Annotated in this window: 72 protein-coding genes, 3 tRNA genes and 1 pseudogene (1 of these 76 cut by a window edge); 29 read left to right on the forward strand and 47 right to left on the reverse strand. The window is 43.9% G+C overall.

The window, feature by feature from the left end:
• From gcvPA to HPS56_RS09740, 6 genes are all read left to right on the forward strand, one after another.
• Positions 1-899 carry the 3' portion of an aminomethyl-transferring glycine dehydrogenase subunit GcvPA gene (gene gcvPA / locus HPS56_RS09715; RefSeq protein WP_172275972.1) on the forward strand. 415 nt of this gene lie to the left of the window's left edge, so the window shows 899 of its 1,314 coding nt (coding positions 416-1,314); its start codon lies off the left edge, out of view; the stop codon is at positions 897-899.
• A gap of 38 nt (positions 900-937) precedes the next feature.
• Positions 938-2,398 carry an aminomethyl-transferring glycine dehydrogenase subunit GcvPB gene (gene gcvPB, locus HPS56_RS09720; protein ID WP_172275974.1) on the forward strand — a complete coding sequence of 487 codons (1,461 nt, stop codon included), beginning with the start codon at positions 938-940 and terminating at the stop codon, positions 2,396-2,398.
• Positions 2,399-2,409: 11 nt separating this feature from the next.
• The gene (gene lpdA / locus HPS56_RS09725; RefSeq protein ID WP_172275976.1) at positions 2,410-3,798 is read left to right on the forward strand and encodes a dihydrolipoyl dehydrogenase; all 1,389 of its coding nucleotides are present in this window, start codon (positions 2,410-2,412) and stop codon (positions 3,796-3,798) included.
• Between the two features lie 212 nt (positions 3,799-4,010).
• Positions 4,011-5,327, forward strand: coding sequence for a hypothetical protein (locus tag HPS56_RS09730; protein ID WP_172275978.1), 1,317 nt, complete (start codon positions 4,011-4,013; stop codon positions 5,325-5,327).
• Between the two features lie 3 nt (positions 5,328-5,330).
• Complete coding sequence (locus HPS56_RS09735) at positions 5,331-7,472, forward strand: TonB-dependent receptor plug domain-containing protein (protein ID WP_172275980.1); 2,142 nt, start codon at positions 5,331-5,333, stop codon at positions 7,470-7,472.
• A gap of 20 nt (positions 7,473-7,492) precedes the next feature.
• Entirely contained in the window at positions 7,493-8,425 is a 933-nt protein-coding gene (locus HPS56_RS09740; RefSeq protein WP_172275982.1) for a DUF4249 family protein, read from the forward strand.
• A gap of 514 nt (positions 8,426-8,939) precedes the next feature.
• Here the strand turns inward: HPS56_RS09740 and HPS56_RS09745 are convergent.
• A complete protein-coding gene (locus tag HPS56_RS09745; protein WP_172275984.1) occupies positions 8,940-9,839 on the reverse strand; it encodes a diaminopimelate dehydrogenase in 900 nt (299 codons plus the stop codon).
• A 381-nt stretch (positions 9,840-10,220) separates the two neighbouring features.
• Here HPS56_RS09745 and ruvA point away from each other — a divergent pair, with 381 nt between their 5' ends.
• Together ruvA and sov are read left to right on the forward strand one after the other, a co-directional pair.
• Entirely contained in the window at positions 10,221-10,823 is a 603-nt protein-coding gene (gene ruvA, locus HPS56_RS09750; RefSeq protein WP_172275986.1) for a Holliday junction branch migration protein RuvA, read from the forward strand.
• A gap of 101 nt (positions 10,824-10,924) precedes the next feature.
• Positions 10,925-18,472, forward strand: a complete 7,548-nt coding sequence (gene sov, locus HPS56_RS09755; RefSeq protein ID WP_501981709.1) for a T9SS outer membrane translocon Sov/SprA — start codon at positions 10,925-10,927, stop codon at positions 18,470-18,472.
• Between the two features lie 131 nt (positions 18,473-18,603).
• Here the strand turns inward: sov and HPS56_RS09760 are convergent, their stop codons facing one another.
• Genes HPS56_RS09760 through rfbA form a run of 3 tightly spaced genes read right to left on the reverse strand, consistent with a single transcriptional unit; the run spans position 18,604 to position 22,520 of the window.
• Positions 18,604-19,053, reverse strand: coding sequence for a BT0820 family HAD-type phosphatase (locus HPS56_RS09760; protein WP_172275990.1), 450 nt, complete (start codon positions 19,051-19,053; stop codon positions 18,604-18,606).
• A complete protein-coding gene (locus HPS56_RS09765) occupies positions 19,050-21,596 on the reverse strand; it encodes a GumC family protein (RefSeq protein WP_172275992.1) in 2,547 nt (848 codons plus the stop codon). Before HPS56_RS09765 ends, HPS56_RS09760 begins: the two co-directional genes overlap by 4 nt.
• 57 nt (positions 21,597-21,653) lie before the next feature.
• Positions 21,654-22,520 carry a glucose-1-phosphate thymidylyltransferase RfbA gene (gene rfbA, locus HPS56_RS09770; RefSeq protein ID WP_172275993.1) on the reverse strand — a complete coding sequence of 289 codons (867 nt, stop codon included), beginning with the start codon at positions 22,518-22,520 and terminating at the stop codon, positions 21,654-21,656.
• 174 nt (positions 22,521-22,694) lie between these two features.
• On the opposite strand from rfbA, the gene HPS56_RS09775 reads away from it, so the two are divergent.
• The 4 genes from HPS56_RS09775 to rny all read left to right on the forward strand — a co-directional run bounded on the left by HPS56_RS09775 (position 22,695) and on the right by rny (position 25,599).
• The gene (locus HPS56_RS09775) at positions 22,695-23,333 is read left to right on the forward strand and encodes a DUF8491 family protein (RefSeq protein WP_172275995.1); all 639 of its coding nucleotides are present in this window, start codon (positions 22,695-22,697) and stop codon (positions 23,331-23,333) included.
• An 85-nt stretch (positions 23,334-23,418) separates the two neighbouring features.
• Positions 23,419-23,715 carry a coiled-coil domain-containing protein gene (locus tag HPS56_RS09780; protein ID WP_172275997.1) on the forward strand — a complete coding sequence of 99 codons (297 nt, stop codon included), beginning with the start codon at positions 23,419-23,421 and terminating at the stop codon, positions 23,713-23,715.
• A 10-nt stretch (positions 23,716-23,725) separates the two neighbouring features.
• Complete coding sequence (locus HPS56_RS09785; protein ID WP_172275999.1) at positions 23,726-24,031, forward strand: cell division protein ZapA; 306 nt, start codon at positions 23,726-23,728, stop codon at positions 24,029-24,031.
• A gap of 32 nt (positions 24,032-24,063) precedes the next feature.
• Positions 24,064-25,599, forward strand: a complete 1,536-nt coding sequence (rny, locus tag HPS56_RS09790) for a ribonuclease Y (RefSeq protein WP_172276001.1) — start codon at positions 24,064-24,066, stop codon at positions 25,597-25,599.
• Positions 25,600-25,795: 196 nt separating this feature from the next.
• On the opposite strand, the gene HPS56_RS09795 is transcribed toward rny, so the two are convergent.
• The 9 genes and pseudogenes from HPS56_RS09795 to HPS56_RS09835 all read right to left on the reverse strand — a co-directional run bounded on the left by HPS56_RS09795 (position 25,796) and on the right by HPS56_RS09835 (position 39,037).
• Complete coding sequence (locus HPS56_RS09795; protein WP_172276003.1) at positions 25,796-26,173, reverse strand: winged helix-turn-helix transcriptional regulator; 378 nt, start codon at positions 26,171-26,173, stop codon at positions 25,796-25,798.
• Between the two features lie 69 nt (positions 26,174-26,242).
• Positions 26,243-26,638: a cupin domain-containing protein gene (locus HPS56_RS09800; RefSeq protein WP_172276005.1), complete on the reverse strand. Its 396-nt coding sequence runs from the start codon at positions 26,636-26,638 to the stop codon at positions 26,243-26,245.
• A 254-nt stretch (positions 26,639-26,892) separates the two neighbouring features.
• A complete protein-coding gene (gene glmM, locus HPS56_RS09805) occupies positions 26,893-28,278 on the reverse strand; it encodes a phosphoglucosamine mutase (RefSeq protein WP_172276007.1) in 1,386 nt (461 codons plus the stop codon).
• 1 nt (position 28,279) lies between these two features.
• Positions 28,280-28,900: a BamK family beta-barrel-assembly machinery protein gene (gene bamK / locus HPS56_RS09810; RefSeq protein ID WP_172276009.1), complete on the reverse strand. Its 621-nt coding sequence runs from the start codon at positions 28,898-28,900 to the stop codon at positions 28,280-28,282.
• A 123-nt stretch (positions 28,901-29,023) separates the two neighbouring features.
• Positions 29,024-30,049, reverse strand: a complete 1,026-nt coding sequence (locus HPS56_RS09815; RefSeq protein WP_369800301.1) for a DHH family phosphoesterase — start codon at positions 30,047-30,049, stop codon at positions 29,024-29,026.
• Positions 30,050-30,152: 103 nt separating this feature from the next.
• On the reverse strand, positions 30,153-31,064 hold the full coding sequence (locus HPS56_RS09820; RefSeq protein WP_172276013.1) for a glycosyltransferase family protein: 912 nt from the start codon (positions 31,062-31,064) through the stop codon (positions 30,153-30,155).
• Between the two features lie 130 nt (positions 31,065-31,194).
• On the reverse strand, positions 31,195-33,513 hold the full coding sequence (tamL, locus tag HPS56_RS09825) for a translocation and assembly module lipoprotein TamL (RefSeq protein WP_172276015.1): 2,319 nt from the start codon (positions 33,511-33,513) through the stop codon (positions 31,195-31,197).
• Positions 33,491-38,137, reverse strand: a complete 4,647-nt coding sequence (locus HPS56_RS09830) for a translocation/assembly module TamB domain-containing protein (protein ID WP_172276017.1) — start codon at positions 38,135-38,137, stop codon at positions 33,491-33,493. The genes tamL and HPS56_RS09830 overlap by 23 nt, the downstream gene beginning before the upstream one ends.
• A gap of 96 nt (positions 38,138-38,233) precedes the next feature.
• Positions 38,234-39,037: pseudogene (locus tag HPS56_RS09835) on the reverse strand (DnaJ domain-containing protein).
• A 183-nt stretch (positions 39,038-39,220) separates the two neighbouring features.
• Here HPS56_RS09835 and HPS56_RS09840 point away from each other — a divergent pair.
• From HPS56_RS09840 to HPS56_RS09875, 8 genes are all read left to right on the forward strand, one after another.
• Positions 39,221-39,463 carry a hypothetical protein gene (locus tag HPS56_RS09840; RefSeq protein WP_172276019.1) on the forward strand — a complete coding sequence of 81 codons (243 nt, stop codon included), beginning with the start codon at positions 39,221-39,223 and terminating at the stop codon, positions 39,461-39,463.
• A gap of 404 nt (positions 39,464-39,867) precedes the next feature.
• The gene (ffh, locus tag HPS56_RS09845; protein WP_172276021.1) at positions 39,868-41,208 is read left to right on the forward strand and encodes a signal recognition particle protein; all 1,341 of its coding nucleotides are present in this window, start codon (positions 39,868-39,870) and stop codon (positions 41,206-41,208) included.
• Positions 41,209-41,231: 23 nt separating this feature from the next.
• Entirely contained in the window at positions 41,232-42,110 is an 879-nt protein-coding gene (folD, locus tag HPS56_RS09850; RefSeq protein ID WP_172276023.1) for a bifunctional methylenetetrahydrofolate dehydrogenase/methenyltetrahydrofolate cyclohydrolase FolD, read from the forward strand.
• A gap of 9 nt (positions 42,111-42,119) precedes the next feature.
• Positions 42,120-42,299: a tetratricopeptide repeat protein gene (locus tag HPS56_RS09855; RefSeq protein WP_172276025.1), complete on the forward strand. Its 180-nt coding sequence runs from the start codon at positions 42,120-42,122 to the stop codon at positions 42,297-42,299.
• A gap of 12 nt (positions 42,300-42,311) precedes the next feature.
• Complete coding sequence (locus HPS56_RS09860; protein ID WP_172276027.1) at positions 42,312-42,542, forward strand: 4Fe-4S dicluster domain-containing protein; 231 nt, start codon at positions 42,312-42,314, stop codon at positions 42,540-42,542.
• A gap of 5 nt (positions 42,543-42,547) precedes the next feature.
• Positions 42,548-43,630 (forward strand): 3-methyl-2-oxobutanoate dehydrogenase subunit VorB, encoded by a 1,083-nt coding sequence (locus HPS56_RS09865; RefSeq protein ID WP_172276029.1) that lies wholly within the window; start codon positions 42,548-42,550, stop codon positions 43,628-43,630.
• Positions 43,631-43,632: 2 nt separating this feature from the next.
• Entirely contained in the window at positions 43,633-44,412 is a 780-nt protein-coding gene (locus HPS56_RS09870; RefSeq protein WP_172276031.1) for a thiamine pyrophosphate-dependent enzyme, read from the forward strand.
• Positions 44,413-44,433: 21 nt separating this feature from the next.
• Positions 44,434-44,979, forward strand: a complete 546-nt coding sequence (locus HPS56_RS09875; RefSeq protein WP_172276033.1) for a 2-oxoacid:ferredoxin oxidoreductase subunit gamma family protein — start codon at positions 44,434-44,436, stop codon at positions 44,977-44,979.
• 154 nt (positions 44,980-45,133) lie between these two features.
• Here the strand turns inward: HPS56_RS09875 and nrdG are convergent, their stop codons facing one another.
• The 3 genes from nrdG to HPS56_RS09890 form a co-directional block, all read right to left on the reverse strand.
• Entirely contained in the window at positions 45,134-45,607 is a 474-nt protein-coding gene (gene nrdG / locus HPS56_RS09880) for an anaerobic ribonucleoside-triphosphate reductase activating protein (RefSeq protein ID WP_172276035.1), read from the reverse strand.
• Between the two features lie 86 nt (positions 45,608-45,693).
• Positions 45,694-47,805: an anaerobic ribonucleoside-triphosphate reductase gene (gene nrdD / locus HPS56_RS09885; RefSeq protein WP_172276037.1), complete on the reverse strand. Its 2,112-nt coding sequence runs from the start codon at positions 47,803-47,805 to the stop codon at positions 45,694-45,696.
• Between the two features lie 263 nt (positions 47,806-48,068).
• The gene (locus HPS56_RS09890; protein ID WP_172276039.1) at positions 48,069-49,028 is read right to left on the reverse strand and encodes a LuxR C-terminal-related transcriptional regulator; all 960 of its coding nucleotides are present in this window, start codon (positions 49,026-49,028) and stop codon (positions 48,069-48,071) included.
• Positions 49,029-49,351: 323 nt separating this feature from the next.
• Between HPS56_RS09890 and HPS56_RS09895 the strand changes: the two genes are divergently transcribed.
• Complete coding sequence (locus HPS56_RS09895) at positions 49,352-50,551, forward strand: hypothetical protein (protein ID WP_172276041.1); 1,200 nt, start codon at positions 49,352-49,354, stop codon at positions 50,549-50,551.
• Between the two features lie 123 nt (positions 50,552-50,674).
• Positions 50,675-51,553 (forward strand): tetratricopeptide repeat protein, encoded by an 879-nt coding sequence (locus HPS56_RS09900; protein ID WP_172276043.1) that lies wholly within the window; start codon positions 50,675-50,677, stop codon positions 51,551-51,553.
• 50 nt (positions 51,554-51,603) lie between these two features.
• Here HPS56_RS09900 and HPS56_RS09905 read toward each other — a convergent pair whose 3' ends face one another.
• The 3 genes from HPS56_RS09905 to HPS56_RS09915 form a co-directional block, all read right to left on the reverse strand.
• Complete coding sequence (locus HPS56_RS09905; RefSeq protein ID WP_172276045.1) at positions 51,604-52,284, reverse strand: RluA family pseudouridine synthase; 681 nt, start codon at positions 52,282-52,284, stop codon at positions 51,604-51,606.
• A gap of 96 nt (positions 52,285-52,380) precedes the next feature.
• Positions 52,381-53,127, reverse strand: a complete 747-nt coding sequence (gene fabG, locus HPS56_RS09910) for a 3-oxoacyl-[acyl-carrier-protein] reductase (protein ID WP_172276047.1) — start codon at positions 53,125-53,127, stop codon at positions 52,381-52,383.
• 83 nt (positions 53,128-53,210) lie between these two features.
• A complete protein-coding gene (locus HPS56_RS09915) occupies positions 53,211-53,804 on the reverse strand; it encodes a TetR/AcrR family transcriptional regulator (RefSeq protein WP_172276049.1) in 594 nt (197 codons plus the stop codon).
• 523 nt (positions 53,805-54,327) lie between these two features.
• On the opposite strand from HPS56_RS09915, the gene HPS56_RS09920 reads away from it, so the two are divergent.
• Together HPS56_RS09920 and HPS56_RS09925 are read left to right on the forward strand one after the other, a co-directional pair.
• Positions 54,328-54,400, forward strand: a tRNA-Met gene (locus HPS56_RS09920).
• Positions 54,401-54,845: 445 nt separating this feature from the next.
• Positions 54,846-55,757: a YitT family protein gene (locus tag HPS56_RS09925; RefSeq protein WP_172276051.1), complete on the forward strand. Its 912-nt coding sequence runs from the start codon at positions 54,846-54,848 to the stop codon at positions 55,755-55,757.
• Between the two features lie 83 nt (positions 55,758-55,840).
• Here the strand turns inward: HPS56_RS09925 and HPS56_RS09930 are convergent, their stop codons facing one another.
• From HPS56_RS09930 to HPS56_RS09995, 14 genes are all read right to left on the reverse strand, one after another.
• On the reverse strand, positions 55,841-57,793 hold the full coding sequence (locus HPS56_RS09930; protein ID WP_172276053.1) for an NAD(+) synthase: 1,953 nt from the start codon (positions 57,791-57,793) through the stop codon (positions 55,841-55,843).
• A gap of 6 nt (positions 57,794-57,799) precedes the next feature.
• The gene (locus HPS56_RS09935) at positions 57,800-58,882 is read right to left on the reverse strand and encodes a DUF2027 domain-containing protein (RefSeq protein ID WP_172276055.1); all 1,083 of its coding nucleotides are present in this window, start codon (positions 58,880-58,882) and stop codon (positions 57,800-57,802) included.
• A 128-nt stretch (positions 58,883-59,010) separates the two neighbouring features.
• Complete coding sequence (locus HPS56_RS09940) at positions 59,011-60,228, reverse strand: S-adenosylmethionine:tRNA ribosyltransferase-isomerase (protein WP_172276057.1); 1,218 nt, start codon at positions 60,226-60,228, stop codon at positions 59,011-59,013.
• A gap of 35 nt (positions 60,229-60,263) precedes the next feature.
• A complete protein-coding gene (locus tag HPS56_RS09945; RefSeq protein ID WP_216655788.1) occupies positions 60,264-60,965 on the reverse strand; it encodes a phosphatase PAP2 family protein in 702 nt (233 codons plus the stop codon).
• 34 nt (positions 60,966-60,999) lie between these two features.
• On the reverse strand, positions 61,000-63,585 hold the full coding sequence (locus tag HPS56_RS09950) for a BatD family protein (RefSeq protein ID WP_172276059.1): 2,586 nt from the start codon (positions 63,583-63,585) through the stop codon (positions 61,000-61,002).
• An 8-nt stretch (positions 63,586-63,593) separates the two neighbouring features.
• Complete coding sequence (locus HPS56_RS09955; RefSeq protein ID WP_172276061.1) at positions 63,594-65,282, reverse strand: vWA domain-containing protein; 1,689 nt, start codon at positions 65,280-65,282, stop codon at positions 63,594-63,596.
• 16 nt (positions 65,283-65,298) lie between these two features.
• Complete coding sequence (locus HPS56_RS09960; RefSeq protein WP_172276063.1) at positions 65,299-66,297, reverse strand: vWA domain-containing protein; 999 nt, start codon at positions 66,295-66,297, stop codon at positions 65,299-65,301.
• An 82-nt stretch (positions 66,298-66,379) separates the two neighbouring features.
• Positions 66,380-67,429 carry a BatD family protein gene (locus tag HPS56_RS09965; protein WP_172276121.1) on the reverse strand — a complete coding sequence of 350 codons (1,050 nt, stop codon included), beginning with the start codon at positions 67,427-67,429 and terminating at the stop codon, positions 66,380-66,382.
• Between the two features lie 60 nt (positions 67,430-67,489).
• On the reverse strand, positions 67,490-68,359 hold the full coding sequence (locus HPS56_RS09970) for a DUF58 domain-containing protein (RefSeq protein ID WP_172276065.1): 870 nt from the start codon (positions 68,357-68,359) through the stop codon (positions 67,490-67,492).
• 7 nt (positions 68,360-68,366) lie between these two features.
• Entirely contained in the window at positions 68,367-69,362 is a 996-nt protein-coding gene (locus tag HPS56_RS09975; RefSeq protein ID WP_172276067.1) for an AAA family ATPase, read from the reverse strand.
• Between the two features lie 554 nt (positions 69,363-69,916).
• On the reverse strand, positions 69,917-70,546 hold the full coding sequence (locus HPS56_RS09980) for a porin family protein (RefSeq protein ID WP_172276069.1): 630 nt from the start codon (positions 70,544-70,546) through the stop codon (positions 69,917-69,919).
• A gap of 218 nt (positions 70,547-70,764) precedes the next feature.
• Positions 70,765-71,517 (reverse strand): exodeoxyribonuclease III, encoded by a 753-nt coding sequence (locus tag HPS56_RS09985; RefSeq protein ID WP_172276071.1) that lies wholly within the window; start codon positions 71,515-71,517, stop codon positions 70,765-70,767.
• Between the two features lie 98 nt (positions 71,518-71,615).
• Positions 71,616-72,092: a 6,7-dimethyl-8-ribityllumazine synthase gene (gene ribH / locus HPS56_RS09990; protein ID WP_172276073.1), complete on the reverse strand. Its 477-nt coding sequence runs from the start codon at positions 72,090-72,092 to the stop codon at positions 71,616-71,618.
• Positions 72,092-72,769 (reverse strand): tetratricopeptide repeat protein, encoded by a 678-nt coding sequence (locus HPS56_RS09995; RefSeq protein ID WP_172276075.1) that lies wholly within the window; start codon positions 72,767-72,769, stop codon positions 72,092-72,094. The genes ribH and HPS56_RS09995 overlap by 1 nt, the downstream gene beginning before the upstream one ends.
• A gap of 151 nt (positions 72,770-72,920) precedes the next feature.
• Here HPS56_RS09995 and recF point away from each other — a divergent pair, with 151 nt between their 5' ends.
• Together recF and HPS56_RS10005 are read left to right on the forward strand one after the other, a co-directional pair.
• Complete coding sequence (recF, locus tag HPS56_RS10000; protein WP_172276077.1) at positions 72,921-74,018, forward strand: DNA replication/repair protein RecF; 1,098 nt, start codon at positions 72,921-72,923, stop codon at positions 74,016-74,018.
• Between the two features lie 26 nt (positions 74,019-74,044).
• Complete coding sequence (locus HPS56_RS10005) at positions 74,045-74,335, forward strand: DciA family protein (protein WP_172276079.1); 291 nt, start codon at positions 74,045-74,047, stop codon at positions 74,333-74,335.
• Positions 74,336-74,408: 73 nt separating this feature from the next.
• Here HPS56_RS10005 and HPS56_RS10010 read toward each other — a convergent pair whose 3' ends face one another.
• The 10 genes from HPS56_RS10010 to HPS56_RS10055 all read right to left on the reverse strand — a co-directional run bounded on the left by HPS56_RS10010 (position 74,409) and on the right by HPS56_RS10055 (position 83,836).
• Positions 74,409-74,951: a 5-formyltetrahydrofolate cyclo-ligase gene (locus HPS56_RS10010; protein ID WP_172276081.1), complete on the reverse strand. Its 543-nt coding sequence runs from the start codon at positions 74,949-74,951 to the stop codon at positions 74,409-74,411.
• 17 nt (positions 74,952-74,968) lie between these two features.
• On the reverse strand, positions 74,969-76,618 hold the full coding sequence (locus HPS56_RS10015) for a S41 family peptidase (protein WP_172276083.1): 1,650 nt from the start codon (positions 76,616-76,618) through the stop codon (positions 74,969-74,971).
• On the reverse strand, positions 76,605-77,048 hold the full coding sequence (locus HPS56_RS10020) for a deoxycytidylate deaminase (RefSeq protein WP_172276085.1): 444 nt from the start codon (positions 77,046-77,048) through the stop codon (positions 76,605-76,607). The genes HPS56_RS10015 and HPS56_RS10020 overlap by 14 nt, the downstream gene beginning before the upstream one ends.
• A gap of 10 nt (positions 77,049-77,058) precedes the next feature.
• Complete coding sequence (locus HPS56_RS10025) at positions 77,059-79,140, reverse strand: M3 family metallopeptidase (protein ID WP_172276087.1); 2,082 nt, start codon at positions 79,138-79,140, stop codon at positions 77,059-77,061.
• A gap of 252 nt (positions 79,141-79,392) precedes the next feature.
• Positions 79,393-80,061, reverse strand: coding sequence for a Crp/Fnr family transcriptional regulator (locus HPS56_RS10030; RefSeq protein ID WP_172276089.1), 669 nt, complete (start codon positions 80,059-80,061; stop codon positions 79,393-79,395).
• Positions 80,062-80,079: 18 nt separating this feature from the next.
• Positions 80,080-81,120 (reverse strand): FAD:protein FMN transferase, encoded by a 1,041-nt coding sequence (locus HPS56_RS10035; RefSeq protein ID WP_172276091.1) that lies wholly within the window; start codon positions 81,118-81,120, stop codon positions 80,080-80,082.
• A gap of 12 nt (positions 81,121-81,132) precedes the next feature.
• Positions 81,133-81,822: a DUF6048 family protein gene (locus HPS56_RS10040; protein WP_253952440.1), complete on the reverse strand. Its 690-nt coding sequence runs from the start codon at positions 81,820-81,822 to the stop codon at positions 81,133-81,135.
• On the reverse strand, positions 81,773-82,258 hold the full coding sequence (locus tag HPS56_RS10045) for a DUF6452 family protein (protein ID WP_172276095.1): 486 nt from the start codon (positions 82,256-82,258) through the stop codon (positions 81,773-81,775). Before HPS56_RS10045 ends, HPS56_RS10040 begins: the two co-directional genes overlap by 50 nt.
• The gene (locus tag HPS56_RS10050; protein WP_172276097.1) at positions 82,259-83,209 is read right to left on the reverse strand and encodes a glycosyltransferase family 2 protein; all 951 of its coding nucleotides are present in this window, start codon (positions 83,207-83,209) and stop codon (positions 82,259-82,261) included. It abuts the gene before it with no gap.
• A gap of 90 nt (positions 83,210-83,299) precedes the next feature.
• On the reverse strand, positions 83,300-83,836 hold the full coding sequence (locus HPS56_RS10055; RefSeq protein ID WP_172276099.1) for a DUF4199 domain-containing protein: 537 nt from the start codon (positions 83,834-83,836) through the stop codon (positions 83,300-83,302).
• 285 nt (positions 83,837-84,121) lie between these two features.
• Between HPS56_RS10055 and HPS56_RS10065 the strand changes: the two genes are divergently transcribed.
• Positions 84,122-84,195: transfer RNA gene (locus HPS56_RS10065), tRNA-Thr, on the forward strand.
• Between the two features lie 120 nt (positions 84,196-84,315).
• On the opposite strand, the gene HPS56_RS10070 is transcribed toward HPS56_RS10065, so the two are convergent.
• Both HPS56_RS10070 and HPS56_RS10075 read right to left on the reverse strand, forming a co-directional pair.
• The gene (locus HPS56_RS10070; RefSeq protein ID WP_172276101.1) at positions 84,316-86,571 is read right to left on the reverse strand and encodes a hypothetical protein; all 2,256 of its coding nucleotides are present in this window, start codon (positions 86,569-86,571) and stop codon (positions 84,316-84,318) included.
• 412 nt (positions 86,572-86,983) lie between these two features.
• A complete protein-coding gene (locus HPS56_RS10075; RefSeq protein ID WP_172276103.1) occupies positions 86,984-89,539 on the reverse strand; it encodes an endonuclease MutS2 in 2,556 nt (851 codons plus the stop codon).
• A 176-nt stretch (positions 89,540-89,715) separates the two neighbouring features.
• Between HPS56_RS10075 and HPS56_RS10080 the strand changes: the two genes are divergently transcribed.
• Positions 89,716-89,800: transfer RNA gene (locus HPS56_RS10080), tRNA-Ser, on the forward strand.
• 78 nt (positions 89,801-89,878) lie between these two features.
• Entirely contained in the window at positions 89,879-90,613 is a 735-nt protein-coding gene (locus tag HPS56_RS10085; protein WP_172276105.1) for a peptidylprolyl isomerase, read from the forward strand.
• A gap of 65 nt (positions 90,614-90,678) precedes the next feature.
• On the opposite strand, the gene HPS56_RS10090 is transcribed toward HPS56_RS10085, so the two are convergent.
• Complete coding sequence (locus tag HPS56_RS10090; protein ID WP_349665786.1) at positions 90,679-91,068, reverse strand: rhodanese-like domain-containing protein; 390 nt, start codon at positions 91,066-91,068, stop codon at positions 90,679-90,681.
• A 60-nt stretch (positions 91,069-91,128) separates the two neighbouring features.
• Complete coding sequence (locus HPS56_RS10095) at positions 91,129-91,518, reverse strand: desulfoferrodoxin (RefSeq protein ID WP_172276107.1); 390 nt, start codon at positions 91,516-91,518, stop codon at positions 91,129-91,131.
• Between the last annotated feature and the right edge of the window lie 368 nt (positions 91,519-91,886).

The following is a 91,886-nucleotide window of genomic DNA, read 5'->3' on the forward strand; positions in this document are numbered from 1 at the left end:
CAGCCGAGGCATGTATCATGGCCGTGGCGTCAGGCAAAAAGGCGGGCAAGGTGCTTGTGTCGGAAACTGTAGACCCTAAGACGGTAAGGGTGATAAAAACATATTCAAAGTTCCACGGTATAGATATAGAGATGATTGCTGCTGTGGATGGTGCTACAGACAAGGCCGATTTTGAGCGCAAGGCTGCTCAGGGAGGTGTTGCCGGAGTCGTAGTGCAACAGCCGAACTATTATGGCGTGGTGGAGGATTATTCCGGATATGCCGATACGGCTCATGCCAACAAAGCCCTTCTTATAATGAACAGTGTGGCAGCCGATCTCGCGGTGTTGAAGACACCGGGTGAATGGGGGGCCGACATTGCCGTAGGTGACGGTCAGAGCCTTGGCATACCGATGTCGTTCGGAGGTCCTTATATAGGATATATGTGCTGTCGCGAGAAACTCATAAGAAAGATGCCCGGGCGTATTGTCGGAATGACAAAGGACAGTCGTGGGCAGCGTGCGTTTGTGCTGACGTTGCAGGCACGTGAACAGCATATCAGAAGACAGAAAGCCACGTCAAACATTTGCTCAAATGAAAGCCTTATGGCCTTGTTCGTTACGGTATACATGTCGCTGATGGGTAAGGCCGGTTTACGTGAGGCGGCAGAACTTTCTTATGCCGGAGCACACTATATGGCGGAACGTCTTGTGGCTACAGGCCGGTTTGTCATGGCTTACGACCGTCCGTTCTTCAATGAGTTCTGTGTGCGTTACGACGGTGATGTGGATGCCTTGCAGAAGAAGTTTATTGACAATGGGTTCTTCGGTGGTATAAAGGTGGACGGCAATACGATAATGTTTGCTGTCACGGAAAAACGCACCAAAGAAGAGATAGACAGTCTGATAGCTCTTGTATGAGGCAGACGAATCATTTATCATAAAATCTTTTTCATAATATGAACAGTAAATTATATGGCAATTTGATATTTGAGCTGTCTCATGAGGGACGTCGCGGTTATTCGCTGCCAAAGAATGAATTCGGACGCTATGATATTCCGGATGAATTGAGACGTAGGGAAGATGCCGCTTTGCCGGAGTGTGACGAGATGACGGTGGTTCGTCATTACACCAATCATAGCGGAAACAATTTCGGAGTGAATAACGGATTTTATCCGCTTGGCAGCTGCACCATGAAATACAATCCTTTAATAAATGAGGAAATAGCGGCTATGCCTGAGTTTGCTTGCCTGCATCCGCTTCAGCCTGCATCCACATGTCGTGGTGCGATTAAGGCTTATGACGGGTTGCAGAAGGCTCTTTCGGAAATCTCCGGTTTGGAGAGATTTACGCTAAACCCGTTTGCCGGTGCGCATGGTGAGCTTACCGGACTTATGATAATACGAAGCTATCACATAAGCCGTGGCGATACGAAGCGTACGAAAGTTATCGTGCCGGATTCGGCCCATGGCACCAATCCTGCTTCTGCGGCTGTATGCGGACTTGATGTGGTGGAGGTGAAGAGCACTGCCGACGGAATCGTTGACGTTGAAGACTTGAAAGGACTGCTTGACGACACGGTGGCGGCAATGATGATGACCAATCCGAATACTTTGGGACTGTTTGAGCAGAATATACCGGAGATAGCCGGGATGGTGCATGAATGCGGTGCGTTGATGTATTATGACGGTGCGAACCTGAATCCTATGCTTGGCGCATGCCGTCCCGGCGACATGGGATTTGATGTGATGCACATAAATCTTCATAAGACATTTTCCACGCCTCATGGTGGAGGCGGACCCGGTGACGGCCCGGTGGGAGTCAGAAAAGGACTGGAACAGTTCCTGCCTTCCGACAATTTCGTATGTGACGCAACATCTTCCGACAAACATACTGTTGACAGTGACATCTTTGTTGGCGCATATCATGGAAACTTTGCGGTAATACTGCGCGCATACGCTTATATTCTTACCCTTGGACGTGAGAATATAAAGAGAGTCGGCCCGCTGGCTGTTCTTAATGCCAATTACATAAAAGAATCTTTGAAGGATGTGTATGAGCTTCCTATAGACGCTCCCTGTATGCATGAATTTGTGTTTGACGGTTTAAGAGACAAGTCAACAGGCGTCACCACAATGGATGTGGCAAAGCGTCTGCTTGATTACGGATATCATGCGCCGACAATATATTTCCCTCTTTTGTTCCACGAATCACTTATGATAGAACCTGCCGAGAATGAGAGCAAGGAGACTATCGATGGTTTTATTGCCGTTATGCGAAAGATAGCGGAGGAGTCGGTGGCGTGTCCGGAAGAAGTTAAGTCTGCTCCACACGGCACTCCTATAGGGCGTGTTGACGATGTACTTGCCGCAAAGCATCCTGTAGTCACGTATAAGGTGCTTAAATCCGAAAAAGCCTGAACTGTCAGCCTATGGAAACAGATCTTATAATTATAGGCAGCGGACCGGGAGGATACCGTGCGGCGGCTTATGCCGCAACGCATGGACTGAGCGTTGTCATAGCGGAAAAAGGTGAGCTTGGCGGCACATGTCTTAATGAAGGCTGCATTCCAACCAAGACATACGCACGCAACGCGGAGATAATGGAGACCATGCGCTCCGCCGGTATCTATGGTCTTGAAGAACTCAGCTATAGTTTTGATTTCACAAAGGTTGTCGACCGTAAAGATACGGTTTTGAATCAGCTTCGCAGTGGAATCGAGATGCTTCTGACAAATCCCTGTATAACTCTGGTCAGAGGAAATGCCGGGTTTACAGGATGTTATGAGAATAATGGCAGGATGCTTTATTCTGTGACTGTTGACGGCCATGAATATTCGTCATCAAATGTTATTATTGCTACAGGCTCGAGTCCCAAGAGCCTTCGTTTGGATACATGTTCCGAAAGTATGGTTTGTGATTCGAGTTGGCTGCTTCAGACCCGTGAGCTTCCACATCGCCTTTGCATCGTGGGAGCAGGTGTGATAGGGATGGAGTTTGCTTCGGTGTTCAACGGTTTCGGATGTGAGGTTACGGTAGTGGAGTACCTCAGGGAGTGTCTCCCCGCATTAGACAGTGATGTGGCCAAACGTTTGCGTAAGGTGTTGGAGAAGCGTGGTGTCACGTTCTATATGCAATCTGCCGTGAAGTCGGTATCAGATGGAAAGGTCGTTTTTGAACGTAAGGGCAAGGAGACGGCTGTTGAGACAGACAAGGTGTTGCTTGCCGTAGGACGTTGTCCGAACGTTTCCGGATTGAATCTTGAAACTGTTGGTGTTGATTACGATGCTAAAGGCATACATGTGAATGGGGATAGCTTTATGACCAACCGTCCGGGAATCTATGCTATTGGAGATGTTAACGGCAGGCAGATGCTTGCCCATGCAGCCACTATGCAGGGTATAAGAGCCGTTAACAATATACTTTCTGTGTCATGTGGAAGCGAAGATGAAAGATGCGGCATGCCGGACGATATATGTTTTGATATCATGCCGGCTGCGATATTCACCAATCCAGAGGCCGCATGTGTAGGGCCGTCAGAAGATGTGTTAAAAGAAAATCGTAAGGATTTCAAAGTACTGAAGGCGAACTATCGTGCCAACGGCAAGGCTTTGGCCATGAATGAGACGGAGGGAATGATAAAGCTTTTTACTGACGCGGAAGGCTTTATAATCGGATGTCACGCCTTTGGCGCGCATGCCTCAGATATGGTTCAGGAGGTAAGCGCTCTTATTTGTCGCAGGACAAAAGTTACGCAGTTAAAGGATATTATCCATATCCATCCTACTTTAGGAGAGATGATACAGGAAATGGCAATGTGACATTATTCAAGATTTTTATTAAAAACCATTGTTGATATTTGGTTTGTATAAATAAAAGTTTTACCTTTGTGGCCAGATGGTTTGTCAGACAGAACTATCTGGCCACATTTGTGTGTATATGGAAGGAAAATGATACATGCTAACAAGTGGATAAAGGATTGTCTTTTTAGTTTGTAACAAATATTCAATCTATCAATAATAAATAATCAAGTATGAAGAAAATGAGTTATTTGGCTATGTTGTTCATGGCTATGTGTTTGTCTGTATCGTCAGTGTCGTGTGGTGATGACGATGAAGTTCCGGGAAAGGAAAATACGGGCGGTTCCGGCAATGAGAATGAAGGAGAGAATAATAATCCTTCTTTGAGTGTAAGGGAGCAGAAAATGAAGTTGGAGTCTGTGGGACGTGAGCTTGCCGGGAAAATCAACGCTTCAGACTTTAGAGAGATATCCGATGTACTCAAGAGCGTGAAAGATACCAGGACGGGAGCGATAAGCAATTGGTTTGATGCATGTGAGAATGCGTGTCTGGAGCCAGGTAGCGATGATGTCCTGAAGAATCTTTATACGGCTTCCAATTTCACAGGAGAGTTTGTTTTGAAGAATAATACATGGGTACAGACCAATACTACTAAGGTAGGTCATCTTCGATTCTCTTTTAATGATAATAGCGGAAAATCGTGCGTTCTTACCCTGAAGGCAAGTACAAAAGGAACGGCGGTGCATCATGATTCGTTTGACGATAAGGAATATTATTGGGATTATACACCGGAGAATGGATATATTGATTGGGAAGAAACAACAGGTATAAATACTTTTGTCATTCCGGAGAAAGTCACTCTCGAACTCTCGCGCGCCGGAAGAAAACTCATGTCCGCTGAAATAAATACCAAGGTAAATACAAACGGAGAATTCGACTATACCCGTGACGCTGCTGAAATAAATGCCACAATGACTGTGAGTGATTACAACATAACAATAAGCAAGGCGGCTTTCAATGTCGGTGATTTGGCAATATTAAATGCAAGATTCATGAAAGGTTCAGAGACAATTATGACGCTTGGCGGTTCCGGTAAGGGAAGTCTTAATGAGAATGAGGACCTTAATGACTTTGGTGCGGTGAATATGAATTTCGATTTGCTCGGCAAAGTGCGTATAGGAGCGGTGATATATGATGCCGACAGATTCACGAAAGCATTGGAGAACGCGGAGGACTACAATGGGAACGAGTCTCGCTATAAAGGATATATTGCCATGGCCAATGAACAGTTGGCGGCGAATATATATTTTGACGGCAATAAAAACAGCAGTGCGGCAATAGTCCTCAATCCATATAAGGATTATGAGTATGATTATAGCGGTCATCGTTATGACTATTGGCGTTATGAGACATGTGTGAAGTTCTCTGACGGTACAATGTATTCTTATGACCAGTATTTCGATGAAGAAACATTCTCTGATGTCATAGATATGTTTGTTTCCATAGGCGATGACTTCGTTAGATTGTTTGACGATACAATCCTTTATTAGAACTTGAAAGACATCAGTATAAAGGAGTCACGTTTGGCAGCATGTGTCGCTGCATTAATGATAGGCGTGCCGTCCCTTGCGGGCGGCACGTTTAATAATGCCATATTGCATACTGATTCATCGGTTGTCGTGTCTGATACATTGCGCGGTCATGTTCTGAAAGATGTTGATGTTTTAGGAAAACGCGTGGGCTCACATCTTACGTCTGTTCAGGGTGTGGATATTATAGACATGGAATTGCTTGATAATATGCCACGCATATTAGGCAATGCCGATCCTATACATTATGCACAGTTGCTTCCCGGTGTACAGACAAATTCGGAATATGATGCAGGCATACATATCCATGGATGTGACAATTCACATAACCATGTTTCCATAGACGGTGTTCCGTTATACGGTGTGGCGCATCTTCTTGGTTTCTTCTCTATTTTCAACGGCAGTCATTTCTCAGGAATGAGTATAATGAAGTCACCGGTTACGGCATCATCGCCGAATCGTCTTGGAGGCGTTGTGAGCATGTCTCCAGGAAATGAAACCGGACATATTGTTGATGCCGGTGCGGATGAAGGCACCGGTGTGTTGCATGGTGACCTTTCTGTGGGTCCGATGTCTTCTCAGGGCACCTTGCATATTCCTGCCGGCAGCCGTTCCTGCATCACCTTGTCGGCACGTGAGTCTTATCTGAATATTCTTTATTCCGGGATACTGAAAATGGATGAGGATAGGCTTAAGTATGCTTTCGGAGATTATAATATCAGTCTTAATACAGAAATCAATAAGCATAACACTTTAAGCGTAGAAGCATATTGGGGGCATGATAACGCAGAGGTTCTTTCCGACGGAACAGCGATGGACACGCATTTGAAATGGAATAACTATATGGTGTCGGTCAGGCTTGATAATGTTTTTAAAAACGCTACGGCCAGCCATAGGGTGTATTTCACCGGATATGATAATGATTTCTTTCTCAGTCATGCCGACTTTAATGTAGGTCTTGAGTCATGGATAAACGATATAGGCTACAGGTCAGACTTTTTCTTCAAGGGGATTAGTGCCGGTATGGAATTCATTTCTCATAATATGCAACCCCAGAATCCTTCGGTATCCGGTACGGTAGGTAATGAGATTCTTTCAACATCCCGTCAGCATTCGTTTGAATCCGTCTTGTATGCCTCATACTTGCTTGATTTAGGAAACAGTGTTTCCGCAGAGGCCGGAGTCCGTCTGACTGCTTACAGAAAATCCAATGACAGCGGCTCTGGGGATAGCGGAGGAAAAACTTTTTGGAGTGCGGATCCCGGCCTGTCTGTAAAATGGCGCAGAAACGACAACTCTTCTTATTCGTTGAATGCAGGAGTGCGTCATCAGTATCTTTTCCAGACGGGTTTCTCAAGCATAGGCCTTCCCACGGAATACTGGTTCTCGTCAGACGGCAACTATCGTCCTCAATATTCATTTAACATCTCGTTCTCATCGGATAATTATCTGTCGGGTAGGTCATACCGTTTGTCTGCGGAACTTTATTATAAGCGTCTTTTTCATCAGATAGAGAATACCGGCAACGTGTTTGACCTTATATATTCGACATATTCTCCTGACATGTCGATAATCCGTGGTAATGGCTACAACTATGGCGTGAATGTTCTTTTGGAGAAACGCAAGGGGACGCTTACGGGATGGATGAGTTATTCCTTTGGGCGTGCATGGCGCCGCTATCCGGGTACGGTATATAAAGACCGTTATCCGGCAAGCCATGAGAGAATACACGAGATGAATGTTGTAGGTACATATAAGATTGGTCGCAGATGGAGCATGGGAGGCATGTTTGTGCTTGCATCGGGCACGCCATATACCAAGGTGGAGCATTTTTATCTGTTGGCAGGTAACATCCTTGCCGACTATGGGCCGCATAACGGCAACCGCCTGCGGCCTTACATGCGTCTTGACCTTTCCGTGAACTACGGCTTTCCTTCACGTTCAGGCAGGAAGAGCGGTATAAACCTGTCGCTCTATAATGTCACCATGCACAAGAACGACCTGTTTTACAGGTTAAAGGTGACCAAAGGCAATACCGTTGTTTATAGCCCGTTGCGTTTTGTCATGCCAATACTGCCTTCCGTGAATTATTACTATAGATTCTAATTCGTCTTTTTTTACCCGTTATGGCTGAATATGCGTTGAATGTCTCAAGAAGTATCAAATATTTTGTATCCAAACTGCCGGTATGTGTCTTGCCGCTTGTTTTAATGCTTCTACAGGTAATTGTATCGTGTGACGATACTAATGAAGGTACATCGGAAACCTCGGAACTTGTCATCGAGGGATGGATTGATGCCGGTGATTTTCCTGTTGTGAAGGTTTCGCGTTCAATACGTCTTGCCGGTGACGGCATTCATTTGTCAGATCTTGAAGAATATGTCGACCGTTGGGCGCGTGTGACTGTGAGCGATGGAGAGCGCGAGTGCGTTCTTGTGGGGCGTTATGATAAAAAGATGTTTCCGCCGTTTGTTTATACTACAAGTGAGATGCGCGGCAAACCGGGACACAAATACCGCATAACAGTTGAAGCGTTTGGTGACATGAAGGCAGAAGCAGTTACGGATATTCCCATGGATATTCCGTCGGTTGACTCTTTTTCAGTGGAGCCCGTGGCAGGCAACGATACCCTTTGCCGCTTGTATGCGTATACACGATATAGAGATAAGTGCCGCTTTTTTGTACGTGTGAGGGGGAAGGATACGGATATGTTTCCGTCATACATGTGTCTTTACGACAGTGTGATGATAGGGGCTGATGGCAAGGTGCCTGTGAACAAAGGCAGCACAAATGTTGAAAAAGACCGTAAGTCGCTGTTTTGTTATGGAGATACTGTAGAGATTAAGATTGCGTCGCTTGACAATCAGTCGTATCGTTTTTGGCGTGATTTTGAGGATATGCTGTCGTTGTCGCGTAACCCTTTGTTTCCAATATCCAAGAATCTCCATTCGAATGTCGACGGGGCTTTAGGCTATTGGTTCGGATACGGTGCACGTTATTATAAAGTTGTGCTTGTGCGCGGAAAGCCTCTATGCAGGCGTCTCGCAACACATCGGTGACGCTGCCTATGCCCCTATGTTCAATCAGGCCATTGTCAATGTTCGGTCGGGGCGTTTGCAAACCTCTGTCAGGCCATTCTCAAACCTGTCGGCTTAAGTCGTCCGGTCTGTCGGCTTAAGTCGACAGACCGGACGACTGGAGTCGATAGATTCGTCGACTTAAGCCGACAATGTTGCAAACAGCCTGTTTGGGCATCGCAAACCGGCAGCAGAAACATTGCAATCCGAACACAATAAAGTTTGTTTTCATATTGCTGAGGCATCGCCTGTCCTATGTAAAGATATTGCAAGCAGGATGCAATGGATAAATGCTTCCCTTTTTGAAACATGCCAAAGTCATGCCCCTGATCGCGGATGAGAATATAATGACCGGTTTGGGATAAAAAGACAGTCAGGCCGTCTCCACTTGGAAAACGGCCTGACTGTCTTTTTTGAATCCGGTTTTCAATACAAACCGGGTATACCGCATACTTCTTTCTATGTGTATGATAATGAAATGTTTCCTCTGATTAGATTATACCAGATGGGCGATAAGCTCTTCGCGGTTTCCTGGCAACATGTCAATGACAGGGATTTCAATCATTGTATAGCATCCGGGCTGCATGCGCATCGAGGCACGTGCTACGTTCACGAGTACCTGTCCGGTAAGAGCGGGATTGTTGATGCTCATATTGAATTCAAGCCGCTGGTTATGGGTCTTTCCGCTTGCACCCTTGCGCACAAGATTCACTCCATGGCCCATGTCACGTACCTCATCTACCGAAGGAACTGCAAACACATGGGTTTCATCGTTGGAAAAATACGGGTCGGCTTTTATTGCCTTGGTTACCTCTTCAAGACTTGCACCGTCCTCAAGTTCAACATACACCATTCGGCGGTGTATTCCCTCGCCCTGCGGTATTGTCATCGACAGGGCGTTCTTCACACCGTCCTTTGAACGTACGCACACGCTGTGACCCATAGACATTCCGGGGCCGAAGTTTGTGTAGCTCAGTCCTTTTGGCGCAAGACTCTGCATCAGTGTCCTTACAATAGAGTCTGACCCCGGATCCCATCCCGCAGCGATCACGGATACTGCGTTATGTTCCTTGCATACAGGCATCATGTTTGCACGGTATCCGCATATCTGTGTGTGTATGTCAAAACTGTCTACTGTATTGATGCCCAGCGGTATAATCTGTCTTGCATATTCCTCACAACTGCGTGAAGGTGTGGCAAGGATGGCCACATCCACGTCTTTCAGTTCGCGTATGTCTTTTACAACCTCATATCCGGCAAGTTCTGCCGGTTTGTTTTCCGTTCCGTTGCGGCGTACGATGCCTGCCACTTCAAAGTCGTCTGCTGCTTCAAGAGCCTCAAGTGAATAGCGTCCGATGTTGCCGTAACCCACTACGGCTGCTCTGATTTTCTTCATGGTTCTGTTTTCTTTGTTTTATTTTACTTTTGTATTGTTATGGGGCTTGCCCGCTGCAAAATTACTTTCTTTATGTGAGAAAATTATCAAATCCGTATTAAAAAACGTTTCATTGCTGTATATTTTAATTCTTGTGTGTCTTATTGCTATATATCATTACTATGGCTTCATGTCTGGTTTCTTCCTGTCTCGGCTGCTGGTCTTTCCTTGTCAGGATTGGCTTGATGCGTGTCCCTTAGGCGTTGCCTGTCCCGTATATTCCGTTTTTTATTTTCCGGTTTGTTTCCTTTGTCTTTGTTTAATATAATTCCCCACAACACAATAAAACGTTTGCAAGAAGCGTTATAAGATATGTATATATACAATAAGGATTCATAAATAATGATAGAATATATAAAGGGAGTTCTGGATGAACTCACTCCGGCAATGGCTGTTGTCGAGGCCGGCGGGGTTGGATACGGTCTTAACATATCGCTTAATACCTATTCGGCCATCCAGGGAAAGACAGATGTGAAGCTGTATGTTTATGAGGCTATTCGCGAGGATGCCTATATGCTTTACGGATTTTCCACAAAGAAAGAGCGTGAGCTTTTCCTGCTTCTTATTTCTGTATCCGGAGTGGGAACAAACACGGCGCGTATGGTGCTTTCCTCAATGAGCCCCGGAGAATTGTGCAACTGTATCTCAACCGGCAACGAGCGTATGATAAAGACCATAAAGGGAATAGGTCTTAAAACAGCCCAAAGGATAATAGTGGATTTAAGGGATAAGATAGTGTCCCTTGGCATAACCGCAGAGATTCCTGCCGGCGGGACTGTACAGTCTCCTGTGAACAATGATGTGAAAGACGAGGCTGTAAGCGCGCTTACCATGCTCGGATTTTCACCGGCTCCGTCGCAGAAGGTTGTCATATCCATATTGAAAGACAATCCCGATATGCCGGTCGAGCAGGTTATAAAAATGGCGTTGAAACAGATAAAATAGTTGATGTGGCAGTATATGAAAGGATTTGCTGCGGCATTTTTGCGAGATAATAAATGAACAAGACATTATATATAATAATCTCTCTGCTTTGCCTGTGTGCCATGACTGTCATATCCCAGGATGATAAGACAGCCGGCAGGAAACCCGTTCCCAAGGCCCAGCCGAAGCTTATAGTGGAGGATGACACAATACCGGATTCTCTTCTGCACCCTCGGTGGAAGATAAAGAAAACCGCACCGGTGGTCGTATCAGACCTTGATTCGATGCCTGCGGACCTTAAGATGCCTGACAATATAAAGCAAGAGGTTGAATATGACGATTCTCTTGATGTTTACCGTGTCGGTTCCAAAATAGGGGATTCTTATCTCAATGTTCCGGTACTGATGTCGCCGGACGAATACCGTAAGTGGAGCGAGAGACGTTCGTTAAGGGATTTTTTCAGAAAGAAGAACGCGGAGAATGTGGCAAATAAGGGAAAGGAGAAATTTTCTTTCTCTGACATGAAGTTCGACCTTGGTCCCGCGGAGAAAATCTTTGGTCCGGGAGGAGTGAGGATAAAGACCCAGGGTACGGCGGAATTGAAGGTGGGGGCAACGTTAAAAAACATAGACAACCCTTCGTTGCCTGTACGTAACCGTAAGACAAAGGCATTTGATTTTGATGAGAAAATAAACTTCACTCTCAACGGAAAGGTTGGAGATAAGGTGAATATGAATCTCAACTACAATACAGATGCGACGCTTGATTTTGATAAGGATAATATCAAACTCAGATATGAGGGTAAGGAAGATGAGATAATAAAGCTTGTTGAGGCTGGAAATGTGAGTTTTCCGTCAAATTCGTCTCTTATAAAAGGAGCAAGTTCATTGTTTGGCGTGCGCACGGACATGCAGTTTGGAAAGTTAAAACTGCAAACCGTAATATCACAGAAAAACTCCACCACAAAGAGTGTGTCTTCGAAAGGAGGCACACAGTTGACGCCTTTTGAGATAAATGCGACAAACTATGAGGAAAACCGTCACTTCTTTCTCGGACATTATTTCAGGGAGAGGTATGACCGTGCAATGTCGACATTGCCGAATCTTACTACAGGAATAAAGATTACCCGTATAGAAGTGTGGGTTACGAATAAGACGGGAACCACAAGTAATACACGAAATATCGTAGCCCTTACAGACCTTGGTGAAGGCAAGAACACCAAGAACCCTATATGGGGAGGGGCTGGAGATGTGTCGCCGAGGAACAGTGCCAATACTGAATACTATTCAATGACACATGAATATGCCGCCGCGCGTGACATAGATCAGACGAATACCGTTCTTGACGGAATATCAGGAATGTCGGGAGGCGTCGATTATGAAAAGGTGCAGAGTGCGCGTCTTCTTACTTCGTCTGAATATACGCTGAATACCGCATTGGGATATATCTCATTGAAGTCGACATTGCAGACAGACCAGGTGTTGGCCGTGGCTTATGAGTATACGCTCAACGGGACGACATATCAGGTGGGTGAATTTGCCACGGACAATACAAATACAGGTGAGGCGTTGTTTGTAAAGTCGCTTAAGAACACAAGCAATACACCACAGATGGGTAACTGGAGACTGATGATGAAGAATGTATATTATCTTGCGTCTACGGTTGAGAAAACGAAATTCCGTCTTGATGTGAAGTATCAGAGTGACACCACAGGAGTATATCTGTCATATATACCCGAGCCACAGGTCAAGGGAACCATAATAATAAAACTGTTGGGTGCGGACCGCCTTGACAACAACAACAAGCCTCATCCAAACGGATATTTCGATTATGTCGACGGATATACGGTGAGTGGCGGGCGTGTGTTCTTCCCCGCAGCCGAGCCGTTTGGATCATATCTTCGTAACCAGCTTATAAGGTCGGGCGTTCCGGCAGACAAGGCAGACATGTATGCTTTCACCGAACTGTATGACACCACACGTACTGCCGCAAAACAAATAGCGGAAAAAGACAAGTTCGTGCTTCAGGGGCAGTTTAAGGGCTCTTCAGCAAATGAAATCTTGTTGGATGCTTATAACATTCCTCAGGGTTCTGTCGTGGTGACGGCAGGAGGAGTGGTGCTTACCGAAGGTTCGGACTATAGTGTGGATTATTCCAGTGGCAAGGTGACCATTCTCAATCAGAGCATAATAGATGCGGGAACATCCGTGAATGTCAGTCTTGAGAGCAATACCGACTATGCCATGCAGCGCAAGACAATGTTTGGTCTTAACTGGGAATACGACTTCTCGAAAGACTTTATGATTGGCGGTACGTTCCAGCGTCTGTATGAGAAATCTCTCACTTCGAAGGTTACAATGGGTTCGGAGCCTCTGAACAACATTCTTTGGGGACTGAACATGAACTGGAAGAAGGAAAGCCAGTGGCTTACGAACGTACTTGACAAGATACCGTTCCTGCATCTTACACAGCCGTCGCAAATCTCGTTTACGGGAGAATTCGCACACCTCATCGCAGGACAGGCCGGAGGCACGCAGGACGGGGCGTCATATATAGATGACTTTGAGAATACCAAGAGCGGAATAGACGTGTCGGAACCCAAGTCATGGGTGTTGTCAAGTGTTCCGTCGATGTTTCCTGAGTCATCGGACAAGACAACTCTGTCGAGCGGTTTCAACCGTGCGCTTATGGCATGGTATACGATAGATCCTCTGTTTACGTATCAGAACAGTTCACTCACCCCGTCGCATATAAAGAGCGACCTCGAGCAGCTGTCGAATCACTATGTGCGTCAGGTGTATGTCAGCGAACTGTATCCCAACCGCGACCAAAGTACATATAACGGGGCGACTTCCACATTGCCGATACTTAATCTTGCATATTATCCTACGGAGCGCGGACCTTACAATTTTTCCACGTCTATATCTCCGGACGGCTCACTGGATAATCCGGGCGGCAAGTGGGGAGGTATGATGCGGAAGCTTGACACAAATGATTTCGAGGCGGCAAATATCGAATATATAGAGTTCTGGCTTCTGGATCCGTTTATTTATTCACGTCGCAACGGAGATGCGTCCTCATACGGCGGTGACCTGTATATAAATCTTGGAGAGGTGAGCGAGGATATTCTCCGTGACGGGAAGAAATTCTATGAGAGTGGGATGCCTGTAGACGGAACAAGCAGCTTTACTACCACACAGTGGGGAAAGATACCTGTGCAGGCTACACAGACTTACGCCTTTGCCACGACTCCCGGTTCGCGTGCGTTGCAGGATGTGGGATATAACGGACTTAATGACGAAGAGGAACGGAATTTTGACGCTTATTCTGAGTTCAACGGTTTTGTGAACACCATAACAAACGACAGTATACGTGCTGCATGGCAGGCCGATCCGGCTAACGACAATTACAGATATTTCCGCGGTTCAGACCTTGATGCACGCCGGGTGCCGATTCTTGAACGTTACAAGCGTATAAACAATCCTCAGGGAAACTCACCGGACAATGATAATAACAATGAGAGTTATGACACGTCGTATAAGACCACACCGGATGTGGAGGATATCAATCAGGATTACACACTCAATGAGTATGAGCGGTATTATCAGTATCGGGTGAGCATACGTCCGGAAGACCTTAACGAAAATAATATTGGCAACGGCTATCTTGCCGACATGCGTGAGACGTCGGTACGTCTTCGCAACGGAAATATGGAAAACGTCAACTGGTACAAAATCCGTATTCCTGTGAATTCGGCGGACAAGGAGCGTATAGGTTCCATCAATGATTTCACTTCCATACGTTTCATGCGTATGTTTCTGACAGGTTTTCAGAAACCGATAGTGTTGCGTTTCGGAAGTCTCGATCTCGTGCGCGGAGAGTGGCGTGTATATGAGCAGAATCTGAGTAATACTGCTTCCAGTAACAGCGGAACCGTGGAAGTGAGCAATGTGAATATTGAGGAGCATAACGACAAGCAGCCGGTGAACTATATTCTGCCTCCGGGGATAAGTCGTGTCACAGACCCGTCGCAGCCGCAGCTTGTGCAGAGCAACGAACAGGCAATGAGTATGGTTGTCAAGAATCTGTCGCGCAATGAGGCGAAGGCTGTGTATAAAAACACAAATCTTGACCTTCGCCAGTATAAGCGCATGCAGATGTTCGTGCATGCCAATGCCTTTAAGCAGAATACGACAAATCTGCAGAACGACCAGCTTGCGGTGTTCATACGTCTTGGAAGCGATTACAAGAGCAATTATTATGAGTATGAGATACCGTTGAAACTTACCGGAGAGGGGCGTTATGACCGTAATTCCGCAACAGACAGGCAGAAGGTATGGCCGCAGGACAACATGCTTGACATCGACCTTACAAAGTTTACGGCAATAAAGAAGGCGAGAAACATGGCGAAGGCGGCAGGAGGAGCTTCGTTCAACCGTGAATATTCCGACTATGATTCAGACAGTCCGAATAACAGGATAACCGTGATGGGAAACCCAACGCTTGGAGAAGTCAAGACAATGGTCATAGGAGTACGCAATAACTCTTCTTCAGCAAAGTCAGGTGAGGTATGGGTGAATGAGCTTCGTCTGCTTGATTTCAACAATAAGGGCGGATGGGCCGCTTCCGGTACTCTCAATATGCAGCTGTCGGACCTTGGAACGTTTAACATGACCGGCAAGATGATGACGGAAGGTTTCGGTGGCCTGGAAGAGGGAGTGGCACAGCGTTCTACCGATGACTACAAGACTTACAGCATAACCACAAACCTTGAGCTTGGAAAGTTCTTTCCTGAAAAGGCAAAGGTGTCGGTGCCGTTGTATTATTCAGTGACTAAGGAGGAGACAAGTCCAAGATATAATCCTCTCGATACGGACATGGAACTTTCCGATGCCCTTGAAAGTGCCGGAAGCGGAAGGGAGCGAGATTCTATTGAGGCTATTGCCGTGTTGAAGAGCACAAGCACAAACTTCTCTCTGTCAAATGTGCGTGTGGGAATAAAGACAAAGCGCCATCCGATGCCGTATGATCCTGCAAACTTTTCATTCAGCTACAGTCATTCACATCGCTATACTTCAGGTGAGACGACTGTCTATGAGAAGGAGGATCAGTGGCGTGGGGCGTTCAATTACAGTTATACTCCGGTGTATAAGACATACGAACCGTTTAAGAAATTGAAAGGAAAGAGTAAATGGCTGAACTTTCCTAAGGCAATAGGCATAAACTATCTGCCGCAGAATATATCCTTCAATAGCGAGATGACGCGTAACTATTATGAATTGCAGGAGCGCGACATGGAGAATACCGGAGGTTCAAAACTGCCTTTGACATTCAGCGAGCAATTTCTTTGGAACCGTGACTTCTCAATACGATGGGACTTCACAAAGAATCTGCATGTTAATTTCCAGTCTGCCACTCATGCACAGATTGAGGAGCCTTATACTCCGGTAAACAAGGAACTTTATCCGGAACAGTATTCTGCATGGAAAGATTCTGTAAAGACAAGCATAAAGAATCTTGGAACTCCGCTTGACTATCAGCAGAGTTTTAATGCGTCATACCAGTTCCCGTTGAATAAATTGCCGGTGTTCGACTGGATAAATGCCGATGCGTCATATACGGCTACTTATTCGTGGGTTCGCGGAACAGAGCTTGACGACGGAACGTCTCTTGGTAATACAATAACAAATAACCGTAACCTGAATATCAATTCAACGTTTAATATGGAGACGTTGTATAATCATGTTCCTTTCCTGAAAAAGGCGAATGAACTGTTTAATAAAAACAAAAACAGGGCGCTAAGCAATGCAAGGAAGTCAAACAGGAATGTTGCCTTGAAGAAGCCGGAAAACAAGAAGGACAGTGATGACAAGGACGGAAACAAAGCAAATGCCGATGACAAGAAGGAACAGAAGATTCTTCCCAAAAACAAGAATACATATCAGCGTGAGCTGGCTTTGAGGCCGGATACGACGGTAACGGTCACGCATAACAAGAAATCCCGGAGGATAACCGTTACGGCAAAGACGGCGGAGGGCAAGCCTTATAAGGTGAAATACAAGGTGCTTGACGACAACCGTATATTGGTGAAGAACCGCGATTCGGTAAAGATAAAGCTTAGTGTGACTCCGAAAGAACCGCTTGAGAAACTGTGGTGGTATGAGCCGTCGTTGCGTGCGGTGCGTTTCCTCATGATGGTGCGTAATGTGAGCGTGTCTTACCGCAGCCAGTACTCTATGTCGTTGCCAGGTTTTATTCCTAATGTGGGTGACGCTTTCGGACAGCGTACGGGGAGTGTGATGGCGCCGGGACTCGATTTCGCGTTCGGACTTACCGGTGACGGTTACATACAGAAGGCCTACGACAACGGGTGGCTGCTTTGCAATGACAGTGTTGCGACACCGGCTTCAACGTCTGCAAGCGAGGATTTGCAGATACGCATGACACTGGAACCGATACGCGACCTTAAGATAGACCTTAACGCCAGCCGTACGGTAAACAAGGCACGCAGTATACAGTTTATGTATGAGGGAATGCCTGCAACACAAAGCGGTTCGTTCACGATGACAACGATAAGCCTGAAAAGCGCGTTGGAGGGAATGGGCAGTGCGGACAACGGTTATGCTTCGAAATCATTCGGTAATTTCTGTAAGTCCATCGATGGATTCCATCGGAAAGTGCAGGCCCGTTATGAAGGCTCGAGGTATCCGGCCGGAATCCGCGACGGAAATAATATAGATTTGTCAGGCTCTGCATATAATCCGGAACTCGGTCAGGTGAACAAATACAGTGCCGATGTGCTTGTGCCGGCTTTCCTTTCTGCATACACCTCAGGTGCCGGTTCATCGCTTGACATATTCCCTGCATTGAAGCGTCTGCTTCCGAACTGGACAATACGTTATGCAGGCCTTAGCAAGCTTCCGTGGTTGCGTGATCATTTCCGCAGTGTGAATCTGAATCACTCTTATAAGAGTGTGTTTGCTGTCGGCAGCTATTCGTCTTACAGCACATTCCATGAGTATATGAACGGTCTCGGATTCATTACTGACGCCACATCCGGCAATCCGATACCGAACAGCATGTATAACGTAAGTACGGTAAGTATAAACGAGGCTTTTTCTCCGTTGCTTGGCATAGACGTGACTCTGCAGAACAGCCTTACATGTAAGGTAGAATATCGTACGACCCGCGTACTCAGCCTTAGCATGACAAGTATACAGATTAATGAGGCTATAAGTAAGGATTGGGTTGTCGGAATGGGATATAAGATCAGTAACTTCAATCTTTTCGGGTCCGGCACGTCACGAAAGATAAAGAAGACACAGAGTGGAAAAGGGGCGGGACGGAATAAACAGGCGGATAAGAATGCAACAACGACAACGACCAACAGCGGACGTTCAGGAGTGAACCACGACCTCAACATGCGTCTTGATATTTCATTCCGCAAACAGGCAGCTATCACGCGAGACATTGCTTCGATGACAAGTTCTGCAAGCAGTGGCAACTCGGCTTTCAAGATGTCGTTCATGGCCGACTATACTCTGTCGCGTCTGCTCACGCTTAGCGCCTATTATGACCGTCAGACCAATACACCGTTGCTGTCAAGCAGCAGTTATCCTACAACTACGCAGGATTTCGGATTCAGTCTGAAATTCTCACTGACGAGGTAACCGGATCTCTCTGCTGAGCCTGCAAACAGAATAGGCTGGAATTACTGGGATGTGAATTAAAAAAGGGGTGCACTTCACATTTGAGTACACCCCTTTTCCTTTTTTTAATTACCGGAAGCTGTTGTTATGATTTAAAACTGCCACCATCTTTTCTTTTTTTCCTTTTCTTTTGAATGTCTGTGCGTTGACATGTGCATTCTTCCCGACTCAACCTCATTAAAAAGGTCGTCCCATGTCTTTCTTTGGGTTATCATTTGGTATATTGTACCCCAGTCAGGAAGACCGCCGATGTTTCTGTCATCGATAAACATATCTGCTTTCAGCTTTCTGCTGAAGTGCTGGTTCTTTTCCCTGTCTTCCTCTGGATAGTCGCGGTTTGTAGCCCAAAACTCGACACCTCTTTTTCTGCACCACTCAATGGCTTCGTCAAGCAGTTCTCCTTCCCTTACAGTCCAAAGGATAAGCTGGTGTTTGTCTTTTATGAGCATTTTCAGGGTATCCGTGGCGAAAGGACGCTCCTCACCGATCTTCGGATACCTGTGCTCAACTATTGTCCCGTCAAAATCTACAGCTATAATCATTTCTTTATAGAGTTATCGTTTGGTTGTCCATAGTGGCTGTTCGCATAATTACCATAAGTTCCGTATGTGCCATATCCTCCATATCCGTAAGCCCCATATCTCTTGTATGAACTGTATCCGTATCTGCTGTAGCGTCCGTATTTTCCATACTTGCCGTATCCATAGTAATAGCCATACTTTTTCTTGGACATGTCTACACCGTTTATCACGATGCAGGCGTTGGTAAGTTTGTTGTCTGCCGCCAGGGAGTTTATCATTCCGAATGCAGCTTTTGGAGTGTAATCGGCACGGCATATTACTACAGCAATGTCTGCATGTTTGTTTATTTGGAGTGTATCGGTTACCAATCCGATGGGAGCTGTGTCTATGATTATATAGTCATAGCGGTTTTTCAGTTCTTCCAATACGACAGATAGATTTTCTCTTGCAAGTAATTCTGTAGGATTCGGAGGTATCGGACCGGCCATCATAAGGTCTAAGTTGTTATTGACTTTAGATTGTGTGATCTGACTTGTTATATCATCCTTTGTTATATTGTTTTTCTTCAGCAGGTTTGTAATACCTGCGGTCTTGTCTGATATATTGAAAAGGCGTCCTAACGCAGGTTTACGGATATCGAGACCCATCAATATCACCTTTTTGCCAAGGAGGGCGAAACTTACAGCAAGATTGGATGCATTGAATGTCTTGCCTTCACCCGATGTTGATGATGTGAACATTATTACTTTCTCATCTTCTTTAAGCATGAACTGAATGTTGGTACGCATTCCACGGTATATTTCATCTACCATGTCATTCTTGTTTTCATGCACTACAATTCCTGCATCGGATTTTACATTTTCGCTTGTTATGGCTACGTCTGCAATAATCGGGAGGTTGGTAAGTCTTGCTACATCCATGTGGCCTTCTATCTTATATCTGAACATCTGCAGCAGATATATTATAACCAAAGGCAACAAGAATCCGATAGCTAAAGCCATCATCGTAATCATTGAATTCTTAGGACTTACCTTTCCCTCGAAAATGGGATCGTCTATGAGTTTTCCCTTATCCGCCGTTGCTGCGAGCGATATAGAATTCTCCTCACGTTTCTGAAGTAACATAAGATAAAGGCCTGACTTCACTTCCTGTTGACGTCCGATTTGTGTCAGTATACGTTCCTGCTCAGGTGTATGTGATATCTTTGTCTGATATGAGGCATATTGATCTTCTATGCCCTGTCTTGTTATGTCAGCGCTTCTGCGTGCCTGTGCCAATGCAGTGCGTATACTGCTTTGCAACGCATCGAGTGTTGATGTAACCTCCATTACCCGTGGAGCTATTTCTGACGCTGAACGTAGCAGACGGTTGCGGGCCAGTACATTCTGGTTGTATTGTGTTATAAGTTGAATTGACGCTCCGTCGGCTAACCCTACGTTAGAGGGTATGATCTGATATTTGTTTGCAGGATTGTCGACATATTGTCTCAGATAGTCAAGAAGCTGTATTTGGGTTTTTGCATCAGATAGTTTTGTGGAGAATTGACTGGTCTGACTCAATGCCTCGCTTGCATCGAGTTTGAGTTGAATCAGATTGTTGCGCTTTTTATATTGTTCAAGCTCACCTTCTGTGCTTCCAAGTTCCGCATTGATTTTCTCAAGTCGTTCATTAATGAATTCCTCTGTTTTATATGCCACCTCGTTTTTGTCGGCATTTGCCTGGCGGTTGTAGCATATAGCCATCTGTTTAAGGAAATCCTCGGCGCGTTCCTTGCTTTTGTTTCTTACGGTTATCCGTGCAATTGACGTCGTTTTTGAAGTAGGTTCAACAGACATTGCTCCAACGTATTGTGCAGCAACATTGTTTGGAGGCAATATTGTGACATATATTTCTTTTCTGTCAGACATGTGTGAGAAGTAATGTCCGTTGGCAGTGAATGTCAGCACACCTCCTGCCGTGCGCTTGGAGGCAGGGAATGAGGTTATCTTTGTCTGAAACGGTTTTTCGTTTCCTTCATTGTCGTATGCTTTTCCTGTCACTTCAAATGAATTCCCTTTTTTGGTTATTTTCATTGTGATGGGTCTGAATGACTTGTCCATATCATTCAGGCTTTGCGGGTCGAGGTCCACATTTATAGGTTGTGTCTTATATATAAGATTATCCTTGATTTTTCCTTCAATCTTATATTCTGTGTAGAGTTTAAGGTCTTTTACAGCCTCTTTGACAAGAATGCGGCTTTGCAGAATCTCAATCTCGTTATCTACGCCATTGCTGTTTGATATAAAACCGAAATCCTGCATGTTGCTCAGCATCTGTCTGTTACCGTTCTGCATATTGTTGCTGTCGTCTTTGATAAGCATTTTTGCAGATACTTGAAAAATAGGGCTTTTATACCGCAGATAAATCAGTGAGCCGCAGAGGAAAATGAAAACAGAAAGTATGAACCATTGCCAATTCAGAATGAAGATGGCAATAATCGTTCTGAAATCAAATAGGCTTTCTTCCTCAACACCTGATGTTGATTCAAGATTCTCAAGATTTTCGATGTTTTTTCTTTCTTCCATATTCTTGTGGTAATTTATTTCATTTTTATTGGTCATTAACAAATGTTTGCCTTTTATTTAAAGGCTTAGAAGATATTTTCCATAATCGTTTTTTATCATTGGTTCGGCAAGCTTGGAAAGCTTGTCCTTGTTTATCCAGCCTTTTTTGTATGCAATTTCCTCAAGACATGCAACTTTTTTACCTTGTCTTTTTTCAATTACTTCGATAAACGTGCTTGCTTCGCTCAAACTGTCGTGTGTGCCTGTGTCAAGCCATGCAAAGCCTCTTTGTAACGTTTGTACATTCAGCTTTCCTTTTGAAAGGAATTCTTTGTTTACGCTTGTTATTTCCAATTCGCCACGCTTACTCGGCTTTATTTCTTTGGCTATCTTCACCACTTCATTGGGATAGAAATACAATCCGACTACAGCATAGTTGGATTTTGGATTCTCCGGCTTTTCCTCAATGCTCAGACATTTGCCGTTAGAATCAAATTCTGCGACTCCATATCGTTCGGGATCGTTCACATAATATCCGAATACTGTCGCTTCTTTTTGTTTCTCCACAATGTCGACACTGTTTTGTAAAATTCCTGTGAATCCGCTACCATAGAAAATGTTGTCTCCCAGTATGAGACACACACTGTCGTCTCCAATGAATTCTTCACCGATAATAAAAGCCTGTGCAAGCCCGTCGGGCGACGGTTGTTCTTCATATTTGAAATTTACTCCAAAATCCTCTCCTGTTCCAAGTAAACGCTTAAATCCGGGAAGGTCGTAAGGGGTGCTTATAATGAGTATATCCCTGATACCGGCCAACATGAGTACGGATATCGGATAATATATCATAGGCTTGTCAAATATTGGTATCAGTTGTTTACTGATACCTTTGGTGATAGGGTACAAACGTGTGCCGCTGCCACCTGCTAAAACTATACCTTTCATTCAATATCTCTTATTGGATGTTTTTTATTTTTGCGGCAAAGGTACAAAATATTTCTTTCATTTAATGTGATTTTACATTTAAAATAATTATTTTGTGAAGAAAAAAATGTAACTTTGCACACGAAAGTAATTCTTAAACAGTAAAAAATAATAACTTAGAACGAAAGATATCGGATGAATATATTTTCAAAACTATTTGGTTCTTCCAGGAATGAAGAGCAGAAGACCGGTGGAATGGAAGATTTTATGACACTGATCAGAGTCTATTTTCAAGCTGCTATCGCTGCCGACCTTGGAATAACCAATCTTGCAGTACTTCCGGATTTGAGAGTGTTTAAGGCAACGTTGCATATCCCTACAGTGAACAACAAACTTGGAGTTGGTGAGAAAAGCCGTTGCCGAAAAATGCTTAAAGACATCTATGGTTTGGATGACTCTTTCTGTAAGGAGATAGATCACAGTATTCGTCGTAATTGTAGTAAAATACAGGATGTGCAGACTTATCTGATTCAATTTCAGGGCTTCAGTCAGGATTTGATGATGTTGGTGGGAAACCTGATGAAGTTTAAGTTACGTTTGCCTTCATTTATGAAAAAGGTTCTTTACACAATGACAGAGAAGACAGTGAATGATATATATACAAAGAATGATTATACGGATCCCGGAGTGATGAAGACTGTTGTTGCCATACGTCAGTATAGCAAGCGGTTGGGATTCAGTCAGGCATGGGTTACAATGTTTGTATATAAAGTCTTAATGCTTGCAAAGAAAGAGCCTAAGCCTAAAGATGAAAATTTTGACAAGGTGAAATAAACAGTAGCGTTTGTCTGCGGATATTCTGCTTTCTATATTGGATACGGAATGCAGATGTTATGGCAACAGTGATAAAAGAGTGACAATGGCTTCGGATGATCAGTCTTTAGTGGTTTTTCAGACTCGTGTGCGTCAGATGATTCTTCAGTTTCAGCAGTTGAAAAAGGAGAACGAGGAATTGTATTCCATGGTGGACAAGAGTGAACAGACTATAAAAGAACTGCGTGAGGAACTTAAGAAAAAGAATTCGGAATATGATTCTTTGAAAATGGCGAGGATGATAGGCATTTCTGATGGTGACATAGAGACGACAAAGAACAGGTTGTCGAAGCTTATACGGGATGTCAATAAATGTATTGCCGTTTTAACGGATCAGAAATAGACGGAAGGCCATGGCAGAACAGAAAAAGGACACATTACATATAAGACTGCACGTGTATGATGAGGAAATCGATGTTACAATCAACAGAGAAGACGAGGAATACTATCGGGCAGCCGCATCTTTCATAACCGATCGTTATAACACGTACGCCCAGATGTTTAAAGGCAGAAAAAGCGATCATACCATAGCTCTTATGGCTATGGTGGATATAGCGTTAAGGTATAAGAAAGAACAAGCAAAGAATGACACGGCTCCTTATTCTGATATTCTTCAACAACTGACTGCCGAGATAGAACAGACGCTCAGTGAGAAATGAGAGTATTAGTTATATTACATTTATAAAAATTTATGGGAATAATAATAATTTCAGTCGTAATAGCCCTTATTTTAGGCGGTATAGGCGGCTTTCTCGTATTCAGATATGTTTTGACGGGAAAATACAAAGAGATGCTTGCTTCTGTCGAGAAGGAAGCAGAAGTGATGAAAGAGAAGAAACTTCTTGAAGTAAAGGAGAAATTTCTGAATAAGAAGAGTGAACTTGAAAAGGAAGTACAGGTAAGAAACCAGCATATACAGCAGAGTGAGAACAAATTGCGCCAGCGTGAGATTTCTCTCAACCAGCGTCAGGAGGATCTCGGGCGCAGAAAGAATGAACTGGACAATCAGCAGGTACGCATAGAGAACGAGAAGAAACTTCTTCAGTTGCGTAACGAGGAATTGGAAAAGATGCAGTTGCAGGAACGTGCCAAGCTTGAGGAATTGTCGGGTCTCAGTGCGGAAGAAGCAAAGCAACGTCTTGTAGAATCAATGAAAGATGAGGCGAAGACAGATGCCCAAAGCTATATTAACGAGATAATGGATGAGGCGAAGCTTAATGCCAATACGCAGGCCCGTAAGATCGTTATTCAGACAATTCAGCGTGTTGCTACAGAAACTGCCATTGAGAACAGTGTCAGTGTGTTTCATATAGACAATGATGAGGTAAAGGGAAGGATTATCGGACGTGAGGGTAGGAACATACGTGCTCTTGAGGCTGCGACAGGTGTTGAGATTGTGGTAGATGACACGCCTGAGGCAATTGTGATAAGTGCATTTGACCCGGTGCGCCGTGAGGTTTGCCGTTTGGCCCTTCATCAGTTGGTTTCCGATGGGCGTATTCATCCTGCACGTATAGAGGAAGTTGTGCAGAAAGTTAAGAAACAGCTGGACAATGAGATAATTGAAACTGGTAAGCGTACGGCTATTGACCTTGGTATTCATGGTCTTCATCCCGAACTTATACGTATAGTGGGAAAAATGAAATACCGGAGTTCTTATGGGCAGAATCTTCTTCAACATGCACGTGAAACAGCCAACCTCTGTGCGGTAATGGCATCTGAGCTCGGATTAAATCCTAAGAAAGCAAAGCGTGCCGGTCTTTTGCATGATATAGGTAAGGTGCCTGATGAAGAAAGTGAATTGCCCCATGCTTTGAACGGTGCGAAGATAGCAGAGAAGTTTAAGGAAAAACCGGATATATGCAATGCTATTGCCGCTCATCACGATGAGTGTGAGATGAATACTCTTCTTGCTCCTATTGTGCAGGTTTGTGATGCCATCAGTGGTGCGCGTCCTGGTGCACGCCGTGAGATTGTTGAGGCGTATATAAAGCGTCTGAATGATCTTGAGGCTATTGCAATGAGTTATCCTGGAGTAACCAAGACCTATGCAATTCAGGCGGGACGCGAGTTACGCGTGATTGTTGGAGCAGACAAGATGGACGATGCGGAAACAGAAGCATTGTCAGGTGAGATTGCAAATAAGATTCAGAATGAGATGACTTATCCGGGACAGGTTAAAATCACTGTTATCCGGGAAACGCGAAGCGTTGCCTATGCAAAATAGGCGTGATATGTGATGAAAACATAGTGTTTTTAGAATAAAAATACAGCCGCAAACGTTTAAAAGCTTGCGGCTGTATTTTTTATACGTAAATGTCAGATTAAGTATTGACTGATTATATGGATAATAGACAGGAATTCTTGCAAGTAGTAGTTCTTTTGCCGCAATATCTCTTTATTGTGTGAGTCCAATATTCGGATTATAATGGTGCGGCTGCTCGTTCCTTAATGATTGTTGAGAAGTTTTCCATAGCCCATTGTATCATTGGTTGACATGCCTCCATAAATGAAAGGGCGCGCGGTGTGAGGCTGTATTCTGTCCTTGGCGGTATTTCCGGATATACCTTGCGGTTTATAAATCCATTGGCTTCGAGATTTCTGAGAGTTGTTGTCAATACCTTCTGTGATATGTCGGGAATGGCCTTGCGCAAGGCGGAAAAGCGCATAGGAGAAGGATGTTGCTGCAGCTCGTTCATTATGAGCAATGACCATTTGTCTCCAACCATCGCCAATATATTGCGTATCGGACAGTTGGGGAACATTGTGTTTTTAATCGCAGTATGCTTATTGTCTTCCATTTATGATAAAGACGGAAAAAACTTATTTATATTATTTTTCCCGTCTTATTATTTGCAATGATGATGCTTTTATTCCTCAATGACGCAATCTGTTGCTGTATATTGCTCCAGTGAACCGTTTTTACCTTGAATACATATATATATTAACGATTCCTCACTTGTACATTTTATGCATCGGCTTACTTCCGGATTTATTTTCACTATGCTTCCTGATGTTATTTCAATTTCTTCATTGTTGAGCATGAACATCCCCGTACCGCTTATTATTATATACAGTTCTTCATTTTGTTTGTGGTGATGGAAAAATGGTATAGACTCACCTTGTGATAAAGAGCCGAATGACACTTCCACGGATGTCGTATCAACAACTTCTTTAACGAATGCCTTCCCTTGGAAAGATGTCAGGTTTTCAACGTTAGCCACACAATATCCTATTCCTGACTTTTGTAGTTTAACTTTGTTCATAATTGTTTTTTTATTGTTTTGCGGACCAAAGTTACTGTTTTTATGTCTTTCTTACAAGAGGGTACTTTGTGGAAAGTAAGTTTCTTTCAGGTAACTATTGTTGGTTATCAGGCATATAGGAAATGACGGATTTTGAAACTTTAACGCTGGATATGAACGCTTATCATTAATCGTGACAAGCATTTATAAATAAAACAAGTGGATTATGAAGTCTGATTAAGATTTCATAATCCACATGTTACTTATAATTTATTCTATTCTATAGTGTCATAAACAACTTGCATGACTTGTTTGCCCAATTCCTCAGCTTCTTCCATTGTATGTGCTTCACTGTATACCCGTATGATGGGTTCGGTGTTTGACCTCCGGAGGTGTACCCACTTGTCTGCGAAGTCTATCTTTATTCCGTCGATATCGTTTACCTTTTCGGATATGTATATCTCCTTTACTTTGTTTAGTATGGCATCAATGTCGGTAGACGGTGTCAGGTCTATACGGTTTTTGGCAATATAATAGTCCGGATAGGAAGCTCTCAATTCGCTTGCCTTGCAGCCCTTGTGTGCAATGGAAGACAGGAACAGGCCGATACCTACGAGGGCGTCACGTCCATAATGGCTTTCAGGATAGATGACCCCTCCGTTTCCTTCTCCGCCGATCACCGCTCCGGTCTCCTTCATTTTTGTCGTTACGTTCACTTCTCCCACTGCTGCTGCAGAATATGTCCCGCCATATTTTTCTGTAACATCTTTCAAGGCACGTGTTGAGCTGAGATTGCTGACAGTGTTTCCCGGAGTGTGTTCCAAGACATAGTCTGCGACACTGACAAGTGTGTACTCCTCACCGAACATCTTTCCATTCTCACAGATGAATGCGAGGCGGTCTACATCCGGATCGACAACAATTCCCAAGTCGTATTTGCCGCTTTTCATTTCACTCATTATTTCATCGAGATTCTTTTCAAGCGGTTCGGGATTATGCGCGAAGTCACCTGTCGGCTCTTTGTTGAGAAACTTGTATTCCACTCCCAATCTGTCAAGCAGTTTGGGAAGAATAATTCCGCCTACGCTGTTTATGGAGTCGACGCATACTTTTAATTTGCTGTTTCTTATGGCTTCCTCGTCTACAAGATTGAGTTTCAATACAGAGTCGATATGTTTTTCATCGAATGAAGAGTCTTCAATATAATGTCCGATAGAATCTACGTCTGCATATTCGAAATTCTCTTTTTCTGCAATTTCCAGTATCGCATTTCCTTCTGCTGCTGTAAGAAACTCACCTTTACTGTTTAGCAGTTTCAATGCGTTCCACTGGCGCGGGTTATGGCTTGCCGTTATGATAATTCCTCCGTCAGCCTTTGACATTGTCACTGCCAGTTCTGTTGTGGGTGTTGTTGCCATTCCTATGTCTATCACATCATATCCCATCCCCATTAAGGTACCGCATACAATGTTCCTAACCATATCCCCGGATATGCGGGCATCTCTTCCCACGATAATCTTTCCGCTTCCGTTTTGTGTGTTCTTTCTTATAAAATCAGCGTATGCTGTCGTGAACTTTACAATGTCAAGAGGATTCAGCGTATCTCCTGTCGCGCCTCCTATTGTTCCCCGTATTCCGGAGATAGACTTTATGAGTGTCATTTTATCTTTCTCTTTGATATGTGATTTCGTAATAGCATGGAATGACATTCGACACGGATGTGTTCTGTCCCTGTGTGTGTGGAACGATAAGTCTTACCTTTGCAAGATTATCCGTGCGTCGTCCTATTTTCAGATATGTGAAAGGTACAAGCCATCCTGACGGAACAGATGAGCCGTATGTGTTGTACATGACACCGCTTGTGAACACAGCAGTATATGTACCGCTTTTTCTTTGTACAAGCATTTTATCATAAGTACGGGGTGTGTTGTCGTTGCGCGACATGTAATATTCGTTAAGAATGTTGTATTCCGTATATCTGCAGATTATGTTTATCTGTTTGTCTTCCTCTAATTCAGAGCCGTTGCCTTTGTTTTCAATCTGCATGTATACTCCGCTGTTGTTCAGGTATACGAATTCATTTTTCTCGATACTGGTAGAGTCTCCCTGAGCATGGAATACAGCTTCGCTGATTTCTCTTATCCCTTGTTTGGCAATGAAACTCTTTATGGCGGAACGCTCCTTTTTCTTTTTGTCACCGTATGTTTCATAGTCGTCACATGCCGTGAAAGTCATGAGTGCGGCTATGGCAAATATGATTTCTTTCAGAGGGATTCTTTTCATTATAATTCTTTTTATGTATTATGATTATCTGTTATTTATGGCAAAATTACAAAAATCCCTTTAAAAATCCTTCATATTACAGTACTTTAACTTGATTTCATTAAGTTCTTGCGTCATCTTTCATTAGCTGCAGAATTTTTCTATGGCCTTTTTTGTAATCCTGACGGCTTCGTCTATTGAGCAATTCAGACGTCCTCCGGATGCGTTGAGGTGTCCGCCTCCATTGAAAAATTCTTTGGCTACAAGATTACATGGGAAGTCGTCGACAGATCTCAGGCTTACCCATACGATATTATCTTTTTCGGTGTCCTCTCTGAGTGAGATTGACAGTTTTGTGCCTTTTATTTGAAGAGGCATGTTTACAAGTCCTTCCGCATCTCCTTTTATGTAATTGAATTTTCTGAGGTCATCGCGTGTGAGTGTGAAGAACGTTGCATGGTGTCTGGCGTCTACGACGAGTTTTTCATGAAGCACATATCCGATGAGCCGTATCCTTTGTTCACTGTAGTTATTGTATACGTTGCGGTAAATCTTGTCTTTGTCGATATTTTTCGTCAATAATCGGCTTATTATGAAAAAAATCTCAGGGCGTGTGCTGTTGTATGTGAATGTGCCGGTGTCTGTCATCATTCCGCAATATATCGGTGCGGCAAAGTGTGAGCCCATTTTATCGAAGTCACCGAGCTCATTCACTACTCTGAATACGATTTCACATGTTGAGCTTATTTCCGGTTCCGATATCATTATGTCGCATTTCAGCTGTGGGTTCAGATGGTGGTCAAACATTACCTTCTTTGCCTTTGATTCCTGTATTAGGTTGCCGAGTCCGTCTGTGCGTGACACATCGTTGAGGTCAAGGCAGAACATGAGGTCTGCCTTTGTCATGATATTCTCTGCGGTCTCTCTGTGCTTGTCGAAGCGGATTATTTTTTCTGTATTCGGCATCCACATCAGGAAATCCGGAAACTGGTCGGGTACGATTATAGACGGTGACTTGCCTATTGTCCTGAGATATTCGGCCCATCCGAGACATGAGCCAATGGCGTCTCCATCGGGATTTATATGACAGAATATAACGATATTCTCGGCTTTATCTATAAAAGAACGCAGCTTTTCAAGATCGGTTGTTGACAATAAGTTATTCATAATATAATGCAGGTGAAGTTTATATGTTATAAAATTGTTTATGGAATAACAAGCGAAAGCCCAATTAGCCGGACTAATTGGGCTTTTGCAATATTTATGTCCTGTTTTAGAAGAGTTTGTCCGGATATACCCCGGAGTCGACAAGCGACTGTATCTTGTCTACAACAGACTGGCGGTCTGCCGCGTATGTCACACCGAACCATTTGCTCGTTGTATCGAGTACTTTTACGGTGGCGGTCTCTTCGTTTATTAGTTTGTTTACCATCAGCGGTATAAAGAATTCCGCTTTTGGGTTTTTCATGTTTTTCTCATCAGACAAGAATTCTTTGAAGTAATTCACGCTATGCTCAAAGTAATCGGGAGTGAATCCCCACATATTCATTGATACAGGAGTGTTGTCTTCCACCTCAATCCATTTTCCGTCTTCATCTTTATAGCATATCGGCCCGTCCACACGCATGATTTCAGTACGTTCCACCACGGTGGTGAGGTTTTCGTCTTTATCCTTAGAGCATATACCGCGTGCCACACTTCCATTTTCCGAGAGAGTATTGCCTACGCGGAATCCCACCATTGCATATTTGTTTGTGCATCCTTCCGGAAGTTCAGAAAGGAATTTGCCTATAACCATGAATGCGTCGCGATTATAGAAGTCATCACAGTTTATGACACAGAAAGGTTCTTTAATGCAGTCTTTTGCCATCATGACAGCATGGTTTGTTCCCCATGGCTTTACTCTTTCTTCCGGACAATGGAAACCTTCCGGCAGGGCGTCAAGGCTTTGAAAGCAAAGTTCCACAGGAACATGTCCCTCATATTTGCTTAGGACTTTATCGCGGAAATCCTGTTCGAAGTCTTTTCTTATAACGAATACTATTTTACCGAATCCGGCCTTTATGGCATCATAGATAGAATAATCCATGATTGTTTCTCCATTAGGGCCAAGTCCGTCTAACTGTTTTAATCCACCGTAGCGGCTTCCCATACCGGCTGCAAGGAGTAATAAAGTTGGTTTCATTTTTGATTGATTAATTGTTTTTTTATTATTGTTAGCTGTTGCAAAAGTACGAATAAATTTTTAAATCCCACCAAAATGTGAAACTTTTTTTAAAGCATATACAGACTCTAACCGATTAATATTTATTGTTTTAGAACGGATAGCCTATTGCGAAGTGGAATCCGAGCCCGTCCTTGAACTTGGGTATGTTGTAGTATCCTCCCTTGCCTGTCTCGTATGGGACATGCAGGGCTATTCCCAAGTCAAGTCTCAGAACAAAGAAATCAAGGTCGTATCTCAATCCCGCACCCGTTCCGAGTGCAAGCTGTTTGAAGAAACTTTCTATTCTGAATTCCGAGTCCGGCCTGTTCTCGTCTTTTTTCATCAGCCAGATATTTCCAGTGTCGATGAAAGCGGCTCCGTATAGGCTTCCGATAATGTTGAATCTGTATTCAAGGTTCATTTCAAGCTTTATGTCGCCTGTCTGGTCAAGGTATGCATAAGTCGTCGACGGCGCAACGTATTTTCCCGGACCGATGCTTCGTATTGTGAAAGCCCTTATACTATTGGCTCCGCCTACATAGAACTGTTCCGTGTATGGTGCGCGCTCAGAGTTTCCGTATGCCCATATAATGCCGCCGGCCACGCGTCCGACAAGCTGCGATTTCAATCCTGTGCGCCATGTCTTCCTTAATGAGGTGTTAAGTTTCAGGAACTGTGCGAACGGGTTGCCGAATAAGTTTTTTTCTTTTGTATTGAACCCCTTGTTTGCTGCGACGTATGCCATGGACAGCACGTTTCCGGCCTCTGTCACTGTCGTTTCCCATACGATAGGGTTTTTATATGTAGCAGGACTTGTGTATGTATATGTGTATTTTATTTTTGGTATGAACTGATTCCTCATAGACATGTATATTGCAGGGTTCCTGTCGGCGATGGAGTCGAAAGTTGCGGTCGTGTTCTGTAGGTAGTTGTAGTCCAGCAGGAACGGACTTAACTCATGTCTGGAGTTTGCCGATGTCTGGAACTTGTATGTTACGGCTCCCGTGACAGTGAGCATCTTGAAGTATTTTGCCCTGTTCAGCACATTTCCGGAAAGTGAGAACAGTGTCGACGGCGGAACATGGAATCTTCTGCGGCCGAACCATCCGAACGGTGCTTCTATGCGTGGATACTCAAGAGACACGTCAGCACCGTATTCGTATGAGTTTATTTTAGAACTGTTGCCGTTCACTTTCTTTCCCGTCTGCCATTCATACGATCCCTTCAGGTTCAGGGTAAGTTTCTCACCGCCCCTGAAGGCATTTCTTTTTGTAAGTCCGAGCACAAGTCCCGGGCCGGTGCGGTCGTTTGTCTTGATTGAATAATTGGCTTCTATCGAGGCGTCCAGCGGTTTGTCGAATATACATGTAAGGCTCATGTCAAGTGTGTCGCATGTTGCGGATGTGTCACGTGGAGTGAATGCGAAATCAGACATGGTGAACAGTCCCATGCTGTTGAGAATGTTTGCTGATTCCACATAGTTGTTTTGACTGAACATCTGTCCGCGCTTTAGTTTGAGGTCCCGCAACAGGGCTTTTATGCGTATTGGAGGTTTTTTTCCTGAATACAACAGTTTGAAGCGTGGGTGCACAAACGAGTCTGTAGGCTGTTCTGTTACAGAGCGTCGCAATTCCAGTTTCATGTTTCCGAGATACCATTTGCGCCCGGCTTCTTCCGGAAGATTGCCAATAGGTTGCATACGTACCTCTACTTTTCCTGGAATGGATACTGAATCTGCAAGAAATGTGGAATACCCGGCCTTGTAGAAATAATACCCGTTGTTTCTGAGCAGATTGCTTATCCTGGTGCGTTCCGCGTCAAGTTGCGATACGGCAAACGGCTCTCCGCTTTTAATCCTTGCGTTATCTGCCGTGCTAATGATGATACTGTCCGTACCTTCGGGAAAACTGACATATTTCAATGTGTCTATTGTATAGAGATGGTTGAGTGTTATGTTATAGCTGAGTTTTTCCTTCTTCGGGTTTTTCTGTGGAATTATGCTATATCCTACGTTTGCATTGAAATATCCGTTATTCCTCAGGATATTCGTAGCGACTTTTGCTCTCATCTCCGGATTTACATAGCTCATCAGTATCGGCTCGCTTCCGAAACTGTTTTTTATCCAGTTGCCGAATTTCGAGGTTGAGTTTGCATATTTATTGTATATCCATAATTTCACGGGAAACGGTGTCTTGTAATAAGAACTTCCCAGAAACGCTCCGTTCGGTGCACATGCCAGTGCGGCTTCAATTTCTTCCTTTACAGCCGGAAGAGCCTCTCCTTCTCCGTTGGGTTCGTATTTTATCTCTTTAAGTCCCGTATACAGGGTCTCGTTTTCCGGCAGGTTGCTTGTTGATGAACAGGCACACAAAAATGAAACTGCCGTCAGTGCTATGGATATGATATTATTGTTTCTTGTTTTTTTCATCGCTTATTATGTCTTTATGTTCTGCCGCGTCCTCATCCTCGTCTTTCTGTCCGGAGTTTTGTCTCATTCTGAACAGTTCGCTTAATTTGTTTATTTTCTTTCTCCATACAAAACCGCCTCCGTATTCCGACACACCGTCTTCCAGAAGGTCGGTAATGTCCTTGTTGTAGAATAGTCTTACATATTTCTGTGCAGTCTGGTCAAGCCTGTATTCCAATGACACATTGTCAATGAAGGCCTCATCCTGTTGCGTTGTACTGTTTGAATTGTTTCCGGAAACTTTTCCGCCTATTATGAAATTCACACGGTTGTTCCAGAATCTTTTTGCGAATTTGAACGAATAGTCGGTATGGGTGTTTCCTGCAGCATCTGAGTTCTGGTCAAGTCCCACACTTATGTCTACGGTTTTCATCGCACTGTTTGTAAGGTTTTTTATCTCGCTTTGCAGAAACGAGTTAAGTGCGTTGTTCATGGAAAATCCGGTGGTGTTGCCGTCTGATAGATACATGCCTGTGGTGAGCATTGTGATTGCCAGCTTGTTTTTCTGTTCAGGACTCATTGCCGCCAGTTCGTTCTTTATTGTCATGTCATCCGGAGCGTCAAGTGTGAATTCAAGTCCCATGTCGTTAAGGGTCTTTGTTACTTTCACTCCACATTTGAACAGTACGCTTCTGCTGTTTCCTGTTTCTGACGCCACCATTGATTTCGTTTCTTCCGTAGCCTCTATGTTGAGTCGCGGATTCATCATGTCTCCCGTAAACTCGATGTGGCTGCCTTTCTGTATCGTGAAGGTTTTCAGCGGAATTATTGGCAGGGCATATTTCATTTCACCGTCGTTCAGGGTGTATCTTCCGAAGAGTTGCAGGTCATCTGTGGTATTGTATGTCATGCGGAGCTCTCCGCCGCCTTCCACATCCACATAGTTTGACTGGCTGGCGTTGAGTGCGCAGCGTATTCTCGCTCCGGATTCAATGTTCAGGAGCAGGAGCATGTCAAGACCGCTGATTGGCGGGCGGTTTACGCTGTTTATCTGTGTCGTGTCGTTGAAGTTTGTGAATGTGACAAGCTCCTTAAGCTGGTCGTCTGTATTCAACGGTGAGTCTTTGAGTATGTATGTCATGTCGGTTTTTCCGAGCACGTCAAGTTGCCCTTTCATTTCAAGATTATCAGTGGTGCCGTTGACGTTGCCGTAGAAATTGACAAAAGCCTTGCCGTAGGCAATCGACTTGCTTGTCTGTTTCGCGTCTATAATCTGATAGTTTGTGGCCCTCATCTTCATGTTTATACGCATTTTCTCCGGATTTGAGAAATCCACGGAGCCTGAGATGTTCAGCGGGTTGTTATTGTATGAGTATAGAGTGAAATTCTCGAGCAGGAGGTTGCTCCCGATTATTCTTACCGGGTCGTTGTCGGCCCTTAATCTTACCCCATAAGGCACACTTACGATATATGAAGAGTCGAGATACACCTCCCCGTCGACCTGAGGCTTACTGAGTGTTCCTTTTATTTCCACTTCGCCGTCTGCATATCCGTTGAATCCGAACAGCCTGTCCGGTATGAATCCGTTTACGATATCCAGCGGCAGTCTGGTCATCTTGAACATGGCTTCCAGATAACCTTCGCCCTCGGTCTGGTAGGAGCCGTTCAGTATGCCGATGTCATGTCCGTTCTGGTTTATGCGTGCTTCCACGTAGTGGGCCAGGTCTTCACGTTGCATGTATATGAATTCCGTGCTGAGATTTCCTATGGGGCATTTCTCGTATGTCATGTTGCTTACAGACATGTCGGATGCCACCGAGACTTTCTCATTCTCGTTTAGCAACAGGTGGTAGTCGCCGTTCAGCATACCGGTTATGCGCGGAGCGTATGGAAGTACGGAAGTTATTTTTTCGAGATCAAAATTGTTCAGGCTGACCGTGAGGTCCTGAAGTGTCTCTCTGTTTTCGTCATTCGAGTATATTTTCACACCTGTACCGTCGTCTGCGATGAGGTCTACGTTGGCATATACTCTCTTGTTGCGGCCAAGGAATACATAGTTCTCTTTATTGAGATTGAATTCTTTGTATCCTATGACAGGCCTGTATGGTGTCAGATGTATGTAGATGCCGCTGTCGCGCATCTCTGCCGTTGTTCCGAGCTGTACTCCCATCCTGTTGTTCTTGTCATAGTACTTGACGTTAGCCTCTATGCCATTGTCGTAGATATGTCCGTTCATGAGGGTTGTGAAAACAAACTGGGGATTATTCTTGTTGTTTGTGACCTGGGCATTGAACCTCACAAGCGACGAATCCTGTCTTATATGGAATTTTATTGTATCGATTCTTGTGCTGTCGGCCGTAAGTGAATATACGTGTCCGTTGCCGTTCAATCCCTTGACGGGCGATGATGTTATGTCAAGCAGCAGGTCTTTGAAATCCACTCCCTTCATTCTCAGAAAGTTGGCGAACGGATTATCGTTTCCGCTTGTTATATAAAGGCTCAGGTCTGGATAAAGTTCCTTTATTCTCGGGTGGTCTATTATCTTGTTTTTCATCTGGCCGAGAATCTCGTCCGTTATCAGTCCTCCTTTTTCAATTAGGCTTTTATATCCTCCTTTTGCTTTCATGTCCAGCTTCAGGTTGCCGCTTGACATCATTGCCCAGGTGGTATCCCTGTTTGTCATGACGTCTATTGTTATGTCTGTAGGGCGGTATGTCTTTTTCTGTGTCTTTACCGTGAGGTCGTTTACGTATCCGTTTATTTTAAACGCTTCCTTTAGGTCGGATGCAATGTCGATATGTGCGCATACTCCGGCTTTTAACGGAACATCGGTTATTCTTAGCCTGTGAAAGTCTGCCTCCCGAAGGTCGGACACTATTGTGCCTGCCAGATATTTCCTGCTTACAAGAGCGTCGATGCCGATGGTGCCGTTAAACAGTCTGTTGCTTCCGTTCACGGTTACGTGCCCTCTTCCGTTGTTAAGGATGGCTTCCGCATTCATGCCGTTGATGTCCAGTTGTCCGTAGTCGAGGTGTGTCAGGTTTATTCTTGCATCCATGCTGCTTTTGTCAGACATGAGGTCGAATCCTTTCCCTTTGGCCTCCATTTTAGCGGTGATACATCCCAATGAGTCGTCGTACATGAAATGGGCTATGTCAATGCCGTCTATTTCCATTGTGGCGTCATACGTCTCTGCCTTGGTGTTTACCTTTGCCTTGCCGTTTATGACTCCGCCGGATTCCTTTATGCTGAATGCCGCTGAATATGCCTTTCCGTCAGCTTTCAGCTTCGCCTTCATGCTGATGTTGCGTGGTATGCTGATATTGTTCATGGCCGTACCGGCCAATGGCTTTATGAAGTTAAGGTTTCCTGTCTGTGCCTTTATGTCTGCCGTAGCCCTCAGCCTGTCCATGTCGGCAGGGTCTGATGCCCGTCCGTTTGCCGTAATATGGAATGCTGTGGGAAGATTTATGTCAAGTCCGGTAAACTCTACGTCTTTCATGTTTCCGTTCACAGACCCTATGATGTTTATCGGTTTGTTCGGATATCCTTTTACGAATGCGGCAGGCTGCTTTCCTGCAAATCTCATGACATCCTGTTTCCCGATGGAAGCCATAAGCCTTAGATATGTCTTTCCGTCTTTTTCCTTGTCGAAGGTGTTGAACTCCATATCAAGGTGGGCTTCGACATTTGAGTCGGGTGTGCGCAGTATCATGGGCGACAGCTGTATTCTTGTGGAGTCAAGGATGACAGGCGAGGTAAGCCCGGTTATCTCCAGCCCGCTTTTTTCCTTCATCGCGCATCGCCTTATATTCAGCCGTGTCAGAGGAGAGTGGTAGAGGATGGAGTCTATTCCGATGTTTATGCCGCTAAGGGCTATATGATTGTAGTCGGGCCCTTCGGAATGCGGCTCGTATTTGTTGTCGTAGTTGAAAGAACCTCCGTTCCAGCTTAGTGTCCTTACTTCATACCGTTCATTTCCAAGGTCTATATTCGTACCTCCGATACCGGCCTGCTCAATTCTTGTTGATATTATAAGGGTATCGCCCGGCATGTGTACAACGGCGCCGGTGTTTGATATGTTCAGTGTGTCTGCATATATTTTCCAGGGAATTTCTGTTTTTGAAGTATCTTCCGGAACAGAGTCGGAAAGCGCCACGTCGATGTATGTGCCGTAAATATTGATGTCGTTTATCTCAGCCGTCTCATTGCCGAGGTCGATGCCTTTGCTGTGGAGACTCAGCTTGCCTATGTTTCCCTTTATCCTTGCTGCTGCAATGATGTCGGAGGTGTTGATTTTTGTGTCGTTTACTTCAATGGAGTTTATAACCACTTTGTTGTTGAACAAGGGTTTCAACTTTACGTCTATGGTGAGTTCCTTTGCATCGGCTATCGTGTCTTTCCTGTTTCTGTTAAGACTGTCGGGCTTCAGCATCCTGAAGTCCTTTATTGTCAGGTCAAGCGGGAATGACAATGACACGTGGCCGATAGAAATGTCCATACCTGTCTTTTCCGATGCGGTTTCAGCCACTTTGTCTGCAATCCAGTTCTGCACCGGTGGAATGTAAAGCGCCGCTGCTGCCAGAATAAACAGAAAAATGGGAACCAGTATTATTATACCTGTCCAAATGAGTAATTTTTTCATTTTGCGGTTGTCAGATTATTGTATATATAAAAATGTGTATTGACTTATTCTGTTTACAGTCATGTATGACGGCATGCTGGCATGCCGCTTGTTTTCTTAAAGCCCTCTTGCCTTGAATATTTTTTCCTTGGCTTCGTTTATCTCCTGGAATTTCTTTTCCGCTGCTTTTCTTATGTCCTCTCCCAAGGATGCCACGCGGTCGGGATGATGTTTCAGTGCTAATTGTCGGTATGCCTTTTTCACTTCCTCATCGGTTGCCGACGGGTCTACGCCAAGTACCCTGTATGCGCTTTCAAGACTGTTGCCCGCGTCTCTTAGGTTCAACATCGAGTCGGCGTCGTTCTGTGAAATGTGCATCCATGCGGCACATTCCCTTATGGCTGTGACCTCATCGTTTGTCACTTTACCGTCCGCCTGCGATATCATTACGAGGAAGCTGAGCAGTTGCAGGCGTTGTTAGTAGTCGATGTTTGAGGCAATCTGCATGCAGCATTGGCTGACGGTTGTCTTGAACCTGTCGTTGCCCTGCCGTTTCTGCTCGTTGAAGAGTTTCATCAGAATGTCTTCTCCCTGAGCCACGGCATGTCCTCCAAAGTTGGAGCGCAGGAAGTTGCGTACAAATTCCATTTCGGAGTGCATGATGCGTCCGTCGGCCTTGATTATATACGACGCCAGTACTAATAAAGAGAATAGAAAGCCGTTTCGGTCGCTTTCACCGGCCTGCCGCCTGCCGTATCCGTTGTATGCCCTTGAAGAGTCGAATGTTCCGGAATTGTCTTCGTTGTTGACACTGTCCATCGCACTGTCGAAAAACGACCCCATTGCTATTCCCACCAATAATCCGAGGGGGCCTCCTGCCATCCATCCGATAGCACCGCCGATCCATTTGCCTGCTGCCATGTTTCTTTATATTAAAAAATTACCATGCAAATTTATATATTATTTCCCAATAATATGGATTCATTTTCAATAAATGATATATTTTATGATATTCTTTGAATCTCGCAAACACTTTTTTCCTGTTGTCGCGCGGATACTGGCACGGGTGAAAATACGGATAGCAATGATGTATGCTGTCCAAATGTGCCGGCGGACGGATGGGGATTGGCTTTCCCGGCATGGATATGGGCGCATTTGTCCGTTTTCCTGTGGATGCGTGGTATAGGCAGCGTGGATGCCGGTCAGTCCGAAAACCGCATGAAAACAGATGCGGGACGGCTGCTTTGCAAATGCGGGAATGGCGGTTTCCTGACTTTTGATATGGCGCTCACAAACTTGAAAGTGCCGGTTCATAAACCTTCCGACTTAAGTCGGAAAGCTTTCTGACTTAAGTCGGAAGGGTGTCTGACTTAAGTCGGAAACCCGTCTGACTATAGTCGGACGGTCTGCGGACAGGTGCTTTGCTGTTTGTGGATGTGCCGTTTCCTGCCGTTTCATTATGTATTCTGATGCTGTGGCGTTCTTATCGGATTTTTGTCTGGCGGGAGAGAGGTGTGCGGCATGTCTGATGGCCTGGATTTAAAAATTGCACACAGTGGAATGTTGTGCGCAATCTTTGTCCAAATCTTGTGCGGATACGCAAAAAGCAAGCCGTTTTATTTGTAGGGATAAAATTAATTCGCTATCTTTGTAACATACAAAATGTCTGCCACGCCTTGTTCCGGCATGGCATGATAATGGGCGTTGAATATAAAAGAATAAGATATAAAAAGAGTATATATTAAAGAATTATGTTTGAGAATTTAAGCGACAGACTTGAGCGCTCGTTCAAAATATTGAAGGGCGAAGGAAAAATTACGGAGATAAACGTTGCGGAAACCCTGAAAGATGTGCGCCGTGCATTGCTGGATGCCGACGTGAACTATAAAGTGGCGAAGTCGTTCACCGATGAGGTGAAGAGAAAGGCTATGGGTATGAATGTGCTTACAGCGGTGAAGCCGGGCCAGCTGATGGTGAAGATTGTGCATGATGAGTTGGCAGGACTTATGGGAGGCACTGCCGCTGAGCTGAAGTTGGAAGGCCGGCCGGCAATAGTCCTGATGTCCGGACTTCAGGGTTCGGGTAAGACGACTTTCAGTGGAAAGCTTGCCAATATGCTGAAGAAAAAGAACCGTAAGAATCCTTTGCTCGTTGCCTGTGACGTATACCGTCCTGCTGCCATAGAACAGTTGAAGGTCGTCGGGGAGTCTGTCGGTGTGCCGGTTTATTCGGAGCCGGATAATAAGGACGTGGTCGCTATTGCCGGCAATGCCATACGGGAGGCAAAGGCCAAGGGATACGATGTGGTGATAATAGATACTGCCGGACGCCTTGCCGTGGACGAGGAGATGATGAATGAGATCGCCTCGCTGAAAGAGGCTGTGAATCCTGACGAGACCCTGTTCGTGGTAGACTCGATGACAGGACAGGACGCCGTGAATACTGCGAGGGAATTCAACGACCGGCTCGATTTCAACGGTGTCGTCCTTACAAAACTCGACGGTGATACCCGTGGCGGTGCGGCTCTTTCAATACGTACTGTAGTGACGAAGCCGATAAAGTTCGTCGGCACGGGCGAGAAGATGGAGGCGATAGATGTGTTCCATCCCGAGCGTATGGCCGACCGCATTCTCGGTATGGGTGACATCGTCAGTCTCGTGGAGCGTGCCCAGGAGCAGTTTGACGAGAAACAGGCAAGGGAACTTGAAAAGAAAATACGCAAGAACAAGTTCGACTTCAATGATTTTATGGCCCAGATCCAGCAGATAAAGAAAATGGGTAATATAAAAGATCTTGCCGCAATGATTCCGGGTGTGGGAAAGGCGATAAAGGATATCGACATTGACGACAATGCCTTTAAAGGCATTGAGGCGATAATAAGCAGTATGACTCCCAAGGAGCGTACCAATCCGGAGATAATCAACCAAAGCCGCCGTATGCGTATTGCAAAAGGCTCCGGTACGAACATTCAGGAGGTTAACCGGCTGTTGAAGCAGTTTGACCAGATGCGCAAGATGATGAAGATGGTGACAAGCATGGACAGCAGCAGAATGATGCAGATGGCCAACATGATGAAGTCAAAGATGAAGTAAAAACGCTTTCGATAAATACTATTATGAATTTGATAGACGGAAAGGCCACTGCGGCCGCCATAAAGCAGGAAATAGCATGTGAGGTAAAGGCCATTGTCGACGGAGGAGGCAAACGCCCCCATCTGGCAGCGGTCCTTGTGGGACACGACGGAGGCTCGGAGACATACGTGAAGAATAAGGTTATTGCATGTGAGGCATGCGGGTTCAAGTCTTCACTCATCAGGTTTGAGGATACAGTCAGCGAGGCCGAGCTTCTCGAGTGTGTCGACAGACTGAATAAGGATGACGATGTTGACGGCTTCATAATACAGTTGCCGCTTCCGGCTCACATCGACGAGCAGAAGATAATCGAGGCGATAGACTACCGTAAGGATGTAGACGGATTCCATCCCGTGAATGTCGGCCGTATGGCCATCGGTCTGCCGTGTTTCATATCGGCCACTCCTTTGGGGATATTGACATTGCTGCGGCGTTACAATATTGAGACAAGCGGAAAGAAATGCGTCATACTGGGACGTAGTAATATAGTGGGCAAGCCTATGGCGCAACTGATGATGCAGAAACAGTATGGCGATTCCACCGTGACGGTATGTCACAGCCGTTCGAAGACGCTGAAGGAGGAGTGCCGTGAAGCCGATATAATAATAGCGGCTATCGGACGCCCTGATTTTGTAACGGCGGATATGGTGAAGGAAGGCGCGGTGGTAATTGATGTAGGCACGACACGGGTTCCGGACGCTACACGCAAGAGCGGTTTCCGACTTAACGGTGACGTGAAGTTCGATGAGGTGGCCCCGCTTTGTTCCTATATAACACCGGTGCCGGGAGGAGTAGGTCCGATGACAATATGTTCGCTTATGAAGAACACGTTGGCGGCGGGCAAGAAAGAATACTATAAATAGATTGCATATATGACTGCCATGGAATATTATCTTGAAGGCAACCGCTTCCGTAAGGAGGGGAAATGGGCAGAGGCCATCAACTGTTATGTGGCAGCCATAGAACAAGACCCGGAAAGTCCTGCCGTAGAGGCAAAGGCAATGCTTGACGATATATTGAATTTTTACAATAAGGACGCTTACAATCCCTAAAAATATATGCTTATGGGTAAAATTAAAGGTGCCATAGTTGTTGACACTGTGCGATGCAAAGGCTGTTCGCTTTGTGTAGAGGCCTGTCCGCAGGATGTCATCATGCTGGCAAAAAAAGTAAATGTGCATGGCTATCCATACGTGGAGGCTGTAAAAGAGGATGCCTGTATAGGGTGTGCCTCATGCGGTATAGTATGTCCTGACGGATGCATAATCGTGTACAGAAAAAAGATGGAGGACTGATCGGTATGGCAGAACAGGAAGTAACATTGATGAAAGGCAACGAGGCGATAGCCAGGGCTGCCGTAAGATGCGGTGTTGACGGTTATTTCGGATATCCGATCACCCCTCAGAGTGAGATTATTGAGACGTTGGCTCTCGACAAGCCTTGGGAGACGACCGGAATGGTTGTGCTTCAGGCCGAAAGCGAGGTGGCGGCCATCAATATGGTATATGGAGCGGCCGGAGCCGGAAAGCGTGCCTTCACATCGTCGTCAAGTCCGGGTGTGGCATTGATGCAGGAAGGGATATCATATCTTGCCGGTGCAGAGTTGCCGGGAGTGTTTGTGAATGTACAGCGCGGAGGTCCCGGACTCGGTACGATACAGCCGTCGCAGAGCGATTATTTCCAGGCCACACGCGGAGGCGGCAACGGTGATTATCACGTGATTGTTCTTGCTCCGGCATCGGTACAGGAAATGGCTGACTTTGTGGACCTCGCATTTACCTTGGCTTTCAAATACCGTAATCCGGCCATGATACTGTCTGACGGAGTGATTGGCCAGATGATGGAGAAAGTGGTGTTGCCGCCTTATAAGCCGCGCCGTACGGAGGAGGAAATAATGGAAGAATGCCCGTGGGCTACATCAGGACGCAGAAATTCACGCCAGCCCAACATTATCACCTCATTGGAACTCAAGCCGGAGGAGATGGAGAAACGGAATGTTCATCTGCAGGCTAAATATGAGGAGATACAGAAAAATGAAGTGCGTTATGAGACCATACAGTGCGATGATGCCGAATACATAATAGTGGCATTCGGAAGTGCTGCGCGTATCGCACAGAAAGCAATCGAGACGGCCAGGGCTCAGGGAATAAAGGTAGGTCTGTTCAGACCTATAACGTTATGGCCCTTCCCAGCCGGAGAGATAGCAGGGCTGGCTCATGGAAAGAAAGGCGTTCTTGTGGCCGAAATCAATGCAGGGCAGATGGTGCAGGACGTGCGCCTTGCAATAAACGGTGAGGAGCCGGTTGAGTATTTCGGACGCCTGGGCGGCATAGTGCCTGAGCCAGATGAGATAGTAAACGCATTGAAGACCAAACTCATGTAATTATGGCACAGAATACAGATAACATATTGTCACCGGAAAATGTGGTGTACAGGAAACCAAAGCTTATGAATGACGTCCAGATGCACTACTGTCCGGGCTGCAGTCATGGTGTCGTTCACAAACTTGTGGCGGAAGTGATAGAAGAGATGGGACTTGAGGAGAAGTCCGTCGGAGTGTCACCGGTAGGTTGTGCCGTATTTGCCTACCGTTATATTGATATTGACTGGCAGGAGGCGGCACACGGGCGTGCCCCGGCTGTTGCCACCGCTATAAAGAGGTTGTGGCCCGACCGCTTGGTGTTTACATATCAGGGAGACGGCGACTTGGCATGTATAGGTACGGCCGAGTCTGTACATGCTCTTAACCGTGGAGAGAATATCACTATAATATTCATTAATAATGCAATATACGGTATGACCGGAGGACAGATGGCGCCTACGACCCTTGTAGGGCAGAAGACCAGCACATGTCCTTACGGGCGTCAGCCGGAACTGCACGGTTATCCGTTGAAGATAACAGAGATGGCCGCAATGCTGGAGGGGACATGCTATGTTACACGCCAGAGCGTGGAGACAGTAGGGGCGGTGAGTAAGGCAAAGAAAGCCATACGTAAGGCTTTTGAGGCTTCAATGGCCGGAAAGGGAAGCTCTCTGGTGGAGATAGTATCCACCTGCAACAGCGGATGGAAGCTTACTCCCTCTCAGGCGAACAAGTGGATGACAGAGAATATGTTTAAGTTTTATCCTAAGGGCGACCTGAAGGATACTACCGGGGAAAAGTAATCATCGTAAAACCGAAGTGCAATGAAGAAAGAAATAATAATATCAGGCTTTGGTGGTCAGGGCGTGCTGTCGATGGGCAAGATTCTGGCGTATTCAGGTCTGATGGAAGGCAAGGAGGTTACGTGGATGCCGGCTTATGGTCCGGAGCAGCGTGGAGGAACGGCGAATGTCACCGTGATAGTGAGTGATGACAAGATTTCATCACCGATACTTAGCCAGTATGATGTGGCGATAGTGCTTAATCAGCCGTCGTTGGATAAGTTTGAGTCGAAGATAAAGCCCGGAGGTATCCTTATTTATGACGGTTTCGGCATTATCAATCCGCCTACGCGTGGCGACATCAGTGTATATAGGGTTGATGCAATGGATAAGGCCGCGGAGATGAAAAACGCCAAGGTTTTCAACATGATTGTTCTTGGCGCTTTTCTAAGCGTATGTCCTATCATCAGTTATGAGGGAATGGAAAAAGCCCTGTTCAAGACATTGCCGGAGCGTCACCATGGTCTGATTCCCCTTAATATGGAGGCTTTGAGAGTAGGGGGCGAGACAATACTCAGGATGAAATAGATGAGAACTACGGAATAAGGAACAAAGAAAGGATACTTGTATGTGATGATATATGATATGTTGAGGCATAACACATATAAGTCTTATATATGAAAAAAACCGGCGGCAAGCATAGAATCACTCTGATGCTTGCCGCCGGTTTTTTCTATACGGTCTATACTGTTTTTCTCCAGAACTTCATTGTTATATCCTTGAAGTCACCACTGCGGTCTCTTTTGTACAGTCTTTGATTGGTTGTCGGATCTTTCAGGCATCCGAGATGCCTGATGTATGGTCCGACTTTTATATAATCAAAGTTGTGCTTGTCTATCTTTGGAGATATGCGTTGCCTGCCGCTGTACCAGCCGGTCTTCAGATGCGGGAACTCTGAGTGCAGATACCTTGCGAGCATGTCTATGTATTCCGGTTCCGCATCGCCACCCATGAAGCATATACAGGTAATGTCGTGTCCGTATTCATGCACCATCCGGCTCAGAGCACTAACAGACAACGGTGTGCCGATGTCTTTCCATAGATACTGACTGTGGCATCCGGGACAATGGCAGGGGCAGTTGCTCAGATTTATGGACAGTGTCACCTCGTCAGGAATCTCCTGAAACACCACGCCTGTATTTACATATTTAAGCATTTGGTCGTTTTTTATTATAAGTTCTGTTTATACAGATACATACAAGAGCCGCCACGTCAGGCTTATGCATGTGCCCGCTGTTTTTATCAGATGCTCTGCCGGGGATGGTTCTCTGAATAATAGAACCTTCTTCCTGCCTCTTGCTGCCGTGCCTCAGAGAAGTTGCTTACACGTTTCAGGTATCCGATAATCCTTGTCATGTAGTCAACGTTATTTGAATGGCAATTAGGGCATTCGTGCAGGTAGCGTTTGTCTATGGTGCCGCATTCGTTGCAGATGGTGTTCGGAATGTTGAATGTAAAATAGTTGCATCCCTCCTTTGTCGCCACCTTTAACAGTTGTCTGTATTGGTTTTTTGACAAATGTTCCTCAAGATTCATGTGAAGAGCAGAGCCTCCTGTCAGATGCTGTATATATGGCGCACCGTGAAGCTTGAACTTGTCGATAATATTCAAAGAATCGTCTTCTACGATATAGAAATAGCTGTTGTAGCAGTCGCGTGGAACGAAATATCCGTCTTCACGGTCCCATTTCGCATGTTTCACTCCGACATTTTCCGCAGGTATCATCTCACAGTTGAACAGTATGTCCTTAGTGCGGTATTCCTTGTTTTTCTTTTCTATAAGTCCGAGTACTTCCTGTACGAATGCCAGGTAGTCGGGGTTGTCTGTTATCTGAAGTCCCATGAATTCCGCGGCTTCCACAAGCCCGTTTACTCCAATGGTCAAGTACTGGCGTGATATGTTTATATATCCGGCATCGAACAGCGGCAGCATTCCGTTTTGATGAAGTTCTTTCAGGTTTTCATTGTATGCAAGCTGCACCTTGTGGCAAAGGTCGATGATGTCTGTCAGGAAGTCTTTGTAGTCGATGCCGTTGTTCACAGCGTATTGTATGCATCGGTTAAGGTTTATTGTGAGTACGCTTTTCGAGCCGGTGCTTACCCCGCCGGCTCCGAGGGTATAGCTGAAGCCGTTGTCCTGTATCTCATTGCGCAGCCTGCAACAGCTTGATAAGGAGTCTGCATTGTCGCTCATATATGTGAAGAAAGAGTGCCCTTCGGAATACATTTCCGCAGTGAAGTCTCCCCATTCCTTATCCACTACATCACCGTCAGCGGTGAGCAGGGCCATTGTCTCTACGGGGAATGTGAGCATTGTCTTTGTGCGCTCATGGTTGAACCATTTCATGAATCTTTTCTGAAGCCAGGAGAGGCTGTCCCAGTCAGGTCGTGAACCGTCGGGGAAATAGAAGTTGCCGAAAAGACTTTCAAAATAAGGCTTGTCATAATAGGCGATATTCCAGAATACGGCCTGATAGTTTCTTGCACCTGTAGGTTGGTTTATCGAATATACGATTTGCTCGAAGCAATCTGTTATCATTTTGTCTATCGTGCGCTGTTTCAGGGACAGGTCAACGACCTTGTCGGACTCCTTGTAATAATCTTTGCCGTATTCAAGTCCGATGAAGTAGTTAAGGTACATAAGAAACTCGGGTGTTGCACATGCGCCGCTTAGCATGCTCGATACCATGAATACCATGTTCACAAAACCTCCGCAGAAAGATTTCAGGTTTGTCGGCGCCGTGGAATTGCCACCGATAGAGGTCGTGCCGCCTATTAGCCACGGATACATTGTTATGGAGGCGCAATAGTTTGCGAGCGAGGTCTCGTCGTTCTTATATATGAAATGGGAGTTAAGAAGCTGTATGTACCTGTCGGAAAGTTCTTTTCCGTACATCTTCTTTATACGGTCTGTAAGTAGACGGCGGTTCAGACGTATGAAATTTGATTTTGGAAGTTCGCCTATAAGCGTTGCGATGTTTTTGTGCTCAACATTTGCGTTTGCGTCAAACTTTGAGCCGGTGGCTGCATTTGCCGCATCGCAGTAGTCGGCCAGGAATTTAAGCTTTTCCATTGTCTCGCGGTCTTCTGAATGTTTCTGGCGATAGAGCATGAATGATTTTGCCACTTTGTAGAAGCCTTCTTTCATAAGGGCCTCTTCAACCTGATTCTGGATATCTTCAACCTTTATGCCTTCTTGTATGTTCAAATGACTCAGAATCTTGGATATGCATCCGAGATCGGCTGGTTCGTTTACAGACTCAAACGCCTTTATGATGGCGTTCATGATTTTGTCCAGAGAAAAACGGTCCGCAGAGCCGTCTCTTTTTGTGATAGTGAAGCTTTTTATTTCCATGGTGAAATTGTTTGTTTTGGAAAACTTTTCTGTTGTAGGTTTGGATAAAGTTTTCCGTTTTGGGAAACTTTGCTTGTTACTTGTTAGTGTAAAATTTCCGTTCTCTTCTGCAAAGATACAATAAAAACGTATATCCCGTATGGATATTGATGTAAAAAAAACGGTAATAATATAGGCGTCTGTAATTGTAAAGCCCCTAACTGGTTAGCAGTTAGGGGCTAATATGATTTGCTTTAAGTTTTTATGTGGCATGCTGCGAAAAACTATAGTTTTACGGATGATATATCAACCAGTCCGTTGACTATTGCGTATATTGTAAGACCTGCCGTAGAGTGTATCTGAAGCTTACGTGCAATGTTTCTGCGGTGGGTGATGACGGTGTTTGTTGATATGAAGAGATGGTCGGCTATTTCTTTGTTCGACATGCCCTGTACAAGACTTATTATCACCTCTTTCTCTCTGTCTGAGAGTATGTTGCCGTTTTCCTGCACTCCCTTGAACACCATGGAACTTATATTTTTTGCAACGTTGCTTTGCTTGATTCTGCTTTCAAGTCTTCTGATGGCAGGAACGAAAATCTCGTCTTCCACTTTGGCGTGAAGGCCGAGCCATGTCTCGTTATTGTATATGCAATAAAGTGTGGCAGTAAGCTTGTTGTTGCGTAAAGTGTCTCCGGGCAGGTATTTCAGTATGATGTTTTTCAGTTCTTTCAGCTTGGTGTCTGTCTGACCGTGATGTTTCGAGAATGTTGTTACGTCATAATTGCTTGAGGCTTCACCGTTTATGAGTCCTTTCACATACGGGAATAGCATTCTTTCCTCATATTTCATGTGTTTCTTTACCTCGCGTGCATATTCGTCATATAGATTCATTATAAGTTTTCCGAGACCGTCGTCCTGTATTACCGCGTCTTCAAGCTGTTTGCGTATTGTAGGCAGCTGGTAGTCGAGAAAATAAACATGACTTGCCTCAAGATATTGCATCAGTGTAGGCATGGACAGCTTTTCAGAGTCGTCGGGATTGAAATAGTCATTTATGGTAAAGTTGACAACAGTAAGGAATGTGTATGTGTCTACGTTGTTGTCCTTGCATGTCTCGTCAACGGTTTTGTCGCCAAAGCCTAAGTTTATGCCGAAACTGCCTAATGACTGCAATACATTATAATTGTCGCGTATTAGCGATATCATCTGGTCGTCGGCTTCATATACCTTGTTGTTCTTCATTTTTGTTTGGTGGTTATTTTAATTCCGTAACGTTTGGTCTTATGTAATATATGGATTTGCCTTTCGGCTGCAAAACTACAAAAAAACCGTTATATGTACAATAGCCATTTATTGGTATTGTATATGTTGGATATTGTAACGTTTAATAAAAAACAGGTAGGCTTGTGTTGATATTCATGGTTTTTAGGTATTGTATGTGTATGTTTTAAGCAGTAATTTTGCAGATGTAAAAAATAGATGTAATAATAATTTGTTAGAATGTTATGATGATTTTGACTTGTTGGTCATTTGGAAAGACAACTTTCTGTAGAGTGTGCGTAATTATGATTATTCTGTTAACATTTGTAGCGGCTGACGCTCATGTGTCAGATGTCAATCAGGAGGATAAGGGCGGTAAGGTGCCGTTGGGTATTGATTTGTCTCTTGAGGGAGGATATGGAAATCTGAATTTTGTGAATGCCGCTTTATGCCTGGACTATGATTTGGGTAAAGGATGGTCGGTGTGTGCCGAGGCTGAGATCAATTATACCAAGGGCGGACATGCCACGGTTTTTGAGCACTCGGGAGGTGAAAGGTCTGCGGTTGCCCCCGGTAGCGGAACAGAAGTGAGCGTTGACCAGCTTTGGATTCAGAAGGCATTTTCAGATGCGGCAAATATCCGGTTTGGGCGTGTTGTCGTTCCGGTGGGGCTGAGTAATGCCTGTAATGCCACTCTCGATTATTTTTCGGTATATGGCCGTGAGGGTGAGAATGCGGTAATGCCCGGAGTATGGTATGGCATGGGTGTGAGTTTTTGGGGAAGAACGGGGGATTTCGGATATGAGGCACAGGTTGTTTCCGGTCTTGACGCATTAATGTTCAGCAGTGAAGGATGGATAGGCGGAGGCACGGAGACATCGGCATTCAGAGCGGATAGGAAGTTCGGATGTGTGGCAAGGATTGAAAACCTCAGTTTGGAAGGGCTGCGTCTCGGTGTCAGCGGATACGCAGGGCATACCCGGCATGTCCTTGATGGCGGTGAGCGATTGGGTACAGACGTTTTCATCGGTGCGTTTGACTTCACTTACGAAAGGTACGGGCTTTTGGTCCGCGGGCAGGCTGACTATGGATATATGTCAGGAACCGGTAATCTGAACAGGATAAAGACCGGCATGGAGGAGGATTGTGGTGTGGATGTGTCGGCAGTGGCTAAGAATGTCTTTGCATTTAGTGTTGAGGCCGGATATGATATGTTTTCGGTTATAAACTCCATGAAGGACAGGGGCTGTAAGTTTTTTGTGTTCGGACGTTATGATAATTATGACTCGTTTGCATCCGGAACATTGTTTTCTGAAAATGTGGAGACGGGTATTAGCGGAATGTTTTCAGGTAACAGACACGAGTTGCTGTCATTTGGAATAAACTATCATCCTACGAATACGCTTGCCTTGAAGGCGGAAATGACAAAACGTCTGAAAAATACTCATTATGCAGATGAGTCTTTTGTTTGTGTCGGGTTTGCATACGAAGGCTCACTGTTTTAAGATATGTTTCGCATGGATGTTGCGACAGGTGTGTCTTTGCAGTGTTATTTCAGTACAATCTTTCGCCCGTTACATTGTTTTTCACTATTTTTGCAAGAAGAAATAAAAACTATAAGCAATATTATGAATTTACTAAAAGCATTGTTCGGAGGGGCGGAAGAGTCACCGGAAGAGAAGCGGAAGAATGATGATGCGAAGCGTTTCGATATGTTTAAGTTTGACGGTGTGAAAGCCGCGCGGATGGGAAACTTTGATTATGCCGTAAGATGTTATGAAGAAGCGCTAAAGATTAAAGACGACCTTGAGGTACGCGATTATCTGTCGCAGGCTTTTGTGAGCAGTGACAAGCTTCCCGAGGCAATCTGTCAGTTGAAGATTCTTGCTGCCGCCGAGCCGGAAAACATTAATGTATGGATACAGATAGCCCGTGTGGCATATATGGCAGAGGATTATGACGCGATGAATGACGCATGTGCCGCGGCAATGGAATTAGACAGTAAGAATCCTCATGTACATTATTTATATGCTCAGGCATATATTGCTGCCGGAAATAATATAAATGCGGTTGCGATGCTTACCAAGGCCATTGCCCTGAAGCCAGACATGGCGGATGCCTGTCTTTTGCGCGGCAAGACGCTGTTGGCTATGGGAGATGTCGGCGGTGCGTCGGACGATGCTGACTTACTTATTAAAGAATATCCGGAAAGTGAGGATGTGTTGATGTTTAACGCCCGTGTGGCATCGGCACAGGGAAAAAGCGACGAGGCTATCCAGCTTTATGGACGTGTGACGGAGGTTAATCCTTTCTGTGCCGATGCATATAGGGAACGCGGCCGGTTGAAATACGGCAAGGGTGACATGGCCGGTGCAAGTGAGGACATGCAGAAGGTTATGGAGATAACCCCAGGTGCCGTGGCGGATATCAGCGGAGAGTTTTCTGCAGAAGGTGTTGAGCATAAGGTCAGAAAAGCATACAGTAATATGAATCCTTTAGGATTATAAGGTTGTAGGATGTGGTACTGCAATAAAAATGGAAATGCTGCCGTTCCGGTTTACCTGGATGGCAGCATTTCCATTTTATCCCACAGCGTGTCGTCCGGCAACGGTGCTTCAGCTTTTATCTTTTGCTTGCTTACCGGATGTATGAACTCTATGCTTTTTGCCATTAACGATATGCTCCCATCGGGATTGCTCCGCCGGGCCCCGTATTTTAGATCGCCCTTTATAGGACACCCCATGGCTGACAACTGACAGCGTATCTGATGATGACGGCCGGTAAGCAGTTGTATTTCAAGTAGGTTATAGTTCTTGCTTTCACCGATAAGCCGGTATTTGAGGATGGCTTTCTTGGAGTTTGGCACTTCCCGGCTGTAGGCATAGCTCTTATTTTGTTTCTCGTTGCGCAGAAGATAATTTTCCAGCGTGCCTTCCGCCACCTTCGGTTTTTCGGATGTTATAGCCCAGTAAGTTTTATGAACTTCTCCGTTGCGGAACATGTCGTTAAGGCGTGACAGGGCTTTTGATGTACGTGCAAATACAACGAGTCCGCTGACAGGACGGTCGAGCCTGTGCACCACACCGCAAAAGACGTTTCCCGGCTTGGCGTATTTCTCCTTTATGTATTCTTTAACTGTGTCAGACAGTGGTTTGTCACCGGTCTTGTCGCCCTGTACAATCTCTCCGCTTTTCTTGTTGACGATTATTATATGGTTGTCTTCGTAAATTACTTGCACTTTTCTATGGAATATTATAATGGAGTTAAATAAAAAGGTATGCCTGTGTTTTTGTTTTTATTGCAGGCATACCTTTGTGATGTTTGTTTTACTGAATTACATGTTCATTCCACCGTCAACCTGGATGACTTGTCCGGTGATGTAGCTTGACATTTCCGATCCGAGGAATACAGCGCAGTTTGCAATGTCGTCCACGTTTCCACCGCGGCGGAGAGGAATCTTGTTTGTCCATTCCTTGCGGATGTCATCCGGCAGAGCCTGTGTCATGGCTGTGTCGATGAAGCCTGGTGCTATGGCGTTTGCACGTATTCCCTTGGGTCCCATTTCCTGTCCTACGCTTTTTGCCAGTGCTATAAGACCGGCCTTGGATGCCGCGTAGTTTGCCTGGCCTGCATTGCCGTGTACTCCGACTACCGATGCCATGTTGATAATAGAGCCTTTGCGCTGGCGCATCATCACCGGTATGCAGGCGTGGATGAAGTTGAACGCACTTTTGAGGTTCACTGCGATTACTGCGTCCCACTGTGCCTCTGTCATGCGGAGCATAAGACCGTCTTTTGTTATGCCGGCATTGTTAACGAGAATGTCAATCGAACCAAACTCTTCCTTTACCTGCTTTACCACTTCCTCAGTCTGGGCGAAGTCAGCAGCGTTGCTGGCATATCCTTTGGCCTTGACACCTTTCGCAGCTATCTCTGCTTCTGTTGCCTTGCCGTTTTCGTCGATTACGAGGTCTGTGAATGCGATGTTTGCACCTTCTTCTGCAAACTTCAGTGCGATAGCTTTGCCGATACCGCGTGCAGCTCCTGTGATGAGGGCTGTCTTACCTGATAATAATCCCATTTTTTCTTATTTATATAAGTTCGTTAAAATGTTGTTCCGTTAATTTGTTCTTCTGGCTATATATGTAGTGTTTGTTTTTCGACTTATTTCTCGCTGCTTTTCCCCAATGCTCCGTATACTACTTTTGCCACAAGCGGCTTGCTCATCTCTTCGGTAAGCCCGTGGCCTATTCTTCCGTATATGTATGGGACTTCAAGCCCTTTTATGCAGTAATGGGTTATGTCTGCCACGAGCTCTACATTTTCGATGTCAAACTCTCCCTCGGCCTTGCCTTCCGCATAAACTTTCCTGAACAGTTCAATCTCATCCTCATCGAAATTCTTTCTGACTTTTTCCACCATCCATATATTGCGGAAAAATTCCGCACGCAAGTTGCCGTTGCGTACCACGGTCTCTTTAATCATGCTCAGGTGGGTGTATATCAGTTCTATGATCTTATCCTGCGGACGTATGCGCTTTTCCGCCACTTCGTCAAGTTTGTCAGAAAGACGTTCCAATTCTGATTCAATGACAGCATAATAAACCTCTTCCTTGCTTTTAAAATAGGTATAAAGCGTCCGCCTCCCTTTGCCGGAAGCTGTGGCAATATCGTTCATTGTCGTATTCTCCAAACCGTTTTTCGCAAAAAGCTGTCGTGCTACGTCAACAATTCTTTGTCTTGTCTTTGATATTGACATTGCTTTATCTCCTATAGTCGTTTATTATAATTGCACATTGGTAATTCTGTGTGCAAAATTATAAATTAAATTTTGGATTGGCAAATAATTAACAGAGAATTTTTTCTTGTCCGTGTGATTTCTTGTCGTGTGTGTCAGACGGTTAGCGTATGAAAATATGTGATGAAGAGGTGTGATTGTTCTTGATATTTGTATTTGTAGGGAAGTTTTTGTCAATATCCGTCAACACCATTTGATAAGGGTGTTTTTGAGTCAGGATGCAAGTTTACAGGATTGTTCTTAGATATTACAGTAAGACTAATTCTAAATCCAATGACCGATTTTGGGTAAACGATATTGCAGATATTCATTTGCATTCGATATAGTATGATATTATTCTTATATATGCTTTATGTTTGGGTGAAGTGTTTGTAAATGGAGTCTAAAATGTACTGTTTTGAGAAAAAACAAGAAAAATATGGAGAATTATTTGGTATTTTCATGTTTATGTAGTACCTTTGCACTCGCAAAACAGAAATAATATCGCGGAGTGGAGCAGTTGGTAGCTCGCCAGGCTCATAACCTGGAGGTCGCATGTTCGAGTCCTGCCTCCGCAACTATAACGGATGATAAACTTCAAGTTTATCATCCGTTTTTCTTAATCAAAACCGATGTTGTTTTGTGGCGCCCGGCTGTTTTTTGGGGTCAGTAGAAAATTTAGGGTCATCGGATTTTGTCGTTTGGTGTCTCATGAGTAAAGAGTTGCTATCCATAACATGAAGAATCTGATGTCTCCTGCACTATGGAATTGTTGTTTTTGAAAGCTTGATTGATTATTGTGTTGGGTGATTAGGAATTTTCCAAATGACATTTTAATCAGGTATAGATGACAAATGTTCCAAAGATATGACCTTAATTATAGGGAAATGCTTATCTTTGCACGGATAATCAGTGTCTTGCCAATAAAAGACAGGGTTGATTGCATTCTATTTGCATAATACAGTCTTCATGTTCTGCATTAGAGAAATATCAGTTGTGTGAGACGTTGTCATTTTGAAAAATATGAAATATAAAATAGTGGTTTATATGAAAAGTCTGTCTGATGCATTGAAGGTCAGAAACCGACAGCAGGTTAAGGACCTTGTTTTCATAACATTAGGAATACTTAGTTATGCAGTGGGATATACGGCGTTTATCCTCCCCGAGCAAGTTGTTATGGGCGGAGTGTCGGGTATGTCAGCGTTGCTGTTCTATGCTTTCGGTTTTCCTACCGGTATTTCTATCGCTGTGCTTAACTTTGCCATGTTGGCAATAGCAATGAAAGCTCTCAGCCGTCGTTTCATAGTACGGACGATAATAGGTGTTACGATAATGTCTGTATTTGTGAGTCTGCTACAGCCGTTTTTTGCGGCTCATCCAGTGATAACGTCGGGTGAGGATAAGTTTATGCATGTGCTTATCGGTGGTGCGATGTCGGGTGCAGGTCTTGGCATTGTGTTCTCACATAACGGTTCCACTGGTGGTACGGATATTATAATAGCTTTGCTGAACAAGTTTTTCCGTATGAGCTTCGGCCGTGCCATGCAGATGATAGACATTTGTATAATATGTTCTTCTTATCTGTTGTTTCACAGTGCTGAAACCATTGTTTACGGTGTGGCGTTTACCCTTGTGGCAAGTTATGTGTGTGACTATGTCATTAACGGAACGCGACAGACGGTACAGTTTATTATAATATCTAAGGAGTATCACAAGATTGCGGACACGATAAACAATAAGGTTCATCGTGGAGTGACGCTTGTCGAGGGCAAGGGATGGTATTCAAAGAATGATGTGAACATACTTATTGTTATGGCCAGAAAATATGAGTCGCAGGAGGTGTTCAGTTATATAAAGCATATCGATCCTGACGCGCTTGTGTCTCAGTCTTTCTGTCAGGGTGTGTTTGGCGAGGGATTCGATGCTATAAGATAAAGAAATGGTGCGAATCCGTAAGAATACTGGAGAGCCATATTCTTGGTCTGTATTTTCGGGCAAGGAATATGGCTCTTCGGTTATTATATGTTCCATAATGTGCCGGTGGCATCGCTTGGCATCCGCCAGTCACCGCGCGGACTGAGGCTCACGCTTCCCACTTTCGGTCCGTCAGGCATGCATGAACGTTTGAATTGTTGTGAGAAGAAGCGTCTGAAGAACGTCGACAGCCAGTGGCGGATTGTTTTCTCGTCATATTTACCGGCTTTGTCGTTTGAGCCGTCGAAGGCGCGAAGTGCCATGAAGAGAATCTTTTCCGGACAGAAACCAAATCGTAGGAAGTTATAAAGAAAGAAGTCGTGGAGTTCGTATGGTCCTACGAGGTCTTCCGTTTTTTGTTTTATGTCTCCGTTCTCATCGGCGGGTATAAGCTCTGGACTTATCGGTGTGTCGATTATGTCGAGTAGAGTGGCGGATGATTTTTCGTCAACGAGGTTTTTGGCAAAGAAGTCAACAATATATTTTATCAGTGTTTTCGGTACTCCAGAGTTTACGGCATACATAGACATGTGGTCACCGTTGTATGTTGCCCATCCCAGGGCAAGTTCACTCAGGTCTCCTGTTCCTACAACAAGTCCGCCTGTTTGGTTGGCTACATCCATAAGTATTTGCGTGCGTTCGCGTGCCTGGCTGTTTTCGTATGTCACATCATGGTTTTCAGGGTTGTGTCCTATGTCCTTGAAATGTTGTGTGACGCTTTCTGATATCCCGATTTCCCGTTGTGTTATTCCGAGTGAGGTCATGAGGCTCACAGCATTGTCGTGGGTACGTCCGGTGGTGCCGAATCCCGGCATTGTAATTCCTATAATTCCTTTGCGGTCGAGTTTAAGATTGTCGAAAGCCTTTACGCATATCAGCAGGGCGAGAGTGGAGTCGAGTCCTCCGCTGATGCCTATCACGGCTGATTTACAGTGTGTGTGCGTCAGTCGTCTCATCAGTCCGAAGGTTTGTATGTTGATTGTTTCCTCACAGGATTCGCGCATGTTTTTCTCTTCTGGAATGAAAGGCAGCGGATTTATTTTCCGTGTAAGTTTGAATGCCCTGTCTTTTATTGCGTCCATTTTGACAATGCGTGCGTTGGCACGTTTGTTGGCTGTAACGGTTGTGAATGTTGAGTTGCGGCGTCGTTCGGCCCTGATTTTCTCCACGTCTATCTGTGCGGTCACAAGTTGCGGCTCGATGGAGAACCTTTTACTCTTGGCTATTGTCGTTCCGTTTTCGATCACGATGGCGTTGCCTCCGTATACAACGTCCTGGCTGCTTTCACCGAAACCGGCCGATGAGTATACATATCCGCTTATGATACGGGCACTGTGTTCTGACAGTAGTGACATGAGATACCTGTGTTTGCCCACAAGTTCGTTTGTGGCAGACAGGTTGAATATGATATCGGCTCCGGCGAGGGCCAGATTATTGCTTGGCGGTTCGGTGGCCCATACGTCTTCACATATTTCCACTCCGAACTTCACTCCCGAAGCAGTCCTGAATACCTGTGGTTCGGAGGTTAGTCTTATTTCCTGTCCGGCAATGGTTATGGTATGCTCGCCCAACTGTTCTCTTGATGGCAGTATCTGGAGCGAGGAGTCGAACCATCGTTTTTCATAAAACTCGTCATAGTTCGGAAGATACGTCTTTACCACCACGCCTGCAATCTTTCCGTGCTGTACTACGATGGCACTGTTATATAGCATCGCGCCTTCGTGTACGGGTATTCCGATGATGGCAATGATGTCAAGTGTGGACGTCTGACAGAGAAGGTGTGCAAGATCCTTGCCGGCACTTTCCAATAGATGATGATTGTCAAACAGATCCTGGCAGGTGTATGATGTGACTGACAGTTCCGGGAAACATATTATCTCTACTCCTTCGGATTCTGCTTCCGACATCATCCTGCCTATCTCATTTACGTTGTAGCGTGTATCTGCCACATGCAGTGACGGTATGGCTGCGGCTACGGTTATAAATCCGTGATTCATATTTTTTTACTTTATTGTCACCTGTGTCGCACCGTATCCGTATTCTTGGAATGATGCGTCCTGATATTGGTATTGTTTGAACTTATGTCTCAGTTCGTTGACAATGGCGTGACGGAGTATGCCTTCACCCTTGCCGTGGATAAAGATTATTTTCTTTCCTTTGTTCGATGCGTTTTCTTTCAGTGTGTTGCGGAATACATCAAGCTGGTGGTTTAGTATCTCTGTGCTGCTCATGCCCGCTGTCGTGTCGAGCAATTCATTGGCGTGCAGGTCGATCACTAACGGTGCGTTTTTGTCTTGCGGCATTTTCTTGTCCTTTCTTGCGGCAGATGTCCTGTCTGCAGAGGCTTTAGCCATCATTTCGCGTTTAAGTTCGTTTGGATCTATGACGAGTGGACGTGCTGTCTTGTCGTTCTCCACAATAGTGTATATCAGTGCATCCTGTTCAAAGAAGTCGTTTTCTCGGAATGTGTGCAGTTTGTAGAACTTCACGGGATCTATGCGGAAGTCTGCGTTTATTGCCGGTTTTGATATGAATGTTCTGTCACGTTTGTATGCGATTATCTGTATTGCGACACGGCTCATTGTGTCAAGCTTGTCACGTGTAAACTCTTCCATAAGAAGCTTTGTGTTTGGCTCCACTTCGTCTGTCAGCTTCATGTGCCATGCGCTGCCTTCGGCTGTCATGTATACGAAGCGCATGTAATAGTTGCTGTCGTTAATGAAGTATGATTCGAACGGTGTCGTGGTCATCTCGTGAGGATTCACAGGCACGAATGCAATGTATGCGCTGAGGGCCTCACCGCCTTTGCGCTCCTCGGGAGCGGCCTTGAAGGTGATAGGCCTGTCTGCCGGGTCGTAGTCTTCGTCCTGTGTCTTTGCGGATATGCCCTTTCCTGTTTGTTTTTTTGCCTCTATGACATTTGCCGTGCTGTAGTCTTCGTTTCCTATCACTACCACATCGGTGATGGCTGTAGGTATCTGAAATCCGTCCTCGTCTTCTACAAGCACTATGTCCTTGCCTTGGAATCCTGCGACTTTTCCGCCTCCGGTTTCGCTGAGGAATCTTACTTTATCTCCAATTTTCATATTTCGGTGTTGTGTATTTTGTTTTAACTTTAATATTATTTCAGGCATTTATTAATGGTATTGCCTTATTGCTTCTGGTGGCAAAGTTTTCCAATCAGTGGATTGTATTAGTTCCTGCCTTTGGATGTTTAAGGTATAATAAGGTTGCTGTCGCCATAGCTCAGGAAGCGGAAACCGTTTTCAAGGGCATAGTCATATATCTTACGCCAGTTGTTGCCGGTAAGTGCACTGACGAGCAGCAGGAGCGTGCTTTGTGGCTGATGAAAGTTTGTTACCAGCATTTTCACTATTCTATATTTGTATCCAGGAGCAATGATAATCTGTGTGCTCGTGTGCAGCGAACTTAATCCGTTGCGGTCGAGATAGCGGATAATGTTTTTTATCGCTTCGGTTGCCGGTATGTCATTGCCGGTCTCTTCGTACGGTTCCCATTGGTTCACATGAAGCTGCTCTTCTGTGAGATTATTGTCTGATGAGAGTTTTCGTCCGATGAAATAGAGACTCTCGAGTGTGCGTACGCTTGTTGTTCCCACTGCGATGGCACCGGCATCGTGTGCGGCCAGTCTCTCGAGTGTGTGTCTGTGTACGCAGATATATTCCGTGTGCATCTCATGATTTTCGATTTCCTCACTTTTCACTGGCTTGAATGTTCCCGCTCCGACATGTAGTGTAAGTTCTTCGCGTTCGATACCGTGTGCGTCGATATCTCTGAGCACTTTCTCTGTGAAATGAAGCCCGGCTGTAGGTGCGGCCACGCTGCCTTTTATTTTTGAATATACTGTCTGATATGTCTGCTTGTCGCTTTCCTCGGTGGCCCTGTTGAGGTATGGAGGTATCGGCAGTTCACCGACAGCGTCAAGAATATCAGCAAAATTCACCTTTTCATTGTTCCATTCAAATTCTATGAGGTGGCTTGTGTGTCTTTCTTCCTTGCGGGTGACTTTCAGCGTGACTTTTTGCTCTTTTATATAGAACTCACGTTCAAGCTGGCCTTCCTTCCATTTCTTCAGGTTGCCGACAATACACAGCCACGAACACTGTCCTGTGGCCTGAAACATCTGCTCATAGTCTGCTGGTGACACCGGTTCAAGAAGGAATACTTCTATTAGTGCTCCGGTTTGTTTACGGAAGTGCATGCGTGCCTGAATGACTTTTGTATTATTGAAAACCATCAGTGCTTTTCGGGGAAGATACTTGGGAAGATTATAGAAAAAATCATCCGATATTGCTCCGTGATTGTATATTAGGAGCTTTGAATGGTCGCGCTCCTTTATTGGAAATTTTGCTATACGCTCTTCCGGCAGCGGATAGTTGTAGTCGCTTATGTGTATATGTTTCGTATCCATTGATTTGTTGTTTGTGGGTTATCAGGTAAGGGTGTCTATAGGACGATAAGGCATCCGCGGATTATGGAATAAATCACCGAGAAGGCGAAAACGGTTATCACTACGTCCACATCGGATTGCTGATAGCCTGTTTTGGTATATTGCGATGATACGAAATTCATGCCGGTATCAAGTTTTCTGTTTATTTTCAGATATATGGTATACACTGTAAGCGCAACGATACCTCCCCATATAAGTCCGCACAGGATATCACCGGGATAATGTACTCCGAGGTACATTCTTGTCCAACAATTTGTAAGTGACCATATTATAAGGACCGTAGACAGTATCCTGTTTCTTACAAGCAGGCAGAAGAACAATGCGGCACTGAATGTATTGGCAGCATGAGCGGAGAAGAATCCGTATCTTCCACCGCGATAGCCGTTCACAATGTCTATCATTAGGCCTATCTGAGGATCGTGTGTCGGCCTTGGTCTTGCCACGAAAGGCTTGACGAGTGTGTCGTCAACAGTCCCGGCAAGTATGACACAGGCTATTGCGCATGCGATTATAAGCATTATCTTCTTGAAATTCTCATTATTCTTCAATATGAGGTAGAATAATGCCGCATACATGGGAAACCATGTCGATGCTGTGGTCAGCACTTTGGCAACACCGTCCAAAAACAGAGAGTCGCTTCCGTTTACGGCCAATAGCAGTTGCTTGTCAAATTGTATTAATGAGTCTATGTCAATCATGGCAAGGTATTAATATACAATGATACACTCTGTGTCAAATTATCTCCATCTTGCTTGTTTCGATCCATCCGTCCTTTCCGTCTGCAACTTTTATATGTTTCCATTCCTTCATGCTGTTGTCTGTTATTTCCACCTTTGTGCCTTCATGGAGTATGAACAGTACGTTGCCGCTTGCGGAAGGAGAGCTTTTTATTGACACGGACGGTGCTGTTATTATCGCACCGTTGCGGTTGTTGAGGTAATGTTTCTGATTGGCAGCGAAAATATTGGCAATGATGAAGATGACAATTACGGAGATGCCTCCGAAGAACCCTGTCTTGCGCAACCATATAGGATTGGCAAACAGATAGGTGAGGGCCAGTATTATTGCCAAGGCCAGGGATATCAGTGCAATTCTTGCCCATCCGTCCACACTTGTCATGTTTACTATGGAATGATACCATGTCACGAAGAACATTTCTGATTCGGGTGTTATCTTATCTATTGTCTTTGAACGTGCCATCTGGAGGTTAAACCTTATATCGGCATCACCGGGCGACAAAAGCAGCGCACGTTCGTAGTTTAGCACCGCCTTTGTGATATTGTTTGTGCGATAGTATGCGTTTCCGAGATTATAGTAGATGTCCGGGCTTATACCTCTTTCCAACAACTCTTCATAGTCCTCTATTGCCTGTTGGTATTGTTTCCTGGCATAGGAACTGTCTGCATTCTCCTTTGTTATGGCGGCAGCCTGTACCGGCACAAGCATAATCATCAGAAAAATGATTGTTGCGGTGGATTTCCTCTTTTTCCCTTTTTTCATTGCATCCTCTATTTTCATGATGGCAGTCATGGCTGTCTCATAGGTTTTCTTCATGTTGCCTGTGGTGTCGCCCGGGGCGTAACGCTCGAATTCACATTCGTCAAGTGCGCTGATAAACTGTTCGACTGTTTCTTCACCGACATTCTTTCCGGAAAGTTCTGTACTTATGTTATCGCGTGAAAGCTTTTCCACTGGTATATTGAGCTTGTCGCCGACGTATCCCCAAAGTGCGCGAAGAACTTCATCGTAGAATAGCGAATCTTTTCTTTCCGACATGAGGCGATATGCTGTTTTCAGTCGTTTTGCAGCTACTTTGTTGGCTTTCTTTCCCCTCATTTTGCTGATATTGGCATTGTTTATTGCTCTTTGTCGGAAAATAATGAACAGAGATATGAATATGAGCAACAGCACGGCTATTGATATGATATACTTTGCTGACCCGAAGAAGAATTCGTCCACGTCATGAATGTCGGAGTTCCCGGTCTTTATATACCTTATATCTTTGTTAGTCTCTATTTCAAGTCCTGTAAAACTGTTTGCTTCTTTTGTTTCTGATCCTTTTGCCACGTTGAGTTTCAGACTGTTCGACTTTGTTGTCTTATAGCTGTTTGTCTGTGTATCGTAATAGGTGAATTCAATAGGTGGAATTTCATATTTACCCTCATTGCGCGGCACAGCGAGGAAGTCATATATCATGCTTCCTTCAAGTCCGTTGCTTGTCAGTCTTGTCTTATCCGTCACCTTCGCATCGTATGTATCGAAGTCTTTAGGGTATTTTACGACGGGCTGTTTTATGAGCTTCAGGTTTCCGTTTCCGCTTACTATTACGCGAACTGTCACAGGCGCATTTGACTTTATGTCGTTTTTGTTCAGCTGTGCCGTTATGCTGAATTTTCCTACACCTCCAGAGAAGTTTGCCGGCTTTTCCGGCAGCGGATCTACCTGGATGTTCACCTCCGGAGCCTTTATCGGTTTTTTCACGATAGTATATCCGGAACCTCCGTTGAAGAAAGCCTCGAAATCATCAACGTCCCTTACTCTCTGTCCTACGTATGCTGTGGCTGTGATGCCGGGTATCTGCAACTTTCCTGTTCTTTGAGGATATAGTATATACTGGCACCATACTACAGATTTATAAGGTCTGCCGTTTATATATTCAAGTTTCAGGCTTTTTTCCTGTGGCAGAGGTATCTCCTGTGTGTGGAATCCCTTCAAGTCAGGCACTTTAAAGTCGAGATTTTGAAGTGCCACGTCTGTATAAACCTTGTATGTCAGCAATATGGGTTCCTGCTCATGCACACGTTTTTTGCTCGCTGTAACCTTTATAAACAGATTCGAGCCTGATATTCGTGAGCCGGCCAGTTCCAATTCTCCGTCATCGTTGCCTTGGCGTGCGTTGTTGTTTCTGTTGCTGTTTCCCTGACTGCCTCTGCCTGTAGCGTCTCCGGAAACATTTATTCTGACGGAATTGGATGCGATGCTCTTGCCTCTGACCGTGATATGGGCTGCCGGAATGTTGAACGTACCTTTTTTTGTGGCACATATAATAAATGTATATGTGATTGACGATGACGAGCTTGTGTGGCCGTTTACCATATTGAAACTTGAGTACACTGATTTGCTCGGGCCCATCAGTACTTCAAATCCGTCCGGTATTTTTCCAACACGGAAGTCACCCACGTCTTGAGTGTCTATCGTGTATGTCAGTCTGAACTGGTCGCCCGTTGACACTTGTTCCGGTGCGCTTGCAACGAATTTCTGTGCCGTGATGGCCAATGATACAGTAAGAAATACTATAATAAAAGAAAATCTCTTCATAATCCGTATTACCAATTTTTCTGTAACTTTTTTGAGCTTGGCTTACGCATAGCCTTGTTTAGACGCTGCTGGGTATTCTTTTCCGACTGCATGGCAGCGTTTAGAAGTTGCTCGGCGTTGTCCTTGCTCATTTTATCTTTGTCCTGTTGTTTTTGTTCTTTTTGTTTGTCTTTATCTTGTTTCTGTTCTTTTTCCTTGTCCTTTTTCTGTTTGTCTTCCTGGTTTTTCTGTTTTTGCTTGTCTTTGTCCTTATCCTGCTTTTTCTGTTGTTTTTTGCATAGTTCCAGATTATATCTTGTCGTGTCGTCTTTCGGATTCAGTCTCAATGCGCTTTTGTATGCCTCGATAGCCTCGGCATACATCTTATGGCCTTGGCACGCTACTCCGATGTTGTGATATGCCAAGGCACGGCGCAATGGATTTTTCTCTAATTTTGCCGCACTTTCAAAGCTCTGTACTGCGGCAGAGTCTTTCTTTTGTGCAAACAACGCATTTCCAAGGTTATAGGCCGCTTGAGGGTTTGCCGGGTTTTTCTCAATGGCTTTACGGTATGCCACTTCCGCATTGGCATAGTTGCCTGCGCGAAATTCCCTGTTTCCCTCGCGTATATATTGTCGGTCGTTCTGCGCGTATATTGCTGAGGCTGTCATGCAGAGCAGTAGTGTCGCTGTTTTTCTGTTTCCAAAGAGTCTGAATCTTTGCAATAAAGGATTTTTGCATTCAAGAACGCATATCTCTATACACAGCAGGATGAGTATTATGATTGCAAATGCCTGAAACTGGTCATCATAATCGCTGTATATGGTGCTTGAGGTTTCTTTTTTGGAAAGTTTTGAAAGTTCGTTTTCAAGCTGGCTTTGTGCGTTGCTGTTGTTGCTGACGTGTATATATGCACCGCCTCCAGCTTCGGCGACTTGTCTGCACATTTCTTCGTTCAGTGCCGACATAACGGTGTTTCCTGTATTGTCGCGCATATAGTCGTTGGTTTCCGGTACTGGAATCGGCGAGCCTTCAGGCGAGCCTACTCCAAGTACAAAGACTCTGAACCCTTTCTTCTTCGCTTCTTTTGCCGCTTCGACAGCTCCGCCTTCATGGTCCTCTCCGTCGGTGATTACTATTATGGCCTTGCCAATGTTTTCTTCCTGTGTGAAACTGTGTGTGGCCATGTTTATGGCTGTGGCGATATCCGTCCCCTGCGATGCAATCATGGAGGGGTCGATATTGTTCAGAAACATTTTCGCAGAAACATAGTCGCTTGTAATAGGCAGCTGTACGAATGCGTCACCGGCAAAGACAATGAGGCCGATTTTGTCGTTGGTGAAATGATCCACCATATTCTCTATCATCATCTTGCTTCTGTCGATACGGCTCGGCTCAACATCATTTGCACGCATTGAGTTGCTTATGTCCATGGCGATGATTGTCTCGATGCCTACTCGCTTCTCGTTGCTTATTTTGGTGCCGAGCTGCGGTCGTGCGATCATTATTATCATCAAAGCAAGAGCCGTTTCCAGCAGCCAGAACTTTATTCCCGGTCTCCATTTGGACACTTCGGGCATAAGCTGCCTTAGCAGGTCGGGTTCTCCCATCTTGCGCAGTTTTTGTTTTCTGTTGCTTTCAAAAATAATACGCAACAGAGCAATAACAGGTATTACTGCCAGAAAATACAAATATGTCGGGTCTTCAAATCTGAACATGATTGTCTCTTTAGGGTTATGGTATTCTTCTGAAAACAGTTATTCTCAATAAGATTTCCAGCAGTAGCGCTATTGCGGCTGCCATGGCGAATGGCTGGTAAGCCTCATGTCTTTTGCTGAATTTAGTGACGCTTAGCTTTGATTTCTCAAGCTTGTCTATTTCTTTGTAAATCTTATGCAGTTCCGATGTGTTTGTTGCACGGTAGAAATCACCTTCCGTGGTCGATGCGATATCGCCAAGTGTCTTTGTGTCTATTTCCACAGGCAAGTTTATATATTGGACAGAACCTCCGACAGGGTAGGGATACCGTGCCGTGCCGTTTGTCCCCACGCCTATTGTGTATACTCTTATTCCAAGGCTTTTGGCTATGTCTGCGGCCGTCATCGGAGAGATGTCTCCCATGTTGTTGCTTCCGTCGGTAAGAAGAATTACTACCTTGCTTTTTGCTTTCGATGATTTTAGGCGGCTTACGGCATTCGCAAGTCCCATGCCAATTGCGGTGCCATCCTGAATAAGTCCTCTTGCGGCGATGTCTGTCCTTACGTTCTGTAGCAGGTTTATCAGTGAGGAATGGTCGGTTGTCATGGGGCATTGTGTGAATGCCTCACCGGCAAAAATTGTAAGACCTATATTGTCGTCAGGTCTTCCTGATATGAATTCAGCCGCCACTTGTTTCGCCGCCTCGATCCTGTTTGGCTTGAGGTCTTCGGCAAGCATGGATGTAGACACGTCCATTGCAAGCATGATGTCTATTCCCTCAACAGTTCTTGTTTTCCACGAGTTGTGTGTCTGAGGTCTTGCCATGACAATGACAACCAGTGTGAACACCGCCAGCCTCAATAAAAGCTGTATTGGCATTAGCCTTACTTTCCAGCTCTTGGGGGCATAGCGGAATGCAAAGGTGTCGCTCATGCGCATTGTTGGTTCTGTTTTCTTGCGGTACATCAGATACCACAGCAGGTATGGTATTATGAGAAGCAGGAGAAACAGGTATTCTTTATTGGCAAATTCCATGTGGTTTCAGTGTTTTTAATTGTAATGACTATAAAAGCATTATGTAAATATACATTATATCTGTCATTCAATTCATGTATTGTTAATTTATAAGCTGATATGCGGAGTAGGCCACATAACTGAAAATTAAGACGCTTATTATTGCGGCAACCGTTATGAATGTCATCAGTATGCGCCTTGTAGTGACGGAGCGTTGCTCCTCCTTGGTGAGTTGCGGCACAATTTTTTCCTCTGTAGGAACATTTTCAAGCTTTGTCCTGTCGATGAAGTCTATGGCATTTACGAGATTCATGTCGTTCTCGTTTATGAGTGTGGAGTATTTTGCAAACTTCACAAGGTCAGCTGTCATAAACAGCTGTCTCAACTCCTCGAGTGCCTGCATGTCACCGGCCGCATTCAGTTTCGCTATTATTTCGCTGCTTGTCATTTCCATGGCATTAAAGCCATATCGCTCCTGGATATATTTTCTCAGAGTGTCTGTGAGCCTTGTATAGTATTCTTTCGGATTCTCCGCCGTAACCATCTTGTCCGCCTTTATCAGCTCTATTGCTTTCATCGCTTTTTGATGAGGCGGGACATGTTTTATTATCTTTATTGCTGTGATAATCGGTTTGCCCTGACGCAGGCGCACATATACATAAATGGCACATGACGCAAGGACGAGCGACAATACGCTGAGCCAGAATACGAGACTCCAGTCACTCCATGCGAACGGATTGTCCTGCACGTCTTTAGGACCGAAAAACTTGTCGGTCTGTGTGGTGTCGACCTCCACTTCCAAGACTTTCAATGCAAGGCTTTTGCTTTCATATTGCCTGTCGTCAACCTTGACCTTGAAAGGAGGGAGATAGTACAGGTTGCCATCGAAAGAGGTCACCGTATAGGTACGTATATAGTTGGCCTTGTTGTTGTCAAGCTCCTCTTTTCTGGTGTCGGAAGAGCCGAGCACTTCCACACCGGGAGTAATCATCTGCTGAGACTTGAATACAGGAAACACTACCCGCTGGCCTGTTCCGGCAGTAACGGTCAACTGTATATGGGCCTGTTCGCCGATGAACATCTCTATGGAGTCAATCTTTGCCTCTACAGTAACCTGTGCCGCGGCACACAGTGTGCCGGCAATCAGAAACATGAATGTCAATATGCTGTTTTTCAATTTCTCAATCTTTCGTTGTTAATAAATATGAATTTTTTAATTCCTTTTCTTAAACATCATCAGCAGATACTTTACATAATCTTCATCCGTGGCAACGGATATGAAGTCGACACTGCTTTTCTTGAATGTCTCGGCAAGCTGGGTCTGGCGGGTATTCCAGTATTTGCTGTGTGCATTCCTTAAGCTCTTGCTTGATGTGTCTACGTATTGCTCGAAGCCGGTTTCGGCATCGGTCACTTTTATCAGTCCCACGTCAGGAAGCTCTCTCATCAGTTTGTCGTAGACCTGTATTGCCATTACGTCATGCTTTCTGCTGAATATAGTCAGCGGCTGGAAGAAGTCGGTTCTGTTGTAGAAGTCACTGAGTATAAATGCCGTACATCTGCGTTTCATCACACCGGACATGAATTCCAGTGCCTTGCCGATATCTGTTTTCTTGCTTTCCGGCTTGAAGTAAAGCATTTCCCTTATTATATAAAGGATGTGCTTTCGTCCTTTCTGTGGAGGAATGTATTTTTCTATCTTGTCGGAAAAGAAAACCACTCCGATTTTGTCGTTGTTCTGTATGGCACTGAATGCAAGTGTGGCGGCAATCTCGGTTGCCATATCACGTTTCATTTGTCTGCGTGTGCCGAAATCCAAAGACCCGCTTACGTCAATAAGAAGCATTACTGTCAGTTCGCGCTCCTCTTCAAACACTTTTATGTAGGGACGGCTGAAACGTGCCGTCACGTTCCAGTCTATATCGCGTACATCGTCTCCGAACTGATATTCCCTTACTTCGCTGAAAGCCATTCCGCGTCCCTTGAATGCGGAATGATATTGTCCGGCAAAGATATTGGTGCTCAGTCCGCGTGTCTTTATCTCGATCTTGCGTACTTTCTTTATCAGTTCCTGTGTGTCCATATCTTAATCAAGGCACTTCCACCTTATTTATTATTTTGCTTACGATCTCTTCACTTGTGACATTTCCTGCCTCTGCCTCGTATGTAAGTCCGATACGGTGGCGCAGAACGTCGTGGGCAACGGCCCTTACGTCTTCCGGAACAACGTATCCCCTGCGTTTTATAAAGGCGTATGCCCGTGATGCCTTGGCCAGGTTTATGCTTGCGCGGGGACTGCCTCCGAATGAAATCATATCCTTGAGATCTTTCAGACCATATCTTTCCGGATAGCGTGTAGCAAAGACAATGTCTGCAATGTATTGTTCTATTTTTTCATCAAGATACACATCGTTTACAACACTGCGTGCCTTTATTATTTCCTCTGCGCTTGTAACTGGCCTTACCTCTTTGCGGTTTCCGGATATATTGTCTCTTATAATGCGTTTTTCTTCCTCAATGGTAGGATAGTCTACGATTACTTTCAGCATGAAACGGTCTACCTGAGCTTCCGGCAACTGATAAGTGCCTTCCTGTTCTATCGGGTTCTGGGTAGCCATTACGAGAAACGGCTTAGGCAACGGGAAAGACTCGCTTCCTATTGTCACCTGTTTTTCCTGCATGGCCTCGAGCAAGGCGCTCTGTACTTTTGCCGGGGCGCGGTTTATTTCATCAGCCAGTACGAAGTTTGCAAATACAGGGCCTTTCTTTACCTGGAATTTTTCTTCTTTCTGTGAGTATATAAGTGTACCGGTAACATCTGCCGGAAGAAGATCCGGAGTGAACTGTATACGGTTGAAATCTGCGTCAATAAGTTGGGAAAGGGTCTTTATCGCTAATGTTTTGGCGAGACCCGGCACACCTTCAAGGAGTATGTGGCCTTCGCTGAGCAGACCTATCAGCAAGGTGTCTACAAGATGCTTCTGTCCGACGATAACCTGATCCATACCGGCAATGAGATTGGTTATGAATGCGCTTTGCTGTTCAATCCTGATGTTCAGTTCTCTGATGTCAATAGCTTCTGCCATAATTATTCTTTCTTTGTTTATATTCCTTTATCTTTACTCTTTTTAAATTGCAAAAATACATAATAAATATCTGAAAATTGAATATATCATTCTATATTTATATTTAAAACAAAGATGTTAGTTTTTATTAAGAAAACATGATGTTGTCAAAAAAACGGTCTTGTGGGTAAAATAGCCGTAGAACGTTTCCGGTATGGTGTGTGAGGAGGAGGTCGCCTGTGTGTGATTATTATGTGTGGTTCAAGAATGATCTGCCATGAAAAAAACGGAAAATCATGATAGGAGAGTAGGATGGACAGCAAATATTAAAAGTGTATTTGGGCCAAATACGGAGTGTATTCAGGCTACATACACTTTTAACATTTGCTGTTTATCATGAGTATTCATGCCAAACAGCATTTATGGAGATGTCATGGGAATATGCCGCGTGTTCTGTTCCGGGCTATGCATAATGATGGTTACATTATGCGTGCATGGAAACGACACTGCCATGATGCTGTAAATGAACATCATGGCAGTGTCGTTTTTTGCTGATAATAAATATGTTCGTGTTGTCAGAAGTTCACTCCGCAGTTTATATAGAAGCAGCCTGTGTGTGAACTTTCAAAGTCGTCGTTGCTTATGTTTGACAGGCCGAATTCGTATGCAATGTCTGCATACAGTACCTGATATTGTATGCCGCAGCCAATTGTCAGACCTCCGTCAAAGCGTCTGAACTTACTTGACGAGAATGATGCCTGTGATTCCTTGTCTGCATAGTTTTTTATCTTTCCTCCCACTCCCATTGCAAGATATCCTCCGGCATACGGCTGTATGCTTAAGTCATCGTATATCTCGGAGCTGTATTTTGCAATGACAGGCATTTTCAGATAGTTGAGGTCGAAAGTGAATTTCTTCCCCTGATACATTCCTTTACCGCCTTTTTCTGTATATATGAGGCCGGATTCAAGATATACCGGTGCCGCATCAGACAGTTGGAATCCTATTACACCTCCAAGATTAAGGCCGGCCTGCATACTGCCTCCGTCAAGTTCGGGATCATCCGAGTTTACGGTTGCCAGCCCCAAACCGAGCCGGATGCCATAATAAATGTTTTCGTTGTGATAGAATTCACTTGCCTGTCCCATAGACGGCAGAACTGTTATTATGCCTATAAAGGCAACAATTATTCTTTTTAAATTCATGTCTGTTCTTGTTTTCTTATTAGTATTAACGGACTCTTATTTTCATGTCGGGTGTAAAGTTACTTATTTTTATTTTTTTTGAGCCTGTTGTAATGTTAAATAATGTGTGACAGCGTCTGTAATGTCGTTTCATGACTGCTGTCCGGTCAGCTGAATTACATTATATGATATCCTTGAATTGAAACGTGGCTTTCTTTTGCCGGACTGGCTTTATTGCCTTAGATATCAATGTCAAGTTCTACCGGACAGTGGTCGCTTCCAAGTATGTCTGTGTGTATTTTCGCATCTTTTATCTTTTCGGCAAGCCTTTCAGATGTTATAAAATAGTCTATGCGCCATCCGGAATTCTTCTCGCGTGCCTTGAATCTGTATGACCACCATGAGTATGTTATTTCAGAGGGGTATAGATGTCTGAATGTATCCGTGAAGCCATTGTTCAGCAAAGTGGTGAATTTTTCCCGTTCCTCGTCCGTGAAGCCTGCATTGTTGCGGTTGGTTTTTGGATTTTTCAAATCAATCTCCTTATGGGCAACATTCATGTCTCCGCAAATTATCACGGGCTTTTTTGTATCAAGCTTTTTTATGTATGAAAGGAAGTCCGCTTCCCATTTCATTCGGTAGTCAAGCCTTTTCAACCCGTCCTGCGAGTTTGGGGTATAGACCGTGACAAGATAGAAATCCTGCATTTCTGCCGTTATTACGCGTCCTTCATGGTCGTGTTCTTCTATGCCGATTCCATAATGAACGTTTAACGGTGTGTGTGTTGTAAATATGGCTGTTCCGGAATACCCTTTCTTTTCTGCGTAGTTCCAGTATGATTCATATCCGTCAAATTTCAAATCCAGCTGTCCTGCCTGCATTTTGGTTTCCTGAATACAGAAAAAGTCAGCATTTAGTTCTTTGAAAATGTTGCTGAAGCCTTTTCCTTCGCAGGCTCTCAAGCCGTTAACGTTCCAAGATATAAGTTTCATGATTCTCCGTAATTATTTGTGTATAATAAAAAGTGGCGGGAATGTAATGCTACATCACCCGCCACCACCTGTATTTAAAGTGTTCCGTATTCTTTTGTTCAGAATTTAGCCATCTTTATTGCATCTATGGCACATTCGTCTCCCTTGTTGCCGAGCTTGCCTCCGCTTCGGTCTTTAGCCTGCTGTAAGTCTTCGGTTGTCAGCAATCCGTATATTATGGGAATCTCACTCTTTGTATTCAACTGGGCTATGCCTGCGGTAACTCCCTGGCAGATATAGTCGAAATGAGGTGTTTCACCGCGTATGACGCTACCAAGGATTATGATGGCATCGAATCCTCCGTTGAGAGTCATTTGATGTGCGCCATATATGAGTTCGAAGCTTCCCGGGACTGTCTTTACATGTATATTCTCTGGTAATGCTCCATGCTTTTCGAGTGTGCTTACCGCCCCCTCAAGCAATGCACCGGTAATCTCGGGATTCCATTCTGCCACGACAATTCCGAAGCACATATTGCTTGCATCGGGTATGCTGTTGAAGTCGTATTCAGAGAGGTTGTGAAGTGCCGTTGCCATTATTTTGTTGTGACGCGTTCTATATATTTGTCAATAGTCTGGTATTGCATGGAGTTGAAATATTTGTTTTTCACCTGCATGTAAAGTTCCAGAGCCTCCTCTTTTTTACCTTGGCTTTCAAGGATTTCACCTGCCTGGACAAGGAATGTGGGAGAAAGGCTGTTGTTGTCGGCAAGCTTTGCTGCTTTTTTCAGATGTTCAACGGCCTTGTCAAGCTGGTTGATATGTGCGTAGGCATTTCCTAATGCCCCTTCGGCGGCAGGGCTTATCATATTGTCATCCTGACCGTCAAATTTCTCGATATATGTTATGGCGTCATTCCATTTGCCGAGCTGTGCATAGCAAAGTCCTGCATAGAGATTTGCCAGGTTTCCGGCATCGGTGCTGCTATAGTCGTCTGCAACCGCCAGGAAACCGGGGAAACCGGCTCCATCGCCTTTCAATGCCTTCTCAAATTCGTCATTGTTGAAATATTTATGGCCTTTTGCCAGTACTGTGCTTGCCTTGTCTTCACGCGGTCCGGCTACATAAGTGTTGTAAATTATAACACTTGCGATTACTGCTATTACCGCAATAGCTCCATAAATGATAGCCTTCCTGTATTTGAGGAAGAATGCTTCTGAACTGTTCAGTTTCTCTTCTGTGAGATTGTCTCTCTGGTTGTTTCTATTTGTCATTATCTATTTGATTTTTTTATTTTTCATTTCTTTTTAAAGTGGCAGCAAAATTAATTAATTTATTGCAGACAGTGAAATTTATTCATAACTTTTTTTGTTTTTGACTGATAAAACTCTTAACTTTGCATTGATTTCACAATATTTGAAGCAGATGATTCTTCGGAAACTTTCAATAATAAACTATAAGAACATACGGTCGGCTACACTTACATTGTCGCCAAGGCTTAACTGCTTTATAGGCAGCAATGGCGCAGGAAAGACGAATATCCTTGATGCTGTTTACTATCTTTCGTTTTGCAGGAGTTCGCAGAATCCCGTTGATTCTCAGGTTATCACCCACGACACTGATTTTTTTGTGATAGAGGGCGGATATGATACGGACGGTGGTGATGCGGAGGATATATATTGTGGAATGAAACGTGGGAAGAAAAAACATTTCAAGCGTAATCGGAAGGAGTATAAGAAATTGTCGGAGCATATAGGTTTGTTGCCTGTCGTGCTTATTTCACCGTCTGACACGTTTCTCATTGATGGCGGAGCCGAGGAGCGCCGCCGTCTGATGGATATGGTTATATCTCAGTATGACCGTGGGTATATGGATATATTGACAAGATATAACAAGTCTCTCCAACAGCGCAATACGCTTTTGAAGATGGAAACTGAGCCGGATATTACTCTGATGGAGCTTTTGGAAGAGCAGATGGCCATGTATGGTGAAATGTTGTATCAGAAGCGTTGTTGTTTTGTCGATGAACTGGTGCCGTTGTTTCAGCGTTTTCATGAGGATATATCTATGGGTAACGAGAGTGTCGGCTTGCAGTATGTGTCACATTGCCGGCGTAGCCCGTTAATAGATGTGATTCGTCGTGACAGGATGAAAGACCGTGCTGTAGGGTATTCGCTGCATGGGGTTCATCGTGACGACCTTGAGTTTACTCTTGACGGACATCCGATGAGACGTGAGGGCAGTCAGGGACAGAACAAAACGTTTGTTGTGTCACTGAAACTAGCCCAGTTTGAATTTCTGAAAAGGGCATGTGCAGGGGAGACACCGTTGTTGTTGCTTGACGATATATTCGATAAACTGGATGCGGGGCGTGTCGGGAGAATTATAAAGATGGTTTCTGGTGACGGCTTCGGACAGATATTCATAACAGACACCAACCGTGAGCATCTTGACAGTATATTGGAGAGTTGTTCTTATGATTATAAGATATTCAGGGTTGATGACGGTGATGTGTGTGGGTAACCGTACTTTTATGATATACAGGGATTATGTTTAAGCGTGATGTAAAGTCAATAAAGGAACTTATAATGCAGAATCTGCGCAACCAGGGGCTTGAGACCCCATTGCTTCAGAAACGGCTTGTAGAGTCGTGGCCGTCTGTTGCAGGACCTGTTATAAGTAGATATACGATGAATGTGTATATAACAAATCAGACGCTTATGGTAAGATTGTCAAATCCGGCGCTGAGAGCGGATTTGAGTATGCGAAGGCAGGAATTTGTGTCACGGTTAAATTCTGTTGTCGGTAGTTTTGTTATTGCGGATATTCGTTTCTGTTGATTTCGTGTGTCTATATCATGGCCATGTGTTTTTATTCATAGGTCCTGTCAGTTCTTGAGGTTTCGTAAATCTTTTATCCGTCCGTTAGAACTTCGTTCATTTTAATGTCTGTATGTTCCGTAGGAATGTTGTCAAGAATCTGGAAATGGAAACATAGTCCTATTTTATATGTTCCAGGAATCTTTTCTAAAAAGCGGTCATAATATCCTTTGCCTCTGCCAAGTCGGTTGCCTTGAGTGTCAAATGCCATTCCGGGGATGATGGCCAACTCTATGCTGTCGTAGTCAGTGAAAATATCTCCGGTCGGTTCCATTATTTTATATGCTCCTGCTATCATGTCTTTCCTACCAGTGTATTTCCTTATTTCCATTATTGTATTTCCAATAACTTTTGGCAAGAGTATTTGTTTTCCTTCTTTACATGCGAAGTCGATAAGTTCGTGTGTTTCCACTTCATCGGGGAGAGAACAGTAGAGGAGGATAGTTCTTGCTTTATTGAATTGAGGATTTGTTTTGATTCTGTTTATAATCTCAAGCGACAATTCTTCCAGTTGTTGCTTGGTGAATTGTCGCTTGATGTTCCGTATATGGTTTCTTAATTCTCGTTTTGAACACATATTATAGAAATTGCCCGTTATCGTTTTTTCTTATTTTCCGCAGGTTCCGGTTTCTTTGGAAATGCGGAATTATCCTTGAATATCTTAATGGCATAATGGATTGAAGGGTCGTTGATATTCAGATATTCAGTCCATGCCTCTTCGTCAAGTATGTTATATATGATACGGCTGTTTATATAACGTTCAAGAAGTTTGTGTGACTTCTTTATCATGAGATTTCTGCGTTTCAGGCCGTTTTTGTCTGCATAAGTGGCGAATTTGTCAACCATGTTCTGGCTATCAAGATAATCGGATAATTCTGTCATGCTCTTGAATTCGCTTAATTTCTTTCGGTTGTTGTCTGTGTAAGTGTATGCAAATTGTAGTATAAGACCGGTGATTGACGCTTCTTTATAATAGGATGTGAATCCGAGTGTATCTTCCGGGATGAATATATCAGGTGTTATTCCACCGCCACCGTAAACGGTGCGACCGAGATTTGTATGATATTCCGGTCCTGTGTGTTTTATACTGTCTTGTGAGAAGTATTCTCCATGCTCGTATCTGCTTATCAGGTCTTCTTCGTAACTTTTCTCATCACCCATTGTATACGGTTTTTGTATACACCGTCCTGACGGGGTGTAGTAGCGTGAGATTGTGAGACGTATCATTGAACCGTCGTGAAAGGCTATTGGCTTTTGCACAAGTCCCTTGCCGAATGACCGGCGTCCGATAATGGTTCCTCGGTCATTGTCCTGTATTGCTCCGGCAACAATTTCCGATGCCGATGCCGATCCTTCGTCTATTAGTATTACAAGGGGTATGTCCTGATAGCTTCCACGGCCGTCACACCGGAATTCCTGTCGTGGTGACTTGCGTCCTTGTGTATACACTATAAGCTGGTTTTTATGTAGAAACTCATTTGTAATCTGTACGGCAGAGGCGAGGTATCCCCCGACATTCCCTCTAAGATCGATGATAAGGTTTTTGAATCCGTTTTGGGAAAGTCTGGCAAGGCTTACAAGCATTTCCGGATATGTGTTTTCACCGAAATTCTTTATTTTAATGTATCCGGTGTTGTTGTCTATCATATATGTGGCACTTATGCTTTTTTGGGGAATCTCACCTCGTGTTATGGTGAAATGCCTTGTTTTTTTCTCACCGAATCTTATCACACCGAGTTTTACTTTTGTGTCTTTCGGGCCTTTCAGCTTTCGTATGGCCTCTTCGTTTGTTACTGTCTTGCCAACGAAAGGTTTGTTGTCTATACTGATGATTTTGTCACCGGCCATGAGGCCTGCTCTTTCCGAAGGGCCGTTGTTTATTACGTTCTGAACACGGATGGTGTCCTTCCTTATTGTAAACTCAATGCCAATACCTGAGAAAGAGCCTTTCAGACCATCGTTGGCAGTCTGAACGTCTTTCTCGCTGATATATACAGAATGAGGGTCAAGCTCTGCCAGAATTTGAGGCATTGCTTTTTCTACAAGATTGTTTATGTTTACAGTGTCAACGTATTGGTCTGTGATGATATGCAGCAGATTGTTGAGTTTGTTGCTGTTGCTGTTTATGATACTTAGTCGGTTACCGGAGAAATGATTGGCATAAAATGTACCGATCATTATACCCACAATGACACATATTGCCATAATGAGCGGCATCATTCTTTTTGTCTTATTCTGATTCATTATCGTCTGGATTTAGGTATATGACTTCTATTTCTGCTTTTCTAAGCAAGTTCAGTCCGTCTTCAAGACGGTAGTTCCTTGAATATACAACTCTCTTTATACCGGCTTGTATAATGAGTTTTGCACACTCGATGCAAGGAGAGTCTGTAACATATAGTGTGGCACCGTCACTGTTGTTCGAACTGCGTGCCAGTTTTGTAATGGCATTGGCCTCGGCATGCAATACGTATGGATGGGTGATGTTGTTGTCATCTTCGCAGATATTTTTAAATCCGCTTGGAGTTCCGTTGTATCCGTCGCTGATTATAGTGTTCCCTTTCACTACAAGAGCACCTACTTGTCTGCGTTTGCAGTAACTGTTCTCTGCCCATATCCTTGCCATGCGAAGATATCGCAAATCCAGTGCGTATTGTTTGTCTTTATTGGTCATTCTTTTGCTTCTATTTCTTTGTTCTTCTTATTCTGTTTCTTTTCAACAGTGCGTCTATGGAAGGTTCGCAGCCCCGGAAACGTCTGTAGAGTGTCATTGGATGTTCCGTACCACCTTTGGATAGAATGTTTTCACGGAAGCTTTGTGCTGTTTCCCGGTTGAATATTCCATGTTTCTTGAACACACTGAAAGCATCTGCGTCAAGAACTTCAGCCCATTTATAACTGTAATATCCGGCTGCATATCCTCCTGCCATTATGTGGCTGAACTGTACGGTCATGCATGTGTCAGGCAATTGTTTTGTAACGGTGGCATCGCTCCAGGCTTTTTTCTCAAATTGTATTATGTCTTCTTCAAATGGCGTTTTCTTTGTATAGTATGCCATGTCAAGCAGTCCGAAACTTACCTGACGCATACATCCGTATGCAACCATGAAGTTCCGGCTTTTTACAATGCGGTCTATATATTCGTCAGGAATGGCTTCTCCGGTTTCATAATGGAATGCGAATGTTCTTAGGAATTCTTTTTCCACAGAGTAGTTTTCCATGAACTGTGACGGTAATTCCACAAAATCCCAGTATACATTGGTTCCGCTTAGGCTTTCAAATCTTGTGTTTGCAAATATGCCATGTAGCGAGTGGCCGAATTCATGAAGAAATGTTTCCACTTCACCAAGTGTGAGCAGTGCCGGTTTTTCCTCTGTCGGTTTTGTCAGATTCATGACAACGCTTACGTGCGGGCGTATATTGTTACCTTTCCTGTCTATCCATTGTCCTTGATATTCTGTCATCCACGCTCCGCCTTGTTTCCCCTTTCTTGGGAAGAAATCAGCATAGAAGACAGCAAGATAAGAACCGTCTTTGTCGAATACTTCGTATGCTTTCACATCAGGGTGATATACCGGTATTTCTGTATTTTCCTTGAATGTTATGCCATAGAGTCTGTTTGCCAGTCCGAGCACACCCTCAATTACCTTTGAAAGCTCAAAGTAAGGGCGTAGCATTTCGGAGTCAATATTGAATTTCTTCAGTTGCAGTTTGTGTGAATAGAAGGAGATATCCCACGGCTCCAATTTAAATGTGTAGTCGTTCTCTTTTTTTGCAAGCAAGGTTATGTCTTGTATTTCTTTAATGGCGGTCGGCTTGTATGCTTCGATAAGGCTATTTAACAATTCATATACGTTACGGCTCTTGCCTGCCATTCTGCGTTTCAATACATAGTTCGCGTATGTCTTGAATCCAAGCAGTTGTGCAATTTCTCTTCGCAGGTTTATAATCCTTTTACAGATTTCGATATTGTTTTCCGCATTATCGTGCGTACAAACGGTATTGCGTGCCATGTATATTTCTTTTCTTAGCTCGCGTCGGGTAGAATGGGTGAGGAACGGACCGTATGAAGGAGCATCCAATGTAAACAGCCATCCTTCCTTTCCGTTTTCTTTTGCCGCAATGGATGCTGCTTCTATTATTGTATCGGGAAGTCCTTCGAGGTCTTCCTTATCGGTGATCAGCATTGTATATGCTTTGTTTTCTTTCAGAAGATTCTGAGAGAACTGGAGCGACAGCATGCTTGCTTCTTCTGTAAGTTGGCGTAGCTTTTCCTTGTCTTCATCACTCAGCAAAGCTCCGCTCCTCACATATCCGTCATAGCAGTCGTCAAGCAGTTGCTTTTCCTCACGGCTAAGTCTTCTGTGGTGCTGGTGTACGGTTTTCACGCGTTCAAACATTTTTTTGTTCAGTCGCATGTCGTTGGCGTGCTTGGTGAGTATGGGTTGCATTTTTTGTGCAAGTGCGTCCATTTCGTCATTCGTTTCTGCGCTCAGCATATTAAAGAATACCGTGGATACCCTTCCGAGTAAGTCATAGTAGTGCTCCTGTTCGTCTGTATAAATGATGGTGTTGTCGAAGGTGGGCTTTTCCTGATTGTTTATAATTCTTTCTATCTGTTCGTTATCCCTTCTTATACCTTCCATGAAAGCCTCTTCATAATCTTCTATTCTTATTTTGTCGAATGGAACAGTGTCATGTGGGGTGTTATATGGTTCAAAAAAAGGGTTGTTACGTTTTGTTGTATTTATCTTATTCTCAATCATAGCCGTATTTATTGTTTTACATGCAAAATTAGCAAAAAAAAGTCTGAGTATTTATAAATAAGTATTATTTAACTTTATTCGTTTGAAGTGCAATTATTTTCAAGGCAAATGATATTATAACACACAATATTAATGTGTTGCATTTGATATATGGGTGTCATTAATAAGTCGATGAGAAAATATCATTTTTGTATATTATACGGTGTTTGCTATGTTTTGTGTTTTTTGGGGGTAACATGAAAATGCTGTATCCTATATGAGTTTTTCCAGCATAGGGATTACTATTTTCCCTCTTGAAATGCTTATGAGTCCTAAGTCTTTCATTTTGTTGAGTTCGTTTGAGACATTTATACGTTTATCGTTTATCTCATTTGCGAGCTGTTCCATTTTTATAAAAACGGTCTTATGCCCTGCGGGATATTGACATCGGTCGGTTATGAATCTTACGATTTGTTGTTTTAGGTCCTGCGGATATCGCCTCCATACTCTTTGCTGCATTTTTTGTGATTGTGTTGCAAAAATGTTCAGACAGTTTATTTGAAAAACATTAAAGTTTTCACATAGTTTCCTTACTTCATTTTTGTCTATGGTGATGAAGTTTACGTCTGTTGATGCGGTAAAGTCGCTTGTGAAGCGTTGTGAAAGTCCGAATATGCGTTCCGGTTGAATTATGAATGGTGCCTCCGCATATTCTATAATGCTATATGAATGATCATCGGATATACTTGTTATTTGCAGTCTTCCGTTAATAAGAAGATACAGATGATTGCATGCGTTCCCTTCTTTTATTATTCTTTTTCCTGTAGTATATTTGGAAAATCCGAATTTCGTATGTGCGACTATTTGCGTGAGGTCTCCGCGGCTCATGCCTTGAAACAGTGAGAACTGTAATAGCTTGTCGTATAGTTGTAATGCCGGCATGTGTGTATTATGTTCGGGTTATTTCTGTATTTTGTCTTTTAGGGCAGGAGAGTGCCACACGGCATTTTTCCCTTTTTCATCGGAGTAGATGAAATATGCCATGAGTTCAGGATGGTTTTCCAATATGGTCATGGCTTTATCGAGTCCTGTCACCATGAAAGCCGTTGCATAGGCATCGGCTGTCGCACAATTGTCGGCAAAAACAGTTGCGGAGAGAATCGTGTGCTGTACAGGATAACCTGTTGCCGGATCTATTGTATGGGCATATTTCTTTCCGTTTCTGTAATAAAAGTTACGGTAGTTGCCGCTTGTTGCCATAGCTTTTGAAGTCAGACTGATAACAGTTTGTATCTTTGGGCTTGTATTAAGGCTGTCGTCTGTAGGTTTTGTCACACCGATTTTCCATTCCTGTTGCTTTTCATTCTTGCCTCTTACGACAATCTCTCCGCCTATTTCCACCATAAAGTTTTCAATGCCTTTACCTTTCAGGTAATTTGCTATCACGTCACTTCCGTATCCTTTGGCAATGGCAGAGAAATCGAGCATGATTCCAGGATTTTCCTTTATGACCTTTCCGTTTTTTATTCTTACATTCTTGTAGCCGGTGAACTTTCTCAGACTGTCCACTGTAGCTTTGTCCGGATATATTCCGTTTTTAAAACCGAATCCCCATGCGTTTACCAATGGTGCTACGGTTATATCGAATGCACCGTCGGTGTCTTCTGATATCTTTTGTGACAAGTTGAATATATATGTAAACATGTCGTTGATTTTTGTCGGTGTGTTGTCATTTACATGGCTTACCGTTGAGTGTCTGTTAAATATAGACAAACACTCGTCAACCTTTTGCAACTCGTCTTTTATTTCATTATTGATGCTGTGGTCATATTGATATATGATACTGTATGCTGTACCGAATATGAAACCTTTGTCGTGTTGAAACGGTATTGATTGCTGTTTCTTTACGATGAGAAAGGTTCCTGCTATGAGAAATATAAGGAATGGTAGTTTCCATGCCCATTTTTTCTTATTTGCATTAATGTTTGATGACTCTTTCATATCAGATACTTTTTATATATCTATTATTACGTTGAAATTCGCCCCGATTCGTGTATCTCCGTATTTTCCGTATCCCGGTATATACCATGTATTGCCGACACTACTGTCTTTATGGGCTATCCGGCGTTTGTATCTAACGTTCCATCCCAGATGTAATGGCCCCCATATCTTGGCATCTATGCCGAACACCGCCTCTATCCAGTGCTGTGAGCATGTTTCTCCAGTGATGCTGAATGAAGTGTCCCATCCCCATACAGGGTCTTGCATTCCAGGATGTGCAATGTCTACCTTGTATGAAGTAAATGCATACCTTAGTCCTCCGAACATACGGTTTCCCGTGTGTTTGTTTTTTAGCAAATTAAGGTCGCAGCCTATTCGGAAATAAGGGGCTTGTGTCTTGTAGTAAAGTGAAGTTACCTCGTCATCATGCTTGGCGCTTCCATAGCCAATCTCGAAGATGGGAAAATACTGGTTGTGTAGATTAATCCTTAGTGAAGCCTCGTATTCACCGTAATCTCCAAGTGTGCGCATTACAGGTCCGGCTAAATCTATGGATATAGAGAATCCCTTGAAGAATGGCACTGTGTCTTTTTGCACGGCAAATATTTTGTTTTGTGCATGCATTGCCACATAGGCAGTTAACATTATGAGACTAATTGCGAGCCTTGAAATATATATGGAAGTGTTCCGTTGAAGCGTCATAGTTAACGTCTTTTTTGTTGATGCCTATTGAGTCGATGGCCTCATTGGTCCATCTTACTGATGTTATTTCATGAAAGTATGAAATATTGCAGTCTACGGATTCAAAGTGTGGTTGATTGGTTTTGGCAATCCACACAGTGTCACGTCTTAGCACATTAAATGTATCTTTCAATTCAAATATCAGTGTGTCCTCGTGGTTCTGATAGCTTATCGGCAGTTCCAATACAACAGCCTTTGTCTTTTTGTTCAACAAGATACTGTCAGAACCGTTCTTTCTGTAGGTATATATTGTAAGAGTGTCGCTAAGGGTGTCTGCCACACCGTCTGCCTTATACAGTTTATATACTGTATATACTGTATTCTGTACAGGGCAGTCAATAGAAGTGCAGCTGCTTATTATTGCCGCAAGTATAATCGCTGCTATTATTTTCCCCATTTAAATCTCCTCCTCTATTTGATAGTCGTTTCTGGTGCTTGAGGAGCGGCTTACAAGATCACCGACGAATCCTGCAAGGAAGAACTGTGTGCCGATAATCATCATTGTAAGTGAAATGTAAAAATAGGGGGAACTTGTAACCAGTCTTTGCGGTATTCCGGATGCAAGACAATATAGCTTGTCTGTTCCGATAACGGCAGCGGATATGAAGCCTATGAAAAACATGAGTGAGCCTAAAAGGCCGAACATGTGCATGGGCTCCCGGCCAAAACAACTCAAAAACCAAAGTGTTATAAGGTCAAGATATCCGTTAAAAAAGCGGTTGAAGCCGAATTTAGATTTTCCGTATTTTCTTGCTTGATGGTGAACAATTTTCTCTCCGATTCTGCTGAAACCGGCATTTTTTGCCAGATATGGAATATATCTGTGCATTTCACCATATACCTCAATGTTTTTTACAACATCTTTTTTATATGCTTTCAGGCCACAATTGAAATCATGTAAGTTTTTTATTCCGCTTATCTTACGTGCCGTGGCATTGAAAAGTTTTGTAGGTATGGTCTTTGACAGAGGATCATAACGCTTTTGTTTGTATCCTGATACCAGGTCATAGTTCTCTTCTGTTATCATTCTGTAAAGTTCTGGTATCTCATCCGGTGAGTCTTGCAGGTCAGCGTCCATTGTTATAACCACTTCGCCCTGTGCTTTTTTGAAGCCGCAATAAAGGGCAGGACTCTTTCCGTAGTTGCGGCGGAATTTTATTCCTTTCACCTTATCAGACTTATTCTTGAGGTCTTCTATTACTTTCCATGATTTGTCGGTTGAACCGTCATTTATGAAAATGACTTCAAAGCTGAAGTTGTTTTCATTCATAACTCGTTCAATCCATGAATAAAGTTCGGGTAAAGACTCTTCTTCGTTGTATAATGGTACTATTACAGATATATCCATATTGATTTGTTCTTTTTGAATTTACAATGCAAAAGTAAGTATTTTTATTTATACAATATTATTTTTTTCTTTGTTTTCTTTGTGGTATGATTATTTTGCTCTGTCTCTTTTCATGATTAGACCGACAGGAAAACTCAATACAATACCGGTCATGATGTTTATCGTCATGAAATTTAATGCAAATGTTATTGGGCTGGTTTGTCTCAGAACTTCCAGGTTGTCGTTAATCTGTTGTTGTGTTATATCGTAATTTTTCAAGATAATTTGTGCTTCTTCACCGTTTAGCATCTGTGTGTATGTGTTTACAAGATATCCGTTGTCGAGAAATTCGAAGTATATATATTGTGCTATGGCAAAGAGTGCTGAAGCGTAAAAGAACATCAGTGCGTAATATGCTGCCGCTCTTCTGAAACTGATAATACCATCGCGTATGTTGTCACGGAATATACGTAGTCTTGTCGCTGCATAGAACGGACTTGACACCGCTAATATGAAACTGACAATTCCCATTATTGGATTACTCAGTCCCTGAATATAAAAAATGAAGCTTGACAGCCAAAACAAAGCAAGTAGGGCTCCATCGATACGTGCAAAAGCTTTTAGTTGTATAAATTCTTCCGGTTTCATGTAACTGGTTCTGTTTTTTTATTCTGTATGTTTGTATATATTATATTAATATTAGTCTTGAAGTGCAAAAATACTCATTATCCATATACCAAAGTATAAAATATAGTGTTTTTTATGTTTTTTTGCGATAAAAGTTTGTGTGTTAGAAAAAAAAAAGATACCTTTGCACCCGCTTAAATTAATACGGGCAAGTCTTACACGGCCAGCTCCCTTCGAATCCTCCAGGACGGGAACGTAGCAAAGGTAGTTGGTTGTAGCGGTGCGATGTGAGTAGCTTGCCCACCCGCCTCTTTAGCTCAGTTGGCCAGAGCACGTGATTTGTAATCTCGGGGTCGTTGGTTCGAATCCGACAAGAGGCTCGAAAAGGAGGTGACAACCTCCTTTTTTATTATCTTAAAGATATCAATTCCATTGCAGATATTGAGTCCGTATATTATTTCCAGGTATCATTGTTATATGCATGATTATACTTTAACATGTCATATATCTAATAACTTTGTCACTTCTGCCGGATTCAATGCCCATTCATACGTGTAGGTTTCATCAGCATTTTCTTCATTTTCGGTCAATACCGATTCTTGGGCTCTTGCTTTAAGTTCGAGTAACTCGCCGATAGACAATTTTGATTCAAGCTTTTTTAGTAAAGTTTCAACAGCTTGGGCATCCGCTCCCCGTAGTGTCTGGGCCGTAAAAGGCATTTCCAGCCATACTATTTCATGTTTTTCAACATTGAGTATGCCAAAGACCAAGCCTTTTGTTAGATTTCCTTCGCTGATACGTACGGAGTGTTGGACGCATGACGGATCGTATGCCACACCCGTCTCGTCAGAAATGGCCATAGGATAAGCCGAGTCCATCCATCCCACAACAAGATTGGGCGATAGTGCCCCGACGGAATAGGCATTGCAGGTGAAGGTAATGTATCTTGCATTTGCTTTTTCCAATTCAGGAATGGACAGCTCTATGTATTCGGCAGTCCCTGTCATTTCGGGAATAGAACGTATATCACCGGAATGCTTAGCCCCGATACATGTCAGGTTGTAGTATGCGCATTCTTCCGTTTTCCCATTAAGAAAAGAAATTCGTGCACTTAAGTCCATGTCAAGATGCTGGGCATGCAATCCTTTTCCCCATTGCATGAATAAGCGTATGGTATCCCCTTGGATAGGGAAGCGTGTACCTGTGAGTGCGCATGAGATATCATGAATAGTTGTCGCACGGTCGCCTACACTGACAGGAATATTGTATAGTCTGCGGTCAATAAATACGGACTTGTTTTTAGATGGTATTGCCTTGAAGCGGCGAATCATAGAGTTTGTATAGATGCTTTTTATGGCATCGAGTATTTTTTTGCGTTCTTCCTCGTTGTAGAGGCTTAAAAGCTTGTTTGATTCCAACTTATGTGTTCCACCCGTAATCGGGCGTGCCAGACGTGGTTGATTCGGGTCAAAATATGCATCGGCAGCATTGCCTAAAGAAAGAAGCAGGCGTGCCGGCAGTTTGTCTGAAACTTCATCAAATGCTTTCAATACCTCGTCTGTTCCAAAGCGTAATATCGTTGCAAACAGGTATCTGGCAAATAGTCCGGGGCGTTCTTTCAGAAGAGAAAGTGTCCTGGGCAGATCCTTGTCTTGGCGGGCGGTGTCAAGGTTGCCATGCCATGTGGTGTAATCTTGTTTGTAGAAGACATCGAGGATTTCACGTAGATGCTCCATTCCTTTTTTTCGTGAGTATTCTCCAAGACGTAGTGAGTGTATCATTCTAACCCACATTTCACGCTTGGGATTCATGTTGGCTGCAGCCTGTTGGGCGGTCATAGGAATCGCGTTCATCCATGTGGCGACACGCAGGCATGATTTTCTGTCGTATTTCAGCATGAGTCTCTGTTTCATACTGTTTGCCGCGTCCGAACTTTTGTCGAGCGGTCCCCATATATGATGATATAATTTCCTTGCGTGTGCTACCAATGTCTTTGGTTCGATAATTTGTATATATCCGGTTTTTTCGAACCAGAGATAGCGAAGGATGTCAGTTGGGGTTTTTAGCAGTTTTATTGCTTGTTCCTGTTTATTATGTCTGACAAGCAGTTTTATTGCCAGCATGGCTGTCTCTTTCATCTTTATATTCGTGTCTGGCAAGTCATAGATTTGTAATAATTGTTCCAGTGAGTCTTTTTGTGTCGCGTCAAGTGGAGTTGCGGATGTGAGAAGCGATTCAAAAATTATCTTCATATCCTTGTCGGTAAGGAGGCGAAGTTCTTTTAATCTGCTTCCCTGGCCTTTATATATGAAGTTAGAGGTCTTGAAGGGAGTGCTGCAGAATGGACATCCGTTATACCGTTCGACAGGAAAAGTGTTTTCCGGTATGAAATGACCGCATGGTAGGATTGTGCCGTTCTGCACATCATCTTTATAGATGTTGGCAAATAAAGTTATAAGATGGTCGGTATAAGTTTCACCGGTAGGTATGTTCCAGTTTTTTACTAACGGTGTCCAGTTCAATTTAACACCGGTTGCCTCATCAATACTGTCGGTTATTTCTATTAGTGTATCAGTGGAAATCTTATTAAAAGCATGCAGTAATTCTTCACTTACACAGAATCCGTTTTCCTGAAGGCGGGAAACGAATGCAATTATGTGGGCTGTGGTTTTAGAGCGCATGTCAATGCTGTTACGATTCACGTTGAGATATATGCCGTTATAGCGCAGACCCACATTTATCAATGTTTTATTCATAACTTAAACCTATTTAGTGATAATAATGTTAGTCGCAGATTAAAACTACAGACTTTTTCTTATGCAAACTTGTTATTACATTATATTGAAGTTCATGAAAAGAAAGCGGAAATCACAACTCTTTTGCTAAAATGTACCTACGTGAGGTACTGATGAATAGAAGTAAGACTTGTTTGGTCCGCTTTCTTTATGTTTGATGTGTGCAAATCGAATGCAATAAAACTTGCTTTATATTGCTGATGTGCAGCTTGTCTTTTGCAAAGATATGAAAGTATTGTGTAATGTTCCTGTGTGATTAGGAAGAATTGATGTAAAACAATTTAAAAGTTGTGTTTTTTTATATATTCGTGAATCTGTTACATACTTTTGCTTTCTGTATTGCAGATACTTGTTATCTTTGTATATACCGGTGTTATCCAATGTCTACAACAGTTATTCCTGTACCGCCAAACTGTACGTGCTCGTCTTTGAATGAGGTTATGTTTGGGATTGTTGCAAGATATTGTCTTATGAGTTGCCGCAATATTCCCGAACCGGTACCATGGAGTATACGCACTCTGCTCATACCTACAAGTATGGCATCGTCAATGAAGTATGTTACTGCATTTATAGCCTCCTCACCACGCATTCCTCTTACATCAAGGTCTTGCTTGAAGTTCAGCTTGCGGTTGTCAATGGTTTCACGTGTGTGTCGTTCGGCTGCTGATACAGTGTTGAGGCGTGCTGTTTCCTGTTTCGGTTTGTCTGCTATTTCAAGACGTTCTGTTTTCATTTTTGTACGCATATCACCGAATATGACAGTTGCCATTTTCCCGTCTGTCTCTTCTATATATCCAATGGATGTCAATCCCTTTATTCTTACTGTATCACCCTTTTTCAGCACTTCAGTTGTTGTGCGTGCCGATGCGGAAGATGTTTTTTCTGCTGCCTGTTTTTTTTCTCTTTCGCTTTTTTCCTTTCTTCTTTTTTCCTTTCTTTCTTTTCTTTCTTGGATCTGTTTGATCTTTCTGGCGATTATTTCGTCATTGGCTTTTGAGTCAATATCGTTGATTTCATCCTTGAATAGCTTCAATTCTTCCCTTATACGTTTCGTTTCCTCTTTTTCAGCCTGGTTCTTGCGTATTTCCCGTATCGTGTTTTCTATTTTCCGGTTACTTTCTTTAAGCAGTTCCTCTGCCTGTTCCTTTGCCTTTCTAAGTATATTCTTACGGTTCTGCTCAAGTTCCTTTATTTCAGCTTCATATCTTTCTATTTTTTGTTCGAGCGATTTCTCATGCTGGTGTATGGTCTGCCGTTTGTTTTCCCAATAACGCTTATCGCGTACTATATCCTGAAGATATTTGTCGCTTTGGATATAGTCTGAGCCTACAATTTCGGATGCGTCACGTATCACTTCTTCCGGTATTCCTGTCTTGCGGGCAATTTCAATGGCAAAGGAACTTCCGGGTTGCCCGATGGCAAGTTGAAAAAGAGGGCGCATTTCGTGACGGTCGTAGAGCATGGCTCCGTTCACTACCCCTGTATTATCTTCAGCGAAATGTTTCAGATTCTGGTAGTGGGTGGTTATTACCCCGAATGCTTCTTTATTGCAGAATTGCTTTAAAACCGCCTCTGCTATTGCACCTCCTATCTGAGGTTCCGTACCACCTCCGAACTCGTCTATCAGCAGCAGTGTATGCATATTTGCCTGTTTCATCATATTCTTCATGTTTGTCAGGTGGCTTGAATATGTACTCAGGTCGTTTTCTATGCTTTGTTCGTCACCGATGTCAATCATGATGCTTTTGAATATTCCTGTCTTGGAATGTTCGTTTACGGGTATGGACAAGCCGCATTGGAGCATATATTGTAAAAGCCCTACTGTTTTCAGACATACGGATTTTCCGCCCGCATTAGGGCCGGATATTATAATGATTCTTTTTTCCTTTGTCAAAGTGACGTCAAGGGGAACAATGCTCTTTTCTTGTTTGTCGAGTGCGAGTTTTAATAAAGGATGTTCAGCCTGTATCCAATCTATGTATGGATATTTTTCCAATCTTGGTTCTATGGCTTTTGTCATGTTGGCAAATTCGGTTTTTGCCCTTATCATATCTATGATTGCAAGAAATCTATATGAATATAGAATGTCTTTCACATGTGGACGGATTTGTGTGGCGAACTCTGAAAGTATTCTTATGATCTCTCTGTGCTCTTCTGCTTCAAGTTCACGCACCTTGTTGTTTGCTTCCACCACTTCTGTCGGTTCAATGAACACGGTCTTTCCTGATGCACTTTCATCATGTACTATTCCGCGTATCTTTCGTTTTAGTCCCGGAGCGACGGGTATGACAAGACGCCCGTCACGTATTGTCGGTGCTGCATCTTTGTCGACAAGACCGTCACTTTGTGCTGTGCGTAATATATTATATAATGTACGTGAGATACCGCTTTCGGTATGTGACAGCTCGCGCCGTATGGACATAAGTTCCGGTGAGGCGTTGTCTTTTATCTTGCCGAACTTGTCGAGAATCTGGTCTATGCGTCTGATGATTAGTGGAAATGTCATCACGTTTTCCGACAATCTGTGTAGGGCGGGGTAGGGATATCGTTTTTCTTTAATGTCCTGGCCGGATGTATGTTCTTCTACATCATCGCTTATGTTCAGCAGATTCACAATACCCATAATTGTTTCTAATGAGCGTCTGAGGTCAAAAAGCTCGTTTTCTTCCAAGTGGGTGCCTTCAAGACGAAGTCGGCCTACGGCTTCTCTTACATCGAAGAAATACTGTAGCGGCAAGTTGTCGTTTTCTTGCTGTAGAAGGCGGAACTCTTTTATTTGCAGCAACCATTCATTCACGGTTTCCCATTTGTCGCAAAAAGAAATTTTGTCGACCATTTCACGACCAAGGTTGCTGATACACTTTTGTTTCAATAAGGTTTTTATTTCGTTGAAACCTATTTTGCTTTCAAAGTTGTTTGGATAAATCATAATGCAAAATTAATTCAAAACCGTTTAATAACAAAGGAAAAGGGGATAAATAACCCGGATAAAGCGGGAAAACCATTTTAGATGTAAAAAATAAACAATAAAATTTGGATATGTGAATAAAAGTATATACCTTTGCACTCGCTTTTAAGGCAAAGACACACTTTAGCCCATGGCAAGGAGAGATGGTAGAGTGGTCGATTACAGCGGTCTTGAAAACCGCCGTGCTGAGAGGCACCGGGGGTTCGAATCCCTCTCTCTCCGCGAGAATATAAAAGAAACCTGCTGATTTTTCAGTGGGTTTCTTTTTTGCATTGTGGTATATTCGTAATATTAAAAATAATGAGAGTAAAAATAATCACAACGTTAGGTGATATTGTTGTTCGCCTATATGATGAGACGCCTCTTCACCGTGATAACTTTGTGAAGTTGGTCAAGGAAGGATATTATAACGGAACCGTTTTTCATAGGGTTATCCGGGATTTTATGATACAGGGTGGTGATCCGGATTCAAAAAACGCTCCTGCGGGAAAGATGTTGGGGGCAGGTGGACCGGGATATACCGTTGATGCCGAAATAAAAGAAGGTTTGTGTCATAAACGTGGTGCCTTGGCTGCCGCGCGTCAGGGGGATGATGTGAATCCGGAACGTAAAAGCAGTGGCTCGCAGTTTTACATCGTTTGGGGGCAAGTGTTTAATGAAGGGCAGATACGGCAGTTGGCAAAACAGATGCGGATGCAGCAGATACAACAGGCGTTTAATACCCTTGTTTCACAGCATAGGGCCGAGATAATGCAGTTGCGGCGTGAGCGTAACCGCGAAGCTCTTCAGGATTTACAGGATAGGTTGACAGCTGAGGCTGAAGCGGAAGTGAAGGTTGCCGGTGGTGGACTTACAGAAGAGCAAAAGGTATTGTATACCACAGTAGGAGGAACACCTCATCTTGACGGGCAATATACTGTGTTTGGTGAGGTTGAGTCCGGTATCGAAATTGTAGGCATGATACAACAGGTCACAACCGGAAACGGCGACCGTCCTGTTGATGATATAAGAATGGAAATGGTCCTTGTTGAATAGCCGGGGCTTCCGGCCAATTCAATACTGTTGTCTGTTGGTTTGGCCGGAAAGTTCCATGTCTGAATTTATCTGACTACCGGCTTTCCTTTCTTTTCCCATTCTTTTATTCCGCCACGCAGATTCACAACCTTATAGCCGTCTTTAGCCAGTATGGATGCTGCTGTTAATGACCTCTTTCCTGAGCGGCAATATATCCAGATCTCGTGTTTCCTGTCAAGTTTGTTTTTCGCGATATGTTTGAATCCCTCTTTTAGTACATCGATGTTTATAGCACCGTTTATGTGGCTGGTGGCAAATTCGTCTGATGTACGTACGTCGAGCAGTTGTATGCTGTCGTTCTTTATGCCTTGTTCAAATTCGGAGGCATCCACATTTCTTATGTTGTTTTGTGCGCATGAGCTTAGGGCAAATCCGGTAATGCATGCTATAAGTGTCTTTATTCTTCTTTTCATCATTATTTGTATACAATAAAATAAAGCACGAAGAGATTTGAGACCTCTTCGTGCTTCATTATTTTATTCATTATTCAGCGCAGATTTCCATAATCCGTGCAGATTACAGTATTCTCTTGCTGTGACATCGTTTTCCTTTGTCATGAAGGTGGCCGTTGGCTCTTCTCCTGGTTTCAGATATTTGCGCATTATTCTTGTCGGGGTGACGAGTTCAATCCATTCAATGTAATGCTCGTCTGTCATAGGGTGTGGAATGCTCCCTACCGATACTTTATACCCGCAGTCTGTTTTCTCTATCACAGGAACATGCTTTTCATGGGCGGCGTCTTGGGTATTTCCTTCAATCGATTCCATGGGTTTTCCACAACATACCAATATTCCACCTGCCGGATGTGTCACTTCTACAATGTTACCGCAAATATTACAGCGATAAACTTCATTTCTCTTCGTCATAAGCTTTATTTTAAATAGTTGATGATAAAATTATGCTGCAAATATAGTGAATAGTATGTAATAATGCACCATGCGTTATATTTTTTTTCTTGTTTTTCATACTTTTATATCAGTTGCCTGATTTGCTTCATCATACTGTTAATAGTTCTTTTGTGTTTCACTTTATTGTTGTAGTTTCTTTATTTTCCTTATACTGGTTAGTGCTTTTTTTCTTATAACCTACATTTTCCCTTTTGTTTTGTAATAAAAAATCCTATTATATCCTTAGCTTCCTTTTCGTGGTTTCCTTGAATTTTGTAACCATCTGATATACAGGATGTTCGTGTCCGTTGAAACAGGGTCCGGAAAAGGGGGTGTCATTCTCTTTC

Source organism: Xylanibacter muris (assembly GCF_013166605.1).
Lineage (GTDB): Bacteria > Bacteroidota > Bacteroidia > Bacteroidales > Bacteroidaceae > Prevotella > Prevotella muris.

What these genes read in the sequence shown, in the direction of transcription:
- HPS56_RS09955 (WP_172276061.1), bottom strand. Translation starts at nt 65,282, where the DNA reads ATGTTCAGATTTGAAGACCCGACATATTTGTATTTTCTGGCAGTAATA.
- ruvA (WP_172275986.1), top strand. Translation starts at nt 10,221, where the DNA reads ATGATAGAATATATAAAGGGAGTTCTGGATGAACTCACTCCGGCAATG.
- HPS56_RS10015 (WP_172276083.1), bottom strand. Translation starts at nt 76,618, where the DNA reads ATGAATCAGAATAAGACAAAAAGAATGATGCCGCTCATTATGGCAATA.
- fabG (WP_172276047.1), bottom strand. Translation starts at nt 53,127, where the DNA reads ATGGGATTATTATCAGGTAAGACAGCCCTCATCACAGGAGCTGCACGC.
- rfbA (WP_172275993.1), bottom strand. Translation starts at nt 22,520, where the DNA reads ATGAAAGGTATAGTTTTAGCAGGTGGCAGCGGCACACGTTTGTACCCT.
- HPS56_RS09860 (WP_172276027.1), top strand. Translation starts at nt 42,312, where the DNA reads ATGGGTAAAATTAAAGGTGCCATAGTTGTTGACACTGTGCGATGCAAA.
- HPS56_RS09945 (WP_216655788.1), bottom strand. Translation starts at nt 60,965, where the DNA reads ATGATTGACATAGACTCATTAATACAATTTGACAAGCAACTGCTATTG.
- HPS56_RS10050 (WP_172276097.1), bottom strand. Translation starts at nt 83,209, where the DNA reads ATGGATATATCTGTAATAGTACCATTATACAACGAAGAAGAGTCTTTA.
- HPS56_RS09935 (WP_172276055.1), bottom strand. Translation starts at nt 58,882, where the DNA reads ATGAAAATTGGAGATAAAGTAAGATTCCTCAGCGAAACCGGAGGCGGA.
- ribH (WP_172276073.1), bottom strand. Translation starts at nt 72,092, where the DNA reads ATGGCAACGGCACTTCACAACCTCTCTGAATACGACTTCAACAGCATA.
- HPS56_RS09995 (WP_172276075.1), bottom strand. Translation starts at nt 72,769, where the DNA reads ATGACAAATAGAAACAACCAGAGAGACAATCTCACAGAAGAGAAACTG.
- HPS56_RS10070 (WP_172276101.1), bottom strand. Translation starts at nt 86,571, where the DNA reads ATGAATAAAACATTGATAAATGTGGGTCTGCGCTATAACGGCATATAT.
- tamL (WP_172276015.1), bottom strand. Translation starts at nt 33,513, where the DNA reads ATGAAAAAAACAAGAAACAATAATATCATATCCATAGCACTGACGGCA.
- recF (WP_172276077.1), top strand. Translation starts at nt 72,921, where the DNA reads ATGATTCTTCGGAAACTTTCAATAATAAACTATAAGAACATACGGTCG.
- lpdA (WP_172275976.1), top strand. Translation starts at nt 2,410, where the DNA reads ATGGAAACAGATCTTATAATTATAGGCAGCGGACCGGGAGGATACCGT.
- HPS56_RS10055 (WP_172276099.1), bottom strand. Translation starts at nt 83,836, where the DNA reads ATGAAACCGGAAGAATTTATACAACTAAAAGCTTTTGCACGTATCGAT.
- HPS56_RS09870 (WP_172276031.1), top strand. Translation starts at nt 43,633, where the DNA reads ATGGCACAGAATACAGATAACATATTGTCACCGGAAAATGTGGTGTAC.
- HPS56_RS09950 (WP_172276059.1), bottom strand. Translation starts at nt 63,585, where the DNA reads ATGAAGAGATTTTCTTTTATTATAGTATTTCTTACTGTATCATTGGCC.
- HPS56_RS09785 (WP_172275999.1), top strand. Translation starts at nt 23,726, where the DNA reads ATGGCAGAACAGAAAAAGGACACATTACATATAAGACTGCACGTGTAT.
- HPS56_RS10035 (WP_172276091.1), bottom strand. Translation starts at nt 81,120, where the DNA reads ATGAAAGAGTCATCAAACATTAATGCAAATAAGAAAAAATGGGCATGG.
- HPS56_RS10085 (WP_172276105.1), top strand. Translation starts at nt 89,879, where the DNA reads ATGAGAGTAAAAATAATCACAACGTTAGGTGATATTGTTGTTCGCCTA.
- HPS56_RS10005 (WP_172276079.1), top strand. Translation starts at nt 74,045, where the DNA reads ATGTTTAAGCGTGATGTAAAGTCAATAAAGGAACTTATAATGCAGAAT.
- HPS56_RS09895 (WP_172276041.1), top strand. Translation starts at nt 49,352, where the DNA reads ATGATTATTCTGTTAACATTTGTAGCGGCTGACGCTCATGTGTCAGAT.
- HPS56_RS09960 (WP_172276063.1), bottom strand. Translation starts at nt 66,297, where the DNA reads ATGGAATTTGCCAATAAAGAATACCTGTTTCTCCTGCTTCTCATAATA.
- HPS56_RS09925 (WP_172276051.1), top strand. Translation starts at nt 54,846, where the DNA reads ATGAAATATAAAATAGTGGTTTATATGAAAAGTCTGTCTGATGCATTG.
- HPS56_RS09780 (WP_172275997.1), top strand. Translation starts at nt 23,419, where the DNA reads ATGGCTTCGGATGATCAGTCTTTAGTGGTTTTTCAGACTCGTGTGCGT.
- HPS56_RS09890 (WP_172276039.1), bottom strand. Translation starts at nt 49,028, where the DNA reads ATGAAGAACAACAAGGTATATGAAGCCGACGACCAGATGATATCGCTA.
- HPS56_RS10010 (WP_172276081.1), bottom strand. Translation starts at nt 74,951, where the DNA reads ATGTGTTCAAAACGAGAATTAAGAAACCATATACGGAACATCAAGCGA.
- HPS56_RS09875 (WP_172276033.1), top strand. Translation starts at nt 44,434, where the DNA reads ATGAAGAAAGAAATAATAATATCAGGCTTTGGTGGTCAGGGCGTGCTG.
- HPS56_RS09965 (WP_172276121.1), bottom strand. Translation starts at nt 67,429, where the DNA reads ATGTTTCTGATTGCCGGCACACTGTGTGCCGCGGCACAGGTTACTGTA.
- HPS56_RS10040 (WP_253952440.1), bottom strand. Translation starts at nt 81,822, where the DNA reads ATGACGCTTCAACGGAACACTTCCATATATATTTCAAGGCTCGCAATT.
- folD (WP_172276023.1), top strand. Translation starts at nt 41,232, where the DNA reads ATGAATTTGATAGACGGAAAGGCCACTGCGGCCGCCATAAAGCAGGAA.
- HPS56_RS09830 (WP_172276017.1), bottom strand. Translation starts at nt 38,137, where the DNA reads ATGAAAAAATTACTCATTTGGACAGGTATAATAATACTGGTTCCCATT.
- HPS56_RS09730 (WP_172275978.1), top strand. Translation starts at nt 4,011, where the DNA reads ATGAAGAAAATGAGTTATTTGGCTATGTTGTTCATGGCTATGTGTTTG.
- HPS56_RS10030 (WP_172276089.1), bottom strand. Translation starts at nt 80,061, where the DNA reads ATGCCGGCATTACAACTATACGACAAGCTATTACAGTTCTCACTGTTT.
- HPS56_RS09765 (WP_172275992.1), bottom strand. Translation starts at nt 21,596, where the DNA reads ATGGAAGAAAGAAAAAACATCGAAAATCTTGAGAATCTTGAATCAACA.
- HPS56_RS09800 (WP_172276005.1), bottom strand. Translation starts at nt 26,638, where the DNA reads ATGAACAAAGTTAAACTACAAAAGTCAGGAATAGGATATTGTGTGGCT.
- rny (WP_172276001.1), top strand. Translation starts at nt 24,064, where the DNA reads ATGGGAATAATAATAATTTCAGTCGTAATAGCCCTTATTTTAGGCGGT.
- gcvPB (WP_172275974.1), top strand. Translation starts at nt 938, where the DNA reads ATGAACAGTAAATTATATGGCAATTTGATATTTGAGCTGTCTCATGAG.
- HPS56_RS09745 (WP_172275984.1), bottom strand. Translation starts at nt 9,839, where the DNA reads ATGAAGAAAATCAGAGCAGCCGTAGTGGGTTACGGCAACATCGGACGC.
- HPS56_RS09775 (WP_172275995.1), top strand. Translation starts at nt 22,695, where the DNA reads ATGAATATATTTTCAAAACTATTTGGTTCTTCCAGGAATGAAGAGCAG.
- HPS56_RS10075 (WP_172276103.1), bottom strand. Translation starts at nt 89,539, where the DNA reads ATGATTTATCCAAACAACTTTGAAAGCAAAATAGGTTTCAACGAAATA.
- HPS56_RS10020 (WP_172276085.1), bottom strand. Translation starts at nt 77,048, where the DNA reads ATGACCAATAAAGACAAACAATACGCACTGGATTTGCGATATCTTCGC.
- HPS56_RS09970 (WP_172276065.1), bottom strand. Translation starts at nt 68,359, where the DNA reads ATGGACACACAGGAACTGATAAAGAAAGTACGCAAGATCGAGATAAAG.
- HPS56_RS09760 (WP_172275990.1), bottom strand. Translation starts at nt 19,053, where the DNA reads ATGATTATAGCTGTAGATTTTGACGGGACAATAGTTGAGCACAGGTAT.
- HPS56_RS10090 (WP_349665786.1), bottom strand. Translation starts at nt 91,068, where the DNA reads ATGATGAAAAGAAGAATAAAGACACTTATAGCATGCATTACCGGATTT.
- HPS56_RS09985 (WP_172276071.1), bottom strand. Translation starts at nt 71,517, where the DNA reads ATGAAACTTATATCTTGGAACGTTAACGGCTTGAGAGCCTGCGAAGGA.
- HPS56_RS09930 (WP_172276053.1), bottom strand. Translation starts at nt 57,793, where the DNA reads ATGAATCACGGATTTATAACCGTAGCCGCAGCCATACCGTCACTGCAT.
- bamK (WP_172276009.1), bottom strand. Translation starts at nt 28,900, where the DNA reads ATGAAAAGAATCCCTCTGAAAGAAATCATATTTGCCATAGCCGCACTC.
- sov (WP_501981709.1), top strand. Translation starts at nt 10,925, where the DNA reads ATGACTGTCATATCCCAGGATGATAAGACAGCCGGCAGGAAACCCGTT.
- HPS56_RS10095 (WP_172276107.1), bottom strand. Translation starts at nt 91,518, where the DNA reads ATGACGAAGAGAAATGAAGTTTATCGCTGTAATATTTGCGGTAACATT.
- HPS56_RS09865 (WP_172276029.1), top strand. Translation starts at nt 42,548, where the DNA reads ATGGCAGAACAGGAAGTAACATTGATGAAAGGCAACGAGGCGATAGCC.
- ffh (WP_172276021.1), top strand. Translation starts at nt 39,868, where the DNA reads ATGTTTGAGAATTTAAGCGACAGACTTGAGCGCTCGTTCAAAATATTG.
- HPS56_RS10045 (WP_172276095.1), bottom strand. Translation starts at nt 82,258, where the DNA reads ATGGGGAAAATAATAGCAGCGATTATACTTGCGGCAATAATAAGCAGC.
- HPS56_RS09795 (WP_172276003.1), bottom strand. Translation starts at nt 26,173, where the DNA reads ATGGAAGACAATAAGCATACTGCGATTAAAAACACAATGTTCCCCAAC.
- HPS56_RS09855 (WP_172276025.1), top strand. Translation starts at nt 42,120, where the DNA reads ATGACTGCCATGGAATATTATCTTGAAGGCAACCGCTTCCGTAAGGAG.
- HPS56_RS09740 (WP_172275982.1), top strand. Translation starts at nt 7,493, where the DNA reads ATGGCTGAATATGCGTTGAATGTCTCAAGAAGTATCAAATATTTTGTA.
- nrdG (WP_172276035.1), bottom strand. Translation starts at nt 45,607, where the DNA reads ATGCTTAAATATGTAAATACAGGCGTGGTGTTTCAGGAGATTCCTGAC.
- HPS56_RS09940 (WP_172276057.1), bottom strand. Translation starts at nt 60,228, where the DNA reads ATGGATACGAAACATATACACATAAGCGACTACAACTATCCGCTGCCG.
- HPS56_RS09820 (WP_172276013.1), bottom strand. Translation starts at nt 31,064, where the DNA reads ATGAAACCAACTTTATTACTCCTTGCAGCCGGTATGGGAAGCCGCTAC.
- HPS56_RS09915 (WP_172276049.1), bottom strand. Translation starts at nt 53,804, where the DNA reads ATGTCAATATCAAAGACAAGACAAAGAATTGTTGACGTAGCACGACAG.
- HPS56_RS09980 (WP_172276069.1), bottom strand. Translation starts at nt 70,546, where the DNA reads ATGAATTTAAAAAGAATAATTGTTGCCTTTATAGGCATAATAACAGTT.
- nrdD (WP_172276037.1), bottom strand. Translation starts at nt 47,805, where the DNA reads ATGGAAATAAAAAGCTTCACTATCACAAAAAGAGACGGCTCTGCGGAC.
- glmM (WP_172276007.1), bottom strand. Translation starts at nt 28,278, where the DNA reads ATGACACTCATAAAGTCTATCTCCGGAATACGGGGAACAATAGGAGGC.
- HPS56_RS09900 (WP_172276043.1), top strand. Translation starts at nt 50,675, where the DNA reads ATGAATTTACTAAAAGCATTGTTCGGAGGGGCGGAAGAGTCACCGGAA.
- HPS56_RS10025 (WP_172276087.1), bottom strand. Translation starts at nt 79,140, where the DNA reads ATGATTGAGAATAAGATAAATACAACAAAACGTAACAACCCTTTTTTT.
- HPS56_RS09975 (WP_172276067.1), bottom strand. Translation starts at nt 69,362, where the DNA reads ATGGCAGAAGCTATTGACATCAGAGAACTGAACATCAGGATTGAACAG.